100 protein-coding genes and 1 pseudogene (1 of these 101 only partly in view) are annotated in these 115,343 nt (G+C 66.0%); 54 read left to right on the top strand and 47 right to left on the bottom strand.

Going from position 1 to position 115,343, the window contains the following annotated elements:
- Both AASM09_RS15660 and AASM09_RS15665 read left to right on the top strand, forming a co-directional pair.
- Window positions 1-299, top strand: partial view of a class I SAM-dependent DNA methyltransferase gene (locus tag AASM09_RS15660; protein ID WP_049426664.1) — the 3' portion only. Its footprint begins 292 nt before the window's first position; the window shows 299 of its 591 coding nt (coding positions 293-591); the start codon falls outside the window, past its left edge; it ends in the stop codon at window positions 297-299.
- A 93-nt stretch (window positions 300-392) separates the two neighbouring features.
- Window positions 393-1,700: a polyhydroxyalkanoate depolymerase gene (locus tag AASM09_RS15665; RefSeq protein ID WP_049426665.1), complete on the top strand. Its 1,308-nt coding sequence runs from the start codon at window positions 393-395 to the stop codon at window positions 1,698-1,700.
- 105 nt (window positions 1,701-1,805) lie between these two features.
- On the opposite strand, the gene AASM09_RS15670 is transcribed toward AASM09_RS15665, so the two are convergent.
- Window positions 1,806-2,795: a sensor domain-containing protein gene (locus AASM09_RS15670; RefSeq protein WP_049426666.1), complete on the bottom strand. Its 990-nt coding sequence runs from the start codon at window positions 2,793-2,795 to the stop codon at window positions 1,806-1,808.
- A complete protein-coding gene (locus tag AASM09_RS15675) occupies window positions 2,792-3,157 on the bottom strand; it encodes a PadR family transcriptional regulator (protein ID WP_010486360.1) in 366 nt (121 codons plus the stop codon). Before AASM09_RS15675 ends, AASM09_RS15670 begins: the two co-directional genes overlap by 4 nt.
- A 220-nt stretch (window positions 3,158-3,377) precedes the next feature.
- On the opposite strand from AASM09_RS15675, the gene AASM09_RS15680 reads away from it, so the two are divergent.
- Entirely contained in the window at window positions 3,378-3,851 is a 474-nt protein-coding gene (locus tag AASM09_RS15680; protein WP_049426667.1) for a hypothetical protein, read from the top strand.
- A gap of 131 nt (window positions 3,852-3,982) precedes the next feature.
- The gene (locus tag AASM09_RS15685) at window positions 3,983-4,879 is read left to right on the top strand and encodes a peptidylprolyl isomerase (protein WP_049426668.1); all 897 of its coding nucleotides are present in this window, start codon (window positions 3,983-3,985) and stop codon (window positions 4,877-4,879) included.
- Window positions 4,880-5,480: 601 nt separating this feature from the next.
- Here AASM09_RS15685 and AASM09_RS15690 read toward each other — a convergent pair.
- Window positions 5,481-6,353, bottom strand: coding sequence for a DMT family transporter (locus AASM09_RS15690; RefSeq protein WP_049427688.1), 873 nt, complete (start codon window positions 6,351-6,353; stop codon window positions 5,481-5,483).
- A gap of 115 nt (window positions 6,354-6,468) precedes the next feature.
- Here AASM09_RS15690 and AASM09_RS15695 point away from each other — a divergent pair, with 115 nt between their 5' ends.
- Together AASM09_RS15695 and AASM09_RS15700 are read left to right on the top strand one after the other, a co-directional pair.
- Window positions 6,469-7,413: a LysR substrate-binding domain-containing protein gene (locus tag AASM09_RS15695; RefSeq protein WP_049427690.1), complete on the top strand. Its 945-nt coding sequence runs from the start codon at window positions 6,469-6,471 to the stop codon at window positions 7,411-7,413.
- A gap of 68 nt (window positions 7,414-7,481) precedes the next feature.
- Window positions 7,482-7,775: a hypothetical protein gene (locus AASM09_RS15700; RefSeq protein WP_005408721.1), complete on the top strand. Its 294-nt coding sequence runs from the start codon at window positions 7,482-7,484 to the stop codon at window positions 7,773-7,775.
- 31 nt (window positions 7,776-7,806) lie between these two features.
- Here the strand turns inward: AASM09_RS15700 and AASM09_RS15705 are convergent, their stop codons facing one another.
- Entirely contained in the window at window positions 7,807-8,592 is a 786-nt protein-coding gene (locus AASM09_RS15705) for a DUF4349 domain-containing protein (protein WP_049427692.1), read from the bottom strand.
- Between the two features lie 23 nt (window positions 8,593-8,615).
- Entirely contained in the window at window positions 8,616-8,972 is a 357-nt protein-coding gene (locus AASM09_RS15710; protein ID WP_049427693.1) for a GFA family protein, read from the bottom strand.
- Between the two features lie 97 nt (window positions 8,973-9,069).
- Here AASM09_RS15710 and AASM09_RS15715 point away from each other — a divergent pair, with 97 nt between their 5' ends.
- Together AASM09_RS15715 and AASM09_RS15720 are read left to right on the top strand one after the other, a co-directional pair.
- Window positions 9,070-10,878 (top strand): DUF885 domain-containing protein, encoded by a 1,809-nt coding sequence (locus AASM09_RS15715; protein ID WP_049427695.1) that lies wholly within the window; start codon window positions 9,070-9,072, stop codon window positions 10,876-10,878.
- Window positions 10,879-11,019: 141 nt separating this feature from the next.
- A pseudogene (locus AASM09_RS15720) lies at window positions 11,020-11,931 on the top strand (polysaccharide lyase); the annotation flags it as partial.
- A 96-nt stretch (window positions 11,932-12,027) separates the two neighbouring features.
- On the opposite strand, the gene agp reads toward AASM09_RS15720, so the two are convergent.
- The 3 genes from agp to AASM09_RS15735 all read right to left on the bottom strand — a co-directional run bounded on the left by agp (window position 12,028) and on the right by AASM09_RS15735 (window position 16,900).
- Window positions 12,028-13,251, bottom strand: coding sequence for a bifunctional glucose-1-phosphatase/inositol phosphatase (gene agp / locus AASM09_RS15725; protein WP_049427696.1), 1,224 nt, complete (start codon window positions 13,249-13,251; stop codon window positions 12,028-12,030).
- Window positions 13,252-13,371: 120 nt separating this feature from the next.
- Window positions 13,372-15,204 carry a multidrug efflux ABC transporter SmrA gene (gene smrA, locus AASM09_RS15730; protein ID WP_049427698.1) on the bottom strand — a complete coding sequence of 611 codons (1,833 nt, stop codon included), beginning with the start codon at window positions 15,202-15,204 and terminating at the stop codon, window positions 13,372-13,374.
- Window positions 15,205-15,337: 133 nt separating this feature from the next.
- Window positions 15,338-16,900, bottom strand: a complete 1,563-nt coding sequence (locus tag AASM09_RS15735; protein ID WP_049427699.1) for a serine hydrolase — start codon at window positions 16,898-16,900, stop codon at window positions 15,338-15,340.
- A 110-nt stretch (window positions 16,901-17,010) separates the two neighbouring features.
- Between AASM09_RS15735 and AASM09_RS15740 the strand changes: the two genes are divergently transcribed.
- Both AASM09_RS15740 and AASM09_RS15745 read left to right on the top strand, forming a co-directional pair.
- Window positions 17,011-17,454 carry a VOC family protein gene (locus AASM09_RS15740; RefSeq protein ID WP_049427701.1) on the top strand — a complete coding sequence of 148 codons (444 nt, stop codon included), beginning with the start codon at window positions 17,011-17,013 and terminating at the stop codon, window positions 17,452-17,454.
- A complete protein-coding gene (locus AASM09_RS15745) occupies window positions 17,451-18,314 on the top strand; it encodes a DUF72 domain-containing protein (protein ID WP_100443641.1) in 864 nt (287 codons plus the stop codon). The genes AASM09_RS15740 and AASM09_RS15745 overlap by 4 nt, the downstream gene beginning before the upstream one ends.
- Here the strand turns inward: AASM09_RS15745 and AASM09_RS15750 are convergent.
- A complete protein-coding gene (locus AASM09_RS15750) occupies window positions 18,235-18,849 on the bottom strand; it encodes a Pr6Pr family membrane protein (RefSeq protein ID WP_049426646.1) in 615 nt (204 codons plus the stop codon). The genes AASM09_RS15745 and AASM09_RS15750 overlap by 80 nt on opposite strands.
- Before the next feature lie 79 nt (window positions 18,850-18,928).
- Between AASM09_RS15750 and AASM09_RS15755 the strand changes: the two genes are divergently transcribed.
- A complete protein-coding gene (locus AASM09_RS15755) occupies window positions 18,929-19,876 on the top strand; it encodes a DMT family transporter (RefSeq protein WP_049426647.1) in 948 nt (315 codons plus the stop codon).
- A 70-nt stretch (window positions 19,877-19,946) separates the two neighbouring features.
- Here the strand turns inward: AASM09_RS15755 and AASM09_RS15760 are convergent, their stop codons facing one another.
- From AASM09_RS15760 to AASM09_RS15785, 6 genes are all read right to left on the bottom strand, one after another.
- Window positions 19,947-21,107, bottom strand: a complete 1,161-nt coding sequence (locus AASM09_RS15760) for an AAA family ATPase (RefSeq protein WP_049426648.1) — start codon at window positions 21,105-21,107, stop codon at window positions 19,947-19,949.
- A gap of 122 nt (window positions 21,108-21,229) precedes the next feature.
- Window positions 21,230-22,294 (bottom strand): sensor domain-containing diguanylate cyclase, encoded by a 1,065-nt coding sequence (locus AASM09_RS15765; RefSeq protein WP_049426649.1) that lies wholly within the window; start codon window positions 22,292-22,294, stop codon window positions 21,230-21,232.
- A 114-nt stretch (window positions 22,295-22,408) separates the two neighbouring features.
- Complete coding sequence (locus tag AASM09_RS15770) at window positions 22,409-23,131, bottom strand: pseudouridine synthase (protein ID WP_012510490.1); 723 nt, start codon at window positions 23,129-23,131, stop codon at window positions 22,409-22,411.
- Window positions 23,132-23,165: 34 nt separating this feature from the next.
- Window positions 23,166-24,830 (bottom strand): sensor domain-containing diguanylate cyclase, encoded by a 1,665-nt coding sequence (locus AASM09_RS15775; protein WP_049432168.1) that lies wholly within the window; start codon window positions 24,828-24,830, stop codon window positions 23,166-23,168.
- 109 nt (window positions 24,831-24,939) lie between these two features.
- Window positions 24,940-27,363: a putative bifunctional diguanylate cyclase/phosphodiesterase gene (locus tag AASM09_RS15780; protein WP_343368484.1), complete on the bottom strand. Its 2,424-nt coding sequence runs from the start codon at window positions 27,361-27,363 to the stop codon at window positions 24,940-24,942.
- Window positions 27,364-27,589: 226 nt separating this feature from the next.
- Window positions 27,590-29,536, bottom strand: a complete 1,947-nt coding sequence (locus AASM09_RS15785; RefSeq protein ID WP_049432175.1) for a DEAD/DEAH box helicase — start codon at window positions 29,534-29,536, stop codon at window positions 27,590-27,592.
- A gap of 266 nt (window positions 29,537-29,802) precedes the next feature.
- On the opposite strand from AASM09_RS15785, the gene AASM09_RS15790 reads away from it, so the two are divergent.
- On the top strand, window positions 29,803-30,024 hold the full coding sequence (locus tag AASM09_RS15790; protein WP_010486399.1) for an RNA-binding S4 domain-containing protein: 222 nt from the start codon (window positions 29,803-29,805) through the stop codon (window positions 30,022-30,024).
- Between the two features lie 11 nt (window positions 30,025-30,035).
- Here AASM09_RS15790 and ubiM read toward each other — a convergent pair whose 3' ends face one another.
- The 4 genes from ubiM to AASM09_RS15810 form a co-directional block, all read right to left on the bottom strand.
- The gene (gene ubiM, locus AASM09_RS15795) at window positions 30,036-31,214 is read right to left on the bottom strand and encodes a 5-demethoxyubiquinol-8 5-hydroxylase UbiM (protein WP_049432178.1); all 1,179 of its coding nucleotides are present in this window, start codon (window positions 31,212-31,214) and stop codon (window positions 30,036-30,038) included.
- 80 nt (window positions 31,215-31,294) lie between these two features.
- Window positions 31,295-31,684 (bottom strand): MAPEG family protein, encoded by a 390-nt coding sequence (locus AASM09_RS15800; RefSeq protein WP_049432181.1) that lies wholly within the window; start codon window positions 31,682-31,684, stop codon window positions 31,295-31,297.
- An 11-nt stretch (window positions 31,685-31,695) separates the two neighbouring features.
- Window positions 31,696-32,241 carry a DUF4019 domain-containing protein gene (locus AASM09_RS15805; RefSeq protein ID WP_100443642.1) on the bottom strand — a complete coding sequence of 182 codons (546 nt, stop codon included), beginning with the start codon at window positions 32,239-32,241 and terminating at the stop codon, window positions 31,696-31,698.
- A 58-nt stretch (window positions 32,242-32,299) separates the two neighbouring features.
- A complete protein-coding gene (locus AASM09_RS15810; protein WP_049432186.1) occupies window positions 32,300-33,463 on the bottom strand; it encodes a hypothetical protein in 1,164 nt (387 codons plus the stop codon).
- A 398-nt stretch (window positions 33,464-33,861) separates the two neighbouring features.
- Between AASM09_RS15810 and AASM09_RS15815 the strand changes: the two genes are divergently transcribed.
- The 3 genes from AASM09_RS15815 (at window position 33,862) to AASM09_RS15825 (ending at window position 37,507) form a co-directional block, all read left to right on the top strand.
- Window positions 33,862-35,340: a DNA-3-methyladenine glycosylase 2 gene (locus AASM09_RS15815; protein WP_100443643.1), complete on the top strand. Its 1,479-nt coding sequence runs from the start codon at window positions 33,862-33,864 to the stop codon at window positions 35,338-35,340.
- Window positions 35,337-35,828 (top strand): methylated-DNA--[protein]-cysteine S-methyltransferase, encoded by a 492-nt coding sequence (locus tag AASM09_RS15820; protein ID WP_049432187.1) that lies wholly within the window; start codon window positions 35,337-35,339, stop codon window positions 35,826-35,828. The genes AASM09_RS15815 and AASM09_RS15820 overlap by 4 nt, the downstream gene beginning before the upstream one ends.
- A 428-nt stretch (window positions 35,829-36,256) precedes the next feature.
- Window positions 36,257-37,507 (top strand): ectonucleotide pyrophosphatase/phosphodiesterase, encoded by a 1,251-nt coding sequence (locus AASM09_RS15825; RefSeq protein ID WP_049430294.1) that lies wholly within the window; start codon window positions 36,257-36,259, stop codon window positions 37,505-37,507.
- 149 nt (window positions 37,508-37,656) lie between these two features.
- Here the strand turns inward: AASM09_RS15825 and AASM09_RS15830 are convergent, their stop codons facing one another.
- Together AASM09_RS15830 and AASM09_RS15835 are read right to left on the bottom strand one after the other, a co-directional pair.
- Window positions 37,657-37,836 (bottom strand): 30S ribosomal protein THX, encoded by a 180-nt coding sequence (locus AASM09_RS15830; RefSeq protein ID WP_004150462.1) that lies wholly within the window; start codon window positions 37,834-37,836, stop codon window positions 37,657-37,659.
- A gap of 110 nt (window positions 37,837-37,946) precedes the next feature.
- Complete coding sequence (locus AASM09_RS15835) at window positions 37,947-38,360, bottom strand: MerC domain-containing protein (protein WP_008264835.1); 414 nt, start codon at window positions 38,358-38,360, stop codon at window positions 37,947-37,949.
- A 135-nt stretch (window positions 38,361-38,495) separates the two neighbouring features.
- Between AASM09_RS15835 and AASM09_RS15840 the strand changes: the two genes are divergently transcribed.
- The 4 genes from AASM09_RS15840 (at window position 38,496) to AASM09_RS15855 (ending at window position 44,306) form a co-directional block, all read left to right on the top strand.
- Complete coding sequence (locus tag AASM09_RS15840; protein ID WP_049430295.1) at window positions 38,496-40,697, top strand: TonB-dependent receptor; 2,202 nt, start codon at window positions 38,496-38,498, stop codon at window positions 40,695-40,697.
- Between the two features lie 198 nt (window positions 40,698-40,895).
- Window positions 40,896-41,462 carry a TetR/AcrR family transcriptional regulator gene (locus tag AASM09_RS15845; RefSeq protein ID WP_100443644.1) on the top strand — a complete coding sequence of 189 codons (567 nt, stop codon included), beginning with the start codon at window positions 40,896-40,898 and terminating at the stop codon, window positions 41,460-41,462.
- Complete coding sequence (locus AASM09_RS15850; protein ID WP_049432798.1) at window positions 41,462-43,135, top strand: MFS transporter; 1,674 nt, start codon at window positions 41,462-41,464, stop codon at window positions 43,133-43,135. The genes AASM09_RS15845 and AASM09_RS15850 overlap by 1 nt, the downstream gene beginning before the upstream one ends.
- 10 nt (window positions 43,136-43,145) lie before the next feature.
- Window positions 43,146-44,306, top strand: a complete 1,161-nt coding sequence (locus tag AASM09_RS15855; RefSeq protein WP_049432795.1) for an HlyD family secretion protein — start codon at window positions 43,146-43,148, stop codon at window positions 44,304-44,306.
- 153 nt (window positions 44,307-44,459) lie between these two features.
- On the opposite strand, the gene AASM09_RS15860 is transcribed toward AASM09_RS15855, so the two are convergent.
- The 7 genes from AASM09_RS15860 to creB form a co-directional block, all read right to left on the bottom strand.
- A complete protein-coding gene (locus AASM09_RS15860) occupies window positions 44,460-44,951 on the bottom strand; it encodes a Fur family transcriptional regulator (protein ID WP_004150412.1) in 492 nt (163 codons plus the stop codon).
- Window positions 44,952-44,985: 34 nt separating this feature from the next.
- Window positions 44,986-46,389 carry a glutamate--tRNA ligase gene (gltX, locus tag AASM09_RS15865; RefSeq protein ID WP_049432792.1) on the bottom strand — a complete coding sequence of 468 codons (1,404 nt, stop codon included), beginning with the start codon at window positions 46,387-46,389 and terminating at the stop codon, window positions 44,986-44,988.
- Between the two features lie 92 nt (window positions 46,390-46,481).
- On the bottom strand, window positions 46,482-48,080 hold the full coding sequence (locus AASM09_RS15870; RefSeq protein ID WP_049432789.1) for a M28 family metallopeptidase: 1,599 nt from the start codon (window positions 48,078-48,080) through the stop codon (window positions 46,482-46,484).
- 124 nt (window positions 48,081-48,204) lie between these two features.
- Entirely contained in the window at window positions 48,205-48,615 is a 411-nt protein-coding gene (locus AASM09_RS15875) for a hypothetical protein (RefSeq protein ID WP_049432787.1), read from the bottom strand.
- A gap of 10 nt (window positions 48,616-48,625) precedes the next feature.
- A complete protein-coding gene (gene creD, locus AASM09_RS15880) occupies window positions 48,626-49,945 on the bottom strand; it encodes a cell envelope integrity protein CreD (RefSeq protein WP_049432784.1) in 1,320 nt (439 codons plus the stop codon).
- Window positions 49,946-50,026: 81 nt separating this feature from the next.
- A complete protein-coding gene (gene creC, locus AASM09_RS15885) occupies window positions 50,027-51,487 on the bottom strand; it encodes a two-component system sensor histidine kinase CreC (protein ID WP_100443645.1) in 1,461 nt (486 codons plus the stop codon).
- A gap of 3 nt (window positions 51,488-51,490) precedes the next feature.
- Window positions 51,491-52,216 carry a two-component system response regulator CreB gene (creB, locus tag AASM09_RS15890; RefSeq protein WP_080355094.1) on the bottom strand — a complete coding sequence of 242 codons (726 nt, stop codon included), beginning with the start codon at window positions 52,214-52,216 and terminating at the stop codon, window positions 51,491-51,493.
- 35 nt (window positions 52,217-52,251) lie between these two features.
- On the opposite strand from creB, the gene AASM09_RS15895 reads away from it, so the two are divergent.
- The 4 genes from AASM09_RS15895 to AASM09_RS15910 all read left to right on the top strand — a co-directional run bounded on the left by AASM09_RS15895 (window position 52,252) and on the right by AASM09_RS15910 (window position 58,003).
- The gene (locus AASM09_RS15895; RefSeq protein WP_049432781.1) at window positions 52,252-53,109 is read left to right on the top strand and encodes a 23S rRNA (adenine(2030)-N(6))-methyltransferase RlmJ; all 858 of its coding nucleotides are present in this window, start codon (window positions 52,252-52,254) and stop codon (window positions 53,107-53,109) included.
- A 95-nt stretch (window positions 53,110-53,204) separates the two neighbouring features.
- Window positions 53,205-53,750 carry a GNAT family N-acetyltransferase gene (locus tag AASM09_RS15900; protein WP_004150340.1) on the top strand — a complete coding sequence of 182 codons (546 nt, stop codon included), beginning with the start codon at window positions 53,205-53,207 and terminating at the stop codon, window positions 53,748-53,750.
- Between the two features lie 126 nt (window positions 53,751-53,876).
- The gene (gene mfd, locus AASM09_RS15905) at window positions 53,877-57,341 is read left to right on the top strand and encodes a transcription-repair coupling factor (RefSeq protein WP_100443646.1); all 3,465 of its coding nucleotides are present in this window, start codon (window positions 53,877-53,879) and stop codon (window positions 57,339-57,341) included.
- A gap of 44 nt (window positions 57,342-57,385) precedes the next feature.
- Window positions 57,386-58,003, top strand: a complete 618-nt coding sequence (locus tag AASM09_RS15910) for an HD-GYP domain-containing protein (protein ID WP_049429601.1) — start codon at window positions 57,386-57,388, stop codon at window positions 58,001-58,003.
- Window positions 58,004-58,098: 95 nt separating this feature from the next.
- Here AASM09_RS15910 and AASM09_RS15915 read toward each other — a convergent pair whose 3' ends face one another.
- Together AASM09_RS15915 and gpmA are read right to left on the bottom strand one after the other, a co-directional pair.
- Window positions 58,099-60,192: a M13 family metallopeptidase gene (locus AASM09_RS15915; RefSeq protein WP_049429600.1), complete on the bottom strand. Its 2,094-nt coding sequence runs from the start codon at window positions 60,190-60,192 to the stop codon at window positions 58,099-58,101.
- A 212-nt stretch (window positions 60,193-60,404) separates the two neighbouring features.
- Window positions 60,405-61,154, bottom strand: a complete 750-nt coding sequence (gene gpmA / locus AASM09_RS15920; protein ID WP_004150217.1) for a 2,3-diphosphoglycerate-dependent phosphoglycerate mutase — start codon at window positions 61,152-61,154, stop codon at window positions 60,405-60,407.
- A 94-nt stretch (window positions 61,155-61,248) separates the two neighbouring features.
- Between gpmA and nfi the strand changes: the two genes are divergently transcribed.
- On the top strand, window positions 61,249-61,923 hold the full coding sequence (gene nfi, locus AASM09_RS15925; protein WP_049429599.1) for a deoxyribonuclease V: 675 nt from the start codon (window positions 61,249-61,251) through the stop codon (window positions 61,921-61,923).
- A 38-nt stretch (window positions 61,924-61,961) separates the two neighbouring features.
- Here the strand turns inward: nfi and AASM09_RS15930 are convergent, their stop codons facing one another.
- Window positions 61,962-62,942: a cation diffusion facilitator family transporter gene (locus tag AASM09_RS15930; RefSeq protein ID WP_049429598.1), complete on the bottom strand. Its 981-nt coding sequence runs from the start codon at window positions 62,940-62,942 to the stop codon at window positions 61,962-61,964.
- A gap of 221 nt (window positions 62,943-63,163) precedes the next feature.
- Here AASM09_RS15930 and AASM09_RS15935 point away from each other — a divergent pair, with 221 nt between their 5' ends.
- A complete protein-coding gene (locus tag AASM09_RS15935; protein ID WP_049429597.1) occupies window positions 63,164-64,090 on the top strand; it encodes a hypothetical protein in 927 nt (308 codons plus the stop codon).
- 45 nt (window positions 64,091-64,135) lie between these two features.
- On the opposite strand, the gene AASM09_RS15940 is transcribed toward AASM09_RS15935, so the two are convergent.
- Window positions 64,136-66,385 (bottom strand): TonB-dependent siderophore receptor, encoded by a 2,250-nt coding sequence (locus AASM09_RS15940; RefSeq protein ID WP_049429596.1) that lies wholly within the window; start codon window positions 66,383-66,385, stop codon window positions 64,136-64,138.
- 288 nt (window positions 66,386-66,673) lie between these two features.
- On the opposite strand from AASM09_RS15940, the gene AASM09_RS15945 reads away from it, so the two are divergent.
- Window positions 66,674-68,089, top strand: a complete 1,416-nt coding sequence (locus tag AASM09_RS15945) for a GGDEF domain-containing protein (RefSeq protein WP_049429595.1) — start codon at window positions 66,674-66,676, stop codon at window positions 68,087-68,089.
- Between the two features lie 101 nt (window positions 68,090-68,190).
- On the opposite strand, the gene AASM09_RS15950 is transcribed toward AASM09_RS15945, so the two are convergent.
- Window positions 68,191-69,405 (bottom strand): MFS transporter, encoded by a 1,215-nt coding sequence (locus AASM09_RS15950; RefSeq protein WP_049429594.1) that lies wholly within the window; start codon window positions 69,403-69,405, stop codon window positions 68,191-68,193.
- Window positions 69,406-69,482: 77 nt separating this feature from the next.
- Between AASM09_RS15950 and AASM09_RS15955 the strand changes: the two genes are divergently transcribed.
- The 15 genes from AASM09_RS15955 to map all read left to right on the top strand — a co-directional run bounded on the left by AASM09_RS15955 (window position 69,483) and on the right by map (window position 82,144).
- Window positions 69,483-69,932, top strand: coding sequence for a winged helix-turn-helix transcriptional regulator (locus AASM09_RS15955; protein WP_049429593.1), 450 nt, complete (start codon window positions 69,483-69,485; stop codon window positions 69,930-69,932).
- Between the two features lie 73 nt (window positions 69,933-70,005).
- Window positions 70,006-71,133: a metallophosphoesterase gene (locus AASM09_RS15960; protein ID WP_049429592.1), complete on the top strand. Its 1,128-nt coding sequence runs from the start codon at window positions 70,006-70,008 to the stop codon at window positions 71,131-71,133.
- Between the two features lie 131 nt (window positions 71,134-71,264).
- A complete protein-coding gene (locus tag AASM09_RS15965) occupies window positions 71,265-71,948 on the top strand; it encodes a response regulator (RefSeq protein ID WP_049429591.1) in 684 nt (227 codons plus the stop codon).
- Window positions 71,945-73,324: a sensor histidine kinase gene (locus tag AASM09_RS15970; protein WP_049429590.1), complete on the top strand. Its 1,380-nt coding sequence runs from the start codon at window positions 71,945-71,947 to the stop codon at window positions 73,322-73,324. The genes AASM09_RS15965 and AASM09_RS15970 overlap by 4 nt, the downstream gene beginning before the upstream one ends.
- Window positions 73,325-73,403: 79 nt before the next feature.
- A complete protein-coding gene (locus tag AASM09_RS15975; protein ID WP_049429589.1) occupies window positions 73,404-74,240 on the top strand; it encodes an alpha/beta hydrolase in 837 nt (278 codons plus the stop codon).
- Between the two features lies 1 nt (window position 74,241).
- Window positions 74,242-74,601 carry an EamA family transporter gene (locus AASM09_RS15980; protein ID WP_006425769.1) on the top strand — a complete coding sequence of 120 codons (360 nt, stop codon included), beginning with the start codon at window positions 74,242-74,244 and terminating at the stop codon, window positions 74,599-74,601.
- Window positions 74,598-74,996, top strand: a complete 399-nt coding sequence (locus AASM09_RS15985) for a DMT family transporter (protein WP_049429588.1) — start codon at window positions 74,598-74,600, stop codon at window positions 74,994-74,996. The genes AASM09_RS15980 and AASM09_RS15985 overlap by 4 nt, the downstream gene beginning before the upstream one ends.
- 10 nt (window positions 74,997-75,006) lie before the next feature.
- Entirely contained in the window at window positions 75,007-76,209 is a 1,203-nt protein-coding gene (locus AASM09_RS15990; RefSeq protein ID WP_049429587.1) for a DegT/DnrJ/EryC1/StrS family aminotransferase, read from the top strand.
- Window positions 76,210-76,383: 174 nt separating this feature from the next.
- Window positions 76,384-77,100: an MtnX-like HAD-IB family phosphatase gene (locus AASM09_RS15995; protein WP_049429586.1), complete on the top strand. Its 717-nt coding sequence runs from the start codon at window positions 76,384-76,386 to the stop codon at window positions 77,098-77,100.
- A gap of 65 nt (window positions 77,101-77,165) precedes the next feature.
- Complete coding sequence (locus AASM09_RS16000) at window positions 77,166-78,566, top strand: aspartate aminotransferase family protein (RefSeq protein WP_005408663.1); 1,401 nt, start codon at window positions 77,166-77,168, stop codon at window positions 78,564-78,566.
- A 29-nt stretch (window positions 78,567-78,595) separates the two neighbouring features.
- Entirely contained in the window at window positions 78,596-79,660 is a 1,065-nt protein-coding gene (locus AASM09_RS16005) for a GNAT family N-acetyltransferase (protein WP_049429585.1), read from the top strand.
- A 3-nt stretch (window positions 79,661-79,663) separates the two neighbouring features.
- On the top strand, window positions 79,664-80,548 hold the full coding sequence (locus AASM09_RS16010) for a hypothetical protein (RefSeq protein WP_049429584.1): 885 nt from the start codon (window positions 79,664-79,666) through the stop codon (window positions 80,546-80,548).
- A gap of 171 nt (window positions 80,549-80,719) precedes the next feature.
- The gene (locus AASM09_RS16015; RefSeq protein ID WP_049429583.1) at window positions 80,720-81,079 is read left to right on the top strand and encodes a bleomycin resistance protein; all 360 of its coding nucleotides are present in this window, start codon (window positions 80,720-80,722) and stop codon (window positions 81,077-81,079) included.
- 68 nt (window positions 81,080-81,147) lie between these two features.
- Complete coding sequence (locus AASM09_RS16020) at window positions 81,148-81,354, top strand: ParD-like family protein (protein ID WP_049429582.1); 207 nt, start codon at window positions 81,148-81,150, stop codon at window positions 81,352-81,354.
- Window positions 81,355-81,361: 7 nt separating this feature from the next.
- Window positions 81,362-82,144 carry a type I methionyl aminopeptidase gene (map, locus tag AASM09_RS16025; protein ID WP_049429604.1) on the top strand — a complete coding sequence of 261 codons (783 nt, stop codon included), beginning with the start codon at window positions 81,362-81,364 and terminating at the stop codon, window positions 82,142-82,144.
- On the opposite strand, the gene AASM09_RS16030 is transcribed toward map, so the two are convergent.
- Complete coding sequence (locus AASM09_RS16030) at window positions 82,141-82,755, bottom strand: LysE/ArgO family amino acid transporter (protein ID WP_049429603.1); 615 nt, start codon at window positions 82,753-82,755, stop codon at window positions 82,141-82,143. The genes map and AASM09_RS16030 overlap by 4 nt on opposite strands.
- A gap of 107 nt (window positions 82,756-82,862) precedes the next feature.
- On the opposite strand from AASM09_RS16030, the gene AASM09_RS16035 reads away from it, so the two are divergent.
- The 5 genes from AASM09_RS16035 to AASM09_RS16055 all read left to right on the top strand — a co-directional run bounded on the left by AASM09_RS16035 (window position 82,863) and on the right by AASM09_RS16055 (window position 88,543).
- Window positions 82,863-83,756: a LysR family transcriptional regulator ArgP gene (locus AASM09_RS16035; protein WP_100443647.1), complete on the top strand. Its 894-nt coding sequence runs from the start codon at window positions 82,863-82,865 to the stop codon at window positions 83,754-83,756.
- Between the two features lie 78 nt (window positions 83,757-83,834).
- Window positions 83,835-85,241, top strand: a complete 1,407-nt coding sequence (locus tag AASM09_RS16040) for a TolC family protein (RefSeq protein ID WP_049426715.1) — start codon at window positions 83,835-83,837, stop codon at window positions 85,239-85,241.
- Window positions 85,234-86,247, top strand: a complete 1,014-nt coding sequence (locus AASM09_RS16045) for an HlyD family secretion protein (protein ID WP_049426714.1) — start codon at window positions 85,234-85,236, stop codon at window positions 86,245-86,247. Before AASM09_RS16040 ends, AASM09_RS16045 begins: the two co-directional genes overlap by 8 nt.
- The gene (locus AASM09_RS16050) at window positions 86,232-87,419 is read left to right on the top strand and encodes an ABC transporter permease (protein ID WP_049426713.1); all 1,188 of its coding nucleotides are present in this window, start codon (window positions 86,232-86,234) and stop codon (window positions 87,417-87,419) included. The genes AASM09_RS16045 and AASM09_RS16050 overlap by 16 nt, the downstream gene beginning before the upstream one ends.
- Complete coding sequence (locus AASM09_RS16055; protein ID WP_049426712.1) at window positions 87,416-88,543, top strand: ABC transporter permease; 1,128 nt, start codon at window positions 87,416-87,418, stop codon at window positions 88,541-88,543. The genes AASM09_RS16050 and AASM09_RS16055 overlap by 4 nt, the downstream gene beginning before the upstream one ends.
- A 45-nt stretch (window positions 88,544-88,588) precedes the next feature.
- On the opposite strand, the gene AASM09_RS16060 is transcribed toward AASM09_RS16055, so the two are convergent.
- From AASM09_RS16060 to AASM09_RS16070, 3 genes are all read right to left on the bottom strand, one after another.
- Complete coding sequence (locus AASM09_RS16060; RefSeq protein WP_049426711.1) at window positions 88,589-89,965, bottom strand: hypothetical protein; 1,377 nt, start codon at window positions 89,963-89,965, stop codon at window positions 88,589-88,591.
- Window positions 89,966-90,116: 151 nt separating this feature from the next.
- Entirely contained in the window at window positions 90,117-90,485 is a 369-nt protein-coding gene (locus AASM09_RS16065) for a glycine zipper 2TM domain-containing protein (protein WP_049426710.1), read from the bottom strand.
- Between the two features lie 165 nt (window positions 90,486-90,650).
- Window positions 90,651-92,873, bottom strand: a complete 2,223-nt coding sequence (locus tag AASM09_RS16070; protein WP_049426716.1) for a methyl-accepting chemotaxis protein — start codon at window positions 92,871-92,873, stop codon at window positions 90,651-90,653.
- 182 nt (window positions 92,874-93,055) lie between these two features.
- Here AASM09_RS16070 and AASM09_RS16075 point away from each other — a divergent pair, with 182 nt between their 5' ends.
- The 7 genes from AASM09_RS16075 (at window position 93,056) to AASM09_RS16105 (ending at window position 100,315) form a co-directional block, all read left to right on the top strand.
- Window positions 93,056-93,448 (top strand): barstar family protein, encoded by a 393-nt coding sequence (locus AASM09_RS16075; RefSeq protein ID WP_049426709.1) that lies wholly within the window; start codon window positions 93,056-93,058, stop codon window positions 93,446-93,448.
- A gap of 662 nt (window positions 93,449-94,110) precedes the next feature.
- Window positions 94,111-94,815 carry a hypothetical protein gene (locus AASM09_RS16080; RefSeq protein WP_343368485.1) on the top strand — a complete coding sequence of 235 codons (705 nt, stop codon included), beginning with the start codon at window positions 94,111-94,113 and terminating at the stop codon, window positions 94,813-94,815.
- Window positions 94,806-95,777 carry a hypothetical protein gene (locus AASM09_RS16085; RefSeq protein ID WP_343368486.1) on the top strand — a complete coding sequence of 324 codons (972 nt, stop codon included), beginning with the start codon at window positions 94,806-94,808 and terminating at the stop codon, window positions 95,775-95,777. Before AASM09_RS16080 ends, AASM09_RS16085 begins: the two co-directional genes overlap by 10 nt.
- Before the next feature lie 184 nt (window positions 95,778-95,961).
- A complete protein-coding gene (locus AASM09_RS16090; RefSeq protein ID WP_343368487.1) occupies window positions 95,962-96,723 on the top strand; it encodes a M15 family metallopeptidase in 762 nt (253 codons plus the stop codon).
- A 64-nt stretch (window positions 96,724-96,787) separates the two neighbouring features.
- Window positions 96,788-98,479 carry a YadA-like family protein gene (locus AASM09_RS16095; RefSeq protein WP_343368488.1) on the top strand — a complete coding sequence of 564 codons (1,692 nt, stop codon included), beginning with the start codon at window positions 96,788-96,790 and terminating at the stop codon, window positions 98,477-98,479.
- Between the two features lie 134 nt (window positions 98,480-98,613).
- A complete protein-coding gene (locus AASM09_RS16100) occupies window positions 98,614-99,093 on the top strand; it encodes a GIY-YIG nuclease family protein (RefSeq protein ID WP_343368489.1) in 480 nt (159 codons plus the stop codon).
- 115 nt (window positions 99,094-99,208) lie between these two features.
- Window positions 99,209-100,315, top strand: a complete 1,107-nt coding sequence (locus AASM09_RS16105) for a hypothetical protein (RefSeq protein WP_343368490.1) — start codon at window positions 99,209-99,211, stop codon at window positions 100,313-100,315.
- Window positions 100,316-100,487: 172 nt separating this feature from the next.
- Here AASM09_RS16105 and mobF read toward each other — a convergent pair whose 3' ends face one another.
- A complete protein-coding gene (gene mobF / locus AASM09_RS16110; RefSeq protein WP_343368491.1) occupies window positions 100,488-103,523 on the bottom strand; it encodes a MobF family relaxase in 3,036 nt (1,011 codons plus the stop codon).
- A 76-nt stretch (window positions 103,524-103,599) separates the two neighbouring features.
- On the opposite strand from mobF, the gene AASM09_RS16115 reads away from it, so the two are divergent.
- Entirely contained in the window at window positions 103,600-104,028 is a 429-nt protein-coding gene (locus tag AASM09_RS16115) for a GIY-YIG nuclease family protein (protein WP_343368492.1), read from the top strand.
- A gap of 76 nt (window positions 104,029-104,104) precedes the next feature.
- Here the strand turns inward: AASM09_RS16115 and AASM09_RS16120 are convergent, their stop codons facing one another.
- The 9 genes from AASM09_RS16120 to AASM09_RS16160 all read right to left on the bottom strand — a co-directional run bounded on the left by AASM09_RS16120 (window position 104,105) and on the right by AASM09_RS16160 (window position 114,396).
- Window positions 104,105-105,841, bottom strand: coding sequence for a type IV secretion system DNA-binding domain-containing protein (locus tag AASM09_RS16120; protein WP_323162907.1), 1,737 nt, complete (start codon window positions 105,839-105,841; stop codon window positions 104,105-104,107).
- Between the two features lie 151 nt (window positions 105,842-105,992).
- Complete coding sequence (locus AASM09_RS16125) at window positions 105,993-107,465, bottom strand: ankyrin repeat domain-containing protein (protein WP_323162908.1); 1,473 nt, start codon at window positions 107,463-107,465, stop codon at window positions 105,993-105,995.
- 195 nt (window positions 107,466-107,660) lie between these two features.
- Complete coding sequence (locus AASM09_RS16130) at window positions 107,661-107,783, bottom strand: hypothetical protein (protein ID WP_255211731.1); 123 nt, start codon at window positions 107,781-107,783, stop codon at window positions 107,661-107,663.
- Between the two features lie 268 nt (window positions 107,784-108,051).
- A complete protein-coding gene (locus tag AASM09_RS16135; RefSeq protein ID WP_343368493.1) occupies window positions 108,052-108,582 on the bottom strand; it encodes a hypothetical protein in 531 nt (176 codons plus the stop codon).
- 85 nt (window positions 108,583-108,667) lie between these two features.
- Window positions 108,668-111,682: a TraM recognition domain-containing protein gene (locus tag AASM09_RS16140; RefSeq protein WP_343368494.1), complete on the bottom strand. Its 3,015-nt coding sequence runs from the start codon at window positions 111,680-111,682 to the stop codon at window positions 108,668-108,670.
- Between the two features lie 2 nt (window positions 111,683-111,684).
- The gene (locus tag AASM09_RS16145) at window positions 111,685-112,179 is read right to left on the bottom strand and encodes a hypothetical protein (protein ID WP_197593388.1); all 495 of its coding nucleotides are present in this window, start codon (window positions 112,177-112,179) and stop codon (window positions 111,685-111,687) included.
- Window positions 112,180-112,243: 64 nt separating this feature from the next.
- The gene (locus AASM09_RS16150) at window positions 112,244-113,344 is read right to left on the bottom strand and encodes a hypothetical protein (RefSeq protein ID WP_343368495.1); all 1,101 of its coding nucleotides are present in this window, start codon (window positions 113,342-113,344) and stop codon (window positions 112,244-112,246) included.
- Window positions 113,345-113,410: 66 nt separating this feature from the next.
- A complete protein-coding gene (locus AASM09_RS16155; RefSeq protein ID WP_343368496.1) occupies window positions 113,411-114,022 on the bottom strand; it encodes a hypothetical protein in 612 nt (203 codons plus the stop codon).
- A gap of 35 nt (window positions 114,023-114,057) precedes the next feature.
- Window positions 114,058-114,396: a hypothetical protein gene (locus AASM09_RS16160; protein WP_323162913.1), complete on the bottom strand. Its 339-nt coding sequence runs from the start codon at window positions 114,394-114,396 to the stop codon at window positions 114,058-114,060.
- Between the last annotated feature and the right edge of the window lie 947 nt (window positions 114,397-115,343).

Here is a 115,343-nt window from a genome sequence, read left to right on the forward strand (position 1 = left end):
CCTGGCTGCGGCCCTGCGCCCCGGTCGACCTGCTGGTGTGCTCGGACGTGATGCACTACGTGCCCGACCGCGAGCTGCGCGCCGGACTGGCCGGCGTGGCCGAGCTGGCCGGCGGTGTGGCCTTCCTGGAGACCTTTGCCGCCGAGGACGAGTTCGACGGCGACCACGAGGGCTTCCAGGCCCGCCCGGCGCGCTGGTACCGCCGGACGCTGGGGCGGCACGGCCTGCAGCCGGTGGGGTCGCACTGCTGGCTGGGCCCCGCCCTGGCAGGCGATGCGGCGGCGCTGGAACGGATGTGAATCCGGATTCATTATTTTCAGCCAACTTAACCTGCGGGACACCCGGATGGGATATGCTGCGCGGCAACATATGACCATACATATTCGGTCGTCATGCTCTATCAACTGCACGAACTGACCCGCAACCTGCTCGCCCCCTGGGTGCACCAGGCCCAGGCCAACGCCAGGTTCTTCGCCAACCCGGGCCACTGGTGGTCGCAGATGCCGGGTGCCGATCGCCTGGCTGCGGTCAACGAGTTGTTCCATCGCATCGGCAAGGATTACGAGAAGCCCGAATGGGGCATCAACGAAATCGATGTCGATGGCGAACGCGTGCCGATCGTCGTGCACGAAGAAGTGAGCAAGCCGTTCTGCAAGCTGCTGCGCTTCAAGCGCCACAGCAATGAAGCCGACCAGCTGCACACCATGCTCAACCAGCCGTTCGTGCTGGTGGTGGCGCCGCTGTCCGGCCACCACGCCACCCTGCTGCGCGATACCGTGCGCACGCTGCTGCGCGACCACCGCGTGTACGTCACCGACTGGGTGGATGCGCGCATGGTGCCGGCCAGCGAAGGCGAATTCGGCCTGGACGATTACATAGCCTACATCCAGGAATTCATCCGCCACCTCGGCGTGGAGCGCCTGCACGTGGTGAGCGTGTGCCAGCCGACCGTACCGGTGCTGGCCGCGGTTTCGCTGATGGCCAGCCGTGGCGAAGCGACGCCGCGCACGCTGGTGATGATGGGTGGCCCGATCGATGCGCGCTGCAGCCCGACCGCAGTGAACAACCTGGCCACGCAGAACCCGCTGTCGTGGTTCGAGAACAACGTCATCCACACCGTGCCGGCCAGCTATCCCGGCGCCGGCCGTCGCGTGTATCCAGGCTTCCTGCAGCATGCCGGCTTTCTGTCGATGAACCCGAGCCGCCACTTCAGTTCGCACTGGGATTTCTACACCGACCTGGTCAAGGGCGACCTGGAAGACGCCGACGCGCACCGTCGTTTCTACGACGAGTACAACGCGGTGCTGGACATGCCCGCCAAGTACTACCTCGATACCATCCGCGTGGTGTTCCAGGACTTCCTGCTGCCGCGTGGCGAGTGGGTGGTCAACGGCGAGAAGGTCGATCCGTCGGCGATCCGCGATACCGCGCTGCTGAGCATCGAAGGCGAGCTGGACGACATCGCCGGCCTCGGCCAGACCGAAGCCGCGCAGGCGCTGTGCACCGGCATCACTGCGGACCGCCGTGAGCATTTCATCGTCGAAGGTGCCGGCCACTACGGCATCTTCAGCGGCCGTCGCTGGCGCGAGGTGGTGTACCCGAAGGTGCGCGACTTCTTCGCCGCGCATGCCGAAGCACCGGCGGCGAAGGCGACGAAGAAGAAGAGCAACGTCACCCCGCTGCGTCGAAAGGCGGGGTAACTCGCCCTGGTAGATGCCAACCTTGGTTGGCGCTCTACCATGAATCCCGGTGTCTGATGGATCGTGCCAACCAAGGTTGGCACCTACCAAGGCACCGACTCCTGCTTACAACCGCACCAGCAGGTTCTTGGCGATCAGCCCGTGCAGCTTGCCGATGCCGCGTGCCAGGTGCATCGTCAGCAGCAGCAGCAGCGCGCCCGCCGCAGCAACCGCGATCGCCACCAGCGGCGAGGCCGCCATCGGCAGCACGTTCACGTCGTTGATGTACACGCCGGGGATGTCACCACTGAAGATCGCTGCAACCGGCGCCCAGATCAGGCTCAGCGACAGCGACAGCAGCGTCACAGCAATGGTGAAGTAGATGACGCCCAGCGGCAGCATCAGCACGAAGTACAGCAGCGTCAGCCAGGTGCGGCCATCGGTGAACATGTCGCCGATGCGCTGCAGCCAGCTGCGGCTGCGGTCGGTGTAACGCGGACGGCGCGGCATGCGCTCGCCCAGCAGCGCTTCCACCAGCCGCCCTTCCAGCAGCGCCAGCCCGCGCACCGAGCCGAAGAACAGCACGGTCAGCGGAATGCCCACGATCAGGATCAGCAGGCCCAGCGACAGCGACAGGCCGGTCACCACCCAGGTGAAGAAGAAGATGCCGGTGGCCAGCGACAGCAGCATGTAGAACAGCGCACCGTAGGTATGCGGATCGGCCACCACGCCAAAGAAGCGCGCCAGCAGCGAGCGTTGCACCGGCGCCGGCGGCGGTGCGGCCGGCTCGACGCCACTGGCTTCGGCCGCCGCACGCAGTACCGGCGCGGTATCCGCACGCGGCGTACGCAGCGCGCGGTTCACCGTCACTTCGGTCTCGCGGTAGATCTCGGCCACTTCGTCCGGCGCGCCGTAGCTTCCGGCCACGTCGGCGATCACCTCGGCCTCGCTGCGACCGGGCTGCGCGGCCAGCTCCGAGCGCAGGTACTCCTCGGCGTCGTACAGCGCGTCCTGCACCATCGCCGGGTCGGCGTCTTCCAGCGCCGCGCGCAGCTGCGCCAGGTACTGCGGGATGGTGGTCGGCAGGGCGCGGCCTGCCAGGTTCGGGTCGTTCATTGCGGTACCCCCTCCAACACGGAATCGACGGAATCGCGGGTGGCCTGCCAGGCCTGGCGCCACTGCGCCAGCACGTCACGGCCACGTTCATTGATGCGGTAGTAGCGTCGCGGCGGCCCGCTGCTGGACGGCTCCACATGGCTTTCCAGCAGGCCGGCGCCTTCCAGGTTGCGCAGCACCGGGTACAGCGCGCTCTGCTTGCCGCTCAGCACACCCTCGCCCACGCGCTCCAGTTCCTTGGCGATCAGGTAGCCATACAGCGGCTCGCCGGCCCGGGCCAGCACCGCCAGCAGGGCCAGCGACACCGTTCCGGCGCTCAGCTCCTTCTGGAACTTCTTCAGGTGGACATCGTCCTCGGACATGGCCGGCCCTCCACTACGTTGAAGTCCACAGTAGTGCGAAGTTCGGTATAGCGAATGTGTCGTTAGTCACTCTGCCGGTTGGCGAGGGCCGGATGACCACCTGGCCGGCAGGCCCATTGGCTTGCTTGCCCCTCTGCGAACCGCGGCATACCGTCACCTTCCAACAGCGCAGCGGCTGATCCAGCTCCTGCGAGCACGACGGTCCCGGGAGTATCCACTTATGACTGAGTTTTATTATTGCGACTTCTGGTTTGGCGCAAAGAAGTCCGCCCGAAACATAATCAGTGAATCCGAAGCCCAATCGAGACATGAGAGCCAGGCTCGCTATACGGTTCTCGTTGGCTCCCCCACCACGCCATCGGCGATTGTCGATGTGCTGTTGGACAAAGACATGATTGGCGTCGACTTTCTGGATGAACATCTAAGGGAGCGCCTGACGTATCAGTTCCAGCAGGTAGCACCGGGAAATCTGTTCCTGAGCATGGCGGTACATAGAACGTTCGATGAGAAGAGTGACAGCATTGCCGAAGGGACCAGCTACCTCTTCAATGAAGATGGTCGGCTTACGATAACCAGGGAGAATTTCTCGCCTCATCATCTGGAAGAGTCTTCAACTACGCACGATCCGACAGGCAACTATGAACCTGTTCCTGTCTTCGGCCATTACTCCGGTCTAATTGCAGAAGAACGATAGGCGTTGATGCCAGACCCATTGGATCGTCCAAGAGGCGGCGCGCAGGCTGACGCGAATGCCCCCGCATGTCACTTGGCGATACGGTATCTCGTCGCGCAGAATCGAAGCCTTGTTCATGTTCCGGGGTTCCCATGCCGCACCGTCGTCGCCTTGCCCTGACCGCCCTCGCCTGCCTGCTGCCCGCCATGGCCAGCGCAGCCACGCCCTACCGCAGCCCGCAGCAGATCCTCGATGCCTCGGCGGCCAGCGACTGGCGCACCCCGGACCCGGCCAACCTGCTCTACATGGACCTGCCTGCCGGGCGGGTGATCATCGAGCTGGCGCCGCAGTTCGCCCCGCGGCACGTGGCCAACATCCAGACCTTCGCGCATGAGCACTTCTGGGACGGCACCAGCATCTACCGCTCGCAGGACAACTTCGTGGTGCAGTTCGGCGACGCCGACGCCGATGACGCGGCCAAGGCCAAGCCGTTCGGCAGCGCCGCGCGCAAGCTGCCGGCCGAGTTCGAGCGCGCCAGCGCTGGCCTGAAGGTCAGCGTGCTGCCGGATCGCGATGGCTGGGCCGCGCAGACCGGTTTCATCGACGGCTTCCCGGTCGGCCAGGATCCGCAGGCCGGCAAGGCTTGGCTGGCGCATTGCTACGGCATGCTCGGCGCCGGCCGCAGCAACGAGGAAGACAGCAGCATCGGCGCCGAACTCTATGTAGTGACCGGCCAGTCACCGCGTCAGCTGGACCGCAACATCACGCTGGTGGGTCGCGTGCTGAAGGGCATGGAACTGCTCAGCGCGACGCCGCGCGGACCGGCGCCGATGGGCTTCTACACCGACCCGACGCTGCGCACGCCGATCGTGTCGATCCGCCGTGCCAGCGATGTGCCGGTGGCCGAGCGCACGCCGATCCAGGTGCTGCGTACCGATTCGAAGACCTTCGCCGATACGGTGGAGGCGCGGCGCAATCGCGTGGATGATTTCTACAAGCGCCCGGCGGGGCATATCGATCTTTGCAATATTCCGGTGCCGGTGCGGTAGGAGCCTGGCTTGCTGCGCGTTGCGCGTGCTGAAGGTACGTCACTGTTCATGGGCGTTACTTTTCTTTGTACGCAAAGAAAAGTAACCAAAAGAAACGTTCCGCCGGCCGCGAGCCGGTGCTGCGCACCGGTGCCCTGCGCTCCTCGGCCCGTCGAGGGACGGCGCGGAGAGCAGCCGAGCATGGCTCGGCTCTACAAAAGTGCGTGGCGCCTCTTCGCCCTCGCCGGACCTGCGGTGCTCGGCTCGCTCAAGGCGGACTGGAAGGTCAAGATCAACAGCAAGAGCATCCACGCATGGCGTGGATCTACTGGGTGCAGCTGTGGCTCTTGACCTTGGGTCCGCCTTGAGCGAGCCGAGCATCGCAGGGGAATCAGGGGCGAAGAGGTGCCGATGTCTTGTAGAGCCGACTGTTAGTCGGCTGACCTCTGCACACCGTCCCCTGATTCACCGAGAAGCGCAGGGGACCGACGTGCGAAGCGCGGCGGCTTGCGACCTGGCGGCGCATTTCTTTTGGTTACTTTTCTTTTCGCGCGAAAAGAAAAGTGACGCCCATGAACAATGAAGCACCTTCAGCACGCGCCACGCGCAAAACGCCAACGCCTCAGCCCTTCTGACTCACCGCCACGCTCCCCAGAATCAACGCCCCCGCCACCAACATCTGTACCGTCACCGCCTCCCCAAGGAACAACCACGCAAACGCCGCGCCGAACAGCGGAATCAGGTAGGTCACCGTCGACGCACGCGACGGGCCGATGCGGCCAATCAGGCGATAGAACATCAGGAATGCCAGGCCGGTGCAGGCCACACCCAAGGCGATCGCTGCACCCCAGGCCTTCAGCGGAATGGCGGCCTGTGGCCAGTGCGTCACCGTCATCGGCAGCATCCACAGCGAGGCACACGACAGCGTGGCTGCCGCCGCCGCTGCCGAGGGCAGCCCGGTCATGTGGCGCTTCACCAGATTGACGCCCAGCCCGTACAGCAACGACGCCGCAGCGCCGGCGATCACTGCGGTACCAATACTCAGGCCGGAAACCTTGGCGGTGGCCAGCACCACCACGCCGGCGAAACCAACCAGCAAGGCACCGGCGCGGCGCATGCCGATCTTCTCGCCGAAGAACAGGAAGGCGATCAGCGCGGCGAACAGCACGGTCATCGCATTGCAGATCGCACCGATCGCGGCCGGCGCCTGCTCGGCGGCATAGGCAAACAGCACGAACGGCAGCGCCGAATTGATCAGGCCGATCGGTGCCAGCCATAGCCAGCGCCGCGGCGGGAACTGCGCGCGGGCGCGCCACAGGAACGGCAGCAGCACCAGCGCCCCCAGCACCAGCCGCACCTCGACCAGCGCGAACGGGCCGAACGACGGCACCGCCACCCGCATGAACAGGAACGAGCAGCCCCAGATGGCGCCCAGCAGGGTCAACTCCAGCGGTGTGCGCCAGTCGCGCTCGACCGCCTGTGGGACCGCATTCATGCTATGCCTCCGTCCATCGTCAATTCCTCGCCAAGGCAGACAGGATCGGGCGCAGACGCCCGCGGCACAAGCGCGTAGTATCGCTGCCAGCCACAAATATCGTTTGAGGCTGGACATGCAGCTACGCCCTTCCCTGCTCCCCGCACTGGCCGTCTTCGCGGTCGCCGCCCGCCACCAGAACTTCGCCCAGGCCGCGCAGGAACTGCACCTGACCGCCAGCGCAGTCAGCCACCACGTGCGGCGCCTGGAAGAGGTGCTGGAGACCCGGTTGTTCCTGCGCCACGCCCGCGGCGTGCGCCTGACCTCCGAGGGCCGGCAGCTGGCCGATGCGGCCAGCGCGGCCTTCACCGATGTCGCCGCGGTCGCCCATCATCTGCACCCGGATGCGGACAGCGTGCCGTTGCGGATCACCACGCTGCGTTCGCTATCGTACTGCTGGCTGTTGCCGCGGCTGCCCCGCTTCACCCAGGCCCATCCGCACATCCGCATCGAGCTGCACACCGGCAGCGGACTGGATCGCTATGACGACACTGGGCCGGAGGTCGGCATTCGCTACGGCCTGGGCCAGTGGCCGGGCCTGCGTGCGCAGCACCTGATGGACGACTACCTGTTCCCGGTAGCCTCACCGGCACTGGCCGGGGTCGAAACGCTGGTCGATCCGGCGCGCATCGCCGACCTACCGCTGCTGACCGACCTGTCGCCGCAGGGCTGGCGCGACTGGTTCCGCCACGCCGGCGTGCGCCCGCCGTCGCCGCTGCCGCCGATGCACACCTTCGCCGACAGCACCGACGCGATGCGTGCAGCGGTGTATGGCATGGGCGCGGTGCTGGCTCGCACCCACATCGCCCAGCCCTATCTGCAGCGCTACGAGGTGGTGCGCCTGCCCGGTCCGGCATTGAAGGCTCGCTATGCCTATCACGTGGTGCACGCAGAAGGGCAACCGCCGAGCCCGGCCGCGCGCCTGTTCATCGACTGGTTGCTGGAACAGGCGCAGGACGAGCGCACGCCGATTCCGGCATTGCCGGACAGCCTGCTCGGGCGGCCGGCGACGCAGGCCTGACTGCGCCCTCACCCGTTCTTTGCCTCGCGCTGGCTAGGCTGCTGGCGAACCCACAACGTACCTATGCCATGGCCATGCTGCGACTGCGCATCACCGGAACCGAAGACGACGCCCGCGCCATCAGCGACCTGCTGCTCGGCCTGGAGGGCATTGAACATGTCGAGGAAACCGACGACCTGATGCCGCACATGGACGACGACGATTCCAGTTCGGCCGGGCTGTCCGATGACATCGGCCCGGGCATCCACGAGCTGGAAGTGGAAGTCGGCAATGAAAGCACCGCGCAGAAGGTGCGCGATGCGGTGCAGGAACTGGCGCTGGAGCTGGATGTGTTCGTCGAGTACGAGACCGACGAGGGTTGATGCCGGCTGACGGCCGGCATCAGCCTTCATCTCAGCGGTTGGGCGGTAGCTTGCGACGGCGGCGACGCCACCATGCCCGCACACCCCAGGCCGCGATCAAGGCCAGCACCGCCACCGGCAGCAGTGCGGCCGCAGCGCGGATCAGGAACGCGATGCTGGTGCTGAGGATGCTGCCCGACTCGCTCAGCGCCTCGCCGATTTCGCTGCGGCTGCGCTGTCCCGAAGTGGTGTCGAAGTGGATCGACACCAGCTGGGTATCGATACGCCGGCGCTGCTGCGCAGCATCCTTGTTGGCCTGCTCGACACCCGCCTCGATCTCTGACAGGCGCGTGGTGATCGCCATCAGGTCTTCGATCTTCAGGTCCTTGCGGTCCTGGTAGGACAGCAGGCGGGCGTGCTCCTTTTCAAGCCGCGCTTTGGTCAATGCCGTGTCGGCCACCGCCTGCGCGAGATCCTCGGCACGCGTATTGCGGGACTGCAGCTTGCCGCCTTCACCGGCCATCGCGATCAGCGGCTCGGTGCCCTTCGGGGCGATGCGCACCTTCACTTCACCGCTGGGCTGCTCGCCGCCGTGCTGCTCGACCTGCAACACTGCACAGTCGCCGAACTTCGCGCTCTGGCAGGCCTGAGCGATCTGCTGGATGCGCGGTGCGATCTGCGCCGCCTCCAGCTGCACCTGCACGTCATGTTCGTAGGCCAGGAATGCACCTTCCGGTGAAGCGACGGCGGCTTCGGCACCGCCTCCGGCATCGGCCGCGACGTCGCCATGCTTTCCGCACGCTGCCAGCGCCAGCAACAGCACCGGCATTGCTGCCATGCGCGTCCACGCGCACACCGGCCTCACAGTGCGGCTCCGTCGTAGGAACTCACCGCCAGCGTGGCCAGATCCACTGCAGGCACGCAGCGCACGTTCACCGCCACCATCGGTGTGCCGGTGCGCGGGTCGACCGCTTCGCTGTAGGGAGCGACGCCACATTCGCGGCAGTGATGATGGTCGATGTGGGCCTTGTTGAAGTGGTAGGTGGCCACGTCGGCCGGATCGGTGGTCAGCTGGAACGCCTCGCGCGGGGCGAACCACAGCAGGCTGCCACGGCGGCGGCACATCGAGCAGTTGCAGTCGATGACGTCGCTGATCGGCGCCTCGGCCTGTACGGTGAATGCGATCCTGCCGCAATGGCAGCTTCCCTGGTATTCCATGTCCTGTGCTCCGCTGGAGGCATGGTAATCCTATGGCACGGGGACAAAGCAGCTCCGGGGCCCTATGCTCGGGGTTTGACCCCGTACAGGAACGCCGATGCGCCCGCATCTTCTTGCCCTTGCCCTGGTCGCCGCCCTGACCGGTTGCCAGCCGGCCGACGCCCCGACCAACGCTTCCACCCCGACCGCCAGCCAGCAGGCCGGTGACGCGGCGGTCGATGCGGCCTTCGCCGATCTGTCCAAGCGCGCCCTGGATACCTGGATGCAGCTGTCCCCGGTCAGCGCCACCCAGATCGGCGACCACCGCTACGACAGCGAGCTGGACGACCTCAGCGCCGCCGGCCAGCAGAAGACCGTGGCCGCCTACAAGGCGCTGCTGGGCGAGCTGGACAAGATCGAGGTGGCCAAGCTGGGCCGCGAGAACCAGGTGGACGCGGCGATCCTGCGCAACCAGCTGCAGTCGGAAATCTGGAATGCCGAAGTGCTGCAGTCCGGCAAGTGGGACCCGCAGCTGTACAACGGCATCGCCGGCAGCGCGATCTACGGCCTGATGGCGCGTGAATTCGCACCGCTGCCGGAACGCCTGAAGTCGGCCACCGCACGCATGGAGAAGCTGCCGGCGATCTTCGCCCAGGCCCGCGAGAACCTGGATCCGGCGCGCGTGCCGAAGATCCATGCCGAGACCGTGGCCAAGCAGAACAAGGGCATCCTCAGCATCGTCGATACCTTCATCACCCCGCACATCGGTGAACTGCCGCAGGCCGACCAGCAGCGCCTGCAGGCTGCCATCGACGGGCTGAAGAAGGCCGTGGACGAGCAGCAGACATGGCTGGACAAGACCCTGGTGCCGAACGCCAAGGGTGATTTCCGCATCGGTGCGGAGAAGTACGACCAGAAACTGAAGTTCGCGCTGAGCTCGTCGCTGTCGCGCCAGGAGATCGGTGAGCGTGCACGTGCCGAACTCAAGCGCGTGCGCGAAGACATGTACGGCATCGCGCAGACCGTGCTGAAGGACAAGCCGGGTGCGCCGGAGATGCCGGCCCAGCCGACCGACGAGCAGCAGCAGAAGGCGATCGAGGCCGCGCTGGAACTGGCCTACGCCGACAAGCCGGCACGCGACAAGGTGGTGGACGATGCCAAGGCCGCGCTGGAGCAGTCCACCGCCTTCGTGCGCGAGCACGACCTGGTGACCCTGCCCGACGCGCCGGTGGACATCATCCTGATGCCGGAATTCCAGCGTGGCGTGGCCGTGGCCTACTGCGATTCGCCGGGCCCGCTGGACAAGAACCTGAAGACCTTCTACGCCGTGTCGCCGATTCCGGACGACTGGAACGAGAAGCAGGTCGACTCGTTCCTGCGTGAATACAACTCGCGCATGATCCACCTGCTCAGCATCCACGAAGGCACCCCGGGCCACTACCTGGAAGGCTGGCACTCGGCCAAGTTCCCCTCCACCCTGCGTGCGGTGCTGCGTTCGGGCCTGTTCGCCGAAGGCTGGGCGGTCTACACCGAGCGCATGATGCAGGAGCAGGGTTACCTCAACAACGATCCGCTGTTCCACCTGGTGCAGCTGAAGTTCTACCTGCGCACGATCTCCAACGCGATCCTCGACCAGGGCGTGCACGTGGACAACTGGGATCGCGAAAAGGCGATGCACCTGATGACCCACGACGCGTTCCAGCAGGAAAGCGAGGCGGCCGGCAAGTGGGTGCGTGCACAGCTGACCTCGGCGCAGCTGCCGACCTACTTCGTCGGCGCGCAGGAGCACTTCGACACCCGCAAGGCGGTGCAGGAGAAGCTGGGCGACAAGTTCAACCTGAAGGCCTACCACGACCAGGTGCTGTCCTACGGCGCGCCGCCGGTGCGCTTCGCCCGCCAGCTGATGTTGGACCAGCCGATCGAGTGATCGGGGATGTAGGTTGGAATCGGAACGGCCCGGGGAGACCCGGGCCGTTTCTGCATGCGGTGGCAGGAGCCGCGCCTGCATCACGCACCGGCAACATGCACGGGCGCATCGTTCGCCGGGTTCCCCCTTCCACCGGCCTCCATGTCTCTCCCCCTGTTCCGTCTTGCACTGCTGCCCACGCTGCTGGCCAGCGCCTGTGCCTTCGCCACCTGCCCTCCACCACCGCCCGGCCAGCCCGACATCCGCGCCCTGGGCTACTACACCGACAAGGCCGGCTCGGTGATCGACCCGGCGCTTCAACAGCAGAATCATGACGCCACCGCGTCGCTGGACCGCTATGCCGCCGACGTGGCGCGCATGAGTGACGACTACCTGCGCGATGGTGATCGCGCCGCTGCGCAGTGCACGCTGGCCTGGCTCGGCGCTTGGGCGAAGGACGGCGCGATGCTCGGGCAGATGATCCGGGTCAACAACGACCAGTCGTTCTACATGCGGCAGTGGATGCTCGATGCGGTGGCCATGGCCTACCTGAAAGTGCATGACCAGGCCGACCCGCAGCAGCGCGCGCGCATCGATCCGTGGCTGCAGCAGCTGGCACGCGCCAATCTGACCTACTGGGACAACCCGAAACGGCGCCGCAACAACCACTACTACTGGGGCGGTCTGGGCGTGCTGGCCACCGGCCTAGCCACCGATGACCCGGCCCTGTGGCAGGCCGGTCATGCCGCCTTCCAGAAGGGCGTCGATGACATCCAGGACGACGGCAGCCTGCCGCTGGAAATGGCGCGCGGGCAGCGTACCCTGCACTATCACGACTACGCGCTGGCGCCGCTGGTGATGATGGCCGAGCTGGCGCGGCTGCGCGGCCAGGACTGGTACGCCAGCCGCGACCACGCCATCGATCGCCTGGCGCGACGCGTCATCGAGGGCAGCAAGGACCCGGCGTGGTTCAACCAGCAGACCGGCGTGGCACAGCTGCCGCTGCAGGCCAGCGGCTGGGTCGAGTTCTATCGACTGCGCTCGCCCGATGGCGGCCTGTTCGAAGCCGCACATGCACGCGGACCGTTCCACTCACCGCGGCTGGGTGGCGACCTTACGCTGATGGCCGCGCACGGCATCGTGCGCACGCCCCTGCGCTGGCCGCGTGCCTCAGCGCATCGCCCGCTGCAGCAGCAGCTGGAACTGCGCGCTGCTGCAGCCCTGTGCACTACAGCCCGGCAAGGACAGTGCGACGCGGCCCGGCGGCTGCACCTCGGTCAGCGGCAGCGCATCGCGCAGCTGCCCGGTGGTGGGATAGACGTAGGACACGCGGAAACGCTCCAGGCCACTGCGACGCCCACGCCAGCGCTCGAACTGCAACAGGCCTCCGATCGGCGTCTTCTCGTACTGGCCCGGCAGCGTGTAGTCAGCGATGCCCAACGCAGCCAGCACGGAGCCGATGTTGGAATCGTGACCGACCAGCAGGGTCACCTTCGGTGACGCCGGATCCTTGAACAGCGCGTCTACCCGTGCCAGCAGCGGTGCGGCCACATCACGAGCAACTTCAGGAGTACCGAACAGGATGTCCTGGTAGCGATTGCGTATCTGCGCCAGCGCCTGCCATTGCGCCTCGTTGTTCAAGCGGCCCCAGCCTTCGCGCGGAATGCCACTTCCTTGGTAGTGCTCCATCAGCAGCGCATCCACCACTCCGCTGGCCAGCGCCAGTGAACCCGAAGCGCGAGGCTCGTTGCCCGGCTCCGCACTGAAGGTGGTATCGGCCAGCGTCAGATGGCAGTCGCCGCGGCCGGTACACGCCGCCGACTCCGGGTAGCGGGTGACCGCCTCCACCACCGCCAGTGCCGGCGCCAGGTCCACGTCGGTCAGCGCTTGCTGCATTGCCGACAGCGCGCGCTCGCGGAAGACCGTGTCTCTGTTGTGGATCACCGGATTGAACAAGGGATCCATCGTGCCCAGCGGCATGCGCTGCTCGATCGCAACGTGGCAGCCCGGGAAGGCACCGGCAACGAAGAACTGTGCGGTGGCCTGGGTACGCTGCAAGCTGTTGGCATGGGCGCGGAAGTCAGCCGGCTGCGGGCAACCCGAGGCCCGCAACAGCTGAGCCTGGCGCAGCCACTGGCCGATGTAACGGCCCATGTATGCCTCCAGCACGCCGCCCTTGGTGGTCAGCTCGCCCGGTGCCACCTCCCAGCGCGGCCAGGTCTCGGGTGTCGCGTTGGCGAGCGCGCCGGAGGCCACCACCGGCGCGCGCAGGTTGTGGCGGCTGAGCAGGATGACCTGCTCAAGCTGCTCGTCTGCGGCGGGTGCGGCCATCGCGGTCGCTGTGCTCATGCCCAGCGCGAGCGCCAGCAACAGGGAGCGTAGGGGGAGGATCATGCAGGTCTCCAGAAGCACGCTGGGGTCAGAGCCCATTCCTTCGGAAAGGGATCCGACCCCAAGGGATACAGGACCGGGGTCGGATCCCTCTCGCAGAGAAGGCTCTGACCCCCGCAGCGGTCATTGATCGGCGGCCACGAAACCACCGGTCTGCCGCGCCCACAACCGCGCGTACAGTCCACCAGCCGCAATCAGTTCCGCATGGGTGCCGGTCTCGACGATGCGGCCCTCGTCCATCACTACCAGCCGGTCCATGCGCGCGATGGTCGACAGCCGGTGCGCGATCGCGATCACCGTCTTGCCACCCATCAGTTCGTCCAGGCTGTCCTGGATGGCCGCTTCCACTTCCGAATCCAGCGCCGAGGTCGCTTCGTCCAGCACCAGGATCGGTGCGTCCTTCAGCAGTACGCGGGCAATGGCGATGCGCTGGCGCTGGCCACCGGACAGCTTCACGCCGCGCTCGCCGACATGCGCGTCGTAGCCGCGACGGCCCTGCCCATCCACAAGTGTGTCGATGAAGCTGGCCGCTCGCGCCTTGGCCACGGCTGCGTGCAGTTGCTCGTCGGTCGCATCCGGACGGCCGTACAGCAGGTTGTCGCGGATCGAGCGATGCAGCAGCGAGGTGTCCTGGGTGACCACGCCAATCTGCTGGCGCAGGCTTTCCTGCGTAACGTAGGCAATGTCCTGGTCGTCGATCAGGATGCGGCCGCTTTCCAGGTCGTACAGCCGCAGCAGCACGTTGACCAGGGTCGACTTGCCGGCACCGGACGGACCGACCAGGCCGATCTTCTCGCCTGGCTTCACCACCAGGTCCAGGCCGGCGATCACGCCACCCTTCTTGCCGTAGTGGAAGTGGATGTCCTGGAAGTGCACGCCGCCCCGGGTCACCTGCAGCGGCACCGCATCGTCGCGGTCCTGCACGGTCAGCGGCTGGGCGATGGTGGTGATGCCATCCTGCACCGTGCCGATGTCCTCGAAGATGCCGTTGATGGTCCACATGATCCAGCCGGACATGTTGTGGATGCGGATCACCAGGCCGGTGGCCAGGGTGATCGCGCCGACGGTGATGTGGCCACCGTTCCACAGCCACAGCGCCAGACCGCAGGTACCGGCGATCAGGAAGCCGTTGACGATGGCGATGGTCAGGTCCATGCCGGTGGTGATGCGGGTCTGTGCGCGGTGCTTGACCGCCAGCTCCTGGATCGACTCTGCCACGTAGGCCTGCTCGCGCCCGCCATGGGCAAACAGCTTCAGCGTGGGGATGTTGGTGTAGCCATCGACGATGCGGCCCATGGCCTTGGAACGCGCCTCCGACGCGATCCACGCCCGTTCCTTCGCGCGCGGCACGAAGTAGAACAGGATCACCGCATAGGCCAGCAGCCACAGGATCAGCGGCACCATCAGCCGCCAGTCGGCCTGCGCGAACAGGTACAGCGCGGTGCCGGTATAGACCACGATGTACCAGAGCGAATCGACCATCTGCACCGCCGACTCGCGCAGCGAGGTACCGGTCTGCATCACCCGGTTGGCGACGCTGCCAGCAAAGTCGTTCTGGAAGAAGCTCAGGCTCTGCCGCACCACGTAGTTGTGCATCAGCCAGCGCGAGCGGTTGCTCAGGCCGGGCACGATGGCCTGGTTGACCAGCAGGTTGTGCAGGCCGACCAGGATCGGCCGCGCGATGACCGTGATGAACAGCATCCAGCCCAGTTCATTGGCGTGGCGCTTGAAGAAGTCGGCGCCCGGCTGCTCGGCGACCATGTCGACGATGCGGCCCAGGTAATCAAACATCGCCACTTCCACCAGCGCCAGCAGCAGGCCGGCGATGAGCGTGGCCAGCAGCACCGGCCACACCGGGCGCAGGTAGTGCAGGTAGAACGGCAGCACCTTGCGTGGTGGCATGCGCCCGTCCACGGGCGGGAACACCGGAATCAGGGATTCAAACCAACGGAACATTGCATTCCCTCGCCTCTTGCAAGCGGCGGAGTATCCCACGCCGGATGTGTACGCCAGCCGATGATCACCGCTCCGCCCCTGGTAGTCGCCCACCTTGGTGGGCGCCGTACCGCATGCCGACCAAGGTCGGCATCTACCGTTCAGTCGGGGTGAACAACAGGTCCTGGAAATCGAAGCTGAAATCGGTCAGGTCGGAAATCGGCTGCATGCGCACCTCGCGCACCTTGCCATCCGGATCCAGGCTGAAGTTCACGAATGCATCGGCGTTGAGCGAGCGGTCGTCCCAGCGGACGATGAAGGTGTCGTGCTGCCAGTGTTCCAGTCGCCCGCTCAGCTGCGCGGTCTTCGCAAAGCGCAGGCGCAGGCCCTTGCCCTCGCTGCTGACCTGCATGTCACCGTACCAGCGGTCACGGAAGGTGCCGGTGTAGCCGGCCAGCGCCAGCGACGGCCGGCTGCCCTTGTCGCGTGCACTCTGGTGCTTGGCCCAGGCCTCGTCGGCCTTTTCCTGGCCCTTGGCCACGGCCTTGGCATAGGCATCCACCCAGTCGTGCTTTTCACCGCCCAGGTAGGCATCGAGCACGCTCAGGGTGATCGCGTTGAACGCTGCACCCACTTCCTGGTTGGTCAGTACCACCACGCCCAGCTTCTCGCCCGGCACCAGGGTCAGTCGCGAGACCATGCCCGGCCAGCCACCGGTGTGCCAGACCAGCTTCTGCCCGCGGTAGTCGCTCAGGCTCCAGCCTTCGCCATAGCCGGCGAAATTGGCCCGCGCCGGTGCCAGCTCCGGCACGCTCGGCGCCGGGATCGACTGCGGCGTGATCATCCGCCACATCTGCTGCTGGCTCTTTTCGGTGAACAGTGGCGTGCCATCGGCCAGTTTGCCTTCGGCCAGCTGCACCTGCATCCAGCGCGCCATGTCATGCGCGCTGGAATAGATGCCACCGGCGCCGGCGTTGTTCGACCAGGTCAGCGGCGCAACGGTGCGCAGGTCCTTGAAATCGTACTTGGCGTGGCCGACGGCGGCCTTGTCACCGGGCTTCAGGTGATCGGCGTTGTAGCGGGTGCCGGTCATGCCGACCTTGTCGAAGATGCGCGCCTGCAGGAACTGCTGGTAGCTCATGCCGGAAACATGCTCGATCACCTGCTGGGCGACCGCGTACAGGATGTTGTCGTAGGCATAGCTTTCGCGGAAACCGCCCTTCAGCGGCACCCTGCCCAGTCGCTCCACCACTTCGGCGTTGCTGTAGGAGGTGGCCGGCCAGAACAGCAGGTCACCGGCGCCCAGGCTCAGCCCGCTGCGATGCGACAGCAGGTCGCGGATCGTCATCTGGCCGGTCACGAACGGATCGGACATGCGGAACGACGGCAGGTGGTCGATCACCTTGTCGTCCATCTTCAGCTTGCCGTCCTCGGCCAGCAGGTTCAGCGAGGTTGCGGTGAACGCCTTGGTATTGGAAGCGATGGCAAACAGGGTGTCGGCCTGCACCGGTTCCGGCCTGCCCTGTTCACGCACGCCCCAGCCGCGCTCGAGCACCACCTGGCCGTCCTTGACCACGGCCACGGCGATGCCGGGCACGTCGAACTGCGCGCGTACGCGCTCGACGGTCGCATCCAGGTCCTGCAGCTGCGCCGGGGTGGCCGCGCTTGCCATGGTCGTGCATGCCAGCAGCACGGCTCCTCCAATCCAGGGTTTCATCCAGCACGATCTCCGAACAGGGGTGGCGGCCATGTGCAGGCCGTCATCAGGGGTTCGCGCGATGGTAACGGTCATCGGCGCAGGCTGCCCTGTGCCATAGGAGGGGTGTCATGGACGGAAACGGCCAACCGAGCAATGGATCCACCATCATTCCTTGCCTGCGCTACCGCGATGCGCAGGCGGCGATCGACTGGCTGCAGCGCGCCTTCGGCTTCCATGCCCAGGCGGTGTATGCCGACGGCGATACCGTGTTCCACGCCCAGCTGACCTTCGGCAACGGCATGATCATGCTGGGCTCGGCCAACAAGGAAAGCGCCTGGAGCCAGCATGCCGCGATGCCGGACGAAGTGGGCGGCCGCCAGACCCAGAGTGCCTGCGTGATCGTCACCGATGCCGACGCGCACTACGCCCGGGCCAAGGCCGCAGGCGCCCGCATCGTCATCGACATCGCCGACCAGGACTACGGCGGCCGTGGCTATGCCTGCGCCGATCCGGAAGGCTACCTGTGGTGGTTCGGCAGCTACGATCCGTGGCGCGCGGACCACGGCCAGTGACCGCCGGAGCGATCCGCTGCGGCATCGGCGGCTGGGTGTTTCCGGAATGGCGCGGCGGCGTGTTCTATCCGCCGGGCCTGCCGCAGCGCGAGGAACTTGCCCATGCCAGCCGCGCCCTGCGCTGCATCGAGATCAATGGCACCTTCTATCGCACGCCGACTGCCGCCCAGTGCGCTCAGTGGGCCGCGCAGACACCGGAAGGCTTCCGTTTCTCGATGAAGGCGCCACGCTACCTGGTGCAGCGCCGCGACCTGTCCAGCACCGTGGAGGCTGCCACGCCGTTCCTGCAGGCGGCACTCGCGCTCGGTGACCGGCTCGGTCCATTGCTGTGGCAGTTCGATCCGCGCCATCCAGCCGACGCCGATGCATTGGACGCACTGATGGCGCAGCTGCCGAAGCAGCTGGAAGGGGTTCCGCTGCAACACGCGCTGGAGGTGCGCAACGCTGAGGTACATGGCCCGGCGCTGGTCGCCGCCGCGCGCCACCACGGCGTGGCACTGGTGATCGAGGACAGCGACGAGGCGCCGCTGCATGGCGATGCCAGTGCCGGCTTTGTCTACGCGCGGATCAAGCGCAGCCAGGTGCGCTTGAACGAGGGCCTGCCGGGGTCCGTGCAGCAGCGCTGGGCGGAACGTGCGCTGCGCTGGTCACGCGGCGAGCCGGTGGCTGACCTGCCCTGCCTGGCCGGCCCTGCCGCGGAAGCCCCGCGTGAGGTCTACCTGCTGTGCATCGGCGCGGGCAAGGCCCGCAATCCGGCGGCGGCGATGGCCTTGCAGCGCCTCATCGACGGCGCCAGCGGTCCAACCCCCACAGCAGGGTCCACCCCACCACGAACACGCTCGCAACGCGCAGCACGTTGAGCAGGAACGCTGCCAGCCCCAGGCGTTGCAGTTCGAGGAACGGATACGGCGCCTGCCCTGTCACTTCGGCGACCAGCATCGCCCAGCCCAGGTACACCAGCGGTACCAGCAGCCCCCCGCCCAGTGCGCGCCAGCGGAGCGCCCCATGCGGCAGCAGCCACCACCACCCCAGCAGGTACAGCGCCGGCACAGCGTAGTGCAGGCCGGCATCAACCCACCATTGCAGCCCGGAGGGCTGCCACAGCCCCTGCAACGCCAGGACGTAGATGCACGCGGTCACCCCGATGCACAACGCGATCACCGCGGCGACAGTCGTGTTCAGCACACCCGCACGGATCAGCCTGACGCATCCCAGGCACACCGCCAGGTTGCTGAGAATCGTGAAGTAACCAACGAAGCGCAGCGTCGCCATGCCGACCCCGGCAGCCGCCCCGGGGCCGCGCAGCAGCAACAGGAATTGCAGCAGCAACGAGGTGGCGGCCATCAGTGCAGTCAGCGCTGCCCATGCACGCAGGGCGGAACGGTTGGCAGCCATTGCTGGGTTCCCCAGGGGAGTTTCCGCGAGCATGCCACAGGCATCGCCGGCGGCCGCGCGATTGCCGCACAATAGGCGGATGAGCACATCCGACACCCGCAAAGCGCTGTGGCAGATCCATTTCTGTGTCCTGCTGTGGGGCGTCACTGCCATCCTCGGCAAGCTGATCACCCTGCCCGCACTGCCGCTGGTGTGGTGGCGCATGTTGCTGGTGACGGCGATGCTGGCCCTGCTGCCGCGGGTCTGGCGCGGGTTGCGCACCCTGCCCCTGCGGCTGGTGGCGGGCTACGCCGGCATCGGCGCGCTGGTCGCCCTGCACTGGCTGACGTTCTACGGCGCGGTGAAGCTGGCCAATGCCTCGGTGGCTGCCACCTGCATCGCGCTGGCGCCGGTGTTCACGTCGATCATCGAACCGTGGGTGGCCAAGCGGCCATTCCAGCTGCGTGAGCTGGCGTTCGGCCTGGCGGTGCTGCCGGGTGTCGCGCTGGTGGTCGGTGGCGTGCCCGATGGCATGCGCCTGGGTGTCTTGATCGGCGCGATCTCGGCGCTGCTGGTGGCGGTGTTCGGCTCGCTCAACAAGCGCATGGTCAGTCATGCGGATCCGCTCACGGTCACCGCGCTGGAGCTGGGTGCCGGCACCCTCACCCTGACGCTGCTGGCGCCGCTGATGCCCTACCTGCTGCCAGCGCTGGCCAGCCCACTGTGGGTGGTCCCGAATCTGCACGACGGCATCCTGCTGCTGGTGCTGGCCGGGTTCTGCACGCTGCTGCCGTTTGCCCTGGCACTGGTCGCGTTGCGCCACCTGAGCGCCTATACGGTGCAGCTGGTGACCAACCTGGAACCGGTCTATGCGGTGCTGCTGGCGGTGGTGCTGCTGCGCGAGCAGCACGAGGTCACCCCGTGGTTCTACCTGGGCGTGGCGATCATCGTCGGCGCCGTGTTCCTGCATCCGCTGCTGAACCGCCGCAAGCCGGTGCAGCATCCGGAAATCCTTGGCACTGCCGAGGCGCGCAACATCGCCGATTGAGTGCATCCACGCATGGCGTGGATCTACTGAACGCAGCAACGCAGCGACGAGCGGCGTGCGGATCAATCGGTCAGCGCTGCGGCCAGTGCCATGCAGGGGCATCCAGCAGGCCCTGCACGCTCAGCAGCGTGCGGCCCTGCTCCTTGTACAGATGCAGCGAATGGCACCCCGGCGCCTGTTCCAGCGCCGCGATCAGGCGGCTGGCGTGCGACACCACCCATACCTGGCTGCGCGCACTGGCCGCGATGATCAGCCGCGCCAGCGCCGGCAGGAGGTCCGGGTGCAGGCTGGTCTCCGGCTCATTGAGCACCAGCAGCGGCGGCGGGCGTGGCGTGTGCAGCGCCGCCGCCAGCAGCAGGAAGCGCAGCGTGCCGTCGGAGAGTTCGGCCATCGACAATGGCCGCAGCAACCCGGGTTGGTGGAAGCGCAGCGCCAAGCGTCCATCCAGCTCCTCAAAGCCCACCGTGGCGTCCGGGAACGCATCGTCGACGCTGCGTGCCAACGCAAGGGGGTCACCGATCTCGAGGATGGTCACCCAGGCCGCCGCCAGATCCCGGCCATCGTGATGCAACACCGGCGTGCGCGTGGCCATCGCCGGCTGCCGCGCCGGGGCATCGGCATCGCTGCGGAAATGGTCGTAGAAGCGCCAGCAACGGATGTACTCGCGCAAGGTGATCGTTTCCGGCATGCGTTGCGGATCGCCGACCTGGGTGAACAGGCTGTCGAACAGTGACAACCGGTCATCGACCAGATCCCAGCCGCGCGCATGGCGCCGCCGCACCACCGCCCCACGTCGGTCGACCAGCAGGTTGGCGCTGCGCAGGAACGGCCCGGCCCAGATCGCCTCCGCCTTGATCTGCGGATCCAGCGCAAACGCCGAGCGACTGGGCGGCGGATAACCGAGATCGATGGCATAGCCGAATTCGTCGGTGGTGAAGCCCAGCTTCAATCCCACCGATTCCTGGCGTGGGCCGCCCTGCAAGGGGATTTCGCCGGCAGCAACCCGACGGTCTATTTTTTCCGGGCCCGCCCACAGCGCCGAACCCAGCCCACCTTCGCGGGCCAGCACGGCCGCGACGCCGCCCTGTGCGGTCTCCGCCAGCAGGCGCAGCGCGCGGTACAGGCTGGACTTGCCACTGCCATTGTCGCCGGTCACCACATTCAACTGCTGCAGCGGCAGCACCAGCCCATGCAGCGAGCGATAGTGGGCGATGGCCAGGGTCTGCAGCATGGTCGGCGTCCGTGGGAACAGGAGCGGCATTTTCGTTGGGCGCAATCGCACAGGCCGCGACACGGCGTGATCCAATCGGCAAAAGCATCCACGCATGGCGTGGATCTACGGCATGCAGGGCTTCAGCCTGCCAGTTCCACCCGGTTGCGGCCATTGCCCTTGGCCCGGTATAGCGCCTTGTCGGCACGTGCCAGCGTGTCATCCACGCTCTCACCGGGCTGGTGCTGGGCGATGCCGATGCTGATCGTCACCGGGAACCCCAATGGCAGGTCAGCCACGGCCAGGCGCAGGAACTCGCACTGCAGTTCGGCAGTGCGCAGGTCGGTTGCCGGCATCACCGCCACGAACTCCTCGCCGCCATAGCGCGCGGCCATGCCGCGGCCGGCGAAGTGCGAGCGCAGCAGTGCGCCCAGCTCGGCCAGCACGCGGTCGCCGGTGGCGTGGCCCTGGAAGTCGTTGATGTGCTTGAAGTGGTCGATGTCCAGCAGCGCCACGCAGGCCACACTGGGTGGATTGCCGGCCACCGCCTCTTCCAGTGCGGCCGCCATCGCACGACGGTTGGGCAGGCCGGTCAAGGCGTCGGTGCGGCTCTGTTCGGTCAGGTCGGCGTTCTGGGCCAGCAGCACGTCCTGGTATTCCGACAGCAGGCGCTCGTAATCGTCGCGCTCCAGCATGTGCTTCTGGATGTCCAGCGCGAAGCGGCGCAGTTCCATCACCAGCATCACCTGCCGCGACAGTGCGGCCAGCGCTTCGGCCTTGTCGCTGGCCAGGTGCTGCGGATGCGCGTCGAACACGCATAGCGTGCCCAGCGGCAGGCCATCGGAACTGATCAGCGGCGCACCGGCATAGAAGCGGATGTGCGGATCGCCGGTCACCACCGGATTGTCGTGGAAGCGGATGTCCTGCAGCGCGTCCTCGACCACCATGATTTCCTGCGGCTGCAGGATGGCGTGGCCGCACATCGATTCGCTGCGCAGGTTCTCCGCCGCATCGATGCCCTGGATCGACTTGAACCATTGCCGTTCGACATCGATCAGGGTCACCGCCGCCATCGAGGTGCCGCAGACCGCCTTGGCGATCACCACCAGGTCGTCGAAGGATTTTTCGCGCTCCGAATCCAGGATGCGGTAGCGGTACAGCGCCTCAAGCCGAAGGGCTTCATTGGCAGGCTTGTCGGGCTTGATCATGCAGCGTCACGTTCCGGCAGGTCACCGCGAAGTCTAGCTTATGCAGAGCCGGGCCCATGCCCGGCTGCATCCGGCAAATGGCGGCCGAGCATGGCTCGGCCCTACAGGCGTGGTTTACCAGTCCAGCTGCTTCGGCAGCAGGCCCTGCAGCTCCTGCTCGGTCAGGTTGCGCCACTGGCCCGGCTTCAGCGCGCCGATCTTGATGTTGTCGATGCGCACACGGCGCAGCTGGGTCACGCGATAGCCGAACTCAGCGGCCATCAGTCGGATCTGCCGGTTCAGGCCCTGCTGCAGGGTGATGCGGAAACCGAACTTGGCGATGCGCGAGGTCTTGCACGGCAGGGTCATCTGGTCGTGGATGCGCACGCCGCGGGCCATGCCGCGCAGGAACTCATCGGTCACCGGCTTGTTCACCGCCACCAGGTATTCCTTCTGGTGGCCGTTCTCGGCGCGCAGGATCTGGTTGACGATGTCGCCGTTGCTGGTCATCAGGATCAGGCCTTCGGACTCCTTGTCCAGGCGGCCGATCGGGAAGATGCGTTGTTCGTGGCCGACGAAGTCGACGATGTTGCCCTTGACCGATGTTTCGGTGGTGCAGGTGACGCCGACCGGCTTGTTCAGCGCGATGTAGACGTGGCGGCGGGTGCCGGGCTTGCGGGCGACGCGGGCGCGCAGCGGCTGGCCGTCGACCAGCACCTGGTCTTCTTCCCCCACCACCGCACCGGTGCCGGCCGGGTGGCCGTTGACGGTGACGCGGCGGGCGGCGATCAGGCGATCGGCCTCGCGGCGGGAGCAGAAGCCGGTGTCGGCGATGTGTTTGTTGAGTCGGGTGGTCATCGCCCTATTATCCGGCATCGCCGCCCGCTGCGCCTCATGCCGGGCCGGGCGGATCGAGCTCTTCACCGTCGAATACACGGTTGCGGCCGGCGCGCTTGGCCACGTACATGGCATGGTCGGCCCGCCGCAGCAGTGCCGCCAGGTCATCCTCGCCCGGCCGCCACTGTGCCAGGCCGATGCTGGCGGTCACCTCCAGCCCCGCTACCTGCAGCGCTTGGCCAGCCTCGGTGATGCGCTGGCGAAGGCGGTCCAGCCGCGCCGATGCCGCCTCACGCGGCATGCCCGGCATCAGCAGCAGGAACTCCTCGCCGCCCATCCGCACCACTTCGTCCTGGCTGCGCACCGCCGTACGCAGGGCCCGCGCAACGGCCACCAGCACCTGGTCGCCAACCGCGTGGCCATGACGGTCGTTGATATCCTTGAACAGGTCGATGTCGAGGAAGCCGATCACCAACGGCCCGCCCTCGCGGTTGACACGCTCCAGATGCCGCGCCAGCTGCTGCAGGCCGGCACGACGGTTGGGCAGGCCGGTCAGGCCATCGGTCTCGGCCAGCTGGCGCAGCTCGTCACGCTGCTGGCGCAAGCGGCCAAGCCGCTGGTTCAGGGCATAGGCCGCCATCATCAGCAGCCAGGTCACCGCCAGCTGCAACGCTTCCACCCGGTATTCCAGCAGCCACTCCGCACCACAGGCATCGGCGATGATCAGCACCAGCATCGGTGCAAGTGCAGCCAGGCCCGCCTGCGCCCAACGGTCTCCGCGCCAGCGCGCCCATATGCCGACCAGCAGTGCCAGGCCACACCCGGACAGATAGGACACCTGCAGGCCCTGTGCGACCCAGGCCAGATGCTCCCAGCGCAGCCACGGCACCAGCCCGGCCAGCGCCATCAGGGTCCACAACACCAGCAGCTGCGCCGGGCGTGATCGAGGCAGCACGCGGTCGCCTCCGTTCAGCCGCCACAGCGCTGGCAGCACCAGCGCCTGCGAGGCCGCGGTCAACGACAGCAGCCACTTCGCGCCCTGCTCCCCCACCGGCAACCAGGGTTCCGGGTAGCCACTGAGCCCACCGAGGACGGCCTGCCACAACACCAGCACGGTGGTGCAGGCGATATAGACCAGGAAGCTGCGGTCGCGCGTGGTCAGGAACGCCATCAGCGCCGACAGCGCCAGCGCGATCGCCACCGCGATGCAGGCGGCACGTACCAGCAGGCGCGCGGTATCGTTCTGCTGCACCGGGCTGGGCGCGCCCAGCCGCAGGGTCGGTACCCAGCGTGTTTTCAGCGGCGTCTGCCAGGAAACCAGGAAGGGCTCGTGGCTGCCGGCCGGTGGTACGGCCACCATGCCGATACCAGCACGGAAACGCGAATCGCGGGTACGTGCATCATGCATGTCGCCGCAGATTTCGCGTTCGCCATGCTGGACGCGCACTTCACCGGCAAAGACGTTGAACACATCCAGTGCCTGCGGTTCCCCCGACCAGCCAGCGGGCGGTGCGGGCACCTCGGCCTGCTGGCGGGCGCCGGACAGCATCTGCGGCGTGCACGCACGGTGCGGCGTCGGCTCGTCGGTCGCGCCGCCGACCAGAAGATAATCACGGCCCGACACGGCCTCTGCAGCCTGAAGCGGCCACGGCAACGCCAACCACACCATCAGGACGGCCAGCACCGCTCCTGTTCCATACCGCCACTGCCTGCCGCCCACGCCACGTCCTGTTCCTGCTTACGTCCGCGCCCACTGCGCGTCGCCCCTGGCGCGCATTATCGCAGCCGGGCACGCCGCGCATGTGTAGACCAAAGTCGGCGCCCGCGGTTCAGCCAGCGCTGGGCGGCCCCTTCACGGCCACCAGCCGGAACGGCCTCAGGTCCGCGAGGGTCATCCGCTCCAGCGGCTGCGGGCGCTCGATCGCGTAGCCCTGCAGGCCCTGTACGCCAAGCCGGGTCAGCGCACCGGCGACCTCGGCAGTCTCCACCCACTCCGCCACCACTTCCATCTGCAGCTCGCGCCCGAGCTCGCTGATCGCACGCACCGTGGCGTGGCTGACCGGGTCAGTATCCATGTCCCGCACGAAGGCGCCGTCGATCTTCAGGATGTCCGCCGGCAACTGGCGCAGGTAGCCGAAAGAAGACAGGCCGGAGCCGAAGTCGTCCAGTGCCATCCGGCAGCCCCGCGCCTTGACCGCATCGATGAACGCACGGGCCTGGCTGAGGTTGCTGATCGCTGCGGTCTCGGTGATCTCGAAACACAGCTTGGAAGCCAGCGCACGGTTGCGTTCAAGCAGGTCGCAGACGAAGGCAAGGAAACCCGGTTCGGCAATCGACTGGGCAGATACATTGACGTTGCACAGCCCCAACTGGCGGACATGCGCCGGGCAGACCTGCAGGTGGCGGAACAGCAGTCCGAGCACATGCCGGTCCAGCGCTACCGCCATGCCATAGCGCTCCACCGCGGGCATGAACTGTCCGGGCAGGTGCAGGCTGCCGTCGGTGCCCCGCATGCGCACCAGCACTTCGTAGTGCAGGTAGGACGGATCGCCAACCCGGGCGATGCGCTGCGCATACAGCAGCATCCGGTTCTCGGCCATCGCCAGGCTGACACCCTGCAGGCGCTCGGCCTCCTGCCGCCGCTCCTCCAGTGCCATGCGGTTCTCGTTGAAGCAGTGCACGCGGTTGCGGCCGGCCTGCTTGGCGGCATAGCAGGCACTGTCGGCAGCGCTCATCAGCCAGTTCACATCGGGTGCGTCGGCGCTGACTTCGACCACGCCGATGCTGCAGCTCAGCTGCGGACTGCCTTCACTGATGGGGAAGGTCGCCTGCCCCAGATTGCGGATCACCCGCTGCAGCACCCGCTTGGCTTCGTCCTGGCTGGCATGGGCAAGGAACACCGCGAACTCATCGGCGCCAAGTTGCCCGACCCAGTCGCCATCACGCACCGCAGCCACCAGGTAGTCGGCAAAGCTGCGCAGCATCTGGTCGCCGGCGGCGTGGCCGAAACTGTCGTTGACCAGCTTGAAGTGGTCAAGATTGATGTAGCACAGCGCATGCGTTCCACCATCGCTGCGCACCTGCAGCAGCGCGCGTTCCAGCAGGCGTTCGATCTCGCGACGGTTGATCAGGCCGGTCAACGGATCATGGCTGGCGTGGTGCTCGATCTCGCGTGCAAGTGCATGGTTCTGGCTGACATCCTCGATGATCGCGAACACCGACAGGCCACCGCCGGCACTGCGCACCCCGGTACCGCTCCAGCGCCCCCAGACCAGGCTGCCGTCACGGCGGCAGAAGCGCAGTTCGCTCGGCCGCAGCTGGCGGTCCCAGTCGATGCGGCCAACGCCGTCGATGACCAGCTCGCCTTCCATCAGCAGATCGCCGAGCGACATCTGCAGCAGCACCTCACGCCGGTAATCGAGGATATCGGCCATCGCCTGGTTGGCTTCGACCACCCTGCCCTCGGTGTCAAGCTTGAGCATGCCGACGTTGGCCTGGTAGAACGCCGCGCGGAAGCGGCTCTCGTGTTCGGTCAGGTCCTTGCCTACCCGGCGCGCGAGGGCCACCGCCATCAGGCTGATCGCCAGCACCGACAGTCCTCCCACCACCAGCGTCGCGATGCGCACCAGGGTGGCCATGCGCAGCAATGCCTGCGAGAACGCCTGCGCCTGCACCTGCAGGCGACGGTCGAGATCACGCAGCTGTTGAAGGTAGCGGTCACGCGCAGCGACCGGCAGCACGCCTTGGCCATGCCGCTGCTGCAGCTCATCCACCAGCCGCTGCACGGCCATCAGGTCGCCATCGGTCTGCCGCCACAGGGCGGTCGCTTCACGGAATGCACCGATGTCGCGTGCATACCGGAACGAGAACACCAGTCGTGGAATATCGGCGGGCGCGTTGCCGCCCCGCAGGAATCCCTGCCGGGCCTTGGCCTCGTCCGGCTCGGCCTGCTCCAGTGCCAGCCGCGCCTGCAGATCCCCCATGGGCACCTGCAGGGCCCGGCGCGCATCGTCCAGGTCCTGGGCATCACCACGCGCCAGGTAGCGGCTGAGTGCGGCGGTCGCATCCTGCTGCCCCCGCGACCAGTACCCCTGGCCGGCAATCCAGGCGGTGGAAGCCGCCTGCAGTTCCTGGATCAAGGCGGACAGTGCGACCAGTCCAATCGCCATGCCCGTCAACAACGCAAACCGCAGTCCCAGGCCACGGGTCATCGGCACCCGCCGGCTCTGTTGGTCAGTGCCACTCCTACCCATCCCGGATCCCCCCGAATGTGATGCGGTGACAACCTCCTTTGGAACCGGCTCAGCCTAGGACCGGGAATGTGTTGGCCATGCGAAAAGGGGACGGAGGGGATTAACTCGTTTTCGGCATAAGCGCCCCGGCCAGCCATTCACGACTTAATCCCCTCCGTCCCCTTTTCCAGCCCCATAACGCACAACGCCAGCCCGAAGGCTGGCGTTGTCATGGCTGCGTTACGGCTCAGTAGCTGCGCGGACCGCGCGGCTTGAAGCCGTCACGACGCGGCGGGCGGCTGTCGCGGTCACCGCCGCGGTCGCCGCCGTGGCCACCCGGACCACCCGGACCACCACGACGCGGGCCACCCGGGCCGCCCGGACCACGCTTGTCGAAGCGCGGCTTGAACGGACGCGGGGCCGGGTTGGTGTCTTCACCCGGGGCCAGCGCACGCATCTGCAGCTGCTGGCCGGACACCCACACCTTCTGCAGGTGCGACAGCACGTCCGGCGGCATCTGCGCCGGCAGGTCCAGCAGCGAGAAGTCGTCGTGGATGTCGATGCGGCCGATGAAACGGCTTTCCAGGCCGGCTTCGTTGGCGATGGCGCCGACGATGTTGGCCGGCTTCACGCCATGCTGGTGGCCCACCGAAATGCGGTAGGTCTCCATGCCCTGCTCCGGTGCACCACGCGGCGGAACCTCGCGGCGCGGACGCTGCTCGAAACCACCTTCGGCGTCGTCACGGCGCGGGCCGCGCTCGAAACGCGGGCCACGCTCGTTGCGGTCGAAGCGATCGCCGCGTTCCGGGCGGTCGCCACGGTCGAAGCGCTCGCGCGGCGCGCGCTCTTCACGCGGGGCACGCACCGGCGGCTGCAGCAGGAACGGGGTATCGCCCTGCAGCATCTTCGCCAGCGCGGCGGCCACTTCGATGGCCGGCACGTTCTGCTCGTTCTCGAAGCGCTCCAGCAGCTGGCGGTAGAAGTCCAGGCCACCGGCACCCAGGGTTTCGGTGATGCGCGAGGTGAACTTGTTGATGCGGGTGTCGTTGACCGCTTCCACGCTCGGCAACTGCATCTCTTCGATCGGCTGGCGGGTGGCGCGCTCGATCTGGCGCAGCATCCCCTTCTCGCGCGGGGTGGCGAACAGGATCGCCTCACCGCTGCGGCCGGCACGGCCGGTACGGCCGATGCGGTGCACGTAGCTTTCGGTGTCGTACGGGATGTCGTAGTTCAGCACGTGGCTGATGCGCTCCACGTCCAGGCCGCGCGCGGCCACGTCGGTGGCGACCAGGATGTCCAGCTTGCCTTCCTTCAGCATGGCGATGGTGCGCTCACGCTGGGCCTGCTGCATGTCACCGTTGATGGCGGCAGCGGCCAGGCCACGGGCCTGCAGCTTGCTGGCCAGCTCTTCGGTGCCGGCCTTGGTACGCGCGAAGATGATCATCGCGTCGAACGGCTCCACTTCCAGGATGCGGGTCAGCGCATCCAGCTTGTGCATGCCGCTCACCCACCAGTAACGCTGGCGGATGTTGGCCGAGGTGGTGGTCTTGGCCGCGATGGTCACTTCCACCGGGTCCTGCAGGTAGGTCTGCGCGATGCGGCGGATCTGCGGCGGCATGGTGGCCGAGAACAGGGCCACCTGGCGCTGCTCCGGCAGCTTCTTCAGCACGGCTTCGACGTCGTCGATGAAGCCCATGCGCAGCATTTCATCGGCTTCGTCCAGCACCAGGGTTTTCAGCTCGGACAGGTCCAGGGTGCTGCGGTCCAGGTGGTCGATCACGCGGCCGGGGGTACCGACCACGATGTGCACACCACGGCGCAGGGCCGACAGCTGCTGGCCGTACGGCTGGCCGCCGTACACCGGCAGCACGCGGAAGCCCGGAATCTTCGACGAATAGGACTGGAACGCCTCGGCAACCTGGATGGCCAGTTCGCGCGTCGGCGCCAGGATCAGGGCCTGCGGCTTGATCTGCTGCAGGTCGATGTTGGACAGTACCGGCAGTGCGAACGCTGCGGTCTTGCCGGTGCCGGTCTGGGCCTGGCCCAGCACGTCGCGGCCTTCCAGCATCGCCGGGATGGTGGCAGCCTGGATCGGCGACGGGGTTTCATAGCCAATGGCGGTGACCGCCTGCATCACGGGCTCGGACAGGCCGAGCTGCGCAAACTGCAGCGGCGCTTGGGAATCTTGGGACATGGGGAACTCCGAAGGCACTGCCGTCTTCCTGGCAGTGCGACAAAAAGGTGATGGTCCGCGCTTTGGGCGCCCTTCTTATCGCGTGCCCTGGCGCTGCTCGGTCGGAGGAGATTTCACTCGCTCAGAGTGGAATGATACCGCATTGATGCTGAACGAGGCGTACAGCTTGCCGTGCGCGTGCCGTCATGCCCCGCGCTGGCGCACAATACGCGCCCTCGTCCCCGGCCCGGCCGCTGGCTCGCGCCCCTTCCCAGGAAACCCGTTCCATGCAGATTCTCGAATTCGACCTCGACGGTGACTACGTCGAACTCAAGCAGCTGCTGAAGCTGGCCGACCTGGTCACCAGTGGCGGCGAAGCCAAGATGGTCATCGGTGACGGCCAGGTACGGGTCGATGGCGAAGTTGAACTGCGCAAGGCCTGCAAGATCCGCGCAGGCCAGGTGGTGGAATTCGCCGACAGCCAGATCCGGGTGCTGGCCGCCGGCTGATCTGAACGGGTTCAGGCCACGCGCTGGGTCAGGTGCGAGGCGATCAGCTGCCTGAACGGAGCCACGCCCTGCGCCAGACGCAGACCGGCCGCCCGCAGCAGGCGCGCCGGGCGGCGGTCGTCGGTGTACAGGCTGGCGATCGCGTTGGTGGCCTCGTACAGCGGCCGCGACGCCAGCCGATGACCGCGCTGGTAGCTGGCCAGCATGCCCGCGGCGGCGATATCGGCACCGCGTCGCTGCTGCGCGACGATGCCCTGCGCCAGCCGCTGCGCGCTGGCCAGGCCCAGGTTGAAGCCATGTGCAGTGACCGGGTGCATGCCCACCGCGGCATCGCCGACCAGCGCTGAACGCTCGCCGACGAAGCGGTGGGCGTACACCCCCACCAACGGATACGCCTGCGGCGTGGCCACCGGCTGCATCCGGCCCAAGCGGTGTTCAAAGCAAGCACTGACGGCCTCACCAAAGGCCACTTCGTCCATCGCCAGCAGCTCCTCGATCTGCCGCGGCGGCAGCGTGATCACCGCCGATGCCTGGCCCTCGTTGAGCGGCAGCAGCGCCATGGTGCGGCCGTAACCGAACCACTCCCACGCGGTGTGGTGATGATCGCGCTCAACCTGCATGCGGCAGACCAGCATCGACTTGCCGAAGTCGCGCATCTGCGCGCCGATGCCGAGCATGCGGCGGGTGGCGGAGAAGCGGCTGTCGGCGGCAACCAGCAGGCGCGCATGCAACTGGCTGCCGTCATCGAGCTTGACCACGTGGCCCTGCGCGTCGGCCTGCACGCCCAGCACCTTGCGCCCGTCGAACAGCTCCAGGCGGTCCTGGCCCTGCACCGCATCCCACGCGGCGCGGCGGATCAGATGGTTGGGTACCAGCCAACCCAGCGGCTGGCCATCGACCTGGCTGCTGGCGAAGGTCAGCGCGAACGGCGAGCCACCATTCATCACCCTGGCATCGCGCAGTTCGGCAACTTCGGCGTGCGGCAGGCGCTGCCACAGCCCCAGTTGCTCCATGCTCTGCCGCGAGGCGTGGGTCAGCGCGATCTCGCGGCCATCGAAGGCGGCCTCGGCCAAGGCCTGGCGCGGCTGGACGTCGACCAGCCCGACCTGCAGGCCGCTGCCGGCCAGCGCGCGCGCGAAGCACAGGCCTGCCGGCCCGGCACCGACCACCACCACGTCCATCCTGCGCATGCGCGCCTCCTGCCGTTGATTCAGTCCGCGCCAGCATAGCGCCGCGCACCTGAGCGGCCTTGATCTGGATCAGGCCCGGGTCACAACAGCGCGAACACCAGCGCCAGGATCGACAGCAGCGACACCAGCCACACCAGGCTGCGCACGTAGGGCACGCCTGCGGCATACAACGGCAGGTAGACCACGCGCGCCCAGAAGTAGGCCTGCGCGGCCAGCGCGGTGGTGTCGTTGCCGCGCCCGGCCAGCACGACCGCGATCGCCGCGGCGGCGAAGAACGGGAACGTCTCCAGGAAGTTGGCCTGGGCCCGCTGCAGGCGACCGGCCAGCGCGCTGAGCGGCTTCGCATCGCCATCCCGTGCCGAGGCATTCCACTTCATTCCCCGTTCGCGGGTGACCACGGTGGAGGTGGCGAAGATGTAGACAAAACCCAGCAGCACCGACCAGGCCAGCATCGTCAGTTCAGTTGCCATCGATCATATCCTCATGGCGCCGACGCGCGCAGGCTGTAGCCGGCCAGGCGCCACACCTGGTCTTCGTCGAACCGGAACGAGACCAGCTCGCGCACCGGCTGCGCGCTGTTGGCGAAACGGGTCGGGAAACTGACGTTGATGTACAGCCCTTCCGGCACGGCGGCACCGGCGCTGTACTTGACCCGGGTGATGGTCGGCTGGCCACGCCCGGCCAGCGCCCCCAGGCGCGCGCGTTCGGTGGTCAACTGGCTGACGAAGGCGGCCTTCGGCACCGCACGGCGCGCGACGGCAGAGGCGCCATCCCACAATTCGCCAGCGCGGTTGGCATCAACCAGCTGCGCGGCCTTCACCGCCGCCGCGCCCATTTCAGCGTCCTGCTTCTGCACCTGCGCCTGCTGCGCAGCGGTCAACGCCGGAGCGCCTGCGGTGGCCGGTTTCGCAGCCGCTGGCGATGCCGGTGCAGGCCGCGCCGGTGCCGGTGCAGGCGTGCTCGGCGCAGGAACCTGCGCCAACGCGGTCAGGGGCAGCAGGGACAGCAGCAGGAGCACGCGCTTCATGGACACCGCCGGTTCTCGGGAAAGAACCGCAGTCTACGCCAGCGCGGTGATCTGTCCGTCAGCGCGCGTTGGCGCTGCCTTCCACCGCGGCGGCATCGGCCTGCGCGGCAGGCGTGCCGGTGTCTGCCGGCGCCTGTTCGGCCACCGGCGACGGCTCCGACGGTGCCGGTGGCAGCGTCGCCACGTCGATCTCCGACAGCGGGCTTTCTTCCGGGCACACCGCATCCGGGAACCCGAAGCGCTGCTTCAGCGCCTGGCCGCAGCTGTTGATCGATTCCATGTCGGCGCCTTCGCGCTTGCACTGCTGGTCGAAAGCGATCAGGAACGCATCCTTGCGCTGCACGAAATCATCGCCGCAGGCCCGCATCTGCTTGATCCGTTCCAGATCGTCCTGCACCGCGTTGGTGCCATCCAGGCCGTACTGGCGCAGCTCGTCCGGGGTCAACAGGCGCAGGCTGCGGTTGGGCACGGTCATCATCAGGTCGGCCACGCCCACCGCCACGCCGTTGCGCTGCAGGTAGTCCTTCACGTTGTCGTAGACCTCGTGCAGCTCGCGGTTGAGTTCCGCGCGCGAGGTGGCCTTGGAACTGATGCGCATCATGCGATGGATGCCGACCTTGCCCGACAGCAGGCGGTTGTCACCGGCGGCCAGCACGAACACGCAGGCGCTGTGGCAGATCGAACCTTCGCGTACCCAGATGGTCCAGCCCGATTCACCGATGCTGTCGCCGGCGACGATCGCCGATTCCACCTGGCCGCCACTGGAGTCCAGGTCGAGGATGCGCTTGTGGATCTTCTGTTCGTCAGCAACCACGGCCAACCGCCACATCATCTCGGCGAAGCCCGGATTGATCTTGCCGGCGTAGCGCACGCGCATCAGGCCGCGCTCGGCACACGGCGCCAGCGCCTGGCCGATCTGCTCGCGCTGCAGGCCTTCCAGCTCGACACCGTCGCCCGCATCGCCGGCATATTCGGTGCCGCAGCTGACCCAGGCGCGACCATTCTCCAGCTGCGCCTGCGGCCACGGCCGATCCGCCCGGCTGCGCGGCGGTGCCGGCGGTGGCGGCGCATCGGCGGCATTGATCGACACCATGTTCTCGCCATCGCTGGCCGGCGCCCGCGCCGCCTTGTCGGCAGCAGTCACATTGCCCGGATTCTCCAGCTGGCTGCAGCCCGCCAGGGCCAGGCACAACAGGGGCAACCAGCGGAGTTTGGCGGACATCGGGCAACCGGATTTCAAGGGAGCAAGGGCCACAGTCTACCCGTCCAGCGCGCGCATTCAGCGCGTGGCACTGAACCCCTTCTGACCCTTGGGAAAGCGTGTCGACCAAGGTCGACACCTACCAGAGCGGGATGCCGTTCCGCAGGCCGCGGGCAACTGTCGAAGGCGGGGTGGGTCCGGTTGCGGGGGCGTGAGCCGCATGGATGCGGCGACCGAGCCTACATGGACGTATTTACGGCGTCCCCCGCAACCGGACCCACCCCGCCATCCCACGGTTGCCCGGCTTTTGACGTTGACGTTGATTCGGCGGGTGCAGGGCGCAGCCCTGCCGAACCCCCTTCAGCATCCATGTCCGAATGTGGCGAGTATCGCCGCCCCCGCAGGCCTAGACTGGCGCCATGGACACCGCACTCGCCCTCGACACCGCCGCCTGCGACCGCGCCCGCCTGGCCCGTGACGCACGCTTCGACGGCGTGTTCTTCACCGCCGTGCGCAGCACCGGCATCTACTGCCGCCCTGTCTGCCCGGCGCCGCCGCCGAAACCACGCAACATCACCTACTACCCGACCGCCGCCGCGGCCGCTGCCGCCGGTTACCGCCCCTGCCTGCGCTGCCGCCCGGAACTGGCGCCGCAGGCCCAGCAGGCCCTCGCCGGGCAGACCGTACAGCGCGCCTTGGCCATCATCCATGGCGGCTTCCTGCAGGAGCAGCCGGTAGCGGACCTGGCACAGAAGATCGGACTCAGCGCGCGCCAGCTGCAGCGCCTGTTCGTCGAACATCTCGGCGCAACACCCGGGCAGATCCATGCCACCCACCGCCTGCTGCTGGCCAAGCAGTTGCTGACGGAAACCACGCTGCCAGTGACCGACGTCGCGCTGGCCGCGGGCTACAACAGCCTGCGCCGCTTCAATACCGCGTTCCTGCAGGGCTGCGGGATGGCGCCGACCGCTCTGCGTCGCCAGCATCAACCGCTGGCTGCCGATGATGGCGGCCTGGTGCTGCGCCTGGTGTATCGCCCGCCGCTGGACTTCCCACGCATGCTGGCGTTCCTGCGCAAGCGCAGCCTGCCCGGCATCGAACTGATCGGCGAAGACAGCTACCAGCGCGTGCTCGGCACGCCGGAGCGCCCCACCCTGCTGCGCGTCACCGCCGATCCGAAGCGCCCGGAGCTGCGCCTGCAGCTGGGCGCGGTGGATCCGCGCCTGATCCCGGACATCGTGCGCCGAGTACGTCGCGTTTTCGACCTCGATGCAGACCTGCAGCAGGTTCACGCCGCCCTCAACGAAGAACCCCTGCTGGCACGCGGCATCACCGAACGCCCCGGGCTGCGCGTGCCCGGCGGCTGGGATGGTTTCGAAGTGGGCGTGCGTGCGGTGCTGGGCCAGCAGGTCAGTGTCGCCGCCGCCACGACCTTTGCGCGGCGTCTGGTCGATGCATACGGGGCGCACCTGCCGGGCATGCCGTCCGAGTTCGATCGCCAGTTCCCGGCGCCCGAGATGGTGGCCGAAGCGCCACTGGAATCGATCGGCCTGCCGCGCACCCGCGCCGCCACCGTGCGTGCGCTGGCCGCCGCCTGTGCCAGTGGCCAGCTCGACTTCGGTCCCGGCCAGGCGCTCGAAGAATTCGTTGCGCGCTGTGTTGCACTGCCCGGCATCGGCCCGTGGACCGCGCAGTACATTGCCCTGCGCGGACTTGGCCAGCCCGATGCCTTCCCCGCCGGTGACCTGGTGCTGCAGCAGGTCCTCGGCCACGCGCAGGGCCAGCGCCTGAGCGAGCGTGCAACCGAAGCCCGCTCGCAATCGTGGCGCCCGTGGCGCGCCTACGCCGTGCTGCACCTGTGGCACTTGTCCGGCACTTTCGTTGGAGAACCGACATGACCCTGTTGTTCGATCGTTTCGACAGCCCTATCGGCGTGCTGACCATCGCCGGTGACGAGCGTGGGCTGTCACATGTGCTGTTCCCGGAGAACCGCCATCCGGCACGCGGCCGCGACGGCTGGCATTACGCGCCGGATGCTTTGCCGGAAGCGCGCGACCAACTGCTGCAGTTCCTGCACGGCGAGCGCAACCAGTTCGACCTGCAGCTGGCGCCACGTGGCACCCCGTTCCAGCTACGCGTGTGGCAGGCGCTGGCGCTGATCCCGTTTGGCCAGACCTGGAGTTACCTTCAGCTGGCGCAGCACCTGGGCCAACCCAGCGCGACCCGCGCGGTGGGCGCGGCGAACGGCCGCAATCCGCTGCCGATCATCCTGCCCTGCCATCGTGTGATCGGCAGCAACGGCGCGCTGACCGGTTTCGGCGGCGGGCTGGAAACCAAGGCCGCGCTGTTGCGGCTGGAACAACGCCAGGCACCGCTGTTCGCCTGAGAGTTGCTGGCCGGGCGGCGCCCGGCACCCGCAGAAGCAACGGCAACGGCCGAAGCAACAGCAGGATTCCGTGGGATGCCGTGGTGGGTCCGGTTGCGGGGGACGCCGTGAACCCTTCCATGGGGGCTTGGCCGCGGCATCCATGCCGCGGACACCCCCGCAACCGGACCCACCACGCCTTCGACAGGTTCCTGCGATCCGTCGGGATGGCCTACTGAGCGGTGGCTGGTAGGTGTCGACCTTGGTCGACACGGTAGATCCACGCCATGCGTGGATGGAAGCATCTGTAATCTGTCTGGAGAAGAGCCCCCTTGTTGTTGAAGGGGGCGCGCCGACAGGCGCGGGGATAAGGAAAAATGCGCGGACACGCTGCGTCCTTCGGCGCAACGTGTCTTGGGCCGGTCATTGCACCGGCTTATCATGCGTGGATGACTTCCGTACGCCTGACCTGCGCGCTGGCGCTGCTGCTGCCATTGGCCGCCTGCACCACCGCGCCCGCCCCTTCTGCCTCTGTTCCCACCACTGCTGCAACAGCTGCACCGCCGAAGCTGCTTCTGATCTCGATTGACGGCCTGCGCGCCGATGCGCTCGATCGCGGCCTGACACCGAACCTGCAGCGACTGATCGACGGCGGGGTACGCGCGCGCTGGATGACGCCGTCGTACCCCTCCCTGACCTTCCCCAACCACTACACCATCGCCACCGGCCTGCGCCCGGACCACCACGGCATCGTCAACAACAGCATGGACGATGCAGCACTGGGACGTTTCGAACTGAGCAACCGCGAGGCGGTCACCACCAGTGGCTGGTGGGGCGGTGAGCCGATCTGGGTCAGCGCCGAGAACGTCGGCGTGCGCACCGCCACCACCTCGTGGCCGGGCAGCGAGTCGGAAATCGGCGGCGTGCGCCCGAGCCAGTGGCGCGTCTATGACGGGCAGGAGCCGCTGGAGCAGCGCGCCGGCGTCGTGCTCGACTGGCTGGCGCAGACCGATGCCGATGCGCCGCGACTGACCACGCTGTACATGGAACACGTGGACAAGGCCGGCCATCACTACGGCCCGGATTCGAAGCAGTACGCCGACGCCATCGTGCGTGCCGACCAGATCATCGGGCAGGTGCTGGACGGCCTGCGGCAGCGTGGGCTGGCATCCACCACCAACGTGATCGTGGTGTCTGACCATGGCATGGCCAGCGTGGCCGATGGCCACGTGATCGCGACCGAATCGATGGTCGATCCGGCCATCGCGCGCAATGTCAGCCAGGGCCAATCCGTAGGGTTCGCCCCTCTGCCCGGCCGTGAAACGGATGCCGAGCGCGCGCTGCTTGGCCGCCATGCGCATTACGAATGCTGGAAGAAGGAAAGCCTGCCACCGCGCTGGCAGTACGGTACGCACCCGCGGGTTCCGGACATCGTCTGCGCCATGGATGAAGGCTGGGATGCGCTGCACCGCGAAAAGATCGCCAAGCGCGCCAAGCAGGAGCGGGGTTCGCATGGCTACGACAATGCGCTGCCGTCGATGCGTGCGGTGTTCGTGGCCGGCGGCCCGTCGTTCCGCCAGGGCCTGGTGATCGAGGGCTTCGACAACGTGGATGTCTACCCGCTGCTGGCCCACCTGCTGCAGGTGCCGGCTGCACCGAATGATGGCAATCCGGAAACGCTGAAGCAGACCCTGCGTTGATCGAATGTCTCCGCCGGGCATGGCCCGGCGCTACCGCGCCAATGTGGGTAGTGCCGGCCCACAGCCGGCGGACGCGGCGGCCCGGACGGCACGCATAAAAAAACGCGGCGCCAGGCGCCGCGTTTTCTTTGGACTCATCACCGGCCGGATCAGGCCTTGGCGACGGCCTTCTTCGCCACGGCCTTCTTCGCCGGAGCCTTGGCCACGGTCTTCTTGGCAACCGGGGCGGCGGCGCCTACGGCGACCTTGCTCGCGGTATGCGAACGGGCGTTGCCGTAGCTGGCGTTGTAACGCTTGCCCTTGGCGGTCTTGCGGTCACCCTTACCCATGTCTTCAACTCCTCAAGTGTGAAATCTGGTTACCCCGTACTGACACGGGTTCGGCGGGGCCGCCTTGCTGGGCGCCCCCGCGCACGATCGAAAATCCTATCACGGAGCGCCTAGTGCGCGCAGCTGGCGTCGTGCACGTGACCGTGGTTGAGGCGCAGGTTGACCAGGTGGGCCACGCCCACCAGCAGGCCGCCGATGGTCATCACCACCGCGTGCGGCACCGCGTTGTGGTGCAGCGGGTCGTACAGCACGCCCGCCCACAGCGCGACCAGGCCGGGAATCAGGAAGCCCAGCGCGCGCAACGCACCATGGCGGCGGTAGCCCCAGACCAGGCTGAACAGACCCAGCAGGGTCACGAACACCACCAGAGCCTGCTCCACGCCGTCGCTCAGCCAGAACGACAGGCCCAGCGACGGCGCCGCCGCCAGCAACACGGGGATCACCGCGCAGTGCACCGCGCACAGCATCGAACCAGTGGCACCGAAACGGTCGAGCAGGTGGCGCAGGCGTGAGGACAGGGACATGACTTCCAGCAGGGTCGGCGAATCGTTATGGAATAATATAACATCCATTCCCGACCCGCACGGTTTCCCTCCCCCTGTCCCGCTGACGGGATTCGTGCGCCCAGCGATTGATATACAGTAACAAAGGACTTCTTCATGCCCACCCACACCCCGCGGCTCAAGCCGCATTCCCTGGCCCTGGCTCTGGCCACCCTGCTGCCGTCCATTGCCTTTGCAGCCGGCCAGGACACCTCCCATCGTGACCGCCACCTGACTGAACTGTCGTCGGTGCAGGTGACTGCTTCGCCGCTGCAGGGCGATGCCGAATCGCTGGCGCGCCCGGTTGACGTGCTGGCTGGCGAGCGCCTGGACGAGCAGAAGGCCGGTACCCTCGGCGACACCGTGGCCAAGCTGCCGGGTGTGCAGAGCACCTTCTTCGGCCCCGGTGTCGGCCGCCCGATCATCCGCGGCCAGGAAGGCCCGCGCGTGGCCGTGCTGTCCAACGGCATGGGCAACATGGATGCGTCCACCGTCAGTGCGGACCATGCCACCAGCATCGAGCCGTTCCTGGCCGACCAGATCGAAGTGCTGAAGGGCCCGGCCACGCTGCTGTTCGGCAGCGGTGCCATCGGTGGTGCGGTCAACGTGGTCGATGGCCGCATCGCGCGCGAACTGCCCGAGCGTCCGCTGAGCGGCCGCGCCGAGCTGCGTGGCAATTCGGTGAACAACGAGCGCAGCGGCATGTTCCGCCTCGATGGCGTCACCGGCAATGTCGTGCTTCATGTGGACGGCCTGGTACGCAATGGCGACGACTACCGCATTCCCGGCTATGCGGTGATCGACAGCCTGGAAGACCACCACGACGACCACGACCACGCGGGCGAGGAGGGCGAAGAGCCGCGCCGCGGCCGCCTCGACAACAGCTCCATCCGTACCCGCGCCGGTGGCGTCGGCGCGACCTGGCTGGGCGACGGCGGCTACTTCGGCGTGTCGGCCAGCACCTACCGCACCAACTACGGCATTCCCAACGGAGCGCACGTGCACGCCGATGGCGACGATCACGGCCATGACCACGGCCACGACCATGGCGACGAAGAGGAAGGCGGCGACGAGCATGACGTGCGCATCGACATGGTGCAGAACCGCTTCGAGACCAAGGCTGGCATCTACAACCCGGTCTCCTTCCTGAAGAACATCAACGCACGCGTGGCCTACACCGACTACGAGCACGTGGAACTGGAGGCCGGCACGCCCTCCACCCGCTTCACCAACCGTGGCATCGAGGCACGCCTGGAAGCGGTGCAACAGCAGATCGGCGGCTGGGATGGCGCGTTCGGCCTGCAGTTCGGCAACAGTGATTTCGGCGCCAAGGGTGAAGAGGCGTTCGTACCGGATACCGGTACGAAGAACATCGGCCTGTTCGTGCTGCAGGAAAAGCAGTTCGGCCCGTTCAAGCTGGAACTGGGCGGCCGCCACGATCAGGTCAAGCTGGACCCGACCGGTGACTACCGCCGTCGCACGTTCGGCGCCACCAACCTGTCTGCCGCTGGCATCTGGAAGCTCAACGATGCCGTTGATCTGCGCATCGGCGTGGACAGCTCCGAGCGTGCACCGACCAACGAAGAGCTGTATGCCGCCGGCGCGCACATCGCCACCCGCTCGCTGGAAATCGGCGATGCCAACCTGAAGACCGAGCGCGGCCAGCGCGTGGAACTGGGTATCCACACCCACAGCGAACGCCTGGACTTCTCGGCGTCGGTCTATCAAACGAAGTTCAAGGACTTCATCTACCTGGCCGACACCGGCGTAACCGAAGGCCTGCCGGTTCGTGCATGGACCCAGCAGGACGCGGTGTTCCGCGGTGCCGAGGCCGAAGCGCTGGTACACCTGTTCGAGGGCGGCGCCGGTGACTGGGATCTGCGCCTGTTCGGTGACTACGTGAAGGCCAAGCTGGATGGCAGCGGCAGCCGCAACCTGGACATCGCCGTGCCGCATGGCGACCACACCCACAACTACAGCGTGGAACTGGCCAACACCGGCTACCTGCCCCGCATCGCCCCGGCCCGCATCGGTGCCGACCTGCGCTGGTCGAAGGATGGCTGGCGCGCTTCGGTCGGTGCGGTGCGTTACAGCCGCCAGAAGGACGTCGCGCAGAACGAGGAGCCGAGCAACGGCTACACCCTGGTCGATGCGCACCTGGCCTATCGCTGGGACCGCAACGCCAGCAACAGCTACGAGGTCTTCCTGGATGGCAGCAACCTGACCAACCGCGAAGTGCGTCCGCATACGTCGCTGCTGCGTGACTACTCGCCGCTGCCGGGCCGTGGTGTCGCATTCGGCATCCGCGCGTTCTTCTGATCGCGTAGGCGGGGTCGGATCCCTTTCCGCAGGAAAGGGCTCTGACCCCACGTGATCCTACGGGGGCCTTCGGGCCCCCGTTTTCGTTCAGATTCCCACCATCACGTATCCGTCACAAAGATGTGCGTACGACAACAAGCGGACAATCCCGTCACTCAATGTCTCGCCAACCGGACACTAATGTCCGAAAATATACCCATGACCGCCCAACGTGCCGATGCTGCTGCCCGCCGTGCCCTCATCCTCGACGCCGCCGATCATGTGTTCGGCCAACACGGTGTCACCGCCCCTCTGGACCTGGTGGTTGAACGTGCCCAGGTAGGCCGCGCCACCCTGTACCGCAACTTCCCCGACCGCACCGCGCTGATCCAGGCGTTGCTGCAACGCGCGGTCGACCGGATCCGGCGCCAGGTCGAACAGCTCGGCGACCGCGACGATGCCCTGTTCGAGGTGTTCGAGGGCATGGCCCAGCGCATCATCGATTCACCGGCGCTGGCCGATTACTGGCGCGCCGTCGATTCGGATGTGCCAGCCATGCGCACCGCGCGCGAAACCGTGCGCGACCTGCTGGAGGTGCCGATCGCCCGCGCCAAGGCAGCCGGCCTGTGCCGGGCCGATCTGGAAAAGACGGATATTTCACTGATCTCGGGCATGCTGGGGGCGGCCCTGCGCGGCAAAACCCGCGACGAGCGTGCCCAGTTGGCCGGGCGTGCCCTGCAGCTGCTGCGCGGGGGTCTCCAGGGAGCAGCCAGCGAGGCCCGCTGATGGTCCAGCCGTATCTGAAGCCGGTTCCGGATTGGGAGGAGCACGAGAAGCCGACCATGCCCGGTTCGGCATCGATGCCCTGGCATCCGCCGTATCGGCGCGTGGCCTATGCACTGGTGTCGCTGCTGGTGGCGATCACCGGCGGCCTCGGCAATGCGCTGGTGACCGCCAACCTGCCGTTCCTGCAGGGCCAGCTGGCGCTGACCCCGACCCAGGGCAGCTGGCTGGTGGCGGCCTATGCAATGGTCAACGTCACGGCCAACCTGCTGGCCTTCAAGTTCCGCCAGCAGTACGGCATCCGCCTGTTCGCAGAGATCGGGCTGGGCCTGTATGCGGCGCTGGCGGTGCTGCACCTGTTCGTCGGCAGCTTCGAGACCACGATGCTGACCCGTGCCGCCAGCGGCTTCGCTGGCGCGGCCTGTTCGACCCTGGGCACGCTGTACATGTTGCAGGCGCTGCCGCGGCGGTTCACCGGCAATCTGCTGGTGGTCGGGGTCGGCCTTTCGCAGCTGGCGGTGCCGATCGCCTGGATCGTTTCGCCAGGCCTGGTCGATACCGGCCAGTGGCACCAGCTGTATTCCTTCGAAGCCGGCCTGGCGCTGTGTGCATTTGCAGCCGTGGTGGTGCTGAAGCTGCCGCCCGGCATCCAGATCAAGGCCTTCGAACCGCTGGACTTCCTCACCTTCGCGCTGCTGGCACCGGCGGTCGCGCTGCTGGTGATCGTGCTGGCGCAGGGCTACACGCGCTGGTGGCTCAACACGCCATGGCTGGGCTGGGCACTGGTCGCCTCGATCGTGCTGTCCACCACCGCCTTCATCATCGAGCACTACCGGCGCAATCCGCTGCTGCAGATCCGCTGGCTGTCGAAGCTGCCGGTACTGCACTTCATCGTCGGTGCCTTTCTGATCCGCTTCCTCACCACCGAGCAGTCCTATGGCGTCGTCAACCTGATGCGCACGCTGGGCATGGGGCCTGACCAGATGCGCCCGCTGTTCGTGGTGATACTGGCGGGCGTGGTCACTGGCATCGCCGGAGCATCACTTACCTTCGGCCCGAAGCGGCTGATCCCCCAGCTGCTGATGGCGATCCTGCTGCTGGGCGCCGCCGCCTTCTTCGACCAGCATCGCACCAGCATGGATCGGCCGCACGACTTCTATGCCAGCCAGTTCCTGGCCTCGGTCGGCGCCGGCATGTTCATGGGCCCGTTGATCATGCTCGGCATTTCCGCCGCTCTGAAACAGGGCGTGGATCACATGATCACCTTCCTGGTAACGCTGTCGATCACGCAGACCCTGGGGGGCCTGGCCGGATCGGCGGTGCTGGGTACCTTCCAGCTGCATCGCGAACAGCTGTACTCCAGCGCGCTGACCAGCCAGCTCGACCCGGCCGATCCTGTGGTGGCGCAGCGCCTGCGTATCCAGCAGCAGCTGTACGCTGCCCAGATCACCGATCCGGTGCTGCGCAGCGCGCAGGGCAGCGCGCAGCTGGCGCAGACGACGCGCCGCGAAGCCAACGTGCGCGGCTTCAATGATGTGTTCACGCTGAGTGGCTGGCTGGCCATCGGCTTCCTGTGCTGGTTGCTGCTGTTGTCGGTGCGCACCGCCGTGCTCAAGCAATGGCGCAAGCGCCATCCCATCTCCCCTGCTGCGGCCACGCCGGCCGCATCCCGTTGAGTCCGTCCTCATGCCTCCCGTCCCGCCCCGCCCTGACGATACCGACGCCGACAACGTCACCCCACCGCCACCGACCGATGCGGCGCCAGCGCCCACGCTGGCTGCACCGGCAGCCGCACCGAAATACCTCAAGCCCAGCGCGCGCAGTGTGGTGGTGATGGTGGTGGTGGCGTTGCTGGGCATCGCGCTGATCCTGCGCGCGTGGCACCTGTGGCCGTTCACCAGCACGGTGATGGTGACCGACAATGCGTATGTGCGCGGGCAGATCACGGTGATGGCGCCGCAGGTGAACGGCTATGTGACCGAGGTGCTGGTGAAGGACTTCCAGCACGTGAAGGAGGGCGCGCCGCTGCTGCGCATCGATGACCGCATCTACGCACAGCGTGTCGCGCAGGCACAGGCAACGCTGGACAGCGCGCGCGCGGCGCTCGCCAACTCCGACCAGTCGCAGGCCCAGAACCGCGCACAGATCGCCTCCGCGCATGCAACGCTGTCGGCCGGCCAGGCCGAACTGCAGCGCGCGCGCAACGAGCTGAAGCGCTACGAGGAACTGGCCGCGCAGCAGTTGGTGTCGATCAATGACCGCGACAAGTTCCGCACCACCCAGGCGTCGGCACAGGCCAGCGTCCAGCAGTCACAGGCGCAGATCCGCATTGCCGAGGAAACCCTGGTATCGACCCAGGTCGCGCGCAAGAGCCTGGAGGCGCAGGTGGAGAGCGCACAGGCGCAGCTGGAACTGGCGCGCATCGATCTGGCCAATACCGTGATCCACGCGCCGCGCGACGGGCAGATCAGTGAAGCCAGCGTGCGCGTGGGCCAGTACGTCGCGGCCGGTTCTCAGCTGCTGTTCCTGGTGCCTGACACGCTGTGGGTGGTGGCCAACTACAAGGAAGGCCAGACCTGGGGAATGGCCATCGGCCAGCCGGCCACGTTCTCTGTGGACGCGTTCCAGGGCCAGGTGCTGCGTGGCCGCGTGCAGGAGATCGCCCCGGCCACCGGGTCGGAATTCAGCGTGCTGCGCCCGGACAATGCCAGCGGCAACTTCACCAAGGTGGTGCAGCGGCTGCCGGTACGGATTTCGATCAATGAAGGCCAGAAGCTGGCCGCAGAGTTGCGGCCTGGCATGTCGGTGATCGTGCGGGTGGATACCGCAAGCAAGCCGATGGACTAGGACGCGACCCTGCAGGACTCGGCTTGGTAGAGACGGCTTGGTAGAGTCGACTGTCAGTCGACTATCGCGCAGCGCGGGGTACTCGTGGGCTTCACGGAAGAGCAGTCGACTAACAGTCGACTCTACCGCCGACCGACTCTACCGCCGACACGATCAGCCCGCGCAGCGCGCGCAGAGCCCGTGCACTTCCAGGGTCTGTGCCTGCGGCTGGAAGCCCAGCTCCTTGGCACGCTTTTCCAGCTGGGTGACGATCTCGCGGTCTTCCAGTTCCACTGCGCTGTGGCAGCTGTTGCAGATCAGGAACGGCACCGAATGCGCGGCGCTGCTGGGGTGATGGCAGGCCACGAATGCATTCACCGACTCCAGCTTGTGCACGAAGCCATTGGCCATCAGGAAGTCCAGCGCGCGGTACACGGTGGGCGGGGCATCAGCGCCCACGCCCTTGCCGTTGCGCACCCATTCCAGCAGCTCGTAGGCTTTGACCGGCTTGCCGGCCTCGGCGATCAGCTTCAGCACGTTGGCGCGGATCGGGGTCAGGCGCAGCCCGCGTTCGCGCGAGACGCGCTCGACCACCGCCACGAAATCCGATGCGTCATGGACGTGGTGGTGCGGGGCGGTACAGGCAGTGGCGGTCTTGGCGGGCATGCGTGTTCTCCGGTTCGGGCCTGGCAAGGATGCCTCAGGCCGTTGCTACCTTGGTGATGGCCACATCAATGCGTTTCAAGGCCTGCTCGCGGCCGGCCAGGTACACGGTATGGGAAATGTCAGGGCTGACCTGGGTGCCGGTGATGGCCACGCGCAGCGGCTGGGCAACCTTGCCCATTCCGATCTCCAGCGCCGCGGCGGCATCATGCAGGGCCACGCCCACCGACTCGGCGGTCCATTCCGGCAGGGCTGCCAGCAGCTCGCGGGCCTTGCCCAGCGCCACCTCGGCGCCGGCCTTGAAGTGCTTGGCCACGGCGGTTTCGTCGTACTCGGTCAGCGGCTGGTACCAGACCACGGCCTTTTCGGCCATTTCCTTCAGGGTCTGCACGCGTTCACGCAGGGCGATCACCACGTCCTCCGGGGCCGGGCCGGCGGCCACGTCCAGGCCCAGCTTCCGCAGCTGGTACACCAGGTGCGGCACGATGGCGGCCACGTCCTCGGTCTTCAGGAAGTGCTGGTTGACCCAGCCCAGCTTGGCCATGTCCAGGCGCGAGGCCTTGGAATTGCAGTCCTTCACGTCGAACAGGTCGATCAGTTCCTGGCGGCTGAACAGCTCCTGGTCACCATGCGACCAGCCCAGGCGGGCCAGGTAGCTCAGCAGCGCATCGGGCAGGTAGCCGGCGTCCTTGTACTGCATCACGTCGGCCGCGCCGGTGCGCTTGGACAGCTTGGCGCCCTGCTCGTCCAGGATCATCGGCATGTGGCCGAACCTCGGCACCGGCGCACCGATGCCTTCGTACAGGTTGATCTGGCGCGGGGTGTTGTTGATGTGGTCGTCGCCGCGGATGACCTCGGTGATGCCCATGTCCCAGTCGTCCACCACCACTGCGAAGTTGTAGGTGGGGTAGCCGTCCGGGCGGAAGATGACCATGTCATCCAGCTCGCTGTTGGCGATCTCGATGCGGCCTTTGATCAGGTCGTCGAACACCACCGTACCTTCCAGCGGGTTCTTGAAGCGGATGACGCGATTCGGGTCGTCCTTGCGCGGCAGGCCCAGGTCACGCGCGGCGCCGTTGTAGCGCGGCTTTTCCTGCTTGGCCATGGCGGCCTCGCGCATCGCGTCCAGCTCTTCGCGGGTCTCGTAGGCGTAGTACGCCTTGCCGTCGGCCACCAGCTGCTCGGCCACTTCCAGATAGCGGGCGACGCGGTCGGTCTGGTAGATCGGGCCCTCGTCGTAGTCCAGGCCCAGCCACTCCATCGCCTCCAGGATCGCGTCGATCGCGCCCTGGGTGCTGCGTTCACGGTCGGTATCCTCGATGCGCAGCACGAACTCGCCGCCACGGTGGCGGGCCTCCAGCCAGCAGTACAGCGCAGTGCGGGCACCACCGATGTGCAGGTAGCCGGTGGGACTGGGGGCGAAGCGGGTGCGGCAGGTCATGGACGGCTCGAGGAACGGGAATCCCCTGATTTTACCACCAGCCCCGGAAAGGCAAGGAGGGGCGGATGCATCGCCCCCTCCCCTCCGGTTTTTCAGGGCTGCGGTTCAGCCTTGCGCGGGAACGACTGCTCGCGCATCGCCGCGTTGTAGGCGAACGAGGCGACGATGGCGGCGGCCTGCTTCAGGTCTTCCGGCTCGGCGTGGTCCCAGGTATCCAGGTGGCTGTGGTGGACATTGGTGAAGTAGTCCAGCCGGTCCTGGATGAACTGGAAGCCCGGCAGGCCGATGCGGTCGAAGCTGATGTGGTCGGTGCTGCCGGTGTTGCGGGTGGCCACGGTAGTGGCGCCCACGTCATGGAACGGCGCCAGCCAGGCTTCGAAGATCGGCATCGCCGCCAGGTTCTCCTGCGCATAGATGCCACGGAACCGGCCCGAGCCGTTGTCCATGTTGAAGTAGACCTGGAACTTGTCGTAGTCGCGGGTCTTCTGCAATGCACCGGTCGGCTCGCGCAGCGAGGCCGGCAGTGCCTTCTGTGCCGCGTCGGTGGGTTCCGGGAAACGACCGAAGTGCTTGGCCACATAGGCCTGCGAACCAATCAGGCCCTGTTCCTCGCCGCTCCACAGCGCCACGCGGATGGTGCGCTTCGGCTTGGCGCCGGTGGCCTTGAGGATGCGCATCGCCTCCATCATCACTGCCACGCCGGCCGCGTTGTCGGCCGCACCGGTACCGCTGTGCCACGAATCCAGGTGCGCGCCGATCATCACCACTTCGTCGGGCCTGCTGCTGCCGCGGATCTCGGCCAGCGTGTTGTAACCCGGCTGGTCGGCCTGGTCGGTGAAACGCGCGGCCACATCCACGCGCAGGCGCACGGTCTGCTTGGCCTCCAGCGCGCGCACCAGTGGATTGAAGTGCTCGCTGATCATCGCCAGCTCGGGGATGCCCACCGATTCACCGGCCTTGCGCGAACCACCACCGGCAACGCGGATGATGCCGTTGTCCCAGCTGCTGATACTGATCGAGGCCAGCGCGCCCTCTTCCACGAAGAACGCATTGACCTTGGTCGCCAGCTGCTGGCGTTCCTGGTACTCCTTGACCCGCTTGGCACGTTCGGCGGTGGCGTCCTTGTCCTTGGGCAGGGTGAACTCCTGCAGGCCCTCCAGCGAGGTGGCGTCATGCCGGTGCGAATCGGGCTCGGTGCCGCGCTTGTACTCGCGCGCCTGGCCCAGCAGCAGGATCTTGTCGCGCAGCTTGCCGCGGTACTTCTCGATGTCTTCCGGCTTCTTTATCTCGACCTGGACCAACTCGCCTTCGACCGGGCCCTTGGTGCCCGGCGTCCAGGCCTTGGGCAGCGCATGCAGCGGCTGCACGCGGTCACCCAGCATTTCCACGCTGGCCGAGGTGAACTCCCAGCCACGGCCGAAATCATCGAAGGCTTCGTCGTGGACGTTGTCCAGCTTCCATTCGTTGAACTTGCCGCGGGTCCAGGCATTGGCGCGGCCCATCGCCGGCGAATTGGTCAGGCGCGGGCCGATGCGCTCGGTGAGATAGCTGAAGGTGTCCATCACCTGCGAACGATGGAAGGCCTCCTGGCGGATGCGGCTGACCATGTCCAGGTCCACCGTTTCGCGCTGCTGCGCCCCTGCATTGCCACCCATCACCAGCGCTGCGGCCAGCACGCCCCACTTCAACACATTGCACCCCTGCCCTTCGGCTCGATCATCAACCCATCGAGTCTAGCCAGCAGGGGCGCGGCGATACCGTCCCATCGGTCATGGACAGCTGTAGATCCACGCCATGCGTGGATGAACAGCCGAATCACCCACTCCATCCCAGCCACAACTGCGCCCGCTCCGGCAGCAACAGCAACCAATGCCGCCGGTCAATGCTGCTGCAGCCATACACCGCCGCATGTGCCGGCCAGTCATCCGGCAGGCCGCCGATGCCGATCTCGGCCAGCGCCTCTGCCCCGGCCTTCCATGGCCGGTAGCGCGGCACCCGGCCGGCCATCGCGCCGCGTCCCTGCCGCGCACCCTGCAGCCATCCCAGCCCCTGCCCCTGCAATCCTTCGCAGGTCACCGCGGCCAGTTGGAATCGGACCAGGCCAGGGGCGATCCGTGCCCCCGGCAAGGCCGCCAGCACGCCATGTGCCTGCAGCAATGCATCCACTTCCAGCAGGGCCGGGATGCCCTGCCGTGCCCGTTGCCGCAATCCCTGGCGCCAGCCCATGGCGTGCTCCTTACTTCAGTTCCGCGCCAAGCGCGTACCAGTCGACCCGGCGGGTCACCCACATCGCCAGCGCCAGGATCACGAACAGCAGCAGCGAACCCATCAGCAGCGCGTTGTTCTCCGACACCAGCAGGCCATACAGCGCGCCGTACAACACGGTCAGCAGCGCGGCAAAGCCGAGGCCACGCTTCCAGTGGCCCAGCACGTTGGCCAGGTACACCGCCTGCAGGCCGATGCAGGCCACCGCCGAGACCACGTACGCCTTCCAGAAGGCGATGTGCTCGGACAGGCTGATCAGCAGCAGGAAGAAGATCGCCAGCGCCAGGCCCACCATCAGGTACTGCAGCGGATGGATGCGCAGCGACTTGATCAGCTCGAACAGGATGAAGCCGACGAAGGTCAGCAGCACGAACAGCACGCCATACTTCGAGGCACGGTCGGCCTGGGTGTAGGTGTCGACCGGATCGACCAGCGATACCGTCACTGCCTGCGAATCCACCGAACCATCATTGCGCAGCTGTCGCTGTGCGTCGGACGCCAGCGAGGACACCGCCCAGCGCGCATCAAAGCCCTGCGCATCAACGCGGCGTTCATTCGGCAGGAACGCACCGCTGAACGACGGATGCGGCCAGCTCGAACGCAGCGCGATGTGGGTGTCATCGCCCACCGGCACCACCGACAGCATGCGGCTGCCGTCCAGGCGCAGCTCCAGCTCGACTGTGCTGGCGGCCAGCGTGCCGCCATGGTCTTCGGCGAATCCGGCCACCGGTGCATGCAGACCGCGGCCCACTTCGCTGGCTGCACCGACGCCCGGCAGCAGGCGCAGCTGCTGGCCATCCACGCGCAGGTTGGGCGTACCCACCAGGCCACGCACATCGGAAACCCCCACCGCCACGTACGGTTGACCGTAGCTGCGGCCTGCCTTCACCGGGTAATCGTCTTCGGCGAAGATCGCCTTCATCTGGCCGTTCCAGCTGTACACCGGCACCTTGAACAGGCCGACCTCACGTTGGCTCGGCAGCATCTCACCGCCCACCTCCAGCGACGCCGGCATCTGCAGCCAGTGCCCTTCGGTGACCTGTACCTCGGTCTTCTTGACGCCCAGCGGGTCGACCAGCTCAACCTGCTTGCGCTCCACCCAAGGCACCACCCGCACCGGGCCCACCAGCTGCTGTGCACCGGCGCGGCTGTCGGCCACCCGCGAGAAGGCTTCGTCGCGGTACGCACTGCGTTCGTTGATGACACCGCGAATCATCGTCAGCGGAACCAGCAGCAGCAGGATCAGCCCGCCGACAATGGCGAACCGCAGCAGCATCTTCAGGGATTTCATGGTCCATCCTCGTTGGAGAGGGCTGCAGGATGGACCGCTGCAGTGAGCAGGGTTTGTGGCGAATTTGAAGCGAGTGTGAAGTCAGCGGCGCGGACGCTGGCCCGGTGTACCCAGCGGCAACCACAGGCTGGCCACGGTACCGCCGCCGTCGCGGGCATCGACGCTGGCGCGGCCATCATGCAGGCGCGCGACCTCCTGCACGAACGGCAGGCCCAGGCCGGAACTGCGCCGTCCGCTGCCGGGGCGGGCCAGCGAATAGAAGCGTTCGAACACCCGTTCGCGTGCATAGTCGGGAATGCCTGCACCGCGGTCGGCCACCTGCAGGCGCACGCCCTGCCCGTCCGCCTCGGCCTGCAGCGCGATCTCCGCGCCGGCCGGAGAGAACGCAATCGCGTTGTCGATCAGGTTGTGCAGTGCCTGCCGCAGCAGGTAGCCGTCGCCCTGCACCTGCAGGTCGGGCACGCTGCCGATGCGGACCTGCACGCCCACCGCCTGTGCGCGTACCTGTGCGGCCGCGGCCGCATCGGCCAACAAGGTTGGCAGCGCGATCGGATCACGGGTCTGCAGCCAGCCATGCTGTTCCACTTCGGCCAGCGCCAGCAGTTTGTCGATGGTCTCGGTCAACCGCTCCTGCTGATCGACGATGCTGCGTGCGAAATGCATGCGATCGGCTTCCGGAAGCGGCTCCTGCAGCAGCTCGGCGGCACCGCGGATCGCCGCCAATGGACTCTTCATTTCATGCGTCAGTGACTGCACGTACTGCTCGACGTAGGCCTTGCCCTCCAGCTTGCGGCGCATGGTCTCCAGTGCCTGGCCCAGGTCACCGATCTCGTCGCGGCGGCGGCGCGGCGGTGGCACCGGTTCGCCGGCGCTGACCGCACGCGCATAGCGGCTGAGCTGGCCCAGGCCCGTGGTCAGCCACATCGTCACCAGCACACCGACCAGCGCCGACAAGCCGATCAGCCATGCACCGCGTTCAATGATGGCGCGCTGGCTGGCGGCAATGAACGGATCGATGCTGCGGTTGGGCTGGGCCAGGCTGAGCACGCCGATCAGGGTGCGCCCATCGGCCGGGTCATACACCGGCGCGGCCACGTGCATCACCGTGTCACCTTCCTCACCCGGTGTTTCCGGGCTGGAGCGGGCGCCGTACTCGCCGCGCAGCGTGCGGTACACATCATTCCAGCGCGAGTTGTCGCGCCCCAGGTCGCGGCCCAGCGAGTCGTAGATGACGATGCCCTTGGCATCGGTGATGGTCACCCGGTAATCCAGCGAGCGCTTCGGGAAGCGCCAGACCATCGCCTTCAGGTCGCGCTGCCGCGCCTTGGCCAGGTTGCGGGTGAAGCTGCCGCTGCGGATGGTGCCGGCCTTGACGTCGGCGGCGGCCATTTCGGCCAGCACGTTGGCCGCATCGACCAGGGTCGATTCCATCGCCTGGCGCACACCGGGCTTCACCTCGTTGACGAACACGCGCATCACGAAGAAGGCGGCGATGCCGGTGATCAGGAAGAAGCCCAGGAACAGCTTCAGTACCAGGCGCATCGGCTAGACCTCCAGCGCGTAGCCAAGGCCACGGTGGGTACGGATCGGGTCATCGCAGGCACCGGCCGCACGCAGCTTGGCGCGCAGCGTCTTTACATGCGTATCGACGGTCCGGTCGGCGCTGTCGGCGCTGCTGTCCCAGCCACGGTCCATCAGCTGGGCACGGCTGAGAATGGCGCCGGGGCGCTGCAGCAGCGCCTCCAGCAGCGCGTACTCGTAACGGGTCAGGTCCAGTGCCTGGCCATGGAAGCGGATACGCCGGCCTTCACGGTCGATGGCAAAGGCGCCATGTTCCTGCCAGCCCGCATCGGCACCGGGTGCTGCCACGACCGGTGCCGCGCGGCGCAGGCGCGCACGCACCCGCGCCACCAGTTCGCGCGGCGAGAACGGCTTGGTCATGTAATCGTCGGCGCCCAGTTCCAGGCCGAGCACACGGTCGACCTCGTCGTTGCGGGCGGTCAGGAAGATCACCGGCAGCTGTGCCTCCGGCCCGGGCTGCGCGCGCAGCCGACGGCAGACCTCGAACCCGCCCAGGTCGGGCAGGCCCACGTCCAGCACCACCACGTCGATATCGCCGGCCTGCAGCCGCTGCAGGGCCTCGCCGCCCAGCAGGCAGTGGCTGGCGGCATAGCCCTCGCTGCGCAGCGCGTAGAGCACGGTTTCGGCGATGGCGGCTTCGTCCTCGACCACCAGGACATGGGCAACAGGAGCTGTCATGGCGCGCAGCATAGCCGCTGCGGCCGCCGCCCCGTACACTGCCGCCCATGAACTATCGCCACGCCTTCCATGCCGGCAACCACGCCGATGTGCTCAAGCACATCGTGCAGCTGGCCCTGATCGACAGCTTCAAGCGCAAGGACAGCCCGTTCTTCGTGCTCGACACCCACGGCGGTGCCGGCCGTTACCTGCTGGCCAGCGAAGAAAGCCGCAAGACCCTGGAGGCCGAATCCGGGATCATGCGGCTGATGGCCCAGCCCAAGCTGCCGGAGGTGGTCGAGCGCTACCTGAAGGCGGTGCAGGCCGACAATCCGATCGGCGCGCTGACCACCTACCCCGGCTCGCCGCTGCTGAGCGCACAGGCCATGCGTGCCCAGGACCGCATGGCGGTATGCGAGCTGCAGGAAGCCGAAACGGCCACGCTGAAGGCGCTGTTCGCGCATGACAGCCGCGTCGACGTGCGTGCGGGCGATGGCTACGCACTGCTGCGTTCGCTGCTGCCGCCGAAGTTCAACGGCAGCAAGATCGGCCGCGGCCTGGTGCTGATCGACCCGCCCTACGAGGCGCAGGACGCCGAATACCAGGCCGTCCTGGCCGCGCTGGCCGAGACCCTGGCACGCTGGCCGCAGGCCACCTGCGCGGTCTGGTTCCCGATCAAGCAGCGCCGCACCATCCTGCATTTCCTGCGAAAGGCCACCGCCCTGCCGGTGAAATCGGCGATGACGATCGAGTTCCTGGTGCGCCCGGACGACTCGCCGCTGCGCCTCAACGGCAGTGGCATGCTGCTGCTCAACCCGCCCTGGCAGTTCGACCGGGTGGTCGGCCCGGCCCTGCCGGCACTGCGCCAGCACCTGGGCGAACCCGGTGCCAGCACCCGCCTGGATTGGCTCAAAGCGCCCGAATAACGGCCTTCACGAGGCTGTACCGCCGTGAGCCTTTCGTTCACGGAATGCAGCCCCGGTGATGCCACAATCGATGGACCACCAAGGAATCACCCGGTATGGCCACTCGCAACCGTATGCCGCCCTGGCATGAGATCTTCAAGGCTCCCAGCGGCCACGAGCTGCTGATCCGCCCCATCCGCCCGGAAGATGGCGCACCGCTGCAAGCGGCGTTCAGCCTGTTCGGGCCGGAAGAAATCCGTGATCGTTTCCTGCAGGCGGTGACCGAACTGTCGCCGGAAACCACCCAGCGCCTGACCCACCCCAATCCAAAGACCGAGATCACCCTGGTCGCTGCCGAATCCCTGCCGGCTGGCGAAGCGGTGGTCGGCGCGGTCGCCCGGGCTTCGATCATCCCCGGTACCCGCGAAGCCGAGTACGCGATCCTGATCAGCCGCTTCCTGATCGGCCAGGGCCTGGGCCGGCAGCTGATGCGCAAGCTGGTGAAGTGGGGCCGCGGCAAGTACCTGGACCGCCTGTACGGCGACGTTGCCGCCGAGAACGAGCCGATGAAGCAGCTGGCCGCCTCGCTGGGCTTCAAGCCGGTGCCGCACCCGACTGGCGCCGAAGGCCTGGTGCGGATGGTGCTGGAGCTGGACAACTGAAGGTAGCGCCGGGCCATGCCCGGCGACATTGATTCAACCGCTGCGCTCGCCGGGCTTGGCCCGGCGCTACCCCGCTCACGTCACGATCATGGGCCCGGCGGGGGCTTCTGCTAAAATCCGGGGTCCATGTCGCGTACCTCATACCCCGCCCCGCCGCTGCCGCGTGCCGGCCAGCTCCGCGCCTGGTGGCGCGCCCCCGCCTCGCCGACCGCCCTGGCCTGGTACCTGGCCCAGGCCGCGCGTGCGCACGACGCTCCGCTGCTGGTGATCGCCCGTGACAACCACGGCGCCAACCAGCTCGAAGCCGACCTGCACACCCTGCTCGGCGGCAACCCGGCCCTGCCGGTGGTCGCCTTCCCGGACTGGGAAACCCTGCCCTACGACCGCTTCAGCCCGCATCCGGACATCATCTCGCAGCGTTTGTCCGCCCTGCACCGCCTGCCCACGCTGAAGCGCGGCCTGGTGATCGTGCCGGTGCAGACCCTGCTGCAGCAGCTGGCCCCGCGCAGCTACGTGATCGGTGGCAGCTTCGACCTGAAGGTCGGCCAGCGCCTGGACCTGGAAACGGAGAAGCGCCGCCTGGAAAGCGCCGGCTACCGCAACGTGCCGCAGGTGATGGATCCGGGTGATTTTGCGGTGCGCGGCGGCCTGCTCGACGTGTTCCCGATGGGCGCCGACGAGCCGCTGCGGGTGGAACTGCTGGACGAGGACATCGATTCGATCCGCGCCTTCGACCCGGAAAGCCAGCGCTCGCTGGACAAGGTCGAAGCGGTGCACATGCTGCCCGGCCGCGAAGTCCCGATGGACGAGGCCAGCATCGCCCGCGTGCTGGCCACGCTGCGCGAGCGCTTCGATGTCGATACCCGGCGCAGCGCGCTGTACCAGGACCTGAAGTCCGGGCTGGCCCCGGCCGGCGTCGAGTACTACCTGCCGCTGTTCTTCGAACGCACCGCAACCCTGTTCGACTACCTGCCCGACGGCAGCCTGCCGGTGGTCTGCGCCGGCACTGGCGAAGCCGCCGAAGCGTTCTGGGCGCAGACCGGTGAGCGCTACGAACAGCGCCGCCACGACGTCGAACGGCCGCTGCTGCCGCCGTCGGCGCTGTACCTGTCGCCGGAGCTGCTGCGCGAGCGCCTGAACGATGTACCGCGCATCGAGGTGTGGGCTGCTGACCACGCACGCATCGCCGACGCGCACCCGTTGGGCGACCAGCCGTTGCCGCCGTTGCCGGTGGCGGCGCGCGACGCACCGGCCGGCGACGCACTGAAATCCTTCCTCGGCCACTACCCGGGCCGCGTGCTGATCGCCGCCGATTCGCCCGGCCGTCGTGAAGCCCTGCTGGAAGTGCTGCAGGCCGCCGAGCTGAAACCACCGGTGGTGGCCGACCTGCCCGCGTTCCTCGCCGACGATGCGCGCTTCGCGATCGCCGTGGCGCCGCTGGAGGATGGCTTCGCGCTGGACGATCCGCGCATTGCGGTGCTGACCGAACGCCAGCTGTTCCCCGAGCGCGCCGGCAGCACCCGCCGTACGCGCCGTGCCGGCCGCGAGCCGGAAGCGATCATCCGCGATCTCGGCGAGCTGACCGAGGGCGCGCCGATCGTGCACGAGGACCATGGCGTCGGCCGCTACCGGGGCCTGATCGCGATGGACGTCGGCGGCATGCCCGGCGAGTTCCTCGAAATCGAATATGCCAAGGGCGACCGCCTGTATGTACCGGTCGCCCAGCTGCACCTGATCAGCCGCTACTCGGGCGCCTCCGCGGAAACCGCGCCGCTGCATTCGCTGGGTGGCGAGCAGTGGAGCAAGGCCAAGCGCAAGGCCGCCGAGAAGGTGCGCGACGTGGCTGCCGAACTGCTGGAGATCCAGGCCCGCCGCCAGGCGCGTGCCGGCCTTGCACTGCAGGTGGACCGCGCGATGTATGAGCCGTTCGCGGCCGGCTTCCCGTTCGAGGAAACGCCAGACCAGCTGGCCGCGATCGACGCCACCCTGCGCGACCTCGCCAGCAGCCAGCCGATGGACCGTGTGGTCTGCGGCGACGTCGGCTTCGGCAAGACCGAGGTGGCGGTGCGCGCGGCATTTGCCGCTGCCAGCGCCGGCAAGCAGGTGGCGGTGCTGGTGCCGACCACGCTGCTGGCCGAACAGCATTACCGCAACTTCCGCGACCGCTTCGCCGATTACCCGCTGAAGGTCGAGGTGCTGTCGCGCTTCAAGACCACCAAGGAAATCAAGGCCGAACTGGAGAAGGTTGCCGCCGGCACCATCGACGTCATCGTCGGTACCCACCGCCTGCTGCAGCCGGACGTGAAGTTCAAGGACCTGGGCATGGTCATCGTCGATGAGGAACAGCGCTTCGGCGTGCGCCAGAAGGAAGCGCTGAAGGCGCTGCGCGCCAACGTGCACCTGCTGACCCTGACCGCCACGCCTATCCCGCGCACCTTGAACATGGCCATGGCCGGCCTGCGTGACCTGTCGATCATCGCCACGCCGCCGCCGAACCGGCTGGCGGTGCAGACCTTCATCACCCAGTGGGACAACGCACTGCTGCGCGAAGCCTTCCAGCGCGAGCTGGCGCGCGGTGGCCAGCTGTACTTCCTTCACAACGACGTGGAAAGCATCGGCCGCATGCAGCGCGAGCTGTCCGAGCTGGTGCCGGAAGCGCGCATCGGCATCGCCCACGGGCAGATGCCCGAGCGTGAGCTGGAAAAGGTGATGCTGGATTTCCAGAAGCAGCGCTTCAACGTGCTGCTGTCGACCACGATCATCGAGTCGGGCATCGACATCCCCAACGCCAACACCATCATCATCAACCGCGCCGACCGCTTCGGCCTGGCCCAGCTGCACCAGCTGCGCGGCCGCGTCGGCCGTTCGCACCATCGCGCCTATGCCTACCTGGTGGCGCCGGACCGTCGATCGATCACCCCGGACGCCGAGAAGCGCCTGGAAGCGATCGCCTCGATGGACGAGCTCGGCGCCGGCTTCACCCTGGCCACGCACGATCTGGAGATCCGCGGTGCCGGTGAACTGCTCGGCGAGGACCAGAGCGGGCAGATGGCCGAGGTCGGCTTCAGCCTGTACACCGAGCTGCTGGAGCGCGCGGTGCGCAGCATCAAGCAGGGCAAGCTGCCCGACCTGGATGCCGGCGAAGAAGTGCGTGGCGCCGAGGTCGAGCTGCATGTGCCGGCGCTGATTCCGGAAGATTACCTGCCGGACGTGCACACCCGCCTGACCCTGTACAAGCGCATTTCCAGCGCGCGCGACAGCGACGCGCTGCGCGAGCTGCAGGTGGAAATGATCGACCGCTTCGGCCTGCTGCCGGATGCGGCCAAGCACCTGTTCGCCATCGCCGAGCTGAAGCTCAAGGCCAATACGCTGGGCATCCGCAAGCTCGACCTGGGCGAGAACGGTGGCCGCATCGTGTTCGAATCCAAGCCGAACATCGACCCGATGGTGGTGATCCAGCTGATCCAGAAACAACCGAACCTGTACGCCATGGAAGGGCCCGACAAGCTGCGCATCAAGCACCCGCTGCCGTTGCCGGAAGACCGCTTCAATGCGGCCCGCGCCCTTCTGACCACCCTCGCCCCGGGTTGATCGCCCCCGAATACCCCGCACCGGTCCCCACCCGGTGCGGGCGGATGACCATGTTTCCTGACGCCGTACCCGCCCCCGACCTGCTGCACGCGCAGGCCTGCCTGATCGATGCCCTTTCGATGTCGCTGCAGATGCGCGATGCCTACACCCGCCACCACTGTGACCGCGTCGGCCTGCTCGCGCATCGCCTGGCCGCGCACTGCGATCTTGACGACGACGGCTGCGCGCAGATCGGCCTGGCCGCGCGCTTCCATGACATCGGCAAGATCGGAATTCCCGACGATGTGCTGCTGGCACCGCGCCGGCATACCGATGAGGAGCGCGCGATCATGCGCGAGCATCCGGTACGCGGCGAACACATCTTCCTGGCCACCGGCCGCAGCGACGCGGCGCCGGTTGCGCGGCTGATCCGCGCCCATCACGAGGCCTTCGATGGCAGCGGCTATCCCGACGGCCTGCGAGGCGAGAGCATTCCGCTGGGCTCACGCATCGTCACCGTTGCGGATGCCTACGATGCAATGACCAGCGCGCGCCCGTATCGCGATGCGATGGAGCATGAAACCGCATTGCGGATCATCGAAGCGCAGTCCGGCGGGCTGGTGGATCCCTACGTGCTGCAGCGCTTCCATCGCATGCTGGCGCGGGAGCCCGAGCTGGCATGAGATGCCAACCCGGCATGGCCCGGCACTACCGGCCGTGAAAAACAAAAGGCCCGGCATTCGCCGGGCCTTTCGCACCACGCATCACGTGCGATCGATTACCAGATCACCACGCGCTTGTCGTCTGCACGCACCATCGCATCGCCCGCCTTGCATTGGAATGCAGCGGCATAGGACGGCATGTTCGACGGCGCACCGTTGGCACGGAAGTTGGCCGGGGCGTGCGGGTCGGTGTTCAGGCGGACGCGCAGCTCACCGTCGGTGAAGTTGCGGCGCCACACGGTGGCCCAGTTCATGAAGAAGCGCTGGTCCTGGCTGTGGCCATCAACTTCGACGTTCGCCTTCGGGTCTTCCTTCAGCGCCATCTGCAGCGCGTCGTAGGCTACGGTCAGGCCGCCCAGGTCGCCGATGTTCTCGCCCAGGGTCAGCTTGCCCTTCACGAACACGCCCGGCACCGCCTCATAGCCGTCGAACTGCGCGACCAGCTGGTCGGTACGCTCGGTAAAGGCCTTGCGGTCGGCGTCGGTCCACCAGTTGTCGAAGTTGCCGTTGGCGGCGAACTGGCTGCCCGAGTCGTCGTAGCCGTGCATCATTTCGTGGCCGATGACCGCACCGATGCCGCCGTAGTTCAGCGCCGGATCGGCCTTGGCGTCGAAGAACGGCGCCTGCAGGATGGCGGCCGGGAACACGATCTCGTTCTTGGTGGCGTTGTAGTACGCGTTGACGGTCTGCGGGGTCATGCCCCACTCGGTCTTGTCCACCGGCTTGCCGATCTTGTCCAGCATGTAGCGGTAATTGAACGCGCGCGCGGCCTGCATGTTGCCCAGGTAGCTGTCGCCGTTGGTCTGCAGGCCGGTCCACTCACGCCACTTGTCCGGATAACCGATCTTCGGGGTGAAGCTGGCCCACTTCTCCAGTGCCTTCTTCTTGGTTTCTTCGCCCATCCACGGCAGCTGCTCCAGGCGCGCCTTCAGCGCCTGCGACAGGTTTTCCACCAGATGCTGCATGGCCACCTTGGATTCGGCAGGGAACACGGCGTCGACATACAGCTGGCCCAGGGCTTCACCCATGCCACCGTTGACCGACTCCAGCACGCGCTTCCAGCGCGGCTGCATTTCCTTCTGGCCACGCAGGGTGGTGCCGTAGAAATCGAAATTGGCCTTCTCGAACTGGCTGCTCAGGTACGGCGAAGCATCGTCGATGGTGTGGAAGCGCAGGTAGGCCTGCCAGGTGCTGGCCGGCACGTCGGCCAGCATCTTGTCCATTTCACCGAAGAAGCCCGGCTGGGCCAGCGAGAACTTCTGCGCGGCCGGCACCTTCAGGGTGTCGAACAGCGCGGTCCAGCTGAAGTTCGGGGTCAGCTTGTCGGCGTCGGCGGCGCTGAGCGGGTTGTAGCGCTTGGCAGGGTCACGCATTTCGATGCGCGACATCGAGGCCTTGGCCAGGCGGGTTTCAAAGGCCATCACGGCCTTGGCCTGCTCGGCGGCCTGTGCCGCGTCCACGCCGGACAGGGTCAGCACCTGTGCGATGTAAGCCACGTAGGCGTCTCGGATATTGGCCTGCGCGTCGTCGAAGTAGTAGCCCTTCTCCGGCAGGCCGAGGCCACCCTGGCCCACGTAGGCGATGACGTTGGCCGAATCCTTGTAGTCGGCATTGGCGAACAGCGAGAACAGCACGCCCTTGCCCTCGGCCTGGCTGTCGCGCAGGTACTGGGTGATGGCGGCGGTGTCGTTCAGTGCAGTGATCTTGTCCAGCTGCGGCTGCAGCGGCGCCAGGCCGGCGGCTTCGATCTTGGCTTCGTCGTTACCGGTCTTCCAGATGTCACCGATCTTGGCTTCCACCGAACCGGCCTTGGCCTGGCTGGCGGCGGCCTGCTGCACCAGCGCGTGCTGCACTTCCAGCGAGCGCTCGCGCAGGATCTCGAAGCTGCCCCAGGTGGTCTGGTCGCCCGGCACCGGGTTGGCCTTCAGCCACTTGCTGTTGACGAAGCCATTGAGGTCGGTACAGGCCGAAATGGCCGGATCCAGGTCGGCGCTGTTGAGCGAGATCAGCGGGGTCTTGATCTGCGACTGGTCGAAGGCCGGCTTGGCGTCGGCGTTGGCAGCCGGCGCGGATTCATTCTTGCCACAGGCGGCCAGCGAGGCAGCAATGGCGATGGTCAGGCCCAGCGGGGCCAGGTTGCGGAAGTTCATGAGGCTCTCCTGCGGGTAATTTCACAGGGTAGCCGGGAAGGCCCAGCGCGGGGACCGGCCAAAGGTCACAGGACGCCTCTCTGTAGAGTCGAACCATGCTCGACTGCTCTCCGTTCCGGTTTCATGCCACTTGTGGCAAGAGGCCCAAAAAGCAGTCGAGCATGGCTCGACTCTACAAAAACAAGAAGGCCGGCTTGCGCCGGCCTTCTGCCTTACTTCGCCTTGCCCTGGTTGGCCACGGCTTCGGCGGCCTTGCGCGCCGCTTCCGGGTCGCCCAGGTAGCGGAACGACTTCACCGTCAGATCGTCGTTCAGTTCGAACAGCAGCGGAATTCCGGTCGGGATGTTCAGCTCGAGGATTTCCTCGCGCGAGACGTTGTTGAGGTACTTGTACAGCGCGCGCAGCGAGTTGCCGTGGGCGGTGACCAGCACGGTCTTGCCGTCCTTCAGCTGCGGCGCGATGGCGTCATGCCAGTACGGCAGCACGCGGTCCAGGGTGGTGGCCAGCGATTCGGTGCCCGGCAACGCGTTGCGATCGAGGCCGGCATAGCGGCGGTCATGGATCGGGTGGCCCGGATCTTCCAGGTCCATGGCCGGCGGCGGGATGTCGTACGACCGGCGCCACACCTTGACCTGGTCCTCGCCGTGCTTGGCGGCGGTCTCGGCCTTGTCCAGGCCCTGCAGGCCGCCGTAGTGGCGCTCGTTGAGCCGCCAGGACTTGTTCACCGGCAGCCAGTCCTGCTCCAGCTCGGCCAGCGCACCCTGCAGGGTGTGGATGGCGCGCTTCAGCACGGAGGTGTGGGCGACGTCGAACTGCAGGCCTTCCTCGCGCATCAGGCGACCGGCGGCGGCCGCTTCCCGGCGCCCCTGCTCGGTCAGGTCGACATCGACCCAGCCGGTGAAGCGGTTGTCCAGGTTCCACTGGCTCTGGCCATGGCGCAACAGTACGAGTTTACGGGTCACTGCAGGGTCTCCAACGCGAGGAAAGGCAGGCCACCATTGTAGCCCCGGGCGCCGCTCACCGGGCCGTGGCGTTGCCCATGCCATGCTGTGGCCAATGAATACGGTGATCGACCCCGGACGCTGGGAAGGCAGCGTCGCCACTGCCCGCGCGCAGCAGACCCAGCTTGCCAGCCGCGTGGAGCGCAAGGACCGGTTGCCCCGCGATGTGCGCTGGCTGGCCGGGCTGGATGTCGGCTTCGAAGACAACGGCGCCACCACCCGCGCCGCAGCGGTGCTGCTGGACGCGAATACGCTGCAGCCCGTGGCGCAGGAGATCGCGCGGATTCCAACGGTGATGCCGTACATCCCCGGCCTGCTCAGCTTCCGCGAACTGCCAGCGTTGTTGGCCGCGCTGACGCTGCTGCCGCGCACGCCGGACCTGGTGTTCGTCGACGGCCACGGCATCAGCCATCCACGCCGGTTGGGCGTGGCCGCGCACCTGGGCGTGGTCACCGACCTGCCCAGCATCGGCGTCGCAAAGTCGAAACTGGTGGGCCGGTTCATCGAGCCGGGCGCCGAGGCCGGCGCGCATGCGCCACTGCGGGATGGCGATGAACAACTGGGCTGGGTGCTGCGCAGCAAGGTGCGCTGCAAGCCGCTGTTCGTGGCCGGCGGCCATCGGGTCAGTGCCGATACCGCGCTGGACTGGGTGCAGCGCACCCTGCGCGGTTACCGGCTGCCGGAGCCGACCCGGCTGGCGGACCGGCTGGCCTCGCGACGGGACGAATAGCTGCGCCGGGCCTCTCCCGGCGCGCGCGTCATCTTCGATCAGCGATGCACGTGGCCGCGATGCCCTTGTGCGTCTTCGCCGTGGTCATGACCTTCATGGCCCTCGTGCTCGCCGCCCTTGGCCGGCGCCGGTTCACCGCAGGCCTCGCCGCAGTGGTCGGCCTCGATCTGCAGCGTCACGTGCTCGATGCCGAAATCATCGTGCAGGCGCGCGCCCAGCTCACGGCGCAGCGCATCGGCATCGGTGCCGTCGCGCATCACGACATGCGCGGTCAGCGCTGGCGTGCTGGAGGCCAGCGCCCACACGTGCAGGTCATGCACGTCCAGCACCGCGGCATGCCCGGACAGGCTGTCGCGCACCTTGGCCACGTCCATGCCCTTGGGCACGCCTTCCAGCAGCACGTTGATCGCCTCGCGCATCAGCACCCAGGTGCGCGGCAGCACCCACAGGCCGATCAGCACGGCCAGGATCGGATCGATCGGCTTCCAGCCGGTGAACTGGATCAGCAACGCACCGGCGATCACTGCCACCGAGCCGAGCATGTCCGCCCACACTTCCAGGTAGGCGCCCTTCACGTTGAGGCTCTCGCCACTGCCGGCCTGCAGCAGGCGCATCGAGATCAGGTTGATGACCAGGCCCGCAGCCGCGATCACCAGCATGCCGGTGGAGGCGATCTCCTGCGGCTTGCTGAAGCGCCCGACGGCTTCCCACAGGATGTAGCCGGCAACCACGAACAGCATCGCGCCGTTGATCATCGCGCCCAGTGCTTCCAGGCGCGCGTAGCCATAGGTGCGGCGCGCATCCGGCGGGCGCCGGCTCAGCCGCACCGCGATCAGCGCGATCATCAGCGCCAATGCGTCGGTGGCCATGTGGGCCGCATCGGACAACAGCGCCAGGCTGTTGGTCCAGAACGCGCCCACCACCTCGACGACGAGGAAGGTGGAGGTCAGGCCGAGCGCCCACCACAAGGGCTTCTCGTGGCGGATCTCGGACGGCAGGTGGTCGTGGTCGTGGCCCATGGCAACAGCTCCTTTGCGATGGAGGCAGGCTACGCTGGCGACCGTGGGGAAACTATCACGGTGTTTATAACATTGCAGAATCCACGGCGCCGGTCGCTGAAGGTTGCGCCTGCGCCGGGCCACACTATGATGGCCGTAGCCCCTCTGGACGGGGAACGGGCGGCCAGATCGCTTCGGCGTTGCTGCCCGCAATGGACACCCAAGCACAAGGAATCTGGAACATGTGGACTACCAAGACCCCCTGGGTCGCCGTCGCTGTGGCCTGCGCGCTGGGTATGGCCGCAGGCGCCTCGGCCAAGACCTGCCAACAGAACTTCCAGGCGGTAGGCGATCCCCGCAATGGCCAGTTCTTCACCTCCGAAGTCACCCTTCCCGGCCTGAAGCCCCGCAGTGCCCTGGGCCAGCTCCGCAAGGCAGCGCTTGATGAGGGCAACAACTTCGTCAGCGGTGATGTCATCACCGAGACCGAAGGCCAGATGTACGTGCTGCAGACCGACACGAAGATGCCGCTGGTCAGCATCATCACCGCCTCCAATGGCGGCAACGTGGTGGTCGGCACCAAGCTGTCCCGCGGACAGACCGCCAAGGAAGAGGACGCACGCAGCGCGCTGTGCGGCTGGCTGGACAAGCTCAAGACCGGCCCCGAAGGCGAGGCGATCGCCGAAGCCGTACGTGTCTCCAGCGGCTTCGACAAGCCGATCCAGGCCACCGCGGTCGGCATGTCCACCGAAATGGGCAAGGACGCCAAGCGGCTGCAGCGGGAAATCAACACCGCACCGCTCAGGGCACTGTTCTCCGGCACCAGTACCCCGCCGGATACCGATGCGATGTACCAGCCGTTGCTCGTCAAGTATTTCGGCCGTCGTTTCATCATTGACGGCCAGGTCTACACCGCCCAGCCCAACCGCTTCGCCAAGACCTTCGAGGTGGGCTATCTGGTCACCAAGATGAAAGGCATCGGTGGCATCGGCGGGCGCCAGTCGAACGAAGACAACAACGCCAACTTCACCGTGCACTGTGCGCTTGCGCCGGACCAGATGGCACTGGGCGCTACCCTGCGCGAGAACGACTGGGTGAAACTGGAAGGCGTGGTCGACAAGATGGACACCGGTGGCGTCCACCTGCGCGATTGCCGGCAGGTGAAGTAGCCTTCAGGCTGCGCCGGGGAACGCCCCGGCGCAGGTCTCATCGGGTCAGAACCCGAAGCGCAGGCTGGCCCAGTACGCGCGGCCCGGCTCGTTATAGGTCGCCGCACCAGCATCACTGCTGTTGGCCTCGCGGAACAGGCGCTTGTCGGCCAGGTTGTTCACACCGAAACCGAAGCTGACCGTGTCGGTCACCTTGTAGCGCGCGCTCACGCCCCAGATGTTGTAGGCGCCACGGTCCTGCAGCGCCACCGACGGATCGCACGTGCCGGTGCAGCGCGGGTCGTTGTTGATGTTGGTGGTAGCCGGTTCCTGCTTGCCGTAGAACGTACCGGTCAGCAGCAGCGACAGCTTGTCGGTGGCCTGCCAGTCGAGCATGGTGTTGATCGTGTACTTCGGGATCACCGACAACGGCTGGCGCGTGGTCTTGTTCTCGTTCTCCACCATGTAGGTGAAGTTGTTGCTCCACTTCAGGCGGTTGCCTTGCTCGCCCAGCAGCGGGATCACCAGGTTGCCTTCCAGCCCCTGCACGATCGCCTTCGGCGCGTTCTCCCAGCGGAAGATGCGGCCCTTGGTGTCGGCGGTCAGCCCGATCTGGGTGTAGCCGGCCTGGATCTTGTCCTTGTAGTCGTTGTGGAAGTAGGTCAACGACGCCTGCCAGCCGCTCTGCGGTGCCCACTCGATGCCCAGCTCCTTGTTCAGGCTGGTTTCTGCCTTCAGGTCCGCGTTGCCGCGCATGTAGCAACCGGCGCCCAGGCTCGGCAGCGCATTGGGGCAGCCGTTGCCGCGGGTGTAGTACAGATAGTCCGGATTGGACTGGTACAGGTTCGGTGCCTTGAACGCACGTGCGACACCGCCCTTCACCACCCAGTCGCTGTTGATGCGGAACTGCGCGTTGAGGCTGGGGCTGGTGTTGTTGCCGAACTGGCTGTGGTGGTCGAAACGCAGGCCCGGGGTAACGATCCAGCGCTCACCGAGGTAGATGTTGTCTTCGACGAACACGGCGGTGGTCTGCGCATCGGACTTGCCGCGCGCGCGATCGGCCGACAGGCCCGGGAAGCCGCCGCCGCTGGTGCTGGACTGGCTCATCGAGTACGGGTCGGTCAGGCGGCTGTCCAGGTATTCAAAGCCCAGCGTCCAGATGTTCTCGGCGCCGCCCAGCGTGGTCGGGAAGCTCACTTCGCCATCCAGCTGGTAGTTGCGCAGGCGCGAAGTCGACCAGTCGGTGCCGTTGAAGCTGCCTTCCGGGCCACCGGCCAGGCCTTCATTGATGCGTGAGTTGTTCACCGCCTCCACCGCAGCGGTCACCCGCGAGGTCACATCGCCCCAACGGCCACGATGGGTGACTGCGCCGGTGTTGCGGTACATGCGGTTGGTTTCCGCCTTGCCGTCGGCCAGCGCAGCCAGATCGATGCCGGTCGAAGTACCCGTGGTGCTGACCGCGCGGTCGCCGGCGTAGATGTTGCCCTGGCGGCTGGTGCCGGCTTCGATCTCGACCACCTGGTTGGCGGTCACGTCCCAGCGCAGCAGCGCGTTGACATCACGATTCTTGACGCCCTCACGACCGGCCGGTGGCACCGCGTTCGGATTGGTGGCGTACTGGCGGTTGAGATCCAGCGAATCGGCGTCGGTCTTGTTGAGGTTGCCGTACAGGCGGAACGACAGCGTGTCGGTCATCGGCCCGCTCAGCTGCAGGCCGACGCGCTCGCTGCCGCCCTCGGCGCTGTGCTCGGGCACCAGGCCGTACATGTCGACCGCGCCGGTCAGATCACCGGTCGGGCGCTTGGTGATGATGTTGACCACGCCACCGGAAGCACCGGAGCCGTAGCGTGCCGCCGCCGGACCGCGCAGCACTTCGATGCGCTCGATCATCTCCGCCGGCACCCAGTTGGTATCGCCACGGGTATTGCGCTCGCCGCTGCGGCCCATGCGTACTGCATCGCGGGCACCGATGCGCTTGCCATCGACCAGGATCAGGGTGTTTTCCGGGCCCATGCCACGCAGATCGATCTGGCGGTTGTTGCCGTACTGGCCCGAGGCGCTGTTGCCGGTCAGGTTGACGCCCGGCATGGTGCGCAGCAGTTCGGCGATATCGTTGGCCGGCGGGCGCCTGGCGATGTCCTCGGCGGTGATGGTCGAGGTGCCCAGCGCCTGGCGCGCGATCTGCGAGGCGGTGACATGCACCGTGTCGATATCGGTGGCGTCGGTTTCGGCATGGGCGGTCAGGGCACCGCCCGCCAACAGGGCGGCAACGGCGAGCGCCAGCGGGCGCGGCGAAAGGACAACGGCAGGGGACATGGTCTGAACCTTCTGGCAGGGCAACGGGGCCTCTGGCAAAGGGCTTGAGGCAACGACGAGGGGGAGGCGCGGAACGTTGCTGCAGGCACCTGCACCCCGCTCCGTGCGCGCATTCTCCCATCAATGCGATTGATTCTCAAATGCGTTCACTCATTGCCGCAGCGGCCCCGATGTGGTTTGCGCACCGTGCAACCCTGCACCGCGCGTAAACTGGCCGGCTAACCCGCCATCAACCGCACGCCACCGCGGCCGATACCCGTGGTTTGTCGTACGCAGTCAGAGATCGACGTGGAAACACCCCAACTGGATGAAGCCAGCCAACCGCTGGCCGAGGCGTGGCAGCTGTGCCTGCAGCAGGCCGGCCCCGCCGCCACTGCGCTGCTGCACGCCGCCGCCGCGGACGCGCCACCGGCGCTCGCCGGGCGCTTCTATGAAGTGCTGCTGCAGGATGGCCGCGCGCGCCGCTTCCTGTCCCACGAACAGGTCAAGCAACGCCTGCAGCCGGCGATGCAACGCTGGCTGGTGCAGCTGCTGACCACCGACACCGCCGGCGTGGTCGCCACCGTCGCCTCGCAGCGGGTGATCGGCGACGTGCATGCGCGGGTCGGCATTCCGGTCGATCTGGTCACCCGCGGCGCACGCGTGCTCAAGCACGAACTGTTCCTGCGCCTGCGCGACGATGCACCCGACAGCGCGACCGCATTCGCCGCCATCGACTGCCTCAGCGCGATCATGGACATCGCCATGGAAGGCATGACCCTGGCCTACACCCATGCGCGCGAGCGCTCCACCCGTGCCGACGCCGCCTACCGGCTGTTCTCGCTGGTACAGAACGTCGGTACCGAACGCGAGCGCCAGCGCGCACTGCTGCTGGACTGGGAGAACGCCCTGCTCTACGCACTCGCAGGCCACGTGCAGGCCAGCGACAGTGGCAGCCTGGCCACCTCGGAGTTTGGCCTGTGGTTCACCCACAAGGGCATCCCCAGCTTCGGCGAAAGCAGCGAAACGCAGCAGGTGGGCCAGTTGATGGCCCGCATTGACAGCCACCTGCAGCGCGCGAGCGGCGATGCTCCGGCGCAGCGACTGGCGGTGCTGCCGGCCATCCGCGAGGACCTGGCCGCGATCCGCACCCTGATGACGCTGCTGTTCGAACGCATCGGCGAACTGGATGCCGGCAGCGATGCCCTGACCAACCTGCTCAACCGCCGCTTCCTCCCCACCGTGCTGCGCCGGGAAATCGAGCTGGCCACCCGCAACCGCACGCCGTTCTCGCTGCTGCTGCTCGACCTGGATCATTTCAAGGCAATCAACGACGGCCACGGCCACGATGCCGGCGATCGCGCGTTGCAGCATGTGGCCGGCCTGCTGGGGCAGCTCACACGCGGCAGTGACTACCTGTTCCGCTATGGCGGTGAGGAGTTCGTGGTGGTGCTGGTTGCGGCCAGCGAATCACAGGCCGGGGTGATTGCCGAAAGCCTGCGCAGGCAGATCGCGCACTCGCCGGTGGCGCTGGCCAACGGGCAGGTACTGGAACTGACCGCCAGCATCGGCGTGGCGGGCCATGACGGCCACCCGGACTACGAGCGGCTGATGGCACGCGCCGACGCTGCGATGTACGAGGCCAAGCGCAGTGGCCGCAACCGGGTGGTGGTGGCCAGCGACGCCCTGCAGGATGCGCCGGGACGGCGTGCGCTGCAGCGGTGAACCGGCGGAAATGAAACATCCCGGTGGCGTGTAGAGTCGACTGTCAGTCGACTATCGCGCGCAGCGCGGGGTTTTTCGCAAAGTGACGGAAGAGCAGTCGACTAACAGTCGACTCTACCGCTTCGCACCGCGGCCGATTCATTGAGCGCCGCCACTCGCCACGCGCCCCACCACAGCACTGCCAACAGCGCAATGCCGGCGCCCAGCAGGCAGACCGCCGGCCACCCATGATGGGCCTGCATCCAGGTGCCCGCCGTCGCACCGGCACCGCTGCCCATCGCATAGAACAGCATGTACAGCGCCACCAGGCGTCCATGCTGTTCACCGGGCGCGCGCAGCAGCAGCGCCTGGTTGGCGACGTGCAGTGCCTGACCGCCCAGATCCAGCACCACCACGCCCAGCAGCAGCAACGCCAGCGACTGCGGCAGGCCCAGCAGCGGCCACCACGCGGCGAGCATCAGCAGCAGCGCTCCGAGGCTGACCCGATGTGCGAATCCACGGTCCATCCAGTGCCCGACCCGCGCCGCCATCAACGCACCAACCACGCCGGCCAGGCCCAGGCAGCCAATGGCTGCGGTGGACCAATGCAAAGGCGGGGCCGACAACGGCAACGGGGCGGCCGCCCAGAACACGTTGAGCCCAGCAAACAGCAGCAGTGCCAGTGGCCCACGCTCGCGCAGCGTTCGGTCGGTACGCAGCATGCCCAGCATCGAGCCCAGCAGCTCGCGCCAGCGTGGGGGGACTTCCGGCACCGGCACTGCGGGCAGGCGCCGCCACAACAGCACCGCCAGGGTTGCCATCACCAGCGCCGACAGCAGATACACCGCCTGCCAGCCCAATGCTGCCGCCACCGTACCCGACACCACACGCGCCATCAGCAGCCCGATGAATACACCTCCCTGCACCACGCCCACGATGCGTCCGCGTTGCTCGGGCGGAGCCAGTGTTGCCGTGTAGGCAATAAGCCCCTGCGTCAGCGCCGTGCCAAGCAGCCCGGTCAGCAGCATGCCCGACAACAGCCAGGTCGCCGTGCGGGCCGTCGCCAGCCACAGCAAGGCCAGCACCAGCACCATCAGCTGCAACCGCAGCAGGCGTCGCCGATCACCGCGATCGGCCAGCGGCAACAGCCCCAGCAATGCCAGCACACTGCCCGCCTGGGTAGCCGCCAGCACCGCACCGGCCACTGCACGGTCCAGTGCAAAGGTGCGCGCAAGCTGGTCCAGCAACGGCTGCGCGTAATAGACATTGGCGACGCTGGCGCCGGCGGCGATTGCCAGCAGCACCAGCAGGGAGCGGGGCATCGGAGCGGGGCTCATAATGTAGTTGCAATTTGAAACCTGATGCAGGCTAGCACCAAAGGTTTTAAACTGCAACCACATTTGGAGATACACCCATGCACGCCAACAGCCCCTGCCCCGTCGCCCGCAGCGCCGACCTGCTCGGTGATCGCTGGGCCTTGCTGGTGATCCGCGACGCGTTCGACGGCGTCACCCGCTTCAGCGACTTCCAGCGCAGCCTCGGCGCGGCACGCAACATCCTCAGTGACCGCCTGCGCAGGCTGGTCGATGCCGGCATCCTGCAGCTGCAACCGGCCTCCGACGGTTCGGCCTACCAGGAATACGTGCTCACTGCCGCCGGACTGGAACTGTTTCCGCTGCTGGTCGCGCTGCGCCAGTGGGGCGAGCGGCATTGCTTCGAGGCCGGTGAGCCCCATTCCCAACTGATCGAATCGAGTACGCGGCGGCCCTTGCCCTACATGCAGCCACACGGCCGCAACGGCGAGCCGCTGCAGGCCACCCACACCCACGTGCGCAAGCTCAAGGATGCTGGCGGCGGGGCCTGACCCGCCCACTCGCGCACACCAGGGAACGCCAGCGCCGGGTAGCATCGGATCTTTCCGCTGCTGGATGCCGCCGATGTCGCGCTATCACCCTTCCCTGCTGACCGCCCTGCTGGCGCCACTGCTGGCCTGCGCGGCCGGAACCACGCAGGCCCGCGAGGTCGCCGCACCGGCCGACCATGTACAGGCCGATGGACCGTATGTGTTCCGCAAGGGCGAGCAACTGCAGGCGAAGTGGATCTGTGCGGACAAGGTCGAGTCGCGCACCCTGCCCATCAGCAAGGCGGGGACCGATATCGCAGCACGCTGCGGCTATGAGCATACCGTGCACGTAGACGCACCCAATGCCGCCTCGGTCTCCATACTGCCGGCGGTCCCTCGCATCGTCGCGCTGTCCGACATCCACGGCCAATATGGGCTGCTGGTGCGCCTGCTGCGCGCCAACCGGGTCATCGACGCACAGGACCGCTGGGCGCTGGGCAAGGACACCCTGGTCATCGCCGGCGACGTCTTCGACCGCGGCCCGCAGGTGACCGAGGCATTCTGGCTGCTGTACAGCCTGCAGCAGCAGGCAGCTGCGGCCGGTGGCGCGGTGCACTTCGTGCTCGGCAACCACGAAACCATGGTGCTGTACGACGACCTGCGCTACGTCAACCCGAAGTACCTGCGCAGCGCCCAGCTGCTCGGCCGCAGCTACCCGCAGCTGTACGGTGCCGATTCGGTGATCGGGCAGTGGCTGCGTACCCGCCCGGTACTGCTGAAGATCGGTGACACCCTGTTCCTGCACGGCGGCATCTCGCCCGAAGCCGTCGAGCTGGCGCTGGACCCGGCACGCACCAACGCGGCCTACCAGGCGTCGCTGGGCTTGCCCAAGGCCGAAGTGAAAGCCGATCCGGCCACCGCTCCGCTGTATGACGGCAAGACCAGCCCGATCTGGTACCGCGGCTACTTCGATGGCCGCCTCGACACCGCAGGGGTGCAGAACGTGCTCGACCGCCTGAAGCTCTCGCGCATCGTGGTCGGCCACACCTCGATGCCGCACGTCAGCAGCTTCCATGGCGACCGCGTGATCGCGATCGACAGCAGCATCAAGAACGGCGAGAACGGCGAACTGCTGTTCATCGAAGATGGCAAACTCAGCCGTGGCCTGCTGGACGGTTCGCGGGTGCCGCTGGCGCAGGGCGAGCCCGGCCTTCAGGACTGAATGGACGGACAGCGCGACGGCGTACGCCGCCGCCGCCGCGTTCCACCTTCACCCGGTTTGCGGCTACCCTCGGCAGCCGAGAGGCCCACCCCGTCCATCCGGTGGGCCTGACCGTTACAGGAGCCCCGCGCATGCGCGTTCTGATTGCTGAAGACGACCCGGACATCGCCTCCGGCCTGTGCGCCTCGCTGCGCCGGCAGGGGCACGTGGTCGACCACGTCGACAATGGCGTGCACGCCGACGCTGCCCTGGGCTCGACCCAGTACGCACTGCTGGTGCTGGACCTGGGCCTGCCGCAGCTGGATGGCCGCGACGTGCTGCAGCGCCTGCGCCAGCGCGGTGATGGCCTGGCTGTGCTGGTGGTGACCGCCCGCGACGGCCTGGCCGAACGCGTGCGCGTGCTCGACCTGGGTGCCGACGACTACCTGGTCAAGCCGTTCGCGCTGGACGAATTCGAAGCACGCGTGCGTGCCCAGCTGCGCCGGGTCACCAGCAATGGCAACCCGGACCTGCGCATCGGCCGCCTGCGCCTGGACCTGGCCGGGCACCGGGTGTGGATCGACGACCAGTCGCTGGAACTGACCGCGCGCGAATTCGGCCTGCTGTCAGCGCTGGCGGTACGCGCCGAGCGCATCGTATCGCGCGCGCAGCTGGTGGAAGCGTTGTGCGACTGGGGCCAGGACCTGACCGACAACGGCCTGGACATCGCCCTGCACCGCCTGCGCCGCAAGCTGCAACCCGGCGGGATGGGCATACGCACCGTGCGCGGGCTGGGCTACATGCTGGAAGACGCGCAGGACGACAGCACCCCGTGATCAGTGGGCCGCCCAGCCTGCGCCGGCGCCTGCTCGCCTTCCTGGCGCTGCCGATGCTGGGCCTGCTCACCTTCAACACGATCCTGGCCTATTACGTTGCGCTGGACTATTCCAACCGCATCCACGACCGCAACCTGATCGACGACACCCACTCGTTCGCGCAGATGCTGAGCACCATGCCGGTGACCAGCGACCTGTCACCACAGGCGCGCTTCCTGATCGAGTACGACCCCGACGGCCATCGTTATTTCAACGTCGACAGCAGCCGCAAGGGTACGCTCAGCGGCAATGCAGACTTCAGCCCGTACGCCCCTTCGCAGGACTGCACCGGCGTGCATCCGGCCCTGTACGACGGTCACCTCAACGGCCAGCAGGTACGCATGGCCACTGTCTGCACGCAGGCGATGAATGATCCGCAGGACCAGCTGGCAGTGACCGTGGCCGAGAGCATGGCCGACCGACGCCAGCGCGCACGCGAGATCCTGATGATCATCATTCCGCTGATGACCATGCTGGCGCTGGGCACCGCCGCGCTGGTCTGGTTCGGCGTGACCTACGGCCTGCGCATCCTGACCCCGCTGAGGACCCGGCTGGCGCAGCGCCGCGGCGAGCTGGCGCCGATTTCCGATGCCGACGTGCCGGAAGAGATCCAGCCGCTGATCAGCACCATCGACGATCTGTTCGCGCGCCAGGCGGAAATGATCACCCTGCAGAACCGCTTCATCGCCGACGCTGCACACCAGCTGCGCTCGCCGTTGGCCGGAATGGCCCTGCACGTGGACCAGGCGCTGGCGCACGGCGACCCGGACACGGTGCGCGAGGCACTGCAGCACATCCGCCGGCTCAACCAGCGCACCGCGCGGGTCAGCACCCAGCTGCTGGCGCTGAGCCGAGCCCAGACCGTGCCGGATACCGTGGAAGCACTCGACCTGTGCGAACTGATACCGCAGTGGGTCGGCATGCGGGTCCCGGAAGCGATCCGTGATGGCATCGATCTCGGATACCGCGGCAGCCCCCAGCCGCTGCGCGTGCTGGGCAACGGTGCCATGCTGCAGGAAGCAATGGACAACCTGATCGACAACGCCCTGCGCTATGCGGGCCGTGAAGCCACCGTCACAGTCGGCGTGCACGCACTGGACGACAATGATGTCGAACTCTATGTGGAAGACAACGGCCCAGGCGTCCCGGAAGACGTGATGCCGCGCCTCGGCGAGCGCTTCTTCCGCGCCCCTGGCACCACTGCCAGCGGCACCGGGCTGGGCCTGGCCATCGCGCACGAGGCGGTGGAGCACTTCGGCGGTCGCCTGAGCTTCCTCAACCGCCCGGGTGGCGGGCTCAAGGTCGCCATCACGCTGCCGCTGCTGAAGGCCCCCTGACCCGGCCAGGGGCGCTGAAAGGCTGGTGAAAATCACGCTTGCGATCCTGCCATCCCCACTGCCGTCCCGGAGCCGCCAGGTGACCGAATCGCACGACTTCTTCCTCCCCGGTGGCCCGCAGGGCGTGCTGCTGGTCCACGGCCTGACCGGCACCCCGGCGGAAATGCGCATGCTGGGCAAGGGGTTGAACAACGCCGGTTTCACCGTGCACGGCGTGCAGCTGCCCGGCCATTGCGGCACCGTGGATGACCTGCTGGCGACCACCTGGGAACAGTGGTACCAGGGCGTGGAAGATGCGGCGGCCAGCCTGCGCGGCAAGGTTGACCAGCTGTTCGTCGGTGGCCTGTCGATGGGCGCGGTACTTTCGCTGGCGTTGGCGGCACGTCGCCCGGAATGGGTGTCCGGCGTGGGCGTATACGGCGCCACGTTCCGCTACGACGGTTGGAACATTCCCGCCGTGGCCCGCTTCTCGTTCCTGCTGCCGTGGTTCAAGCGCTTCAACATCGGCCGCGACCGCATGTTCATGGAAGAACCGCCGTACGGCCTGCGTGACGAGCGCCTGCGTGCGCAGGTCAGCGCCGCCATGCTGTCCGGCGACAGCGCCGCCGCTGGCCTGCCGGGCAACCCCTGGCACGCACTGGCCGAAATGCGTGCGCTGAGCCACTGGACCCGCCGCCACCTGCACCAGGTCACCGCGCCGTGCCTGGTGATGCACGCCCGCGAGGACGACGTGGCCAGCATGGGCAACGCCGAGCTGGTGATGTCGCGGGTCAGCGGCCCGAAGGAGCTGGTGGTACTGGAAGACAGCTACCACATGATCACCATCGACCGCGAACGCCGCGACGTGATCCGCCGCAGCGCCCGCTTCTTCACCGAGATCGGTGAGCGTACGGGTGTGCTCAAGGCGGTGGCCTGAGATGGGGGCACTTGCCACGCTGCTGTGGCTGGCCAACGTGGTGCTCGATACCGGTGGCCAGCTTGCCTTCAAGGCCGCCGCCAGCGACCCGCAGGACGGCGAAGGCCTGCAGCGCTGGAAACACATGCTCAGCCGCCCGTGGCTGTGGATCGGCATCGCCTGCTACGTGCTTGAGTTCGTCGCCTGGATCGCCTTCCTGTCGCTGGTGCCGCTGTCCAAGGGCGTGCTGCTGGGCTCGATCAACATCGTCGCGCTGATGATCGCCGGCCGCTTCCTGTTCCGCGAGAAGCTCACCCCGCTGCGGGTGACCGGCATGCTGCTGGTCACCGCCGGCGTGGCCGTGGTGGGAGCGGGCTCATGAGGCGCCTGTATGTGATCGGCTTCCCGCTGCTGATGGCCTTCGATACGCTGGCCCAGCTGTGCTTCAAGTACGCCGGCGATGCCGCGCTGCCGGTCGAGGCCAACACGGCATGGCTGCTGCGCGTGCTGTCGCAGCCGTGGGTATACGGCGCCATCCTCGGCTACGTGGGTGCGTTCTTCACCTGGATGAGCCTGCTGCGGCATGCGCCGATCGGCCCTGCATTTGCCGCATCGCACCTGGAAGTGATCAGCGTGCTGCTGCTGTCGGCCTGGCTGTTGAACGAACCGCTGACCCTGCATCACCTGGTCGGTGCTGTCCTGATCGTGGCCGGCATCGTCTGCCTGGGGCGCGCCGAAGCGGACGATCCGCATAGCCCTGCCGAAAGTACCGCATGAGCGCGTTGCGATGAGCCTGTTCGCGCGCGAGCTGCCGCCCACCGCCGGCCTGCCCATGCAGGCCAGCGACTTCCTCCCCGGCGGTGGCGACCTTCGCGCGATCCTGGCCAGCCAGCTCGGCACACCGCCGCTGCAGTTGACCTGTTCCGGCACGCACGCGCTGCTGATCGCCCTGCGCACGCTGCGCAAGCGCGCACCCAAGCGCGACACCGTGATCCTGCCGGCCTATACCTGCCCGCTGGTGCCGATCGCGGTTCACAGCCTGGGCCTGCGCGTGCAGCTGTGCGACACCCGCCCCGGCCACTTCGATTTCGATCCTGGCCAGCTCAGCCGCCTGGCCGATGCACGCACGCTGGCGATCCTGCCCACCCACCTGGGCGGGCGCATCGCCGATGTCGAGCTGGCCTGCGAGGTTGCACGCGGCGCTGGCGCGTGGGTGATCGAAGATGCCGCGCAGGCGCTCGGTGCACGCGTCGGCAACACCAGTGTCGGCTTGCGCGGTGATATCGGATTCTTCAGCATGGCCGCCGGCAAGGGCCTGAGCCTGCACGAAGGCGGCCTGCTGGTCAGCCGCGATGACGAGCTGCGTGCCGCGCTGGCCGCACATGCCGCCGAACAGGTGCATTCCAGCCTGCGCTGGGAACTGCTGCGCAGCGTGCAGCTGCTCGGCCTGGCCGCCTGCTATCGGCCATCGCTCCTATCGATGGTGTATGGAAATCCACTGCGCAGTGCGCTGCAGCGTGGCGACCTGGAAGAAGCGGTCGGTGACATTTTCCCGCTGGAGATTCCGCAGCACCGGGTCAGCCAGTGGCGGCAGAACATCGGAGCCCATGCCGCGCGGCGGTTGCCTGCATTCCTGCAGGCAGGTCGCCTGCGTGCATTGCAACTGCGCGTGCAGCTGGCACAGCTGCCGGCGGTGGAAGTGGTCGATGGGCTGGCCGGTACCGGCGGAACCTGGCCGATGCTGATGCTGCTGCTGCCCAGCCAGCGGGCCCGCGATGCCGTACTGGAAGACCTGTGGCCACGCGGACTCGGCGCCAGCCGCATGTTCATCCATGCCCTGCCCGACTACGCGTACCTGCGCGGCATCGTGCCGGCCGCCGAAGTGCCCAACGCACGCGACTTCGCCGCACGCATGCTGACCCTTGGCAACAGCGCCTGGCAGACCCGTGAAGAGACGTCCGAAATACTGCAGGTCCTGGCCCGCGCCTGACCCGCACGTGCATGCGTGGCCTGCGCTCCGCGCATTCATCCATGCACCTTCCTGAACGTTTTCCCAGTCCGTCGATGAAGCCTTTCAACAGGAAAGGAACGAGAAAGGCGGCCTGCCTACATTGAGTCTGCCCCGGCATCGTGCCGGTCGCTTCTTTCATCGACGGACCTGCCCATGCACTGGAGCATCCTGTGTGACTTCGACGGCACCATCAGCCTCGAAGATGTCATCGACTCGCTGCTGGAGAAGTACGGCCAGCCGGGCTGGCAGGCGCTGGAAGACCAGTGGAAGGCCGGAAAGATCGGTTCGCGCGAATGCATGCAGGGCCAGGTGCGGCTGCTGAAGCTGGACCCGGCCACGCTTGATGCGCACCTGGACCAGGTGCAGATCGACCCGGGCTTCGTCGCCTTCGTCGCCCGCGCCGAGCAGCTGGGCCTGCCGCTGCGCATCGTCAGCGACGGCCTGGACTATGCGATCCACCGCATCCTCGCCAACCATGGCCTGTCGCGGCTGCCGGTGGTGGCCAACCACCTGCGCTGGTGCGAAGACCACTGGGAACTGGAATCACCCTACCAGGCCGAGGGCTGCCGCAGCGGCACCTGCAAGTGCACCTGCGCCGCGCAGGCACGTGCCAACGAAGCACCGCGCGTGCTGATGATCGGCGACGGCAGCTCGGATTTCTGCGTGTCCGAAGAAGCCGACTTCGTGTTCGCCAAGCGCCGCCTGATCACCCATTGCACGAATGCCGGCATCGAGCATGCCGCCATCGACACCTTCCACGATGCAATCGCGCTGTTGCCGCGCCTGCTCGATGGCAGCCTGCTGCAGCCACGTCGCATCGACGCCAGCCCGCAGCCCGACGTACTGCCCCTGCTGCTGGCCACCGCCTGAGCACTCCCTTCCAGCCACGCTCCCCCGTTGCCCCCTTTCGAACGTCCTTCACGGAACCGAACTGCATGAACATTTTTGACAAGAACGCCGACGCCGCTGCCTCCGACGCGCAGCTGCTGGCCGACGAAGCCCGCTACAGCTCCTTCGGCGACACCGTCCACTACGTCGACCCGCCGAAGATCTTCCAGCGTGGCGAAGGCAGCTATATGTTCGACGGTGCGGGCGTGCCCTACCTCGACCTGCAGATGTGGTACTCGGCCTGCAACTTCGGCTACAGCAACAAGCGCCTGAACGACGCGCTGAAGGACCAGATCGACACCCTGCCGCAGGTCGCCAGCCAGTACCTGCACCCGACCCGCGTGCAGCTGGCCAAGACCATTGCCGTGGACATGCACGAGAAGTTCGGCCTCGATGGCCGCGTGCACTTCAACGTCGGCGGTGCACAGGCCATCGAGGATTCGCTGAAGATCGTGCGCAACGCGCGCGGCGGAAAGAGCCTGATGTTCGCCTTCGAAGGCGGCTACCACGGCCGTACCCTGGGTGCCTCGTCGATCACCTCCAGCTACCGCTACCGCCGCCGCTACGGTCACTTCGGCGAGCGCGCGATGTTCATCCCGTTCCCGTATCCCTTCCGCCGCCCGAAGGGCATGACCCCGGACGAGTACTCCGACCACTGCGTGTGGCAGTTCGAGCGCCTGTTCGAAAGCGAGTACAACGGCGTGTGGGATCCCAAGGTCGGCCAGGCCGAGTACGCCGCGTTCTACGTCGAGCCGATCCAGGGTACCGGCGGCTACGTCATCCCGCCGCGCAACTTCTTCACCGGCCTCAAGCGCGTGCTGGACAAGTACGGCATCCTGATGGTGGTCGATGAAATCCAGATGGGCTTCTGGCGCACCGGCAAGCTGTGGTCGATCGAGCACTTCGGCGTGACCCCGGACGTGCTGGTGTTCGGCAAGGCGCTGACCAACGGCCTGAACCCGCTGTCGGGCCTGTGGGCACGCGAAGAGCTGATCAACCCGACCGTATTCCCGCCGGGCTCCACCCATTCCACCTTCAACTCCAACCCGCTGGGCACCCGCCTGGGCCTGGAAGTGCTGAAGCTGGGCAAGGAAATGGATTACGAGCGCACCGTGCCGGAAAAGGGCGCGTACTTCCTCGACGGCCTGCGTGGCCTGCAGAAGCGTCACCCGGAAATCGGCGACGTCGACGGCCTGGGCCTGGCCCTGCGCGCGGAAATCTGCCAGGCCGACGGCTACACGCCGAACAAGGAACTGCTGGACCGCATGGTCGACATCGGCCTGGCCGGCGACCTGCTGCATGACGGCAAGCGCATGGGCCTCGTGCTCGACGTGGGTGGCTGGTACAAGAACGTGATCACCTTCGCGCCGTCGCTGGACATCAGCTACGAAGAGATCGACCTGGCGATCACCCTGCTCGACCAGGCGCTGACCAAGGCCAAGGGCTGAGGCCGGATGCGCTGCCGGTTCCCGTGCCGATGGAAATGACGTCACGTGCGTCCAGCACCGCGCTGGAACCGGCCGCGCTGCTGGAGGGCTTCCTGGCCCACCCGCCGCTCGGATTCGAGGCAGGCCGCCTTCCCAGCGGCCTGCCGACCTTCCGTGCACCGCTCGACCTGACCACCACGATGGACGACGCGCTGCGCAGCAAGCTGCTCGGCCTGCCGCTGTCGCGCCTGTGGCGGCCGTGGATCACCTGGAAGACCCGCTTCGTCGGTGCCACCAGCACCGAGTACACCCCGCTGCCGGCACACGTCGCGCCGGAGGCGCTGGCCGAGGACGTGACGCGTCACGCGATCGGCGATACCCGGCTGCTGGTGGTCAAGGACCTGGCCATCGATTCACCGCTGCTGGACGACGCGGCCAATGCGCACAGCGCCGCCTTCCTGCAGGCATTGCTGGCACGCGGCTTCGTTGAACTGGAAGGCATGCCGCTGGCCTGGGTGGCGATCGATTTCGATTCGATCGACGGCTATCTCGGCCGCCTGTCGTCCTCGCGCCGCAAGAACATCCGGCGCAAGCTGCGCTCGCGCGACGACCTGCAGATCGACTGCATCGCCACCGGTGATCCGGCCCTGGCCGACCCACGGCTGCAGGCCGAACTGCATGCGCTGTACCTGGGCGTGTATGCGCAGAGCGCGGTGCACTTCGACCAGCTCGACCTGCCCTACCTGCAGCACCTGCTGGCCGACAGCCAGGGGCAGGGCCGGATGTTCCTGTACCGCCACGAGGGCCAGCTGATCGGCTGGAACCTGTGCTACGTGCATGCCGGCAAGCTGGTGGACAAGTACATCGGCCTGGCGTACCCGCAGTCGCGCGAGCACAACCTGTACGCGGTCAGCTGGATGCACAACCTCGAGTACGCCCTGCAGCACAGCCTGAGCCACTACGTGGCCGGCTGGACCGACTCGCGGATCAAGGCCGAGCTGGGGGCCAGCTTCACCTCCACCCGGCACGCGATCCACGCCCGCTCACCGCTGCTGCGCGCCGCATTGCGCAGGCTGGCCCCGCATCTGCAGGGCGAACCTGATGGAGGCGGTTGAGCGATGCCGTTGCGTTCCCCGCTGATCCTCAACCTGGACGGTGGCGTGCTGCCACTGGCCCAGGCGCAGACCCTGGCGCTGCCGCAGTGGCACGACCCGCTGCGATTTGCCTGCAGCAACGGCACCCTGGATCGCTTCAGCACCGAGGTGCTTGCGCCGCTGCCGGCCCAGCTCGGCACAGTGATGCTCGGCAGTGGTGACTTCCATCACCTCAGCCTGCCGCTGCTGCGTCGCATGCGTGCACAGACGCCGTTCCAGCTGGTGGTGCTGGACAACCATCCGGACAACATGCGGTTTCCGTTCGGCATGCACTGCGGTTCGTGGGTGAACGCCGCCAGCAAGCTGCCGCAGATCTCGCACATCCATGTGCTCGGCATCACCTCCAGCGACATCGGCCTCTGCCATGCCTGGGAGAACCACTGGCGCCCGCTGATGGGCGGTCGCCTGACCTACTGGTGCATGGACGTGGGTGTGGGCTGGGGCCATCGCCTCGGCATGGGCCATGCGTTCCGCCGCTTCGAGCACCCCGAAGCGCTGGTGGCTGCGTTCGCTGCCGAACAGGCCAAGTCGCCACAACCCACCTACCTGTCGATCGACAAGGACGTGTTCGCCGAGGACGTCGCGCGCAGCAACTGGGACCAGGGCCGTTTCCAGCTGGAGGACGCGCTGGTGGTGATCGAGGCACTGCGCGCCGGCGGCCTGGTTGGCAGTGACATTACCGGCGAAGTCTCGCTGGCCAACTACCAGAGCCGCTTCAAGCGCTGGCTGTCGTCGCTGGATGGCCAGCCGGACATCAGCGCCGACGATCTTCCCGCCTGGCAGGCGCGTCACCAGCAGGTGAACCGCGAACTGCTGGCCGCGATGGCTTCGGTCCCGATGGCCTGCTGACCGCTGGCCGGCAATGCCAACCAAGGTTGGCAACTACCAGAGCCGGTAGAGCCGAGCCCACGCTCGGCTGGCGCCTTCTGTAGAGTCGAGCCATGCTCCACTGAGGGGACCGCGAGCAGCAGCCGAGCATGGCTCGGCTCTACACTGGGTTCCCACCTCGGAGCCGCCGCCATGCCCCAGACCGTCATCCCGCAGCTGCGCATGCGCCACGCCGACACCACCCTGCCGTTCTACGTGCAGGGGCTGGGCTTCGTGGTCGACTGGGAACACCGCTTCGAGCCCGGCTTCCCGCTGTTCGCCCAGCTCACCCGCGATGGCCAGACGATCTTCCTCACCGAACACAGCGGCGACTGCGAGCTGGGCGGCGCGGTGTACTTCATCGTCGAGGATCTCGACGCCCTGTACCGCGCCTTCAGCGCGGCCGGCGTGCCGATCGAACAGCCGCCGCACGACACCGAGTGGGGCAGCCGCGAGATGCTGCTGCGCGACCCTGACGGCAACCGGCTGCGCTTCGCCACCCACGTGGACTGAACGACGCCGGCTTGAGATGAATATACGAAACATATACGCTTCGTATATCCGCTCCTCGAGGACCGCCCATGGGCATCGTCAACATCGATGACACCCTGCACGACCAGCTGCGCCGTGCCTGCACCGTCTCCAGCCGCTCGATCAACGCCCAGGCCAACTTCTGGATCCGGGTCGGCATGTTGTGCGAGATGAACCCCACGCTGAGCTTCCAGGACATCGTCGCCAGCGAACTGCGCGCGGCCGGGGTACAGGCGCTGGCGCCCGGGCGGGCCTGACATGGCGATGATCAAGCAGCCGCACGAGATCGCGCTGATGGCCGAATCCGGGCGCCTGCTGGCGCAGGTGTTCGCCGCGCTCGACCGGTTGCCGCTGCAGGGCCGCAGCACGATGCAGATCAACGACTTCGTCGAGCGCATGATCGTCGACGAGCTGCAGGCGCGGCCGGCCAGCAAGGGCCAGTACGGCTTCCCGTACGTGCTCAACACCTCGATCGACAACGTCATCTGCCACGGCGTGCCCAGCACCACCGACGTGCTGCGCAACGGCCAGATCGTCAACCTCGACATCACCCTGGAAAAGAACGGCTACATCGCTGATTCCAGTACCACCTACCTGGTCGGCGAGGTCGACTACGCCGCACGCCGGCTGGTACAGACCACCTACCAGGCGATGTGGGAAGGCATCGCCGCGGTGCGCCCCGGCGCGCGGCTGGGCGACATCGGCCACGCCATCGCCCGCCACGCGCGCAGCCACGGCTACAGCGTGGTGAAAGAATACTGCGGGCACGGCATTGGTCAGGAAATGCACGAGGAACCACAGATCCTGCATTACGGCCATCCCAACACTGGCATGGTGCTGGAAGACGGCATGGTGTTCACCATCGAACCGATGCTCAACCAGGGCAAGCCGGCGATCCGCCAGCAGCCGGACGAGTGGCCGGTCTACACCCGCGACGGCAAGCTGTCGGCGCAGTTCGAGCACACGGTGGCGGTAACCCGCAACGGCGTGCGCGTGCTGACCCTGCGCCCTGGCGAAGCGCCTCTGTGCGCGGTGGACGCGGCCTAGAGCGGGCGCACCAGCAACAGTGTCGCCAGGCAGAACATGAAGGCCGCCACGGCGGCATCCAGCACCCGCCAGGCACCTGGCCTGCGGAACACCGGCTGCAACAGTCGCGCGCCATAGCCCAGCGCGCAGAACCAGGCCACGCTGGCCAGGCACGCCCCGGCGCCGAAGGCCCAGCGCAGGTCACCCGGATAGCGCGTGGACAGGCTGCCCAGCAGCACCACGGTATCCAGGTAGACGTGCGGATTGAGCAGGGTGAAGGCCAGGCAGGTCAGCAGCACCTGGCGCGCACTGCCGGCCTGCGCCTCGGCGGCGGCCAGTACGCTGCCACCGCGCCACGCGCGCAGCCCGGCCTGCACGCCATACCAGAGCAGGAACGCCGCGCCACCGAAGCGCAGCACCTGCAGCAGCAGCGGCCACTGCAGCACCAGTGCGCCCATGCCGCCCACGCCGGCCAGGATCAACGCGATATCCGCGCCGGCGCAGGCCAGCACCACCCTGCCCACATGCCGCTGCTGAAGGCCCTGGCGCAGCACGAAGGCGTTCTGCGCACCGATGGCGATGATGAGACCGGCGCCTGCGAACAGGCCGGCAGCGAAAGCGGTGATCCACATCAAGAACGGGCCAGGCAGCAGGAGGATGCGCAGGGTGCGGCCGATGGCCACCTTCAGGCAATCTTGTTTTTCTTTATCCTGTACAGAAAAACTGAAGAGGCGCCGGCGTGGACCTGGTACATCCGCAACTGTCCGCATTCGCAGCCGTGCTGGAAGAAGGAAGCTTCGAGGCTGCTGCACGCCGCCTGTCGATCAGCCCGTCGGCACTGTCGCAACGGATCAGGGCACTGGAAGACCGGCTCGGCCAAGTGCTGCTGGTGCGCCAGGCCCCGTGCCGGCCTACCGCCGCCGGTGAGGCGCTGCTGCGCCGCGTGCGACCCATGCAGGCCCTGGAAGCCGAGGCCCTGGCCGAGCTGCTGCCCGAACGCGGCAGCGACACCGGACGCATGCCAATCCCTCTGGCGGTCAACGATGACTCGCTCGATACATGGTTCGTGCCGGCCGTCGCCGACCTCCACCAGCGCCATGGCTACCTGTTCGACCTGCGCATGGACGACCAGGACCATACCCTGCAACTGCTGCGCGATGGCAGCGTGCTGGGTGCGGTCACGGCCGAAGGCCGGCCGGTGAAGGGCTGCAACGTGCACCCGCTGGGCGCCATGCGCTACCAGGCAATTGCTTCGCCCGGCTTCGCCCGCCGGTACTTCAGCGATGGCATGCAGGCCGCAACCCTGGCGCACGCACCGATGCTGGTGTTCAACCGCAAAGATGAACTGCAATGGCGCTTCGTGCGACGGCTGACCCGCGCCCGCCTGCAGCCGCCGCTACACTACCTGCCCTCCTCCACCGGTTTCGTCGAAGCCGCTGCGTGCGGACTCGGCTGGGGCATGGCCCCGGAAAACCTGGTCGCGTCCGCCGTGCGCGCCGGCCGGGTGGTGGTACTGGAACCCCGCCGCTGGCTCGATGTGCCGCTGTACTGGCAGCATGCCGCCGTGCGCTCAAGTACGCTGCAGCACATCACCCAGGCGCTGCGCACTGCGGCCAGCGGCATCCTTCGTTGAGGACAATCCGATGATCGCAGACCCGGGCTTCACGCCGCGCGCACTACCGTTTGCGCACTTCTTTACCACTGGGACGGCATGGGCGTGATCGGCCGACGTACAAGGATGCACCGGGCGAATGCCGCGCTGGCGCTGGCGCTGGCGACCTGCCTGCCAATTGCTGCGTCCGCGCAGAACAACAACGACGCACCTGCATTGGACTGGGAACAGGCGCGGCAACGCCTGGAGCAGGTCTCCGATGCACTGGCAGCCGCTGATGCAGCGGTACGCAACAAGCAGGACCTGCAGGACGCCACCCGCCTGCTGCGCCTGCCGGAGATCACCGGTGAAGTGCGCCGCCTGCAGTTCCAGAAGACCCTCACCCTGCCACTGGGCTCGCTGGCCCCCGTGGCTGAAGCCTTCGGCATCGATTCACCACTGTCGTTCACCGAGCGCGACTGGCGTACCCGTCCCGTCGTCACCGCGGTGCTGCCGCTGTACACCGGCGGCGTGATTCCGGCCGCTCAACGTGCCGCGAGCGCGGCCCACGAACAGGCCAGTGCCGAGCGCGAGGCACAGCGCCAATCGCTGACCGTGCAGCTGGCACAGGCCTATTTCGGCCAGCGCCTTGCCGAGCAGGCGGTGGACGTACGCCGTGATGTGCGCGATGGCTTGAATCGCCACCTGTCAGACGCAGAAAAGCTGGAACGCGAGGGCTTCGCCACCCGTGCCCAGCGCCTGCAGGCCACCGTGGCCCGTGACAAGGCCGAGCGCGAGTACCAGAAGACGGTGAACGACCTGGCCACGCTGAAGGCCGCGCTGGCCACGCTGCTGCGCAGTGGCGGCGAGGTGCAGCCGGTGTCGCCGCTGTTCGTGCAGCGCGTGCCGCTGGAACCCGTGACCAGCTTCGAGCGCACGGCGCAGGCGCGCCAGCCGCAGATCGCGCGCCTGCGAGCGATGGTGGCGCAGGCCGAACAAGGCGTACGTGTACAGCAGGCCAAGCTGAAGCCGCAGATCTTCGCCTTCGGCCAATACGACTTCCGCCGCCGCGACGAGATGCTGACCGATCCGGACTGGGCGTTCGGCATCGGCCTGAAGTACACCTTCCTGTCGCCGAACTCTCGGCCGGCGCAGATCAGCGCCGCGCGCGCGCAGCAGGAGCAGGCCGAAGCCGGCCTGCGCGAAGCCGAGAACCAGGTCGCACTAGGCGTGCGCAAGGCCTGGAATGAACTGGAGACTGCGCGCCAGCAGTACGTGCTGCTCGACAGCAGCATCGCCCAGGCACAGGAAAACCTGCGCCTGCAGGAGCTGGCGTTCCGCGAGGGCCAGGCTACTTCGCTTGATGTAATCGACGCACGGCTCGGCCTGGGCGGTGCCCGTGTCGAGCGCGCGCAGGCCGCCTACCAATACGATATTGCGTTGGCGCAGTTGCTGGAGGTCAGTGGACAGATGGACCGTTTTGAAGAATACCGGCGCCGTGCGGACGAGGTGATCGACCATGAGTGATGTGCTGCACGACGAAGCGAAAACGCCCCCGGGCAAGCGACGGCTGGGACCGATCCTGCTGGTGGTCCTGCTGGTCGCAGTGGTGCTCGGCCTGTGGCTGGCCTGGCGCAGCCCGGCCGATCAGATCCAGGGCATGGCCGATGCGGACACCATCAACGTGGCCGCCAAGATCACCGCGCGCGTGGCCGAACTGAAGGTGCGCGAGGGCGACCGCGTGCAGGCCGGGCAGGTGCTGTTCCTGCTCGACAGCCCCGAAGTGGCCGCCAAGGAACAGCAGGCGCACGGCGCTTTGGCCGCCGCACAGGCAGTGGCCGACAAGGCCGACGAGGGCGCGCGCAGCGAAGACATCCGCGCCGCCGAAGCGAACTGGAAGCGCGCAGAAGCCGGTGCGACGCTGGCCGAGGCCACCTACCAGCGCGTGCAGAACCTGTTCAACGAAGGGGTGATGACCCGGCAGAAGCGCGATGAAGCGCAGGCCCAGGCCACCAGCTCGCGCGAACTGGCGCGTGCCGCACGCGCGCAGTACGACATGGCGTTGGCCGGCGCACGCGAGCAAGACAAGCGTGCCGCGCAGGGCCAGGTGCAGCAGGCGCAGGGCGCGGTGGCCGAAGTCAACGCCGCCCGTGCCGAAGTCGAAGGACGCGCGCCGGTGGCGGGCGAGATCAACAAGCGCATGGCCGACCCGGGCGAACTGGTGCCGGCCGGCTACCCGGTATTCACCCTGGTCGACATCGATCGCATGTGGGTGGCGATGAACCTGCGCGAATCACAGATGCAGGGCCTGAAGGTCGGCAGCAAGCTGCAGGGCAACGTGCCGGCACTCGGCCTGGACGGCGAGTTCGAGGTCTACTTCATCAACCCTGCCGGCGACTATGCGACCTGGCGTACCACCCGCCAGTCGTCCGGCTACGACGTCCGCAGTTTCGAGGTGCGGGTGCGCCCGGTACGCCGCATCGAGGGCTTCCGCCCCGGCATGAGCGTGCTGTTCGCATGGCCCCAGCACTGAGCCCGGGCCGCGGCGGCTTCGCCGCCAGCTGGCGGCGCGAGCTGCAGTCACTGCGCGGCAACCGCGCTGACCTGCTGCTGGTCACCGTGCTGCCGCTGCTGATGCTTGCGGTGATGGCGTGGATGTTCACGCCTTCAGTGATGCGCGACATCCCGATCGCCGTGGTCGACCTCGATCACAGCAGTGACAGCCGCCTGCTGCTGCGCATGCTCGATGCCAGCCCCGGCGTGCGCATCGCCAGCCAGCCGGTGGACCTGGAAGACGCCCGTTCGCAGCTGCGCAGGCTGGACGTGTTCGCCATCGTGCTGGTGCCGCGCGATGTCACCCGGCAGGCGCTGCGTGGGCGACAGGGCACGGTGTTCGCCTATTACAACGCCACCTACATGACCACCGGCCAATCTGCGGCGCGCGATATCGGCGATGCGGTATCGGCCTGGAACGCGCGCCTGCTGCGCGAGCGCATCGGCCTGCAGGTCGGTCCGGGCAAGCTGCGTGCGGCACCGATCGCGGTGCAGTCGGACATCCTCTACAACCCGGCGCGCAGCTACGAATTGTTCCTGCTGCCGCTGATCTTCCCGGCAGTCTTGTCGCTGGTGCTGGCGCTTGCCGTGGCTGGCAGCATCGGCCGCGAGATCCGCGACGGCACCCTGCCCGCCTGGCTGGACCGCACGGCGTGGGCTGCGATTGCCGGCAAGGTCGCGCCGTACATCCTGTTGTTCTCGCTGTATGGCGCGCTCGGCATCGGCTACCTCGCCTGGCTGCGCGGTGATGGCGTGGCCGGCAGCGTACTTCTGCTGGTGCTCGCGCAACCGTTGTTCTACCTGGCCACCGCCGCCTACGCATTGTTCTTCGTCGGCGTGACCCGCGACATGGGTACCGCGCTGTCGGCGGTCGGCCTCAGCATCGGCACCGCGCTGGCATTCTCCAGCGCCACCTTCCCGGTGCTGGATGGCCCCCTGTTCACCCGCATCTGGCATCAACTGCTGCCACTCAGCGCCTACATCAAGCTGCAGACCCAGCAGCAGTTCATCGGTTCGCCGCTGCAGGTTTCGGCATGGCCGCTGGCCACGCTGTTGTTGATGACGGCGGTGGCCGGTGGCATCGGCGGCCTGCGCCTGATCGCCTTCGCGCGCACGCCCGAAGCCGCGCAGCCTGCGGGGACGGACGCATGAGCACACTCTGGCGCAGCCTGCGGCAGACCCTGATGGCGGTGCTCTGCGACCGCTACGCGATCGTGGTGATGGTCGGTGCGGTGATCCTGTACTCGTTCTTCTATCCAGCCGCCTACCGGCACCAGGTGGCCGGCAACCTGCCGGTGCTGGTGGTGGACGAAGACCACAGCGCGACCAGCCGCGAGCTGCTGCGCAAGCTCGACGCACTGCGCGTCGCGCGCGTGGTCGGGCAACCGGCGGACGTCGACAGCGCACGCCGGCAGCTCGAAGCCGGCCATGCCGAAGGCATCGTCGTGATCCCGGCCAACCTGGAGCGCGACATCCTGCGCGGCCATCCGGCCAAGCTGGTATTGCTTGGCAACGGTGCCTACCTGGGCCGCGCCAGCTGGGTGCTGGGCAGCGTAGCTGATGCGCTGGGTGCGTTCGGGCGTGATGCCGTGGTCGGCCAGGCCGCCTTCATGGGTCCACCGCAGGCACCGCCGGTCACGCTTGTGCAGCGCCCGCTGTACAACACGCAAGAAGGCTATGGCAGCGCCATCGTACCCGGCGTGGCCGAACTGATCGTGCACCAGACGCTGCTGATGGGCATCGGCGTCCTGCTCGGCGGCCGCCGCCTTGCACTCGGCCGGCGCCTGCGCTTCGACCTGCCGACGCTGGCGGGCATGGCATTGGGCTTCGGCCTGATCGGCCTGTTCGGCCTGTTCTGGTATGCCGGTTTCACTGCCTGGGTGCAGGACTATCCACGCGGTGGCAACCCGCTGGGCCAGCTGCTGGGTGGCACCCTGTTCATTGCGGCGACGGTGACCTTCGGCCTGTTCGTCGGCAGCTTCTTCCGCACCCGCGAGCGCGCCTTCCAGTACATCATCGCCACCTCGATCCCGCTGTTCTTCCTGGCCAACCTGTCATGGCCGGCGGTGATGACGCCGCAACCGCTGGTCTGGCTGGCACAGCTGCTGCCGACCACCTCGGGCATCAACCTGATGGTGCGCCTGAACCAGATGGACGCCCGCCTGGCCGACGTCAGCCACGAACTGATCACCCTCACCGTCCTGCTGCTGCTCTACGGCAGCCTCGCCGCCTGGCGCCTCCTCGCCCCAACGGGGACGGAGGGGATTAAGTCGTAAACGGCAAGGTTGAGGGATTGCGACTTGATCCCCTCCGTCCCCTATTCAGGGGTCGGGCGCGTACCAGAACGGAATGCGGTACTCGCGGCGTCGCTCCGGGCCGCGTTCGCCCCCTTCGGCATTCCAGACGAGGCTCAGGTCATGGCGTCCGGGTGCCAGCGTCGCCATGGGCAGATAGCCCACCAGGCCACGCATGTCGAGATCGCGGCGCTCCATCGGCATGAAGTCGTGCAGGTCAACCGGCGTGCCATCCAGCTGCACCCGCCACAACCGCGACAGGCACTCCACCGCTGCGCTGGCGGCCTTTGCGCCGGTCGCTTCATCGCGTGCGGCGGGCGAGGCAGTGCAGTGCTGGCGCGCCAGCGGGTTGTCGCGCTGGGGGCGGTGTGGAATGAACACACGCAGGCGTGAACCACTGATCGTGTCCGAAGGGATCATCGGATACGGCAGCAGCTGATCGTGCGCCGAACGCATCGATTCGTAGTGCGCGCTCAACATGCCGTGTTCGACGGCCTCGTCGGTCATCACCTGGTAGCGGTTGAACAGCGAGAACTTCACCGAGCCCAGCACCTGCACCGCGCCCAGCACCATGGCCACCATCACCGCCAGCAGATAGACCGCCATGAACGAACGCGAGCGCAGGTTGCTCTGCAGGGTCAGCTGCATGGTCTGCATCAGGCGCAGCAGGGGAATCCGTTGCAGGCCCGCCAGGAAGCGTTGCAGCCACCGCTGCAGGCCGTGATAGGCCTGGTCGCGCCGCTGCCGGCGCGCAATGACACGCTCCAGCAGTGCAGGAACCAGTGCGAGCACAAGCAGGCTGGCCAGCACGGTACCGACCACGATCATGGCCACACGGTCGGAACCGCCGGCAAGCGCACTGATCGCCATCGCCACGCACAACGTCAGCACGGCCATCACCAGGGTGCCGGCCAGCGTCTGCACCGCCAGCAGCGTGGTGGAAAAGAGCATGGTGGCCAAACGATCAGCGCGTTCGATGCTGCCGTCCAGGCCGCCGTCGCGGGCCTTGAGGAAGGCGCGGGATACCGGGCCCATCTGCGGCAGCCGTTCCCAGTCGATGCCCTTGGGGAAGTGCGATTTCAGCCCGATCAGGCCTATCCAGTAGCCGCGCACGGTCAGGTGCGCGATCAGCGCTACCGCCAGCACGTAACACATGCCCGCGCTGATGCTGAAACCAAACCACAGCACCTGGAAGTACATGCCTTCCGTGTGCAGGCTGCTGCGTGCCCACGCATCGAACAGGTAGCCTGGTACCGCCAACAGTGCGAACGCCAGCAGGCCAGAGATGAACAGTTCGAGCTCGTCGGTACGCTCACGCAGTCGGCCGAAGCGCGATGCAGCTTCCGGTGCTGGATCGACCTCGACAGCCGGCGCGCGCGACTCAGCCAGGGGTGATTCGTTCACTGGGCGTTCATCCGTTGAAGTCCGCGCAGTATAGACACCGGGCTGCGCTCCGCGATACGGGGCCGCTCAACGCCGAACGCCGGCACGGGGCCGGCGTTGGGGGAATACGTACTGCGGTGTGGAAGGGGAAACGAGGTCTGGCTGTAACCGATCAGCGGTAGACGCGTTCGCAGCGGCGTTCGACCACGCGGTCGCCGTTCTTCTGCTGGCTGTTGCCCTGGATCTGGCGGCCGGCCGCGCCGCCAGCTACGGCACCGGCCACGGTGGCCAGCTTCTTGCCATTGCCACCGCCCACCTGGTTGCCCAGCAGACCACCAATCACCGCGCCGGTGGCGGTACCGGCGATACGGTTGGGATCGCGCGAGTTGCGCTGCACTTCCACGTTCTTGCAGACCACTCGGCTGCCATCGTTGAACTTGCGTCCTTCGTCGCGCGGCCCGTAGGTCTGCGCGCCGGCAACGGACGTTGCTGCCAGCAGGGTGCCCAGCACAAGCAGTCGGGTCGAGGTCTTCATGGCCATCTCCTGAGGTCCGGTATGGCGCAAGTCTCCTCCCGGGGCTGGCAACCTGAAGTGAAATACGCGTGTCCGCCGCCTCATCGGCCATCGCGCGTTCAGGAAGAAAGTTGCGCCCATCGCGATCAGCCATCGCGATGGGCGCCGTCTCCCTACCGGCATGCGCTGTTGCTAGAACTCTTCCCAACCACCCGCATTGGCAGCCAACGTCGGCTCGATGCGCGGTGACAGCACCGCCGGGCGTCTCACCGGCGTGACCGAGGCCGCTACCGCCGCAAGCGCGCGCGGGACCGATACGGCTGCCACGGCTGCCCCGGTGCGGAACACCGACACCGCTTCGGTCAGAAGGTTGGCCTGCTCTTCCATGGAACGCGCTGCGGCGCTGGCCTCTTCCACCAGCGCGGCATTCTGCTGGGTGGTCTCGTCCATCTGCACCACGGCCTGGTTGACCTGTTCGATGCCCGAGCTCTGCTCCTGCGATGCGGCTGAGATATCGGCCATGATGTCTGTGACGCGCTGCACCGACGCCACGATCTCGCCCATCGTGGTGCCGGCCTGGCGGACCAGCGCCGATCCATCGGCGACCTTGCCGACCGAATCCTCGATCAGGCCCTTGATCTCCTTGGCCGCGCCGGCCGAGCGCTGCGCCAGTGTGCGCACCTCACTGGCCACCACCGCAAAGCCCCTGCCCTGCTCGCCGGCACGAGCGGCTTCCACTGCAGCGTTAAGCGCCAGAATGTTGGTCTGGAATGCGATGCCATCAATGACCGAAATGATCTCGGCGATCTTCTTCGAGGAGGCTTCGATGGCCGACATGGTGGTCACCACCTGGCCGACCACCTCGCCGCCCTGCGACGCGACACCGTGCGCACCGATGGCGAGCTGGTTGGCCTGGCGTGCGTGCTCTGCGTTCTGCTTCACGGTGGAGGTCAGTTCCTCCATTGACGCCGCCGTCTCTTCCAGGTTCGCCGCTTGCTGCTCGGTGCGCCGCGACAGATCGGTGTTGCCCGAGGCGATCTCGCCCGCCGCCAGGTTGATGCTGGACGCGCTGGACTGGATACGGCCGACAATCTGCTTGAGCTGATCGACGGTGGCATTGCAGTCATCACGCATGCGGGCGAACACGCCGTGGAAGTCGCCCTGCATGCGCACGGTGAGGTCACCGCGCGAGATCGCCTGCAGCAGCGTCGACACCTGCACCAGGTTCTCGTCGGTGGTCTGCATCAGGCGATTGAGCCCGGCCACCATGTCGCGGAAATCATAGGCGAAGCGATCTTCATCGCCGCGCAGGCTGAAGTCGCCCGCCGCCGCGGCCGTCGCCAGCCGGCGGATCTCGCTGTTGATCGCCGACAGGCTGGTCTTGGTCTCGTCCATGGCCTGGGTGATCGCCGCCTTCTCGCCCGGCAACGGATCCATGTCCACCGACAGGTCGCCACGGGCGTAGTGCTTCATCACTTCGATCAGCCGGTTCTGCACCTGCACGTGCGAGCCGACCAGCGCATTGGTCTCGTGCACCATGCGCCCGTAGTCGCCGGGGAAAGCGCTCTCATCCATGCGGTAGCTGAGGCTACCCGCATCGTGCTGGCGGGCCAGCTCGCCCTGCGCCGCCATCACCGCCTGCAACTGTGCCTGCATGCGCTGCATTGATCGGAGCAGCTGGGTCACCTCGTCGTTGCCGGAGGCGTCGATGCTGCTGTCCAGGCGGCCACCGGCAATACCGTCGGCCAGCTTCACCGCCCCTGCCAGCGGACGGGTCAGGCTGCGGGTGATGGCCCACGCCGCCAGTGAACCCAGTATCAGGCTCAGCACCCCGAACACGATCGACAACGTGCCGGTCCAGGATTCGGTCGCGCGGTACTCCTCGCGGCTGCGCGCTGTCAGCGCCTCCTGATGCCGCAGCAGGGTCGAGATGGCTTCATTCCAGGCCGTCGCCAGGCCATGTTCGGCCAGCAGTTCCTTGGCCGCGCCGTCGAAATCGCCGGCCCTCATGCGCTCATGCAGATGCTGGGTGGAAGCGTCGGTAGCCTTGCGCGCCGCCTCGATCTTCGCCACCAGGGTATCGCCGGTGGCATCACGTGGAATCTTGATGTACCTGGCCCAGATACCATCGTAGGTCTGCGACAGCTCCTGCGCCTTCTGATAATCCTTGTCGAAATCCTCGCCGCGCTTGATCACCATCAGCCGGCGATGCATCAGCACCGCGTTGTTGGTATCCAGCATGTCGTTCAACAGCCGCATCTTCACCATGTTGACGTCCACCACCTTCTCGAACTGGGCGGACTTCAGGTGATTCCCGTACAGCACGAGGCCAACGATGGCCACGATGAACAGCAGCAGCAGACCAAACCCGGCACCCAGCCGGGATCCCACTCGGAGGTTGCGTAAGGCGAGCATCTCAATTCCCTTGATCATGGCCGTACGATCGGTGGCGGCGCGACCGGGAGAATCTTTAAGAGCTTTTCCGCATATACCTTCGTGAATATCTTCAACTGCGAGGAAAATCGTGAAAAATGTATCTTAACCCGCATTCATATTCGAAACGATTATCTTTGATTTTCCACACCAGGAATCCTTTCATGCCCCTTACCCTGCAGATTGAAGGCAGTGCGATCCACGACATCGGCAGCCTCCATGCCGAACTCAACCGCGTGTTCATGGCAAGCGAGGACTGGCAGCTCGGGCCGAACCTGGATGCGCTGGACGACCTGTTGCATGGCGGTTATGGCGCGTTGGCTGGCCACGATCAGGTCACCCTCGTCTGGCGCGACATCGCACATAGCCGCGCGGCTCTGGGCGTCGATGCCACCCGCCGCTGGCTGCAGGCAAAACTCGACGGGCCGGGTCACTTCAACGCGCAGGCCATCACCCACCAGCTGCAGGCCCTGCAACGGGGCGATGGCCAGACCTACTTCGAGATCGTCATGGAGATATTCGCCAGCCACCGGCAGATCACGCTCATCCTGGCCTGATTGCGTGCCCCGCACGTACTTTGCTCATCATCGGCAGCGGCGTCCCCCAGCCCCAGCAGTTACCATGGACGGCCCTGTACCTGCTCCGCCGTCGCCGCCCTCCGGCGCGACCGGATGCCCTGATCCACGAGTGCCATGTCCAAAGACAAGTCCGCCGAACACACCCCGCTGATGAAGCATCAGGGGCGTATGTATTCCATCTATATGTTTTTTTGAGCCTTTTCCGAGAACTTATCCATTGAGGGCCACCATCGCTACACCACCACTACATAGCCCTTGAACCGTGGCCCGGCTTATAGCCTTCATCCTGGAGTCATCCCCCGACCTCCTAAGGACATCAAATGGCGGTCGCTAGACGCGCTGGGGGGACTGAACCCTTTCAACACTGAGGAGCCGCATGGGCTGATCGACATCATGACAGCGGCGCCGCCGCGGTTGGGCCCCTGAGCCGCCTTGACTTTCAACATCGCCCGCCCCTCGCTCTTCATGGCCGAGAAGCGATGCACGCGCTTTTCCCAGTGACCGAACTTCCGATCTCTTTCGGTGCGACTCCAATGACCGAGACTACGGTGGCTTTGGTTAGAATCCGATCCGATGGGCCGATTCTAGATAGAGCCCAGACGCTAAGAGAGAGACGGGTTAGGCAACATACAGGGGATAACATGGATTTCAGCGTTCCACGGAACCGGCCATTGGCCGAGCTTCTTTCTCAAGCCTGCAGTGAAGATCTGGACGTTCTGGCTGACTTGATCACCGACAACGGCAAGGGGCGGCTCGCGCTCAACTCTGGCATCAAGGCGCTCATCGTTAAGAGAAAGGCCGACGGGGCCCTTCAGTCGATTGCTGATGTCCTGGAAAAGGAGATCTGCGACTTCGGCGGCAACACCCTGATGAACACCTACCGGTCCTACGGGGTTGAATACTCGGAGCTAGTTAAAGACGTTGCTAAAAAGCTGGGTAGCAAGATCCCAGAGGGCGCCGACGTCTATGCTCTCGAAGAGTTGGCCCTTGCGGGAGCCATCGGGAAATACTCGCCCGACGATGCAACTCCAGAGGGCGCTCGCGAGACCACGCCGAACTCGGTCATCGACGAGGTGGTGCAACAGCTAGTCCAGAACGCAGGGAGGGCAACAGGCTTGGCCTCCGCTGGTGGAGTAGCAGGCTTTGCATCCGCTTTGGGCGCTCGTGCGGCATCGCTTGTCGCAGGCCCTGTCGCTGTTGGGGCCGCGGGATACTCGCTCTACGAAGCGACAGGCCCAGCATTCCGCATTACAGTGCCAGCTGTTCTCCAGATCGCCAAAATTCGTCGCAAGCGCATTGACGCCGATTTCCAACACTATTCCGAGAGGCTGAAAGCATGTCTGTGACCAATGCGGAGCTGGCGCGTGGTCTGCCCAAGCTCCAAGATATCCTTGCGCGTATCGCCTCTAAGGAGCTGAACGTTTTTGGTGGCGTGGTGCGATACGCCGCGGGAACTGGCAAGGGGGGCCAGATCGCCGCGCACCTTGTATTCCCGAGCGACCCGCAGCAGGCCCAGCAGAGCATTTCCCAGCTGCAGGCCGCCATGCAACAAAGCATGGGCAACCTTCAGGGCGGCATTGATGTCCTCCAACAGAGCATGGGCTCACTTCAGGCCCTGCAGATGGCAAACCTCGCCATGGCTGGCTTGAACCTGGCGGTCACAACCGCAGGCTTCGTCATTGTTTGTAGAAAGCTCAACAAGATCAGTGGCCAAATCGAGTCCCAGTCCGCTGGCATAGCCCAGACATTTCAGCTGGTGAGCGAGGCCCACGAGCGTAGCTTGCTGATGGATGAGGCGAGGTTCCGCGGCCTGGTCCTGGCTTGCCAACAGCACTTTGAGGAAGGCGACACGGAGCTCCTCAAGCACAAGATCCAAGATTTCCACGAGCAATACCAGTTCACCAAGCTGGTGTTGCAGCGCCACGCAGTTAAGGCAGCAAGCAACAACGAAGCTCGCTTGATTGATATCCAGGTTCTCCAAGACCGCCTAGTGAACCTTGGCCTGTTCCTCTCCCATATCCAGACCAAGGTGGGAGCCCGCGAGCGCGGGCAAGAAACCCTTCGGAACCTTGCGCAGGATCTGGAGGAACTCAACGGGAGCCGCGTGCAGGCCTTGACCTCGGATCGCCAGTTCGCTTTCAGCATCACCGAAGATCAGCTGAGCAAGGTGACTTCTTTCATCCAACAGGGGCAGCAAGCCATCCCTGCCCTTACCTACCAGGCCGACCTTCTCGCCCTCGAACACTTCGATGTCGACGCTGTGAACGAAGCGGCGACGACAGGAGAGATCGTGGTGATTGCGGCGTAGTCACCTGGATTGACTTTTATTTGATGCGTGCTATTAACTAAATGAGGCATGCTTTCTTACCTCCCCATGCCTCATTAAGCCCCCGCCCCCGGATGACTCGGGGGCTTTTTATTTTTTTCGCCTTGCGCTTTCCATACAATCCACTATCCCTGAAAGCATCCAACGATCTTTCTGGGAGGAAAGCATGCAGTCCCGATTTACCATCACCGCCATCCTGGCTTGCCTGGCCTTGGCCGGGTGTTCGACCGTTCAACCCAAACCCAAACCCAAGCCCAGCACCCCTTGGATCTACCAAACCCCTAAGCCGCACGGCGCCATTTACCGGTTCTTCCATCCGAAAAGTGAAAGGATGTGGAAAGGGGTTTCCCCAGCGCTGCGGGAAAAGGTTGAAGCCGTCCAAGCTCAACTCGCAGCAGAGGGCTACGACGTCCGCCCGGTCGAGGGCTACCGTTCGCCAGAGCGGCAAGCTGCGCTACTCGCTTCAGCTTCTAATGTCACGACGGTTGGTGCCTACAGTAGTTGCCACAACTTCGGCCTCGCATTGGATGCCGCCGTTTTCGTCAATGGCGAGCCGAGCTGGAACCTGGACGATGCCTATGTAATGGCCGGCTATCAACGCTTTGGCGAGCTGGCGGAGATCGTGGGGCTGAACTGGGGCGGCCGGTGGACCAACCCGAAAGACTATCCCCACGTCGAACTGAAAGCCGAGTGCGGCCAGGCCAAGTGGGCCTACCGGCAGGGACGCAAGCCGGGCGCGTTTCCTCCAGTGACCGGGACACCCTCTTCTGAAGTGCTGGCCCGGGCGCTGGCTCCGGCCTGGTGTCCTGCTGGCATGGAAACGGAGTGTCTGGCGTGGGGCAATGAAAACCGGATGGCCTGGAACTGGACGCTCCCGCGTCGGGTTTGTTTTGCGACCTTTCCTAACACATTGAAAAAGATCGGATGATCGCCTTGCGGAAATGAAATCGCCTGCTATGGATGAAGTATCAATCCATACTCGGAGGGTTTTCATGGCTTCGCTTCGCATTTCGATTTTGACGGCTTTGATGGGGGCCGCGTTGTTTTCCTCACCATCGTTTGCTCAAACCGCCACGGGGACCGGGGCCACGGCTTCGGACCCCAACTCGACGGCGACCGGGGAATACGCCCAAGCCTTAGCCCCGAATGCCACTGCAACGGGGGCCTATGCCAATGCCTCCGGGAACGGGGCCGTCGCCACCGGTGTTCAAGCCAACGCCTCCGCAGACAACGCAGTGGCGTCGGGCACGAATGCCCAAGCGTCCGGCGCGAACTCCATTGCGATGGGCCAAGCCGCGAATGCCACGGCGGTGAACGCCGTTGCGGTAGGCACGCTGAGCTACGCCGGGGGCGAAGCGGCCATGGCCCTAGGAGCGCAATCCGCGGCTACCGGCGTCCATTCCTTGGCGGCTGGTGTCCAGTCACAAGCCAGCGGGGACCTCTCGTTGTCGCTGGGCTACTTCAGCCGGTCGCGAGGCAACTCGTCGTTGGCTCAGGGCACCTTGGCAGAAGCCAACGCGGATCATGCAGTCGCCATTGGCTCCTCCACGGTCGCCGACGCGCGCCAGTCTGTCGCACTGGGCGCCGGGGCAGAAGCACGAGCGCAAGATTGCGTCGCCCTGGGCTCCCATAGCCGATGCTGGGCCAGCGACGAAGTCAGCGTGGGATCCACTTCTGAGGACGGAGGCCAGAGCACCCGCCGAATCACCAACGTCCGCGCCGGCACCTCGGACACCGACGTCGCAAACCTTGGACAGGTCCGTCAGGCGGCCCAAGCGCTGGGCGGCGGTGCCACGTTCGTCAACGGCAACTTTGTCGCGCCCATCTTTCAGTTCCGTAGTGGAGCCACCTACAACACTGTCGAGGCCGCTATGGATGATCTTGATGGTCGCTTGACTGTCCAAGAGCAGAATCCAGGCGGTGGCTCGGGCACGCCAGGCCCGCGTGGCGCAGATGGGTTGAGCGCTTACGAGGTGGCGTTGGCCAACGGCTTCCAAGGCAATGAACAGGCTTGGCTGGCAAGCCTAAAAGGGGAGCCAGGGGTTCAAGGGCCTGCCGGCACCGATGGGATGGATGGAACCGCCGGGACCGGCGCGGGCTCGACTGTAAAGGCGGGCAAGAACATCGAAGTCACCGAGAGCGCGGATGGCACCCAAACCGTGGCGGTCAGCGACAACGTTCAACTGTCTGACGCGGGCTCGGTCCAGGTCGGCCAGACCACGGTCAACGCCCACGGCGTGACGGTTCAGGGCGGCGCTTCGGTGACCACTTCGGGCGTCAACGCGGGCAATCAGCGCGTGACCAGCGTGGCTCCGGGGCGCATCGAACGCGGGTCCACGGATGCTGTGAACGGTGGGCAGGTCTACGAAATGCAGCAGGTGTGGGATGACCGCTGGGTCGATACGGACCGCCGCCTGCGGCACCAGGATCGCCGCATCAACGGCTTGGGCGCGCAACTCGGCGCGATGAGCCAGATGGCCACCGCTGCGGCGCAGAACGGGGGCACGGCCGTTGGCCTGGTGAACCTGAACGTGGGCGTGGGATTCTCGGGAGGCAGTGCTGCAATGGCCGTGGGCTGGGGTGCTCGGGTGTCTGAAAAGGTCAGCGTCTCGGCGGGCCTGTCCTTCGGCTCTGGCAACAAGCCGGTGGCCGGGCTTGGGATCAGCATCAACCTGGGGCGTTGATAACGATTGCGTGGGTGGAAAAAGGAGGTGATCGATCTCGGCAAGGGCCCTTCGGGGCCCTTGTTCGTTGGGCCTCTTGACGAAACCCGCCTTTCTTTTATGGGTATGTAGATATACCCATTTACGGAGGGCCCTTGAACTGGAAACGCAATCAGAAATACCTGCCTCGCTCACGCCATCTCTACGGGTTGTTCTTTGACAACGGGTGCTGCTACGTGGGGCAGACCGTCGATTTAAAGCAACGCGAGCAGCAGCACCGCAGTGCTCGTGGGGGCTGGCAGGGGCGCCGATTCTCGTTCGTGCCGCTGTCGAGCATGACGGGCACCCAGGCCAATGCGGAGGCTCACGAATACGCGTGGCGCTACAAGGCCTTTCAGCATGGCTGGCGAATCTATAGCAAGCCGCCGGGCCTCATCATCCGCAATCCGCGTCGCCGCACCACGGGGCACATGAAGTCATTGGCTGCGGGCTATACGTGGCCTGGTGCTGCGCCAACGCCGGCTGGGGGTGGGAGCATGGGGAGCAGCGGGATTGGGTGGACGGTGTTCAAGTGGTGTTTCGTCTACCCCGGTGTCCTGCTGCTGGTGCTGCTGGCCTTTGGGATTGGTCGGTGAAGCGAGGGCTCAAATAGGAATCGCTCGTATCGCCTACAAACTGCCTAAAGAAATCTGTTGCGCGCCTACGGAACGTGTCCTAAATATGTTGCCCTCACAAACAACAGGGGCTTCAATGACACTGCAACACGGATGGCAGGCTTGCCGAAACTGCCACGCTTCCAACAGCGATTTGCGCGTTGAGGGGCCATGGCATCTACGCGCCAATCCAGGCTACTGGGGCACCAGCGAGCCCACGGTTCTTGTGCTGGGATTCTCCAAGGGCGCCACTCAGATTTCCGCCTCTCAGTCAGGTAACTTCGACGGGGTTGCCTTCGCCGGCATGCGCCCTCGCCTACGCCAGGTTCTGGATGCGCTGGGCATCGACCTGGGAACGGAGACAGTCGATCAAGCCCTCTCGGCGTCAAGCCGTTGGCTGGGTGCCGCGTCGCTGATTCGCTGCGGCCTCTCGCTGGACATCGACGGCAAGCTGACCACCAGCGGCACCATCATGCCCAAGGCGGCTTCGGCGACGTTCACCCGGCAGGTCACGCGCTCCTGTGTGGAGCAGCACTTGAGCCCGCTGCCTGCCAGCGTCGAAAAGGTGGTGATGCTGGGAACCACGGATGCCTACATCAAAGGGGTCAAGGCCCTGATGGCAGACCGGTTCTCCGACTACCGGAACATCAACGAGGTGGCATTCACTGCGCAGGGCCGGACCTGGGTCTTCGCTGCGCACCCGAGCCCCGCCAACGGTGAGTTCAAGCACTGGCTGGGCGGGGACATGGGATCCGCGTCAGGGCGAAAGCTGCAGCTGGCTCTTAAGGCCCTTGGCTCAGCCCCTGTGGTGCCATCTGCAATCGCACCGACCGTTGCCGTTACAAAGCCCCCACGCCCCACTGCATCAAGCACTCCAACCCAGGCCCCAGTCGCCAAGGACAGCATTCCGATGACCAGCACCACCAATGACCGCTTTGCCCAGACCTTCCACCTGGTCCGCGGAGATGGGAAGAAGGTCGTTCCTGTCATGATGAAGAACAAAGACACGGGACGCGTGGCTTTCCGCCTGGCAAAGCAAGGGAATACAAAGGATGGAACGGTTGAAGTCACTGACGAGGCAGACCTCCTTCGCAAGTGCGAAAGCGGCCTCTACCAAGTCAGGGCGCAACCTTTGGACAAGTCGTCACCTGCCAACTTTATCCGCCCGCTTCATAACCACCGAATCGTGAAGAACCGAGCTTGATACGGGAGCAGGGGCCCGGCGGAAGCCGACGCCCACCCGCCTTTCCTCTTTCAGACTGCGGCGGCGAGTAGCCGCCGGCTCTTGAAAAGAACGCGGCCAGAGGGCCGCGCCTGAAAAGCGTCTTGAGAGGGAAAAGCCATGGGCTGCGGCTTCCGCCGCAACCCTGCGTTACTCACCGATCCATGCCTTGGCGCACCCGCTCGCGCTGGACGGGCTGTGCGACCGGCAACACGGGCTTGGCCTTCTGTCCTCGTGCCAGCTCGAACACCTCCAGCAGTTGGCGGGCCTTGCGCTCGGATTCGCTCATCTTCGCCACGGCCAGCTTCGCTTGCTTCTGCTCCTGGTGCTCCTTCAGCAGGGCATCCAACTTGACCTCCGCGCCGCTGCGCTGCTGCCCCGGGCGGTTGGATGCCTTCTGCTCTACTTCCCCGACCTGCTTTTTCAGCAAGTCGTCCAACGTCACCTTGGCCCCGCTGCGCTGCGCGGCTTTGGTGTCCTTGACCAAGCCAGCGTCCAGCACGGTCTCCTTCAAGCGCTCCAACCCGAGCCGCTCGTTCAACCGCTCCACGTCATCGGACGTCGCATACATGCGGTAGGAACCCTTCGTGAGACGGGTAAAGGCCACCAGGGCGCTGTGGGCGTCGAGCATGCCCAGGTTCGCCAGGTGGTAGACCTCCCGCTTGCCCTGGCCTTGGCTCTTATGCACTGTCCCTGCGTAGGAATGCTGAAAACTCTTCATCTCAAAACTGTTGAACGTCAGCCGCCGCCCGTCGCCCTTGGTCTCCGAGCGAATGGACACGCTGATGTCGTAGCCGCCCGCCCTTGAGGGCTTGATGCTGTCCACCACGGCCTGGGTGCCATTGATGACCCCCAGGTCCTTGTTCTTCGCGGTGAAGACGATCTGATCGCCCTTGGACAACGCCAGGTCGAACTTGCGCCCCTTGTCCCGGGCCTCGATCACCACCTCGTCCTGGCCCAGCTCTCCACGCTCTTTCAACCCGGCCCGGATGCCGGCGTTGAGCGCGGCCACGTCGGCTCGGGTATGGGCGATGACCAGCTTCTCGCTCATCGGCACCGGGTCTTCGAAGTATTCGTGTAGCAGCCGCTCGCGAGCTTCCTTCTCCGTGGCCGTTTCGCGGATGGTGTCGAGCAACCGGGCCTTTATTTCGTTGCCCTTGTCGAGGGTCTGCGCCCGTGAACGGCTGGCCTTCTTCAAATCGATGACCTGGCCGTGCTCGTCCGTGGCGTAGAACGACAACGCGGTGTCTCGGTCTTCCTGTTTGCCCTGGCGTCGGATCTCGGTGAGCTTGGCATCGCCGACCGCTTGCTTGGTCAGCTGAAAGCCCGAGCCCGCCCCGATGGGCTGAAGCTGTTCCACGTCCCCCTGCATGATGACCTTCGCCCCCGCCTTGGCCGCGTAGCTGAAAAGCTTGTGGGTGTTGCGCGCATCGACCATGCCTGCCTCGTCCACCACAATGACGTCCGTCTTGCGGAACTGCATCTTTCCGTTGTCCAGGTCATGGAGCATCTGCGCCATGCTCACGCTGGACATGCCGCTTTCCGCCTCCAGCTTCTCGGCCGCGGCGTTGGAAACGCAGACGCCCAGCAACTCGAATCCTTGGGTTTCGTAAGCTGCCCGAAAACACTCACTGATCGTCGTTTTACCGGTTCCGGCGAGCCCGGAAAGATTGACCACGCCCCCGCTGCCCTGGGTGATGTGGTCCAGCGCGTGGCGCTGCTCCTTGGAGAGCTGAAAGCCCTTGGCCTTCTCGTAGTCTTCCACCACCCGGTCCACGTCAGCCTGGGGCACGTGGTGATGGGTTTCCTTGGCTCGCTCAATCGCGAAGGCCACCACCTCCTGCTCGATCTGGAGCATCCACGGGGCGCAGTAGCGCTCCTGGGTATGCCGCCTTGCCAGCGAGTCGCCCTTGTCGTCGTCGTGCAGGCGCATGGGGTTGACCAGCACCAGGCCGTGCTCCTTCTTGAACGCTTCAACCAAGCTGTAGAGCTCTGGCACGGTGACGCTGCCGGCGTATTCCTGGCCCAAGACCTCCAGGAGATTGTGGTCGCAGAAAATGGCGTCCGTCTCGTGGAGCCGCTCCAGCAGTTCTGCCGGGGATTTTTGCTCCATTTCGTGCGCGTTGCCCTTGGCTTGCTTCAAGCTTGCCGTGGATACGTCGAAGTCTTTCAGCGTGTCCTGCCAGTGCGCGATCAGCTCGTGGTAGGGCGGCTCGTCCTTGTCTTTGCGCGTGGCCAACGTGGCCTGCTGATTAGACACGTTGTGCTTGGCTGCGTAGGCCAGGATTTCCTTGCGGCGGTTGCCGTAGCGATCCGTCACCTCCTCGTCCAGACCCGCGATCCGAGCGTAGACGCGCCCGGTTTCCTGGCCGTCGTCGTCCAGTTCACGGATGCGGTCCACTCCATACCCCAGCGCCTTCATTCCTTGGTAGAGCTCTGTCTTGTAGACCTCGTCTATGGCTTTGCGGTAGCGGAAGATCTCTTCAGCAGAGAGGCTGGCCTCGCCACCGTCACTGCCCAGGCTGAGGTTGTAAAGCAGGTTGTGGGTGTGGAGGCTGGGCCCCATCTCGCCGGTCGCCTCATCGGTTCGGGCGGCGTAGTGGTGGTGAGAGCTCCAGATCAACCCATCAACCCCGATGACATCCTTGCCGGCCTTGTTGCGGCGAGTTTCGGACATGGCTTCGAAGGCTTCCATCGCCCTCTGGACCGCGTTGCGGTGCGCAGCGTGGATGGCTTCTTGTTCTGCGGGGTCAGAAGCCAGGGCAAACGCCACGCTGACATCCAGCGGCGCGGAAATGGTCATGTCGTAGCCAATGCGATGCCCACCTGCCAAGTAAGTCACGTCTTTGCCGTCCTTCTGTAGCGGCTTCCCCGTCTTGTCCTTCCTCACTCGGATCTGGCCGCGGTCGCCCGCGTTGTGGCATAGCGCACGCCCCGTCTTGGGGTCGAACCCATCGGTCAGTGGGAGCATCAGCTCCTTGGTGGCGCGCTGCTCGGCCAGGCCCAGGTGTTTCGCCAGGCCCCCATAGAACCGGGATTCGGCTCCATCGCTTGGTGCTGGCAAGTCGTAGTAACCCACCACCTGTCGAGCCTTCTCCCTAGCGAGTTCCTGGGCAAGCAGGTAATCAATGGACGCGCAGCCACCCTGGGTTCCGCTGGCATTTCGCTTGAGTGTGGTTCGGTTGATCATGGGTCCCCCAGTGCATGTTCTCTTCCACATGCTTAGCAGAAATGCTCGAATGAGCAATACGGTATAGGGGCTTCACGTGATCTATTTCTTCATAGAAGAGACCAACGAACAGGTAAAGGTTGGACGTGCCAAGAACATTGAGCGACGTCGTAGGAATCTACAGACAGGCAACCCAAGGGAGCTGCAACTCCTAGGGTGGATTCGCACTGATGACGATGTGCGTATCGAAAGGGAAATACATCAACGCCTCAATATCCTCCGTGGTCGAGGCGAGTGGTTTCACATCGACCCAGCTGATGCCCTTCCAATCCTGTCGCACTATGGCATTGACGGCTTCGTAGGGACAACGGAGGACTCATTCGCCATCGTCGGCCATGACCGAGATGGCATACCTGAATACATGGGTGTCTGGAACTGGGGAGACTTGGAGTTCGAGGAGTGCTGCCCTTTTTGCGGGTCTTTCTGCGGCATGCACTTCCAAGACGCTTCTCACATGTATCACTGAATCAACTGCGACCGACTTGAGAGTTTCGAGTTTTTGTCACCGGACTACGGTCGGGAGGATGAGGAGAGCGATTGATCTATTTCCGAAAGATCGCCTCCAGCTCGTCATTTGAAACCGCGCGGAGCTTCGGCGGCGTGGCACCGCGTTTTTGCAGCTCCGCGGCGACCTGGTCGGCGGTCATCTTCAAGACCCGCTGGACCTCTGCGGCGCTCTGCGCGTCGCTCGGGGGCATGGGCTTTTGCTCCACCGGGCGCGCGCCCTGCTTCGTCCACCGTGCCCGCTTCTGTCCATCTCGAACCTTCGGATAGCTCACGCCAGGCCAGTCCAGCAAGAGTGGGTCCCGGCTTGTCTGCACAATGGCCCGGATGCCCCAACCCTCGGAGCCATAGGCGCTGCCATTGCGTGGGCCCAAGTCGTCAGTGAGCCGCCCCGGCGGAACAACGGCTTTCGACTCCTCGTGGACGGTCGCCTTGTCATCATGCGTGCGCCAAGCCACGGTGCGCTTGCCCAAGTTCCGGGAGATTTTTTCCCGGGTCTCGCCGATTTGGAGCTGGCACACGATGTGTGTGCCGACCAACCCTGAAAAGGCTTGCGCGGTCTTGTCCCCGTAGACCCTCTCGACCTGTGACCAATCCTGCACGGCCATGCAGGCCACCACGCCTTTTGAGCGTCCCAAGGCCAGCAACGGCTCGATGTTGAGCCGACCGGCGGAAGTGAGTTCGTCGAAGAAGAAGCCCAGGAAGCGCCCGGCTTCGTCATCCGGCAGGCTGGGCGAGATGATCTCCGGCACCGCGATGTTGATCATGGCCGAGATGTAACTGCGCGCCAGCACCTCGTCCGGGCCGCTCTGGACGATCACTTGCTTGCGCCCCGTGTAGTCGTCCTTGATCCAATCCAACATGGAGAACATGCGGTCTGACTTACGCTCCGGCCACGCCAAGGCCAGGCGCTCAATGACCGCGGTGCCGTTGGCAAGCACGGCCATACAGCTGCTGGTGGTGTTGCTGTCGGGGTTGGCAATGAGCGCGGCGGCGCGGGGATAGTGGATTGAAAGCGCTCTAGCCATCGGTTCAGCGGGACGGGCAACCAACGCGGCCAACTCTGCCCACCCCCAGCTCTTGCCCTTCGTGGCCTGGAGTTCGCGCACGCACCCTTCCAGCAAGGCTTGCGCCGCAGACGCCCAGAATGCGCCGCTGCCCTCCTCCGGGGGGATGATGCTTTGGGAGAACGCGGCAGCCTGGGTTTGCGTCGCCACGTCACGGCCCACGTCCCAGATCCAACTGCGTTTGTCGAAGGGGCAGACGATGACCGGGTGCTTAAAAATGGACGTAAAGTCCCCTTTGATGTCGTAGATGAAACTTTTCTTTTTGAGACGGACCGTTTGCTCCAGCAGGTGCTTGAGGATGACGCTCTTACCGCTGCCCACGCTGCCGTAGATGAACATGTGCCGGGCCCAAAGCTTCTTGCTTGCGATCCAGTCGGGATGCAGAGACAAGGCATGCAGCTCGTCTGCCTGTTCTTTCTTCGTGAGCGAGCGGCGGCGGGCCTCGGCCAGGGCTCGTTCCCCCTGCAGCAGTTCAGCGCCGGACACATGCCAGGTATTTGAGCGCGGGATTAACCCCCGACGCGTCACCCAAGCCGACGCCCACCCGGCCAAGCAAGCGGCGACGCCGACCCGTGCCAACGTGCCAAACGTGGCCTGCTCCTTGGCCACCTCCCAGAATGCGGCGGCAGGCTCTCGGAATGAGATCGTGCCGGTGGCAAGGTTGCCCAGCGCTGCCAGGCTGCCAGTGAGGGCCTGGTTGAAGTTCATGAGCGTGTGACTGCTGGGCACCTGCCAGCCCAACCAAAGCGCTGCTGGGAAGACCAGACCAGCCACACACGCCCCAGACAGCAGGGCCCGGGGCCAATAGCGGACGGCCCGACTTGGTTCGATGCTCGACGGGACCGTCCAGCTCCAGCAGTCATAAATCGTGGACTTGCTCACGTGCCTTCTCCCGGTGAGCGTCGCCCGGCTTGCGCCCCTCCCGATCCAACTGCCCCGGGTCCGCGCCTGCGGCCATGAGCTCCAGGCAAACGCGGGCCTGCTTCCATTGCGCAGCGAGATGCAGTGGGGCCTGGCCGAAGTGATTCACCTGCGAGGGATCAGCTTGGACTTCCAGAAGCCGGCGGACGATGACGTGACTTTCGGAACGCACGGCTTGGTGAAGCGGACGGTCGCCCATCGCGTCGGGCTGGTTAGGGTCAGCCCCCAGGTGCAGCGCTGCGTCCACCACCTCGGGCGCGTTCAACGAAATGCCTTCTTCCAGCCACGTTTGCGAAGGGACGTTGAACGTCAGCTCGGGATGGAACGCGTGCGCGGACGCCAGAAGTTCCGCCACATGGAAGCGGGCGAGTTGGGGTCCGTGGGCGTCGATGAGCTTCAGTTCCAATGCTTCCGCTTGCTCAGGCGTAGCTCCGTAACGCTCCATCAGTCCTGCCGGGTAGTTTTGGACCGAGCGCTGCATGCCCAGCGCGACGTAGGTCTGGGCCACCCGGTGGCCTTCAGCCATGCTCAACGTCGTCTGCCCATTGGGTGCCGTGAGCGCGGGGTCGGCTCCATGCTCCAGCAACCGACGAACGATGGCCCCCTCGCCCTGGCGCGCGGCCAGGTGGATGGGCATCAATCCTCGGGCATTGGGGCAGTTCGGATCGGCGCCCATCGCCAGGCAAGCATTGACCGCGGCCAAGTTGCCCAGGGTGCTGTTTTCGCAAAGCCAGGTCTGAAACGGTGCGCCGTAGAGCCCCGGGTGTTCGCAGTGCTGGTGCGCGGCGGCGATGACCTCGCTTCCGTGCATCGTGGAGAGCGTTCCGCCCAGGGTTTGGATGAGGTGTTGCTCGGTGGCCTTGGCCTGCTCTTCCGGGACCTCGTAGCGCTGGAGAAGTCCGGCGATGTCCAGTTGGGGAAGCGCCGGGGCCTCCTGCGGCAACTCGGGCTGGGCACGCAGGAGCTGGAGCTGGTCAGCGGCGGCTCGGTTGGCTTGGACTTCTGCGATGGATTGCTGGAGCTGGGCCAGCAGGCCGGCGCGCTCGTCGCTGGGGAGGTTGAGGTAAGCCGGAGCAAGCCGGGTGTGGCCCAACACGCCCGCGTGGATTGTGACGTCCAGTTGCGAGGGGGTGATGCCGGGCTCGACGTGAACCTTGGTTCCTCCAGCTCGGTTGCCCAGCTCCAGGGAAATGCGGTTGGAGAAACGGCTGGGGGTCAGCACCCAGTCAAAACCCGCGTCGGTCTGGGTGTCCAACCCGGAAACCTGGGCCTCTCGGCAGAACCGCGTGGCCAGATCCAACGCCTCCCGCGCGTCGGCGGCAGCGGCGGCCTCGTGATGCTTCCCGTAGAACTGGGCCAGCGTCAGGGGGTGGAGAATGGGATGAAGCAACGGCTCGTGGGGACGATTCAAGAAATCGCCCCCACCTGGGTTGCCTGCTGGGTTGTCGTGTTGGGGTTCCATCCCCTTTGCATACCGTCTTTTTCGGTTTTGGCAACCAGCAAGCGATCTTGATAATGAAAGCCGCGCCAACCAAAACCCCGGTTTGTAGGAAAAGCGAGACGGTGTGCAGATCCATCTGCTCCAAATCCTCCTTCAACCACGCCATCATGCCAGCAACCCCGCCACGTTGGCGGCCACGTAGCTCACCACCGAAAACGCACCCAACGTCAACAGCAGGTTTCCCACGTTGTCTACGGCGAACTCGTAAGCATCGGCAAAAATATACATAGGGACCTCCCCCGGTTGTGTTTGACTGATTACAGTCAACCACATCTCATAAAACTGGCAACCCTGAAAATCTCGATTGATCGACACTTTTGATGTTTAGTCAAATCTTTTTTCTCTCTTCCCCAGATGATCAACCCCCACCCCGTTTCTTGCTTTGAGCCGCTTTTGCCGTTTGCTTTTATGGGTAGATCGATCCACTCACAAACAAGGGAACGCGCCCAAAAAAAGGGCCCCGAAGGGCCCTGGATGCGGCGCGGGGAATGGACCGTCATTGACGGTAGATGTTCTTCTGGACTTGGGCCTCGTGCTTGTCCCAGTCGAAGTTCGCCTCATAGCGCTTCATGAAGTCTGCTTCCTTCTTCGCGCTGGCGGCGTAGTGCGCGTAGCCCAACTTACCAGGCCCCATGGTTTGCTGCCGCTGGGCCGCAGTCAGCATGGGGATGTTCTCCCCCAAGGATTGCCCTCCGTCCTTCTGCTGGCGCTTCTGTCGCCATTCGTCCACGGTGCTGAACACCACTTGGGCGTGCTTGTCTTTGGGCGCGTCTTCAGCGCGCTGCTGCACCTGTGCGTGCAACCGCTCACGCGCGTCGGTGATCTCGTCGGGCTTGGCTTGCTTGGCCCAGTCCAACACGGCTTGTTGCTTCTCCTGGATATCGGCCTGGTCCTTCGCCAGCGACTGGTCGAAGGCTGCTTTCTTCTGCGGTTGGTGGTCGTTTGGACGCTCTCCGGCCAGCATGGCTCGCCGTTTATCGCGAGCGCCCAGCAGGTCGTTCAAGGCATCGAGGTGGGTATTGCTCATAAAGTCCTCCTTCAAGGAAATGGGTGGTTGGGTCAGCATTGATCGATTTTGGAAAAGGGCAAGGGTTGCCTTGCCCTTTTGGGGCTCAGTCGTTGGGCATCATCTCGGCCAAGTCCGTGCGGCTCACGCCTGCCCGGCAGAGCGAGACAATCGCATTGCCACGTGCAGCGGTCAGGGCCGGGTATTCCTCTTCCAGGAAGAGCGGCAGGACCTCCCGCTTGCCCCCTGTGGGCATGTCGATGTCCCGTGCCAGCTCCTCTTGGCCCACCGTGTCTTCAGCCCCGACGCGCCATTTGCGCCCCGTCGCCGGATCCACGCGAAGCGCGCTCAAGCGGCCTGCGCCCTGCATCAGCATTTGCTCGTAGGCCGCTGCGTAGGGGTGGTTCGGATCGTTGAGAACGCTGTGGCGGAAGTTGGTCAAGCCGCCCGAGAAATCGATGCCACGCGTCGGCTCCTTGAAGGTGGTCAACTGAGCCTTGCCCAGCCGCTTCATCAAGTAGTTGCGTGTGACAAACGAGTGGTTGAGCGCGACGACCGATTGCATGGTGTTAGCCAGCAAATCGGCTTCGTTCTCCGACCCGTAGGTGTTGATAAGGCTGTCGTGGCCCTGCACCGCGATCACCGGCATCAACCCCAGGCTTCGGGAGGTGCTGAAGAGCAGCACGTCGTCCGAAGTCAGCAGCAAATGCGCCTCGTCCATCATCAGCAGCACGTCGGTTTGGCCCGGCAGCATTTCGCGCCACTTGTCGCCGTGCGCCCCACGTGCCCGAATGCCGTTCATGACACGCTGCTTGAGCAACCGCTGCATCATGTCGCCCGCTTCGCCGAACTGGGTGGGGGGCAGGAACAAGCCCACGAACTTTCCGTAAAGCGCTTGAGAGACGTCAACGTCGCCACGTTCGACGGAATGCCACGGGATGTCATCCGCCGTCCGGAGCTTTTCACCCCGAAGCAGTTTTTCGATGAGCCCCCGCGAGTTCAACGTGAAGGACTGGCGCTGCTCCTTGTGCATTGCGGGAACGCCCAGCAATGCCCATTCCAGCGAGCTTTGCAGCTGAGACATGGGACGCAGCAAGTCGGGATGGACGGTCTCGGACCGGGTGGCCAAGCGGTTTTGGTAGTCCCGGGAGTAGGCGGCATAGGCCTCCCGCTCTTCGTCCGTGCTAGACGTGTCCGGACGCTCCAACCCCAACCAGTTCACCAACTCCAGCACGCGAGCGCTGGCAATCTCCCCGCCACGCGGCGTCGGCACCACCTGCTCAACCATCGCCAACAGCTTGGCATGGTGGAATGGGGTGTAGAACCAGTTCCGGGAAGCCTCCGCCACAATCGCGTAAGTGCCCATTTGCTCTTCCACGCGAGCCAGCGCCGCTTCCAGGTCTTCCAACCCCAGGCCACGCTTCTCCAGCTCCTCCCGCTCCAGCAGCATCATCAACCGGGCGTGCTCCAACCCTTCCAGCTTGGCGATGCAGAAGTCTCGGTAGGCCTGCTCGTGCTCGCATGCGGCCTTCAGGATGATGCCGGTGTGGAAGAGGAAAGCGTCGCCGCCATCGCTCCAGAGCTTGGACTTCTCATCAACCTTGCCGCCGGTCGCGCCGCGAAGGGCCTTGGTGATTTGATCCGGCTCCAGGCCCTCGTAGGGGGCCACCGACATGCCTGCGCGCACGACGATATCAAACGCGTCCTTACCCAGATCGGAGATGATCGCGCCGTCCTTCGCGTCGAGGATGAGTGCTCCACCCCCGCTGCGCTTCGCATCAAGAACGGTCTCGCCCGCGGCGCTCCCCTTCAGTTCATTCCGCAGTCCTACGGCCAATGCGGACTCGCGATAGCGACGGGCCAACGGCCGCAGCACGCTGAAGGACTTGCCCGAACCGATACGCCCGTAGACGATCAGGCCTTGGGTCAGGTCGCGCCAGGACAGCATCATCACCGTGCCCTTGTCCGGCGCAAAGCCATGGCCGCGGTCGTTCAGGTGACCAGACGCTCGACCCACCTTCAAAAGCGGGGTCTTGTCGCGCAACGCTTCGGCAGCCTGCTGCTCGCGGGCCTTCACGTGGGACTTGGACAGGGCCCCCTGGGTCGCCAGGTTGTTGTCCAAGTTCTGCAGATAGAGGCGAGCGGCCGTTTGAACGAAGTTGCCTTCCGTGAACTGCAGGGCATACATGGCCGCGATCACAAACGCCACGGCCACGCCCATTCCGTCCGGGAGAAGGGAGCCAATCCCCACCAGGGCCAAGATCACCACCATCCACTTCATCATCTGAATGAAGCGCTCGGCGGTTCCGCCCAGCACGCCCCGGTGGGGATGCGAGGCCGCACTCAGGAAGGCCGCGAACAACAGCAGGCCAGGAATGGTCAAGATCAGAAGAACGATGCCCGCCATTTTGGCAAAGCCCGCAGCGACCGCCATCATCCCCGCTCCCGTGTTCATCGGGTCAACCGCTGCTTGCCCCATGCTGGCCGCGTCCACTTGGAGCGCGGACGACAACGCCGCCGAAGCGGTTGCAATCAGCACGGGCAGCACCATCAGGGCCAGGCCCTTGAAGGCTTCCTTCATCCCTTCCGCTTGCTTCAACGCAACAAAGTAAGGAATCGCGGCCAGCAGCACCACGTAACTAAAAGCGCCAATGAGCGAGCCCAAGAAGTATTGAACCGCACCGATCAGCGGGAAGGCCAGATACATCAGCGAGGTTGCAGTGCTGTCGCCGCCCAGCGCCATGTCGTCCCCCAGCACGAAGCCTTCGGCACGACGTCCTTCCTTGGTGATGATCATGCGGGCCTGGGTGTTGCGCAGATCCTCCGGAACCTTCGGCCACCACGGATGGAACTGGTCCAGATCCAGTTCTTCGGGCACAACCAGTGCCATCTCTTTCTCGTCGAAAACAGCGCCCGCTTCGACCGCCATGTCTACGTCCTCCGGGGGAACGTCCAGCACGCGGCTCTTCACGCGGTCGCTCACGTCAAAGCGCCCGACCAAGTTTTCGTAGCGGTCATTGCCGTCCAGAATGATTTGCTCCAGCGTGCTCGACGCTTGATCGTCCTTCTTGAACAGCTTGCGGCCAATACCGACCGTCCAATCCATCAGCGATAGCAACATGCTCAGTGCCTCCCGTTGTTGTTGTTGTTGGTTTGAGATAGCGCCTGACACGCCACGATTTCCTGAGGCGTGATGGTGCCGCTCGTCCATTTCTTTTTGCACTCGTTCAACGACAACGAGGGCGCGAGTTGGATCGCCGCCGGCGAAGGGCGTGTTCCTTTCACTTTGTTGACGACCAATGCCCCAAAGCAAAGGGCCACGCACGCGGCGGAGGTGACAAGAAAGCCGGCTTTGGACACATGTTTTTCGCTGGCGTGCCGAACCTGGCTGGCGCGCAGGGCGTCCATCCTCCAGGCATCAAAGTCCTCATCGTTTGCCACCGGCATTTTCCGGTCCGCCCGCAGGTAGTAATACGAGGTCAGGACGTTTTCCCTGCAATCGGAGAGCCCAAAGCTTTCTGGGTTACCAATGAAGAAGCGCCCATGCAGGTTGAGCCACTTCGATCCGAAGTGGAGCTTTCCGGGCTTTCGATACTGCGTAAACAACCACCCAAACATTTTTCCTCCCATCTTTCATGGATACACATTCTTTCTAGCAAGGCTTTCGATAAGCGCAAGCACTTCACCTGATCTTTTCTGCCCACGCGTCGATATCGCTGTTGGCTTGGTCCTGCCAATCGTTTTTCGGCTCGGGTTTAGCAACAGGCTTGGGGGCCGACTTGGGCTTTGCAGCCGGTTTCGAAACCGGCACCGGCTTTGACGCCGGGGCAGTTGCCGGGGTCTGGGCCTTAGGTGGCTCTGCCAGCACCGGGGCTTCCACAACCGGGGCAGCGACCGCGGCCTTCTCTTCCACCGGGGCAGTCACGGGCTTGGGCTCCTCGACCTGGGGCGGCGCGGATACAACCGGAGCAACTGGCACGGTGACGGGGGCCGGGGCAGTCACTGCTGCAGCCGGTTTGTCTTGGAGCGGAACGGTTTCGCTGGAGCGGTGAGTGGTCCACCACGCCAACGCCCCACCCAGCACAAGGACGGCCACGCCCGACCCAGCCAGAAGTTGCCAACCCTTCTTGTTGCTGTCCTTCGCAGCCGCCTCACCGGACGGCTTGGCGGGGCTGGCCTTGGGGGCTTCCGGTTTCACCGGGGCCCGGGTCACCGTCGCCTTGGGGGCCGCTACCGGGGCTTGAGCCGGCTTGCTCGGAGCAGAGGCCGGAACAGACGGGACCACCCGCTCGACAGGTGCTGGAGCGGCAGGCGTTGCGTCCACGGCTTCACTGACGGCAGGCGCAGGAGCGCTGACCGGCTCTTTGATGACAGGCGCGGGGCCTGCTTCTGGTTCTGGTGTCGGCTCGGGAACCACCTCCTCAACAACCGGCTCGGGCTGGGCAGTCGCTTCTTGCTCGACCAACGCTTGGGCGCGCTCGGCCTCCAAGCGCGCGTTCTCGGCGGCTTCGGCTTCCCTGCGCGCCTTGGCCTCTTCCGCACGCCGGGCCAACGCTTCTTGCGCCTCTCGCCCCTTCTCAGCGGCGACCGAGGCCGCTTGCTTGGTTTTGTCTGCCAAGGCTTTGCCAAAACTTGCAGCCAGCCGGCCTGCGGTTTTCAAGTTTTCTTTTGTCGCATCGCTGACGAGCTTCTCCGCGTCCGTGGGCGCGGTGGTCTTGGCTTGTGCTGCTTTGGCGAGCAGCTCGCGCTGCTTGCGTTGTTTGATGAGTTCTTCGGGTGTCATGGTTCCTCCCAGGCGCTTGAAAAAGATTTGAGCCAGGGGGCTTTCGCCCCCCAGCTCTCGGTTGGCTTAGCGAACGTCGGGGATCGGCGAAACCGTGATGGCGTAATCGCCCCGGCCGCACTGGTCATCGACCGTGGCGCTCTGAAGCGCGCCGCGCTTTGCCAGCTCAACGACCGGCACCTGGCACACGGCGGCATCGGCACCACTGAAGCCAACCGTCAGCTTTTCTTTGCTCGCCTTGAGCAACGCGGCCAGCTTGTCCAGCGTGGCGCCGGTCTTGGCACTCACCGGCTGCATGTCAGCGGCCGGGTAACGGATGACCAGCTTGTCCAGGGCCTCGGCCTGGCCGTCCTTGGCTTCAACGGTCTTGGTATGCACCTGAGCATCCAGCCCCGCAGCCTTGGCAGCGTCTGCCACTTCCTGGGCTTCCTGGACCTGCGCGCGATACGACGCAACACCGCCAACAACCGCGCCTGCAGCGCACGCCGTCAGGGCCTTGTCTTTCTTGCCGGTCAGCAGAGCGATGCCTGCACCGGCAGCGCAGCCAATCCCGCCCGCCTTGAACAGGCGCAGCTTGTCGGTCTTCTTCTGGGGTTCGGGCTGGGGGGTGTCCTGGGCAAACGAAAGCCCCGGAGCCAGCAACGCGGCGATGGTGAGAGTGAGGATGAAACGCTTCATGGGTATGCCTCCTTATGAGGTAGTTGGGAAAGGGGTTAGTAGGGCTTGGGAGGCAGGAACGCCGGATTGGTTACCGGCCCACGGCTTGCTGCTTTGGTGGCCGGTTGCTTGGAGAGGGTTTCGGCGTCGGGTTCTTGCTGCGCCAGGAACTGGGAAAACGCTTGAAGGGTTTTCACCACCAGCTCCTCGTTGGCCTGGAGCGCCGCGCTCTGCTCTGCTCGCAAGTCCGCCAGCGCGCTTTCTAGGGCAAGGGCATTCCGCGTTTCGGATTCGCGCACCACGGCCCGGATGTCGTCCAGGGCGTCGCGGGTGTCCAACCCCTGCACCACGCCCCGGTTCTTTTCCAAGACCGCCAGGCGCAAATACTTGTTCAAGGAAACGCCTTGCTCTTTCGCGCAATACCGCGCGCTCTCCAACTCATCGGGAGCGATGCTGAAAGATTTGGTTGGAAGCGACGGACGACCCACTTAACCCCCTGCAAAGAAAAATCCATACCCATGGATTAGCAGGAGTTTTTGGAAGCGCAAGTGGGCTAAGCCGATTTTCTTCTGTTTTGCTGGGGTGCCGGCCATTTTTCAGCCGAACGGTTGGCCAAGTTGTTAGCCAAGGTTAAAAGCAAGGCGCAGCAAGGCTTGGACGGGTAGAAACGCTGCGCGTTTCTAGCCAAGCTGGAACCCATCGGAGGTGCGACTTGTGTATGGCCTACTCCCTTCACCCTTCGGAAAACCTTGAACGGTGAATGGGCAGCCAACCTCTTCCCCCGCAGTCCTTCCCCAGTTTTCGCTCCACCGATCTTGCCCTTCCGCTTTTCCCCGGTAGAAGTTAAGTAAAGCCCCAATCCTCAACCCAACCGGAGCCCCCTATGCCCCTCACTCCCGCCACGCCCAGCCGCTCAAAAAAGTTTTCGCCAGCCCCCGCAGCCTCCCTCCACACCCAGCCAGCTCCCCACCTCCCCACCGACTCCGCACCCCTTGCCTTAGAAATCCGGGACCGCCGTTTTCCCCACTCCCGCGAGCTGTCCCTGTCCGTTTTAGTCAAGCGGAGGCCAGCATGGGATCGCGTGAGTGGTTGGGTTCAGTCACGCTGCCCGGGTGTTCCGAAAGCCCTGTCTCCATCCGTTTTAGTCAACTCTGCTTGGGGGTTCTGGAGGACGAGTGCTGGGGTTGTTGGTTTTGGTTCGAGTGCCTGGAAAGCGTTGACCCCATCTGTTTTAGTCAAGCGAGTGGCCCCGGTTGAAGTTCACTGCCCCCCGGTATTAGATCAGCGGTTGGGGGGGCCAGCGCTGGTCTGGAAATGTTTCGGGCAAGCGGGCTCTGGGTTT

Source organism: Stenotrophomonas maltophilia, from assembly GCF_039555535.1.
GTDB lineage: Bacteria > Pseudomonadota > Gammaproteobacteria > Xanthomonadales > Xanthomonadaceae > Stenotrophomonas > Stenotrophomonas maltophilia_Q.

Coding starts and splice junctions, on each gene's coding strand:
- AASM09_RS15665 (WP_049426665.1), top strand. CDS start 393: ATGCTCTATCAACTGCACGAACTGACCCGCAACCTGCTCGCCCCCTGG.
- AASM09_RS15670 (WP_049426666.1), bottom strand. CDS start 2,795: ATGAACGACCCGAACCTGGCAGGCCGCGCCCTGCCGACCACCATCCCG.
- AASM09_RS15675 (WP_010486360.1), bottom strand. CDS start 3,157: ATGTCCGAGGACGATGTCCACCTGAAGAAGTTCCAGAAGGAGCTGAGC.
- AASM09_RS15680 (WP_049426667.1), top strand. CDS start 3,378: ATGACTGAGTTTTATTATTGCGACTTCTGGTTTGGCGCAAAGAAGTCC.
- AASM09_RS15685 (WP_049426668.1), top strand. CDS start 3,983: ATGCCGCACCGTCGTCGCCTTGCCCTGACCGCCCTCGCCTGCCTGCTG.
- AASM09_RS15690 (WP_049427688.1), bottom strand. CDS start 6,353: ATGAATGCGGTCCCACAGGCGGTCGAGCGCGACTGGCGCACACCGCTG.
- AASM09_RS15695 (WP_049427690.1), top strand. CDS start 6,469: ATGCAGCTACGCCCTTCCCTGCTCCCCGCACTGGCCGTCTTCGCGGTC.
- AASM09_RS15700 (WP_005408721.1), top strand. CDS start 7,482: ATGGCCATGCTGCGACTGCGCATCACCGGAACCGAAGACGACGCCCGC.
- AASM09_RS15705 (WP_049427692.1), bottom strand. CDS start 8,592: ATGGCAGCAATGCCGGTGCTGTTGCTGGCGCTGGCAGCGTGCGGAAAG.
- AASM09_RS15710 (WP_049427693.1), bottom strand. CDS start 8,972: ATGGAATACCAGGGAAGCTGCCATTGCGGCAGGATCGCATTCACCGTA.
- AASM09_RS15715 (WP_049427695.1), top strand. CDS start 9,070: ATGCGCCCGCATCTTCTTGCCCTTGCCCTGGTCGCCGCCCTGACCGGT.
- agp (WP_049427696.1), bottom strand. CDS start 13,251: ATGATCCTCCCCCTACGCTCCCTGTTGCTGGCGCTCGCGCTGGGCATG.
- smrA (WP_049427698.1), bottom strand. CDS start 15,204: ATGTTCCGTTGGTTTGAATCCCTGATTCCGGTGTTCCCGCCCGTGGAC.
- AASM09_RS15735 (WP_049427699.1), bottom strand. CDS start 16,900: ATGAAACCCTGGATTGGAGGAGCCGTGCTGCTGGCATGCACGACCATG.
- AASM09_RS15740 (WP_049427701.1), top strand. CDS start 17,011: ATGGACGGAAACGGCCAACCGAGCAATGGATCCACCATCATTCCTTGC.
- AASM09_RS15750 (WP_049426646.1), bottom strand. CDS start 18,849: ATGGCTGCCAACCGTTCCGCCCTGCGTGCATGGGCAGCGCTGACTGCA.
- AASM09_RS15755 (WP_049426647.1), top strand. CDS start 18,929: ATGAGCACATCCGACACCCGCAAAGCGCTGTGGCAGATCCATTTCTGT.
- AASM09_RS15760 (WP_049426648.1), bottom strand. CDS start 21,107: ATGCTGCAGACCCTGGCCATCGCCCACTATCGCTCGCTGCATGGGCTG.
- AASM09_RS15765 (WP_049426649.1), bottom strand. CDS start 22,294: ATGATCAAGCCCGACAAGCCTGCCAATGAAGCCCTTCGGCTTGAGGCG.
- AASM09_RS15770 (WP_012510490.1), bottom strand. CDS start 23,131: ATGACCACCCGACTCAACAAACACATCGCCGACACCGGCTTCTGCTCC.
- AASM09_RS15780 (WP_343368484.1), bottom strand. CDS start 27,363: ATGGGTAGGAGTGGCACTGACCAACAGAGCCGGCGGGTGCCGATGACC.
- AASM09_RS15785 (WP_049432175.1), bottom strand. CDS start 29,536: ATGTCCCAAGATTCCCAAGCGCCGCTGCAGTTTGCGCAGCTCGGCCTG.
- AASM09_RS15790 (WP_010486399.1), top strand. CDS start 29,803: ATGCAGATTCTCGAATTCGACCTCGACGGTGACTACGTCGAACTCAAG.
- ubiM (WP_049432178.1), bottom strand. CDS start 31,214: ATGCGCAGGATGGACGTGGTGGTGGTCGGTGCCGGGCCGGCAGGCCTG.
- AASM09_RS15800 (WP_049432181.1), bottom strand. CDS start 31,684: ATGGCAACTGAACTGACGATGCTGGCCTGGTCGGTGCTGCTGGGTTTT.
- AASM09_RS15805 (WP_100443642.1), bottom strand. CDS start 32,241: ATGAAGCGCGTGCTCCTGCTGCTGTCCCTGCTGCCCCTGACCGCGTTG.
- AASM09_RS15810 (WP_049432186.1), bottom strand. CDS start 33,463: ATGTCCGCCAAACTCCGCTGGTTGCCCCTGTTGTGCCTGGCCCTGGCG.
- AASM09_RS15815 (WP_100443643.1), top strand. CDS start 33,862: ATGGACACCGCACTCGCCCTCGACACCGCCGCCTGCGACCGCGCCCGC.
- AASM09_RS15820 (WP_049432187.1), top strand. CDS start 35,337: ATGACCCTGTTGTTCGATCGTTTCGACAGCCCTATCGGCGTGCTGACC.
- AASM09_RS15825 (WP_049430294.1), top strand. CDS start 36,257: ATGACTTCCGTACGCCTGACCTGCGCGCTGGCGCTGCTGCTGCCATTG.
- AASM09_RS15830 (WP_004150462.1), bottom strand. CDS start 37,836: ATGGGTAAGGGTGACCGCAAGACCGCCAAGGGCAAGCGTTACAACGCC.
- AASM09_RS15835 (WP_008264835.1), bottom strand. CDS start 38,360: ATGTCCCTGTCCTCACGCCTGCGCCACCTGCTCGACCGTTTCGGTGCC.
- AASM09_RS15840 (WP_049430295.1), top strand. CDS start 38,496: ATGCCCACCCACACCCCGCGGCTCAAGCCGCATTCCCTGGCCCTGGCT.
- AASM09_RS15845 (WP_100443644.1), top strand. CDS start 40,896: ATGACCGCCCAACGTGCCGATGCTGCTGCCCGCCGTGCCCTCATCCTC.
- AASM09_RS15850 (WP_049432798.1), top strand. CDS start 41,462: ATGGTCCAGCCGTATCTGAAGCCGGTTCCGGATTGGGAGGAGCACGAG.
- AASM09_RS15855 (WP_049432795.1), top strand. CDS start 43,146: ATGCCTCCCGTCCCGCCCCGCCCTGACGATACCGACGCCGACAACGTC.
- AASM09_RS15860 (WP_004150412.1), bottom strand. CDS start 44,951: ATGCCCGCCAAGACCGCCACTGCCTGTACCGCCCCGCACCACCACGTC.
- gltX (WP_049432792.1), bottom strand. CDS start 46,389: ATGACCTGCCGCACCCGCTTCGCCCCCAGTCCCACCGGCTACCTGCAC.
- AASM09_RS15875 (WP_049432787.1), bottom strand. CDS start 48,615: ATGGGCTGGCGCCAGGGATTGCGGCAACGGGCACGGCAGGGCATCCCG.
- creD (WP_049432784.1), bottom strand. CDS start 49,945: ATGAAATCCCTGAAGATGCTGCTGCGGTTCGCCATTGTCGGCGGGCTG.
- creC (WP_100443645.1), bottom strand. CDS start 51,487: ATGCGCCTGGTACTGAAGCTGTTCCTGGGCTTCTTCCTGATCACCGGC.
- creB (WP_080355094.1), bottom strand. CDS start 52,216: ATGCTGCGCGCCATGACAGCTCCTGTTGCCCATGTCCTGGTGGTCGAG.
- AASM09_RS15895 (WP_049432781.1), top strand. CDS start 52,252: ATGAACTATCGCCACGCCTTCCATGCCGGCAACCACGCCGATGTGCTC.
- AASM09_RS15900 (WP_004150340.1), top strand. CDS start 53,205: ATGGCCACTCGCAACCGTATGCCGCCCTGGCATGAGATCTTCAAGGCT.
- mfd (WP_100443646.1), top strand. CDS start 53,877: ATGTCGCGTACCTCATACCCCGCCCCGCCGCTGCCGCGTGCCGGCCAG.
- AASM09_RS15910 (WP_049429601.1), top strand. CDS start 57,386: ATGACCATGTTTCCTGACGCCGTACCCGCCCCCGACCTGCTGCACGCG.
- AASM09_RS15915 (WP_049429600.1), bottom strand. CDS start 60,192: ATGAACTTCCGCAACCTGGCCCCGCTGGGCCTGACCATCGCCATTGCT.
- nfi (WP_049429599.1), top strand. CDS start 61,249: ATGAATACGGTGATCGACCCCGGACGCTGGGAAGGCAGCGTCGCCACT.
- AASM09_RS15930 (WP_049429598.1), bottom strand. CDS start 62,942: ATGGGCCACGACCACGACCACCTGCCGTCCGAGATCCGCCACGAGAAG.
- AASM09_RS15935 (WP_049429597.1), top strand. CDS start 63,164: ATGTGGACTACCAAGACCCCCTGGGTCGCCGTCGCTGTGGCCTGCGCG.
- AASM09_RS15940 (WP_049429596.1), bottom strand. CDS start 66,385: ATGTCCCCTGCCGTTGTCCTTTCGCCGCGCCCGCTGGCGCTCGCCGTT.
- AASM09_RS15950 (WP_049429594.1), bottom strand. CDS start 69,405: ATGAGCCCCGCTCCGATGCCCCGCTCCCTGCTGGTGCTGCTGGCAATC.
- AASM09_RS15955 (WP_049429593.1), top strand. CDS start 69,483: ATGCACGCCAACAGCCCCTGCCCCGTCGCCCGCAGCGCCGACCTGCTC.
- AASM09_RS15960 (WP_049429592.1), top strand. CDS start 70,006: ATGTCGCGCTATCACCCTTCCCTGCTGACCGCCCTGCTGGCGCCACTG.
- AASM09_RS15965 (WP_049429591.1), top strand. CDS start 71,265: ATGCGCGTTCTGATTGCTGAAGACGACCCGGACATCGCCTCCGGCCTG.
- AASM09_RS15980 (WP_006425769.1), top strand. CDS start 74,242: ATGGGGGCACTTGCCACGCTGCTGTGGCTGGCCAACGTGGTGCTCGAT.
- AASM09_RS15985 (WP_049429588.1), top strand. CDS start 74,598: ATGAGGCGCCTGTATGTGATCGGCTTCCCGCTGCTGATGGCCTTCGAT.
- AASM09_RS15990 (WP_049429587.1), top strand. CDS start 75,007: ATGAGCCTGTTCGCGCGCGAGCTGCCGCCCACCGCCGGCCTGCCCATG.
- AASM09_RS15995 (WP_049429586.1), top strand. CDS start 76,384: ATGCACTGGAGCATCCTGTGTGACTTCGACGGCACCATCAGCCTCGAA.
- AASM09_RS16000 (WP_005408663.1), top strand. CDS start 77,166: ATGAACATTTTTGACAAGAACGCCGACGCCGCTGCCTCCGACGCGCAG.
- AASM09_RS16005 (WP_049429585.1), top strand. CDS start 78,596: ATGGAAATGACGTCACGTGCGTCCAGCACCGCGCTGGAACCGGCCGCG.
- AASM09_RS16010 (WP_049429584.1), top strand. CDS start 79,664: ATGCCGTTGCGTTCCCCGCTGATCCTCAACCTGGACGGTGGCGTGCTG.
- AASM09_RS16015 (WP_049429583.1), top strand. CDS start 80,720: ATGCCCCAGACCGTCATCCCGCAGCTGCGCATGCGCCACGCCGACACC.
- AASM09_RS16020 (WP_049429582.1), top strand. CDS start 81,148: ATGGGCATCGTCAACATCGATGACACCCTGCACGACCAGCTGCGCCGT.
- map (WP_049429604.1), top strand. CDS start 81,362: ATGATCAAGCAGCCGCACGAGATCGCGCTGATGGCCGAATCCGGGCGC.
- AASM09_RS16030 (WP_049429603.1), bottom strand. CDS start 82,755: ATGTGGATCACCGCTTTCGCTGCCGGCCTGTTCGCAGGCGCCGGTCTC.
- AASM09_RS16040 (WP_049426715.1), top strand. CDS start 83,835: ATGGGCGTGATCGGCCGACGTACAAGGATGCACCGGGCGAATGCCGCG.
- AASM09_RS16045 (WP_049426714.1), top strand. CDS start 85,234: ATGAGTGATGTGCTGCACGACGAAGCGAAAACGCCCCCGGGCAAGCGA.
- AASM09_RS16050 (WP_049426713.1), top strand. CDS start 86,232: ATGGCCCCAGCACTGAGCCCGGGCCGCGGCGGCTTCGCCGCCAGCTGG.
- AASM09_RS16055 (WP_049426712.1), top strand. CDS start 87,416: ATGAGCACACTCTGGCGCAGCCTGCGGCAGACCCTGATGGCGGTGCTC.
- AASM09_RS16065 (WP_049426710.1), bottom strand. CDS start 90,485: ATGGCCATGAAGACCTCGACCCGACTGCTTGTGCTGGGCACCCTGCTG.
- AASM09_RS16070 (WP_049426716.1), bottom strand. CDS start 92,873: ATGCTCGCCTTACGCAACCTCCGAGTGGGATCCCGGCTGGGTGCCGGG.
- AASM09_RS16075 (WP_049426709.1), top strand. CDS start 93,056: ATGCCCCTTACCCTGCAGATTGAAGGCAGTGCGATCCACGACATCGGC.
- AASM09_RS16080 (WP_343368485.1), top strand. CDS start 94,111: ATGGATTTCAGCGTTCCACGGAACCGGCCATTGGCCGAGCTTCTTTCT.
- AASM09_RS16085 (WP_343368486.1), top strand. CDS start 94,806: ATGTCTGTGACCAATGCGGAGCTGGCGCGTGGTCTGCCCAAGCTCCAA.
- AASM09_RS16090 (WP_343368487.1), top strand. CDS start 95,962: ATGCAGTCCCGATTTACCATCACCGCCATCCTGGCTTGCCTGGCCTTG.
- AASM09_RS16095 (WP_343368488.1), top strand. CDS start 96,788: ATGGCTTCGCTTCGCATTTCGATTTTGACGGCTTTGATGGGGGCCGCG.
- AASM09_RS16105 (WP_343368490.1), top strand. CDS start 99,209: ATGACACTGCAACACGGATGGCAGGCTTGCCGAAACTGCCACGCTTCC.
- mobF (WP_343368491.1), bottom strand. CDS start 103,523: ATGATCAACCGAACCACACTCAAGCGAAATGCCAGCGGAACCCAGGGT.
- AASM09_RS16120 (WP_323162907.1), bottom strand. CDS start 105,841: ATGAACTTCAACCAGGCCCTCACTGGCAGCCTGGCAGCGCTGGGCAAC.
- AASM09_RS16130 (WP_255211731.1), bottom strand. CDS start 107,783: ATGTATATTTTTGCCGATGCTTACGAGTTCGCCGTAGACAACGTGGGA.
- AASM09_RS16135 (WP_343368493.1), bottom strand. CDS start 108,582: ATGAGCAATACCCACCTCGATGCCTTGAACGACCTGCTGGGCGCTCGC.
- AASM09_RS16140 (WP_343368494.1), bottom strand. CDS start 111,682: ATGTTGCTATCGCTGATGGATTGGACGGTCGGTATTGGCCGCAAGCTG.
- AASM09_RS16145 (WP_197593388.1), bottom strand. CDS start 112,179: ATGTTTGGGTGGTTGTTTACGCAGTATCGAAAGCCCGGAAAGCTCCAC.
- AASM09_RS16150 (WP_343368495.1), bottom strand. CDS start 113,344: ATGACACCCGAAGAACTCATCAAACAACGCAAGCAGCGCGAGCTGCTC.
- AASM09_RS16155 (WP_343368496.1), bottom strand. CDS start 114,022: ATGAAGCGTTTCATCCTCACTCTCACCATCGCCGCGTTGCTGGCTCCG.